Below are 115,343 nucleotides of genomic sequence, written 5' to 3'. Positions count from 1 at the left end.
GGTCGACCGCCACTATCGAGCAATCTTCGCTCGTGAACTCGATCGACAGGTCCCGGATTTCGAGCAGGTTGTCGTTCTCGGTCATGTCATTTCCTCGGGTCGAATGCATCACGCGCAGCCTCTCCGATAAACACCAGAAGCGTAAGCATTACGGACAATACGACGAATGCGCTGATTGCCAGCCACGGTGCCTGAAGGTTTTCTTTCGCCTGCGACACCAGCTCACCCAGCGAAGCCGATCCTGGCGGAAGTCCAAATCCTAGGAAATCGAGTGCTGTGAGCGTTGCGATGGTGCTGGTCAGAATGAACGGAATGAATGTCAGCGTGGACACCATCGCGTTCGGAAGAATATGGCGAAACATGAGGTGAATGTTCTTCATCCCCAGCGCACGCGCCGCGCGGACGTATTCCAGGTTGCGGCCGCGCAAGAACTCAGCGCGAACGACATCGACCAGGGTCATCCAGGAAAACAGCAGCATAATTCCCAGTAGCCACCAGAAATCGATTTGTACGAAGCCCGTTAGGATGATCAGCAAATAAAGCACTGGCAATCCGGACCAGATTTCTATCAACCGCTGGCCGAACAGATCAAGTCGTCCTCCGTAGAAGCCTTGTACCGCGCCAGCGAAAATCCCGACGACAGAGCTCAATACCGTCAGGCTCAAGGCGAACACCACGGATATCCGGAAGCCATAGATCACCCGAGCCATCACGTCGCGGGCTTGATCGTCGGTCCCTAGCCAGTTCTCCGCGGAGGGGGGAGTGGGGGCCGGCGCCGGAAGGTCGTAGTTGATCGTTGCATGGTTATAGCGGATAGGTGGCCAGATCATCAGGCCGTCTTTTTTCTCGATAAGGCCTTGGATGTAGGGGCTTTTATAATTGGCCTGGAGTGGAAACTCACCGCCGAAATCCGTTTCCGGGTATCGCTTGAATACCGGGAAAAACCACTCACCGTCATAGCGCACGGCGATCGGTTTATCGTTAGCGATCAGCTCCGCGCCAAGGCTCAATACGAAAAGCGCCAGGAATATCCATAGCGAGTACCAGCCCCGTCGGTTCGCTTTGAAACGCGCGATCCGGCGCTGATTGATTGGAGAAAGCATCATCGATCAGTGCTCCCTGCTCTCGAAGTCGATACGAGGATCGACGAGCATATACGTCAAGTCGCCGATCAATTTCACGGCAAGACCCAGCAGGGTGAACAGAAAAAGCGTTCCGAATACGACGGGGTAGTCGCGGTTCATCGCGGACTCGAAACTTAGCAGGCCCAGCCCATCAAGTGAAAAAATAACTTCGATGAGCAGCGACCCGGTGAAGAACATGCCTACGAATGCTGCGGGGAACCCTGCAATGACAATCAGCATAGCGTTGCGGTAGATGTGGCCATACAGCACGCGTCGATCGCTAAGGCCTTTCGCCCGAGCCGTCACGACATATTGTTTGCCGATTTCATCGAGGAAGCTGTTCTTGGTTAGGAGTGTCAGCGTCGCGAAGTTGCCGATGACGAGCGCCGTGATTGGCATTGCAAGGTGCCAGAAGTAGTCGCCGATCTTACCGAGTACGCTGAGCTCTTCAAAATTGCTAGACGTCAGTCCGCGTAAGGGGAACCAGTCTAAATAACTACCGCCCGCGAACAGGACGATTAATAGAATCGCGAAAAGGAATGAAGGTACGGCGTAGCCAATGACGATGGCAGTACTCGTCCAGATATCGAAAGGGGTACCGTGGCGTGTCGCCTTTGCGATACCGAGCGGAATCGAAACGAGGTACATGATCAGCGTGCTCCAGAGCCCCAATGAGAGGGAGACTGGAAGCTTTTCAAGAATTAGGTCGGTTACCTTTGCATCTCGGAAAAAACTCTCGCCGAAATCGAAGCGCAGGTAATTGCCGAGCATGAGCCAGAAGCGTTCAGGGGCCGACTTGTCGAACCCGTATTGACGCTTAATCTCCTCGATCAATTCAGGATCAAGGCCTTGGGCACCTCGATAATTACCGGTCGCCACCTCGGCGCCGCCGCCACTAATGCGCCCGGTAGCGCCTCCGACACTGTTACTCACACCCTCCATCCGCGCGATCGTTTGCTCTACTGGACCACCTGGAGCGGCCTGGATGATGATGAAGTTGATGAGCAGGATGCCCAGTAACGTCGGAATGATGAGCAGCAGGCGACGTACGACGTAAGCGAGCATTTATCGTTTCTCCTGCATGTTTTCGCCCGAAGACGGCTTCGCATCGGGTTTGACCCACCACGTCATGAGCCCGGTGCCGTTGTTGCTGTCATAAGCGGGTGGCGTTGCAGGATGCTCAAATCGATTCCAATAGGCGATGCGCCAGACGTCGGTGTGGTAATTGGGAATGACGTATTCGCCCCATAGCAATACGCGATCGAGCGCTTTCGCATGGTTGACGAGCGATTCGCGCGAGTCGGCACGCACTAAGCCTTCGACCAACGCATCAATTGCCGGGTCTTTCAGGCCAATGAAGTTGCGACTGCCAGGGTTATCCGCGCTACTCGAGTGCCAGAACTCGAGCTGCTCATTGCCGGGGGAGCTCGACTGTGACCAGATTGAAGAAGTCATGTCGAAGTCTCGTGTTCGTAAGCGGTTGATGTATTGCGAAACGTCAACGACGCGAATCTGCATGTCGATGCCCAGTTCGGACAGATTGCGCTTGAACGGCAACAGCACACGCTGCAGATTCGCCTGCGCGATAAGGAATTCGAATCTCAGCGGCGTCCCATCCGGCGAGACCATACGGTCGCTCTCGATGCGGTAACCGGCCGCCCGGAGTAGGCGGTAGGCTTCTCGCTGCTTGTCTCGAATCAAGCCGGAACCATCAGTCACGGAAGGTTTGATTACCTCACCAAATACGTCTTCCGAAATCTTGCCGCGTAATGGCTCTAGGATCTGGCGTTCCGCATCGCTTGGTTCGCCGCGGGCCGCCATGTCCGAGTTCTCGAAGAAGCTTTGCGTCCTCTTGTAAGCGCTGTAGAAAAGCTGACGATTGGTCCACTCGAAATCGAATAAGAGGGAAATCGCTCGCCTTACCCGGCGATCCTGAAACATGGGCTTGCGGATGTTAAAGACGAAAGCCTGCATCCCAACGGGGCTATGGTTTGGGAGTTCCTCCTTGACGATCCGGCCCTCGCGTAAGGCGGGGCTGTTGTATCCCGTTGCCCAATCCTTCGCCGAGTACTCGAAGTTGTAGTCGAAGTGACCGGCTTTGAACGCTTCGAGGGCCACCGACATATCGCGGTAGTAGTCCACCGTGATGACGTCGAAGTTGTACATTCCCTTGCTTACGGGGAGGTCCTTCGCCCACCAGTCCTTGACTCTTTCGAAGCGGACCGATCGCCCGGCATTGAATTCGGCAATTCGATAGGGGCCGCTCCCCAGGGGAATTTCCAGGCTGGTTTTCGTGAAGTCTCGGTTTGCCCACCAGTGTTTTGGCAACACGGCGATCTGGCCGAGGATCAATGGCAATTCACGGTTTCCCGCGTGTTTGAAATCAAACCGTATCTGGTGGGGGCCTTCAATGACGGCTTTTTCGACATCGCCGTAATAATAGCGATAGAGCGGATCGCCATGCTCTTGCAGTGCTTGGAAGCTGAATGCCACGTCCTCTGCGGTCAATGGATGACCATCATTGAAGCGAGCTTCCGGTCTCAAGTAGAAGCGAACGAAGGTGCCGTCGGGCGCTTTTTCGATCTTCTCGGCAATGAGCCCGTATTCGGTGAAGGGCTCATCTGGCGAATGATAGGTCAACGTGTCGTATAGCAGGCCGACGCGGTCTGCCGGGTTACCCTTTGGAATGAAGGGATTGAAACTGTCGAAACCGTTCATTCCAGAAAGGCGAAGCGTGCCGCCTTTTGGGGCCTCCGGGTTGACGAAGTCGAAGTGGCCGAAATCAGCAGGGTATTTCGGCGCCTCGTCATAGAGGGTAATGGCGTGTCGGGGCTCTGCGCTGAGACTGCCAGCGTAGGCAAAGACGAGCGCGCAGCCCGCTATGAGGCAATAGCGCAGGGATTTCATTGGGGAAACTCCGAAAGATCGGCCGATGTGCACGATACGACCGGCGCGAAGGCGGTCAGCGCTGGATATTGCGAGGACGGAACAGCGGCGGCCGATGAACATGGCCGGTTGTGGCGACATAACAAAAAAGGCGGGACTGGAAGGCTCAGACGTCAGTACTCATCGATAAGGCTCTGCGGGCTGGGCCGTACAGTAGCAGTTCGAATCGAGCCTGTTAATTCGTCAGTTTCGACGAACCGTGAGGATCTGGCCCGGCTGAAGCGTCCTCTTCAGCGTTGGATTCCACTTCTGCAGCGCCTTGAGTTCGACCTTGAAGCGCCGGGCGATCTGATACAGCGTGTCCCCTTTACGCACACGGTAATAGGCGACCGGGTCCTTCGGGGCGACCGTTTTGCGCAGCTGAACATCGACGTTTGTGAGGGACGCGGTTTGTACGCCCGCTGTGATGGGGCGCGCTTGGGGACGCACGCGCGCTTCGACCGTATCGGCGGGCACAGCGATCTGGGCGAGGCTTTCGGCCAGCATTTGGGCTTTGTCGGTTGGGACGAGAAGCTGCTGTGGGCCGTCCAGTGTTTGCTTCTTTTTATACGCGGGGTTGAGTTGGTACAACACGTCCTCATCGATGCCCGCGAGCGCCGCTACACGTGCAAGCTTCATACTGCGATTGACTTCGACGGTTTCGAAAAAGGGTTCGTCAGGTATCGAGTCGAGCGCAATGCCGTAGGCGTCAGGCGACATAACGAGTTCTGAAAGGGCCAACAGCTTTGGAACGTAATCTTGCGTTTCCTTGGGAAGGGGTAGATTCCAGTAGTCGGTGGGCAGGCCCAGCTTCTGGTTTCGTTCCATAGCCCGGCTAACGGTGCCTTCGCCGGCGTTGTAGGCCGCCAGGGCCAGCAGCCAATCACCGTTGAACATTTCGTGCAGATAAGTCAGGTAATTGATCGCTGCATCGGTCGATGCGGCGATATCGCGCCGTCCGTCATACGAACTGTTCTGTACGAGATTGAAGTGGCGGCCAGTCGATGGAATGAACTGCCAAAGCCCTACGGCCTGGGCCCGCGAGTAGGCGAATGGGTTGTAGGCGCTCTCGATGACCGGCAGCAGCGCCAGTTCAAGAGGCATTTTGCGCTCTTCAAGGCGTTCGACGATGTAGTGGATGTAGGGGCCGCCGTTGGTGCTGGCGCTTTCCAGAAAGGAGGGTTTGCTGACAAACCAGAGACGCTGTTGTTCGATTCGAGGATTACTGCCGGTCAAGTCCTGCAGTGCAAATCCATTGCGCATTCGATCCCAGAGATCCTTCGGTACCAGGACCTCTTCCTCGGCGTTTTTCAGCGTTTCGTCGGACAGCCAACGTGGGTCCTTTTGCACGATGCGCTTAGTGGTTTGACCTAATGGAATCGAGTCATCAGGCTGGGGCGTACTTTGGCATCCCACGAGCGCACTCAGCATCGCTGCAGCCACCGGAAGCTTAAATCTGAGTGTCCAGGCCTCCGGTTCGGATGGGGGCTGGTTGCGCTTTAGTGACATTGGACCGGCGGCGTTTTCTGCAAAAAGGCCGCGATTCTAGGGACCGCTTCGTTAAGGGGTCAAGCTAAGGCCTGTTTGCATTGGCGAAAGCGCGAATCAGAACTCATCTTTCCATGCGCGTAATGCGGCGAAGGTTTCCAGCTCACTTCCACAACGTGTGTTTCTCTGCAATTTGATTTGGTCCCGAACCGCAGCAACCTCGGCGCGAAGAAAGGGGTTGGTTTCGCGCTCAAGCGAAAGCAACGAAGGAACGGTGATGCGCGATGACGCGCGGTCGTTCTCCACTTGGCGCAGGCGTGCCGCAATCGCGTGGTTTTGCGGTTCAACCGCGGCAGCGAAGCGTAAATTACTCAGGGTGTACTCATGCGCGCAGTAGACCCGTGTGTTTTCTGGCAACGCATTGAGCTTTTGCAGGGACTCATGCATCTGTTGCGGGCTTCCCTCGAACAGTCTTCCGCACCCCGCCGCAAATAGGGTGTCGCCGGAAAATAGGACGGGTTGCTCGTCGATTAGTCCATAAAACGCGATGTGATCGAGCGTATGCCCGGGAACGGCGATCACCCGGAAAGCCTGACCGAGGACAGTGGCGTCGTCGCCTTCGCGCACATACGTGTCGATCCCCTCGATGTTTTCATTCGCAGGCCCGGTTACGGTCGCGCCGGTAAGGCGCCTGAGTTCGACAACGCCGCCCGTATGATCGCGATGGTGATGGGTCAAAAGGATGTGCTCCAGTTGATAACCCTGGTTTTCGTCCAGCCATTTCCGGACCGGCACTGCGTCACCGGGGTCCACGATCGCGCAGCGACGATGCTCCGGGTCGGTCAGAAGCCAAATGTAGTTATCGGTGAAGGCGGGCAGGGCTTGGATCTGTATCATGGGATCACTCGCGTACAGAATTGATGTCCCATGATAGACCTCCAGGTAGTGCCTGGTTTCCAACGAAATGCGAACTGGCGTACGCACCCTGACTGATGCCATCGTGGGATGACGCGGTTGTTGCTCCAAAACCCTTCGGCGAGAGGAATCGTCCATGACCGAACAAGCGTTTGCCCAGGCCGACCCACAATGGCTCGCACTGACAGAACGCGCACGCGAGTGGTTCGAGGGGCCGCTTGGGCACTTTCTTCTGGAGCAGGAACGGACGGAAGTCGAGCAGGAGCTTGCGCGGTACTTTGGTGGATACATGGTCCACTACGGCCCGGCTGCTGCGGCGCCGCCCCGGGCACCGCAGATTCAGCGTTGCGTCCGGCTTGGTGCGCCGCTACCTGGTGTGGAGATTGCCTGCGAAGAACAAGCCTGGCCGCTCTGCGAGCATGCGGCTGACGTCATCGTCATGCAGCATGGCCTAGACTTTTCACTTTCGCCCCATGCGCTGTTGCGCGAGGCTGCACGCAGCGTGAGGCCGGGTGGGCACCTGTTGATCGTTGGCGTCAATCCGTGGAGCAGCTGGGGCGTTCGGCGCACGTTTTCCAAAGGCATTTATAGGAAGGCTCGCTGTATCTCGGCGAATCGCGTGAGTGACTGGCTCAACTTGCTCGGGTTTGCGCTGGAGCGTCGCCGATACGGCTGTTATCGACCGCCGTTTTCCTCGGAAAAGTGGCAGAACCGGCTGCTTGGTATGGAGAGTTGGGGCGAAACGCTGCAAGGCACGGGCGCAGGCTATTACGTGCTGGTTGCGCGCAAATTGGTGATGGGCCTACGCCCGCTGCGCCCGCAACGCAGAGAAACCATGGGCAAACTGTTACCCTTGCCGGTCGCTAAGGTTAGCCGCAGAGATACCGAGCCGTTCAAATGAGTGATGATGTTGTTGAGATTTATACCGATGGTGCCTGCAAGGGTAACCCAGGCCCTGGCGGATGGGGCGCCTGGCTGCGCTACAAAGGAAGCGAGCGTGAGCTTTGGGGCGGGGAAAATGACACGACCAATAATCGGATGGAGCTGACGGCCGCCATTCGCGCATTGGAAGCGCTTAACCGTTCCTGTCAGGTCCGGCTGATCACTGACTCGGAGTACGTGATGAAGGGTATCGGCGAATGGATGCCCAATTGGAAAAAGCGCGGTTGGAAAACGGCTGCCAAGCAACCCGTCAAAAATGCGGATCTCTGGCAACAGCTCGACGCACAGGTCGGACGCCATCAGGTCGAGTGGCAATGGGTGCGCGGCCATACCGGGCATCCAGGCAATGAACGCGCGGATTTGCTGGCCAATCGTGGCGTTGTCGAGGCACGCCAGAACATCGCCTGACCGACGAGTGCGCAAGGCGCGGCGGATCATTCCGTGGTCGCGTGTTACATTTTTTCAACGTCCGGCGCCAAGGGCGCTCCCTGGTTGGCTTGGGCGGATAAAACAGTAGGTTCGATAAGCGGAATATGAGTGAACAGTTAGCCAACAGATATGTCGTTCTGGACACTGAAACGACCGGTATGCCGGTGACCGATGGGCATCGTGTCATCGAAATCGGTGGCGTCGAGATTATCGGGCGGCGTCTGACGGGACGGCACTTTCATGTCTATCTACAACCGGATCGCGAAATCGACGAAGGTGCCATCGCGGTTCACGGTATTACCAATGATGACCTGATCGGTAAGCCGCGCTTCAAGGATATCGCCGACGAGTTCTTCGATTTCATTGAAGGCGCGCAGCTGGTGATCCATAACGCGGCGTTCGACGTGGGCTTTATCAATGCGGAATTCGCCCAGGCGGGCCAGACCCATCGCGCCGACATCGCGCAACATTGCACGGTGCTCGACTCGCTGGCGATGGCTCGTGAGCGCCATCCAGGGCAGCGAAACAGTCTGGACGCGCTCTGCAAACGTTATGGAATAGACAACTCCGGCCGCGTTTTGCACGGCGCTTTGCTCGACTCGGAGATCCTGGCTGACGTTTACCTGGCCATGACCGGTGGGCAAACGCATTTGTCATTGGCGGGAGAAGGCGCCGACAGCGACGGTTCCGGACGCACTGTCGCCAGTCCTATACGACGACTGCCCGCCGATCGTCCGCGCACCACCGTCATCGTTGCCAATGACGACGAGATGGCCGCGCACAGCGTTCGCCTTGCCGCTATCGAGAAGGCCGCCGGCTCTGTGCTCTGGGCCAAATGGGATGCCGAAGCCTAGGCTTGAAACGGGACTGCGCCGAGATAAATCTGGACGATCGATTCGGCAAGTAGGCGAACCTGCCGAAATCCACGCCCTGTATAGGATTGTCAGCATGTACAAAGACTTGAAGTTTTCAGTACTGATCGTCCATCGGGATATCAAAGCCGACACCGTTGCCGGCGAGCGGGTTAGGGGAATCGCTGAAGAACTCGAGCGCGACGGATTCTCTATCCTGTTGACTGCGAGTTCGGCAGAAGGGCGAATCGTTGCTTCCACTCACCACGGACTTGCCTGCATTCTCGTTGCGGCTGAGGGCGCGGGTGACGACCGCCGGCTGCTGCAGGACATGGTCGAAATCATCCGAAGCGCTCGTGTGCGCGCCCCCCAGGTGCCTATTTTCGCACTGGGTGAACAGGTCACCATCGAAAACGCGCCTGCCGAAGCAATGGCCGATCTCAATCAGCTGCGCGGATTGTTGTACCTGTTCGAAGACACCGTGCCCTTCCTCGCGCGCCAGGTGTCCCGTGCAGCCCGAAACTACCTCGCGGGCCTTCTGCCTCCGTTCTTCAAGGCGCTGGTCGAGCATACGTCGCAATCCAATTATTCGTGGCATACGCCGGGGCATGGCGGGGGTGTCGCGTTTCGTAAGAGTCCGGTAGGACAAGCCTTCCACCAGTTCTTCGGTGAGAACACGTTGCGCTCGGACCTTTCGGTGTCGGTACCCGAGCTGGGCTCACTGCTGGATCACACGGGCCCACTGGCTGAGTCGGAAGCGCGCGCAGCCCGTAACTTCGGCGCGGACCACACGTTCTTTGTAATCAACGGCACCTCGACAGCGAACAAAATCGTTTGGCACAGCATGGTTGCCCGCAATGACTTGGTGTTGGTGGATCGCAACTGTCACAAGTCTATCTTGCACGCGATCATCATGACTGGGGCCATCCCGCTGTATCTGCTACCGGAGCGCAATGCCCTCGGAATCATCGGGCCGATTCCGCTCGCCGAATTCAGTCGGGCGTCCATTGAGGCCAAGATAGCGGCCAGCCCGCTTGCGCGCGGTCGTGCGCCCAAGATCAAACTGGCCGTGGTAACCAACTCCACCTATGACGGGCTGTGCTACAACGCTGAACTCATTCGGCGCGAGCTTTCCGGTACGGTCGAGGTCCTGCACTTCGATGAGGCGTGGTACGCCTACGCGGCTTTTCATGCGTTCTACGCGGGTCGCTTCGGCATGGGGCCGACGTCCGTGGAGAATGCACCACTGACGTTCTCGACACATTCGACGCATAAACTCCTCGCCGCCTTCAGTCAGGCGTCGATGATCCATGTGCAGGATGGCGGGGTGAGGGCGCTCGATCGTGACCGATTCAACGAAGCGTTCATGATGCATACCTCGACTTCGCCCCAATACAGCATCCTGGCCTCGCTGGATGTAGCGTCGGCGATGATGGAAGGGCCCGCTGGACGCTCGCTCATCCAAGAAACGTTCGACGAGGCGCTGAGTTTCCGCCGGGCACTGGCGAACCTTGGAAGCAGCTTCGCAGCCGATGACTGGTGGTTCTCGATCTGGCAACCCGCCGACGTGAATGGCGCTGATGAAGTGGCGACTGCGGACTGGGTGCTCGCGCCGGATGCTGATTGGCACGGCTTTTCCGACGTCACCGAAGACTACGCGCTACTGGACCCGATCAAGGTAACACTGGCAATGCCGGGCCTAACCGCGCGAGGTCGGCTCGACGACCGCGGTATTCCGGCCGCAGTCGTCAGCAAGTTTCTGTGGGAACGCGGCTTGGTGGTCGAGAAAACTGGGCTGTATTCGTTTCTCGTGTTGTTCTCGATGGGTATCACCAAGGGCAAGTGGAGCACGCTGCTGACCGAACTGCTCGAGTTCAAGCGCAGCTATGACAGCAATGCGCTGCTGACGGACGTATTGCCCTCGGTCGCGCGTATCGGTGCGGGCCGCTACGACACGCTTGGCCTACGCGATCTGTGCGATCGGCTGCACGATTTCTACCGGGAGAACGGGACCGCGAAGGTCATGAAACGCATGTACACCGCACTCCCCGAGATCGCCATGACACCTGCTGATGCGTACGACAAGCTCGTTAAGGGTGAAGTAGAGGCCGTCCCTGTCGAAGCGCTGCAAGGCCGGGTCGCCGCAGTCATGCTTGTGCCTTATCCGCCCGGTATACCGCTGATCATGCCGGGGGAGCGTTTTACCGACGCGACTCAGTCGATCATCGACTATCTAGCGTTCGCCGAGCATTTCGACGAACGTTTCCCAGGCTTCGATGCCGACGTGCACGGGCTGGAAATAACCTCGGACGGTGACCGAAGGGTCAATACTGTCGATTGCGTCATTGAGTGATAGGCGGCACGTCTCAGAGCATTAGATGCATTTCGCATCCGTTGCGCTGTTGCTATAGTCATCGACCGTGAGATGCCGTTCACTTCTTCGGGCCGCTTGCGCCGAGCGGTTCGCTGTTTCTGTATTCATCGACAGACACGCCGTCTCTTTTATCTCGAGTCGTGGAGATCCGACTCGTTGTCGTGCTGAAAGGAGTTAGCTGACATGATGGGCTCGCCTATCGAACTGGTACGCCAAGGCTTATACGAAACCATCGCTCAGACTGAAAACAGTCTGGAGCGCTTCATCCTCGACCGAGAGGATGGGCTTCCGCTGCAGGAAGCCATCGATGGCTTGCAACAGATTCGCGGCATCCTGGACGTCATTGAGTTGGCAAGCGCGCAATTGCTGGTGCAGGAAATGATGCGCCTCGCAATGGGGATTCCGGCAGGCGCTGGAGAAGACCGTAATGAGCAGCTTGCGGCCCTTGGCGCGGGGCTGCACATCCTACGCCGCCACCTTGAAAGCCTCGACTCGCGTTATACCAGTGCCCCGGAGTTGCTTCTGCCGGCCATCAATAACGTTCGGACGTCCGGCGGCATGACGCCACTTCCAGAGAGTTTTTTCTTTAGCGTGCCGATGGATAAGAGCCGACCCAGCGCGCTCGCGAAAGCCGTGAGTCCAGATGCGTATAAGGATCTGCCTCGTCTACGGCACATGTATCAGATCGGGCTTCTCGGCGTCTGTCGCAGCGAAGATACCCAAGCAAGCCTCCAGCTAATGGAACGCGCCCTGGTACGGCTGCAAGACAGTTTTGAATCAGAGCCTGCGGTTCGCTTGTGCTGGATTGCCGCGGCGGCGCTCGAATCGCTACGCGAAGGTAAATTGCTCTCCCGCACCACGCGCAAGATGATGCTTGCGCAAGTCGACCGGCAAGTTCGCGCCTGTATTGGTAACAGTGCTCATGAGGCTCCCGGCGGATTATTGAAAGACTTGCTATACCTCGTTGCACTGTCCGATGCGTCAGGCCCACGCAGCGTCGAGCTACGCGACGTCTTCAAACTGCCTGCCTTGCCCTTTAGTGACCACGAGCTCGAAGCGGAATATGCCCGGCTCGCCGAGCCCGGGCAGGAGGTGATGCGTAGCCTTGCCTCGGCGATCGGCGAAGAAGTTTCCGGGATCAAAGACCTTTTGGACCTGATCGAGCGGGGCGTGGCCGACGCTGAAGGGCTTACTGAACTCGTGACCCGCGTTACTCGCTTGGCGAAAACGCTGGAGATGGTCGATCTTCGTAGTGAATCAGAATCGTTGATGACACGTGTACATGCGTTGATGCCCGATAACGAGACAATCATGGCGCCAAACGCGCCTGCAGACCTTGCGCATGCGTTACTGGATATCGAGGGGCAGATTTCTCGCATGGAGCGCGAAAATATCTCGTCTTCATCGCTTGAAGCTGCCGACGCGTTGCTTTCGAATCAACTCGTTACCGCTCGGGAGTCGGTTTTAAGCGAGGCGCTCAATGGTCTGGCGCGCACGCGGAGTGCTATCAGTACCTTTATGGATACCCAAGGTGATCAGCAGTATTTGACTGGCGTTCCAGAAACGCTGCAGGCGGTACGCGGTGGATTTTGGTTTTTGGGCGAGCAACGTGCGGCAGAGTTGGTTTCTTCATGCGAAGACTTCATCCGGACTCGCATGCTCGAAGGGCATAGCCTTCCCGCGGTCCGGACGATGGAAGCACTGGCTGATGCGCTCACGAGTCTTGAATACTTTCTTGAGTCAGGCAGTCATGGTCGCCAATTGAGGCCACGAATCCTTGATCTGGCGGCTGAGAGCGTTCAGACCTTGTACGAGGAGGCAGCTGCGGCTTGAAGCTCAACGTGTGGAAACCCGCTTGGTTGGACTCTGAAACGCCGGGTGGGAAAGCCTTGGTTCACAGCCCGGAGGGGTTTCTCGTTGGGTCGGAAGGCGTGCTATTCGACCGGGCATGGCTGTCTACGCTGGATTTGCCTCGAGCAGAGCTGCAAGGGATTGGTACGTACGATGGCATAGATATCTTCGTCTATGAACTAGATAGCGCGGTCGTTATCAGCGATACCGAGTGGTCGCCGCTTAGGCCACTGATGATGAACGCGGTAGATGGACATGCTTATCGAATGTTGGTCTATGCGGCTCAAATCGCGACGTGGATGCGTCATCATCGCTTTTGTGGGCACTGCGGCACAGCAACGTTGGGCATTAACGGCGAGCGGGCGAGGGGATGTCCAGCCTGTGGCTTGCGGCAATATCCACGCATATCGCCCAGCATGATCGTTCTCGTGACACGTGGCGATGACGTCTTGCTCGCTCGGTCGCCACGCTTTTTACCAGGGGTCTACAGCACGCTTGCAGGTTTCGTCGAGCCAGGCGAAACCATCGAGGAGTGCGTACATCGCGAGGTTTCCGAAGAGGTCGGTGTTCAGGTGCGAAACCTGAAATACCTCGCGAGCCAGAGTTGGCCCTTTCCTCATTCGCTGATGCTTGGCTTCCACGCGGAATACGAAGGCGGGGATATCGTCTTACAGCCGGAGGAAATCGAGGATGCGCAGTGGTTCTCGCTGCGTGACTTGCCACAACTGCCCGGACCGATGAGCATTTCCCGCTACCTCATCGACACCTATCGGGCTGGTCGCATGGGCGAGGAAAAGCCATCGTTGCCGCGTTAAACGATGCGCCGATCGAGTAGAACGACCCGTTCGATCGACGCCAAACAACGTGCAAAACAACTGCCGACGCTCACGCAATTGGGAAAGCGCCGGGGGACCGCTTTTAGAGGCGCTATACGTTGCCGTCTTAGCGTGGGAATAGCTCACCCAGCTTCATAGCCAGCATCATGTCACCTTCCGTGCGCAACCGGCCGCTCATGAAGGCCTGCATACCGTCGGTTTCGCCACTGACGATGCCACGAAGCGTCTCGGTATCCATGATCAAGGTGACGTTAGGATCCGCAGCGTCGCCTTCGACCAGATCACACGTGCTGTCTTTGACGGCGAGGTAGTAGTTCTCGCCATCTTCGAGATTGAACTGGAAAATCAGGTCAAGGCCCGCTGCGGCACTTGGATTGAAGCGCGATTGCAGTTTTTGAGTGACTTCAGCGACAGTGCTCACATTGATCTCCTTGATAGCGAAGGGTTCGGCCAAGCCGAACATCGAGCGAGCGTAGGGTGGACGCAGGCGCCGTGTCAATGTGCGTTCATACGTTTGTTTGAAAGGGCGAACCGGTACGTCGAGCCCGCCACGCTGGCTGCCTTGAAGACGCCCCGGTATGCTGCTTGCGGTACCAGACACCAGATCGAACTAGCCTAAGGGGTCATACGTGGAGTTTCTAGCGGAATATGCCGGCTTTCTAGCCCGCACAGTCACGATCGTCGTGGCGATTCTGATTATCGTGGCAGTCATCGCTGCGCTACGCGGTCGGGGACGTCGCGCGTCGGGCGGCCACCTTGATGTACTCAAGCTCAATGACTTTTACAAAGACCTCCGCCACCGCCTGGAACAGACCCTTCTGGACAAAGACAAGCTGAAGGCCCTGCGCAAAGCGGAAACGAAAGCCGCCAAACAGGCGAAGAAGGAAGACGCCAAGCCGCGGGTGTTCGTGCTTGATTTCGATGGCGATATCAAAGCGTCAGCGACTGAGCACCTCCGACACGAAATCACGGCTTTGCTCGAACTCGCGACACCGCGTGATGAGGTGGTCGTACGCCTAGAAAGCGGTGGTGGCATGGTCCATAGCTACGGCTTGGCGGCGTCCCAATTGGCGCGCATACGCAAGGCCGGCATTCCCCTCACCGTATGCGTCGATAAGGTCGCCGCCAGCGGTGGATACATGATGGCTTGTATCGGCAATAAGATTCTGAGCGCGCCATTTGCCATCCTTGGCTCGATCGGTGTCGTGGCGCAGTTACCAAACGTGCACCGTCTGCTCAAGAAGCATGACGTCGATTTCGAAGTGCTAACCGCGGGTGAATACAAGCGCACGCTTACAGTTTTCGGTGAAAACACCGAGAAAGGCCGAGAGAAATTTCAGGAAGATCTGGAGTCTACTCATGAGTTGTTCAAGAACTTCGTGGCGGGCTACCGCCCGCAGTTGTCGATTGATGACGTCGCAACGGGTGAAGTGTGGCTAGGCCAGGCTGCGCTTGGTAAGCAATTGGTGGACGAATTACGGACGAGTGACGAATATCTTGCGGAGCGCGCTGGGGACGCCGAACTGTTCCAGTTGCGCTATGTCGAGAAGAAGAGTCTGCCAGAGCGTTTCGGCGTTGCCGCTAGCGGGGTGCTGGACCGTACGCTGCTGACATGGTTGAGCCGTTTTCACCAACAGCGTTTTTGGTAAGGAGGTTTCATGGCGCAGTCGTTCAAAGCGTTTCGCGTGACCGAGGGCGCACACGACACCTTCGACCAAGGCATCGTCGAACGGAGGGTGGATGATCTTCCACCCAACGATCTCCTCATCCGTGTGCAGTATTCCTCGCTTAATTACAAAGATGCCTTGTCGGCTACCGGAAACAAGGGTGTTACGCGTCATTATCCCCACACGCCGGGGATCGACGCCGCCGGCGTAGTGGAGCAGGCGAACGGCGGCGATTTCGCACCCGGCGACGAGGTGATCGTCACCGGTTACGATTTGGGGATGGATACACCCGGCGGTTTCGGCCAGTACATTCGCATCCCATCTTCTTGGGCGATCAAGCGACCAAAGGGCTTATCGCTGCGGGAGGCCATGATTCTCGGAACGGCCGGACTGACAGCTGCCTTATGTGTCGACAAGCTCGAACACATGGGTATCGATCCGCACGCTGGGCCTGTTCTTGTCACAGGCGCGTCTGGAGGCGTCGGTACGGTCGCTGTCGCGTTACTTGCTCGCCTGGGGTACACCGTAGCGGCGTCCACCGGCAAGCAGGAGCAAGCCGCGTTTTTGCACACGCTCGGCGCGCGTCAGATACTCGATCGTGCCACGGCGGAAGATGGCAAAGGTAAGCCGCTCCTCAACGAGTATTGGGCGGGCGCAATCGATACCGTCGGTGGCGATATCCTATTCAACGTCGTGAAGTCCCTGCAGCATGGCGCCAGCGTTGCGTGCTGTGGCCTGACGGCGGGGGCCAAGTTTGAAGCCAGCGTGTTGCCGTTCATTCTTCGCGGTGTAAACCTGTTGGGTGTGGATTCGGTCGAGTTGCCCTTGGTCGCGAAGGCGTCCATGTGGGACAAGCTTTCCCTGCAATGGAAGCTCGACAACCTGGAGACGCTGGCCACGGAAATTACGCTGCCAGAATTGCCAGGTGCGATCAGTCATATGTTGGCGGGACGCCAGGTCGGGCGCGTCTTAGTCAACCTTTCCTAAGTCGAGACTACAGAAGCAGAATCCCGCCATTGCGGCGGGATCCAATAGACTCTGACATCAGGCGTTTCGACGCCTGAAAAGTGGAAGCGGTTGGTCCGCTGCAGCCTGATAGGAGTCGGAGAAATCCTGCAGGCTTTGCAAGGCATCGTAGGGATCACGGTCGGGTCGGACGGCATAGGCATCGAAACCGCAGCGCTTCATGAAAAACAGCTGGTCTCGCAGAACGTCCCCAATCGCACGGACTTCGCCTTTATAGCCATAGCGCTCGCGCAGGAGTCGCGCAGTCGAAAAGTGCCGACCATCCGTGAATACCGGAAAATTCAACGCGATCACCTGAAAGCGATCCAGCTGCTCAGCAATCTCTTCGATTTCTTCGCCCGCATCCAGCCAAACGCCCAGCCCACCGTCGCGTGCCCTTAGTGCATGCCCGTGTTCCAGCCATAGCGATAGCGGAACGATGACGTCGTCACTGTTGGACAGGGTCGCCAGGTCGGCGTCCTTAGGGAGCAGGTGCCAGCTCTCATCGACGACCTGATCGTTCTTAATGATTCGCTGCATAAACGCGCTCCTTGAATGGATCGATGCCGATACGGCGGAAGGTATCGATGAAGCGTTCTTCCTCGGTACGGCGTTCGACGTACACATCGATGACCTTACCAATGACGTCCGGCATATCGTCCTGCGCGAACGATGGGCCGAGGATCTGGCCAAGCGATGCGTCACGTGCGGAGCTGCCGCCCAGGGACACCTGGTAGAACTCCTGACCCTTCTTGTCCACACCCAGAATGCCGATGTGCCCGACATGGTGGTGGCCACAGGCGTTCATGCATCCAGAGATGTTCAGGTCGATGTCACCGAGATCGAACAGGTAATCCAGGTTATCGAAACGGCGCTGTATGGATTCAGCGACCGGGATCGACTTGGCATTAGCCAACGAGCAGAAGTCGCCACCTGGGCAGCAGATCATGTCGGTCAACAGGCCGATGTTTGGAGAAGCGAAGCCGTTCTCGCGCAGCTCGTTCCACAGGTCGAATAGCGATTGCTGTTCCACGTCAGCGAGAATGATGTTCTGGTTATGACTGTTGCGCACTTCACCGAAGCTATAGCGGTCGGCGAGATCGGCGATGACATCCAGCTGTTTGTCGGTGACGTCTCCTGGGGCGACGCCTGTGGGCTTCAGCGACAAGGTGACCGCCGCGTAGCCAGGCTTCTTGTGCAGCACGACGTTGCGTGAGCGCCAGCGCGCGAAACCCGGGTGCTCGCGATCGAGCCCCTCCAGGCGTTCATTTTCGTCAACTAGCGCACGGTAGTCTGGATCCACGAAGAACTGCGCCACGCGCTGGACCTCGGCATCGTCCAGCGTCGTTGGGCCGTCTTTCAGATGGGTCCACTCCGCGTCCACGCGTTCCGCGAACACCTCAGGGGTCAGTGCCTTGACCAGAATCTTGATGCGCGCCTTGAACTTGTTGTCCCGTCGACCATAGCGGTTGTAAACCCGAATGATCGCTTCGAGATAGCTCAACAGGTGCTGCCAGGGCAGGAACTCATTGATGAAGCTGCCGACGATCGGCGTTCGCCCCAACCCCCCACCTACGGACACCCGGAAGCCCAATTCGCCGGCAGCGTTCTTCACCGCTTCCAGCCCGATGTCATGGACCTCGATCGCGGCACGGTCTTGCGCGGCGCCATTGACCGCGATCTTGAACTTGCGGGGAAGGTGGGCGAATTCCGGATGGAACGTGGACCACTGCCGAATCAGCTCGCACCACGGTCGCGGATCGATCACCTCATCGCGCGCAACGCCGGCGAACTGATCGGTCGTCGTGTTGCGGATACAGTTGCCGCTGGTCTGAATCGCGTGCATTTGCACCGTCGCAAGCTCAGCGAGAATATCCGGAACGTCTTCAAGATCCGGCCAGTTGAGCTGGACGTTTTGCCGGGTGCTGATGTGCGCGTAACCCTTATCGTAATCGCGCGCGATCTGCGCGAGCTTGCGAACCTGGCGCGACGAAAGCAGGCCGTACGGAACGGCAATTCGCAGCATAGGTGCGTAGCGTTGGATATAAAGTCCATTCTGCAATCGCAGCGGGCGGAATTCTTCGTCAGACAGTTCGCCTGCAAGGTAGCGGCGTGTCTGATCTCTGAACTGTTTGACGCGATCCTCGACGATGCGCTGATCGTATGAGTCGTAAACGTACATTGGGTGATCCTGTCAGTCAGGCGGTTACTGCCATGCGCCCACGGTTTGCGCATGCGAGGCATGTATTTATTGTGCGAGTTCTACGACTCGATCCACGAATCCGAACATACCCGGAAGGGTGTCGAAACATAGCAGTTCGGCTTTATGAGGAGAAGTGAAGAATAAATATATGGTCATCAGGATTGCTAATAAGGAAAGTGCAATTTCGGGCACAAAAAAGCCGGATGCAAGTGTCCGGCTTTTTCGAATGCCTCGGCGGCTCAGGTACGCAGTATCTGGTCCACCGAACTCTTCTTCACCCGCATGGCGCTGTAGACATGCCAGAGGATGAAGGCTACTGCCAATCCGAGGAACACCGCAGCGATGGGGTTCTGAAGGAACGCGAAGAAGTTGCCGTTCGACAGCATCAGACCGCGCCGCAAGTTGGTTTCCGCCATTGGCCCAAGAATGAAGCCGATGATGAACGGCGCCGGTGGTATTCCCGCTTTCACGAAGCCATAGCCCAGCAGACCGAACAGCAGGATCGACCAGACATCGAAGATGCGGCTCGACAAGCCAAAGGCGCCGACGACGCAAAGGACCAGAATGATCGGTAGCAAGATATGCTTCGGCACGTCCAGGAGCTTGATGAAGATCCGCAGGCCGTAGAACTCCATGAACAGCATCATGAATGTCGCGACGATGAGCGCAGCGAAAATGGTGTACACCAACGGGCCCTGGCTGATGAACAGCAGCGGGCCCGGTTGGATGCCATGGATTAGGAACCCACCGAGCATGATCGCTGTGACGGTGTCGCCGGGAATTCCGAGGGTCATAAGCGGAAGCATCGCGCCGCCGATACCTGCGTTGTTCGCGGTCTCGCTGGCTACGACGCCGCCAATGTTGCCTTTACCGTAGGTCTCTGGGTTCTTCGCACGCTTCTTCGAGATGATATAGGAAACGATATTCGAGGTGCCTGCCCCAATGCCAGGCAGAATGCCGATGCCGAGCCCGATGAAGCCTGAGCGAGTTGCATTCGGAATTTGCTCGCGAAACTCCTTCATCGAAAAGCCAAAGCCTTTGATGTTTTTCATGCTGACCGACCGCGCTTTGCCCTGGCTCGCCGTCCGACCGGTTTCGGCAACCTTGATAATTTCCGCTACGGCGAACATCCCGATCATCACCGTCAACATGGCAAAGCCGCCGTTGAGCTCGGCAAAATCGAAGGTGAATCGTCTGATGGCATCGACAGGGGCGATACCCACGGTCGATACGGCAAAGCCAAGCGCGCCCGCGAACAACCCTTTCACCATTGAGCCGGTGGAAAGTGTCGCTATCAACGTGAGAGAGAAGACCGCAATAGCGAAATATTCATGTGGACCGAAACGCAACGCGACTTTCGCAAGCTGAGGAGCGAGGAACATGAGTGCCGCGATACTGAAGATCGTACCCAAGAATGAGAAAACGATGCCGATACCGAGAGCCTTGACGCCGTGCCCTTGTTCCATCAGCGGACCGCCGTCGAACACGGTAGCGATGGAGGAGGGTGTCCCTGGAATCTTGAGCAAAATGGCTGATATCAAACCGCCGGAGGTTGCGCCAATAAAAAGCGCCACCAGCAGCGACAGGCCCGCCTGAGGTCCCATCGTGAAGGTAAGCGGCAAGCACAGCGCGACCGCCATGGTCGCCGAAAGCCCCGGCACCGCACCGAACACGATACCGACAGCTACCCCTATGGCCATAAGGATAAGAATCTGAGCCGAGAATACGGCTCCGAAACCAGCCGCAAGTAGATCTAACATGAGGATGGCTCCTAGAAATTCAGCAGGCCGGACGGCAGCAAGAGGTCGAAGGCTTCCCGAAACAAGAAGTAAATGACGACCGATGTAGCGACGGCGATTGCGGCATAAGCGATGTGGTTAGCCTTTTGTGTCACTGGCGTGAGCACGAGGAACTGCAGGTACAGGTACACCACGGTCATGATCAGAAAGCCCACGTGTTGCAGCAAAGCGACGTAGCCTGCAATCAGGGCGAGGGTCACGATGACCGTTTTTACGCTGATGGTTTCAGGTGCGCCTTCACCTTCTTCGCTGGTGCCTTCCACGGCTTGAGGTGCCTTGAACACCGTTACCAGATGGAGCAGGCCGAGGACGCACAGGGTCGTGGCCAGCAGATAAGGTACGAAGGTCGCGTCGATCCCATCGTGGCTCGGTAGCCGTGCGGTGAGAACCAGGTAAACGACCCCGACGGCGAGCATGACAGCGCCGATGATCAACTCTTTCTTTTTGTTTGCAGCCATCTAGCACCTCTACGGATAGCACGCATCAAATGGCCGCCCCGAAAGGCGGCCATTCCAATCACTTCGATTGACGCAGTTCGTCTTTGAATTGCATGAACTCTTCGCGGGTTTTTGCAAGCACCGCTTTCGCGTCCTCGGTGCCGTAATAGGCAACAGGCTGCTTGAATTTCTTCAGCTCTTCGGCGTACTCAGGCTTTTCCGAGATCTGCTTCATCACGTCAGCCATTTTCGCGATGATTGCGGGATCGGTACCCTTTGGAAACGCAACGACATAAGGCTTGTCGATCACGAAGTCGACGCCTTGCTCCTTGAAGGTCTTCACGTCACCCAGCAGCGGGTTGCGCTCTGCGTTGGGCTGGCCGATAGCGACCATCTGGCCGCCATTTACGTAATCTTGAACGGAGCCGTAGCTGATCGCACCCAGGCCAATACGGCCGCCGAGCAGGGCAACGACTTTCTCGGAAACGGTGCCCGCGTCGACCATTTTGAGTTTGACGCCTGCGAGCTTCTCGAACATCAGGCCCTGAATGTGGGAAAAGCTGCCCATCTCGGTGCCGTAGACCACCGCTTTGGGATCTGCTTTAACCTTCTCGACCAGTTCCTTCACATCATTTACGCCAGCATCTTTGGACGCAACGAAGATCGCGCCTTTGTCCACCCCTGCGATACAGGCGATATCGAACGTCTCGTAGCTATCGGGTGATAGGCCGGCCACCTCGTTGACGATGAGCTGCCCAGGGTGAGTGAAAAGGATGGTGTTGCCGTCCGCAGCAGCGCCTTTCACTTGTTCGGCTGCAAGCGTGCCGCCACCGCCGGCGACGTTGGTGACGACCATATTCTTGCCGGTGATTTCATTGAAGTATTTCGCCATCAACCGCGCATTGAAGTCGGTATCACCACCAGGGTTGGCAATAACGACGACTTGAACGGGCCGAGTCGGCCACTTCACGTCATCGGCTGCCATCACGCTGGAATGCATGCCTATGGTTCCAAACGCCGTCATAGCGGACAGCAAAGTGGCTCGGATCATTTTTTTCATTGGTGTACTCCGATGGTGAAGAAACGGCCTAGGCCGTAGGGGAAAATGCGGCACGCAGACATCACTCGATAACACGATGGGTCAACGAGAAGATCATGCTCATGAGAAGTTGCGCTAGACGGAAACGGGAACGCAGGCGGGACGAGAGCCGCTGTGCGGTGGCGGTGGCGGTGGGATAGCCGAGGGCAGGTCATTGCTTGTGTCCCGTTGTATTTTTTATGGGATAGACATCCGTCAAGCGATGCGAAGGATGTTGTCATACGACTTAGGCCATTTTGATACCAATTGGCGCCGTGCTGTCAATGTGATTTACACGAAATGGCTCAAAAAGGGCCCGTCTTGATTGCGATTCGGCTGCTGACAACTACAGAGATACGATGACGTACCAGATCGCATAAGTTATTGTCCGGCACATAAAAACAAATTTCTACGCAGGAGCGCCCGCATGCATGACGAAACGTTACTGGATCGTATAGTCGGAATCGTCGGCCCGAACGGAGTTGTCAGAGAGGCCGACAAAAGTGCATACGAATCGGATTGGCGAGGCGCTTATAACGGTGTCGCCAGGTTCGTCGTGAGACCTGCTAATACAGCGGAGGTGTCCCAGGTAGTGACGCTATGCAGCGAAGCGGGTATCGCTATCGTTCCTCAGGGCGGTAATACCGGTTTATGCGGTGGCGCGGTGCCGGACGATTCCGCCTCGCAGATCGTACTGTCCCTCACGCGTATGAATCGAGTGCGCGCCGTTGATCCTGACAACGACACGATCACGGTGGAAGCAGGCGTGATCCTGAAACACTTGCAGGATTTAGCAGAGGAAGCCGGGCGATTCTTTCCGCTGTCACTCGGCGCGGAAGGCAGTTGCACCATCGGCGGCAACCTTGCCACTAATGCAGGGGGAACCGCCGTATTGCGTTATGGGAATATGCGGGAACTGACGCTAGGCATTGAGGCGGTCCTCCCCGATGGAACGGTGTGGCATGGCTTGAGAGCGCTGCGAAAGGACAACACCGGGTACGATCTCAAGCAGCTTTTTATTGGAGCTGAAGGCACACTCGGCGTCATTACCGCCGCGGTGCTGCGAATGTTTCCTCGCCCGAAATCAATCGCGACCGCTTGGGTAGCGCTTTCCGAGACATCCGCCGCTATTCGATTGATTCGCCGTATCCAGTCGCTATGTGGTGATCGGCTGACTGGGTTTGAGTTGATGTCTGCGCAAAGCGTCGAATTCGTCACCCGTCATCTCCCAGGGTGCAAAAATCCACTCGAACATGCCGCGCCCTGGTATGCCCTTATCGAACTCAGTGACACGCAAACCGAGGCGAGGCTGGGCGACTTACTCGAAGAGGGGCTGGCTGGCGCATTCGACGCAGGTGACGTGCAGGACGCTGTCGTCGCCAATAGCGAAACTCAAGTCGAAGCGCTGTGGGCACTGCGTGAAGGTATCTCCGAGGCGCAGAACCACGAGGGTCCAAGCCTGAAGCACGACATCAGTATCGCGGTCAGCCAGATTCCTGCCTTCATCGAGAAAGCCGATGCGCGCCTGAACGCACTGCTTCCAAAGGTGAGGTTGGTGACGTACGGGCACGTAGGAGACGGCAACCTGCACTACAACGTGAGCAAGCCTGTCGATGTGACGGCGGAGGCGTTCAAGGAGCACGCTTCAGCGATCACCGATGCCATCTATGAAGTGACGGCATCGTTCGATGGCAGTATCAGTGCCGAACATGGGATCGGTATCGCCAAGCGCGAGGCCGCTAAGCGGCACAAGGACCCCATCGAGCTAGGCATCATGCGCGCGCTGAAAAATACACTCGACCCGAAAGGCCTGATGAATCCAGGCAAGATGCTATGAATGCCATGAACACGAGCGCCACTACGGACGGCTAACCGATGTCTTGATCCGCCGGGGCAGGGGCGCCTGGCCGTTCACTCGCGACTACCGCATCGAGCGCCATGCGGGTGTCTTCAAGCTGTACCAGGGAGGCCTGGTGCGCCGCCAGCGCATCGCGATGCTTGATGGCGGTCAGGATCGCTTTATGCCGTGGCAAGGTTAGCGCCTGTAGGTTCGGTCGATTGCTGGAAAAACGAATCGATTCGCGAAGGGCGATCGACAACATGTTGCTGAGATAGACGAGCAGGTCGTTGTGTGTGGCCTCCGCCACGCTGCGGTGAAAATCTAGGTCTGGCTGGAGCATCTCCTCTCTTGTCGTCGCTAACTCCATGCGTCGGTAAGCGTCTTCGATTGCGGCGATATCGTCTGGATTGGCGGTGGTGGCGGCCAGTGAGCACACGGACGGCTCGATGATGCGGCGGACACCGACGAGGGTGCTGAAGAATTCGCTGTGGGGCGTGCTTTCGACGAGCCAATAAAGCACGTCCGGATCAAGCAGGTGCCAATCCTTACGGGGCCGTACAAGCGTGCCTACCCGCGGCTTCGACACCGCCAGCCCCTTGGCGACCAGCACGCGGATGGCCTCCCGTACCACAGGGCGACTGACGCCGTATTGCTCGCAAAGCTCGGCTTCGAGGGGCACCTTCTCATCGGGTTTCAACTCGCCAGAAACGATGCGTTTACCCAACTCCTGGACGATATTGGCGTGGCGGCTCTTGCGGGGCTGGGGTCGCTTGTAGTCCATGGGGCCAGTTCGATTCGAGAAAGTAAGCGATCATAACATCCGATGTCGCAGGCCTCGGTGGCGCTTCAAGAGAACAATCGCTTTAGCATGCGGGATATCGAAATGGGCGCTTATTCGGACTTGATATCCCGCAGTGCAGCGAAGGTATGCGCGTCAGTGGGAATGTCGAGGCACCTCCGATCCACGGCAGCCGACCAGGAAATCGAAATCGCAGCCTTCGTCGGCCTGTAGCACATGGTCGATATACAACCGTCGATAGCCGCCATCCCAGGCAAGTGCCTCAGGCGCGGGAATGTCCTGCAGGCGCGCAGCCAACTCCTCGGCGCTCACTTCCAGATTCAGTACGCCGGCATAGGCATCGAGTTCGATGATGTCGCCATTGCGGACCGCAGCCAGCGGGCCGCCCGCCGCGGCTTCAGGGGCAACGTGCAACACGACCGTTCCGTAAGCGGTGCCGCTCATACGTGCGTCGGAAATACGCACCATGTCAGTAATGCCCTTGGCCAGGAGCTTCGGTGGCAGGCCCATGTTGCCGACCTCGGCCATGCCCGGGTAGCCCTTCGGTCCTGCATTCTTCAAGACGAGTACGCAGGTCTCGTCGACATCCAGTTCCGGGTCGGCGATACGCGCTTTGTAGTCGTCGAAATTTTCGAACACCACCGCGCGTCCGCGATGACGCATGAGCTCGGCCGTCGCCGCAGAGGGCTTCAAGACAGCGCCTTTCGGCGCAAGATTGCCGCGTAGCACACAGATGCCACCGTCGTCGCGAATGGGGTTATCGAGTGTCCGAATCACCTCGTCCTTGCCGTAGATGGGGGCGCTGGCGCAGTTCTCCCACAGCGTTCGGCCATTGACCGTCAGCGCTTCGGGGTGCGGCAACAATCCACCCTCGCCAAGCCGACGTATGACCGCGGGTAAGCCGCCATCGTAGTAGAACTCTTCCATCAGGAAGCGCCCGGACGGTTGCAGGTCGACGATAGTGGGCGTGCCGCGACCTACACGCGTCCAGTCTTCCAGGTTCAGGTCCACGCCAATGCGGCCCGCGATGGCTTTCAGGTGGATCACGGCATTGGTCGACCCGCCTATCGCTGCATTCACTTTGATCGCGTTCTCGAACGCTTCTCGAGTGAGAACCTTCGATAAACGCAGATCCTCGTGGGCCATCTCGACGATACGCATGCCGGACAAGTGCGCCAGGACGTAACGCCGCGCATCCACTGCTGGAATTGCGGCGTTATGGGGGAGGGAGGTACCCAGCGCCTCGGCCATGCACGCCATGGTCGAGGCCGTGCCCATGGTGTTGCAGGTACCGGCTGAACGTGACATTCCGGCCTCGGCAGAGAGGAATTCGTCCAGGTCGATCAAGCCACCTTTGTAGGCCTCGTGCATTTGCCAAACGATCGTTCCGGCACCGATATCCCGCCCGCGATGTTTGCCATTCAACATCGGGCCACCGGTGACCACGATCGCGGGGACATCGCAACTAGCAGCGCCCATGAGCAGTGCTGGCGTGGTCTTGTCGCAGCCGGTGAGAAGCACCACGGCGTCCACCGGATTGCCGCGGATGGCTTCCTCTACATCCATGCTGGCGAGATTGCGTGTCAGCATCGCGGTAGGGCGCAGATTGGATTCTCCATTGGAGAAGACGGGAAACTCGACCGGATAGCCTCCAGCCTCAAGCACGCCTTTCTTCACATGCTCGGCGATCTTGCGAAAGTGGGCATTGCAGGGGGTTAGCTCGGACCAGGTATTGCAAATACCGATGATCGGCTTGCCTTGGAATTCATGGTCAGGAATGCCCTGATTTTTCATCCAGCTCCGGTACATGAAGCCGTTCTTGTCTGTGGTGCCAAACCACGCCGCAGAGCGGAAGGGACGCTTTTGCTGGGTCATAACGAACTCGCTTCTTGTATTACTAATTTGAGTTTGTAGCGCGAATGTACGCTTTGAAATTGTCTTTTAGAAGGGTTGTTGCTTAAAAAGTATTACTTTAAAGTCCGCCCAAGTTGGCTTACCGCCATCAGTTGTTCGGTCCAAACAAAAACAATGGAGACCCGCAACATGACCTCCGAAGCGCAGCTGATCCGCCGGATCACGCTCAAGCTCATTCCGTTTCTCGTCGTGCTGTACCTGATCGCCTATATCGATCGTTCCGCCGTGGGCTTCGCCAAGCTGCACATGGGCGCGGACGTGGGCATTGGTGATGCCGCCTATGGCCTGGGTGCCGGCCTTTTCTTCATCGGCTACTTCCTGTTCGAGGTCCCGAGCAATCTCATGCTCGAGCGCTTCGGTGCACGGCGGTGGTTCGCGCGGATCTTGATCACCTGGGGCCTCATCACCATGGCGATGGCGCTGATCCAGGGCCCCTACAGCTTCTACGCGCTACGCTTTCTGCTCGGGGTCGCGGAAGCCGGATTCTTCCCGGGCGTTCTCTACTACCTCACCAAGTGGTACCCCATACGCCACCGCGGGAAAATCATGGGTCTATTCGTCCTTTCCCAGCCGATCGCAATGGTCGTGACCGGGCCGCTCTCCGGCGCGCTGCTAGGGCTCGACGGCATGGCGGGCCTGCATGGTTGGCAGTGGTTGTTCATCATGATCGGGGCGCCGGCAGTGCTGCTGGCGTGGCCCACCTTGCGCTTCCTGCCGGACTCACCCGCCAAGGTGAGCTGGCTTAGTGAAGACGAGAAACGCTGGCTGGCAGACGAGTTACGCAAGGATGAGCGCGACTACGCGCAGACCCGCCACGGCAATCCATTGCAAGCGCTCAAGGACCGCCGTGTGCTCTTGCTCGCTTTGTACTACTTGCCCGTCACATTGAGCATCTACGGCCTCGGGCTCTGGTTGCCAACCATCCTCAAGCAATTTGGCGGCAGCGATCTCACGACGGGTTTTCTGTCTTCGGTTCCCTACCTCTTTGGCATCATCGGCCTACTCATTGTCCCGCGTAGCTCGGATCGCCTGAACGATCGGTACGGCCACCTCGCGGTGCTCTACGCCCTGGGCGCGACCGCCATGGCCCTCAGCGCCTGGCTCAGCGTACCCGTGCTTCAACTGGCGGCGTTGTCGCTCGTTGCGTTCAGTCTGTTTTCGATCACCGCACTGTTCTGGACACTACCCGGGCGGTTCTTCGTCGGCGCCAGCGCCGCAGCAGGGATTGCCCTGATCAACTCCGTGGGCAACCTGGGTGGTTATCTAGGTCCGTTCGGCATCGGCGCGCTCAAGGAATACACCGGGCAGATGAGCTCGGGGTTGTACTTCCTGGCACTCGTGCTGGTGTTTGGGCTTTTCCTGACCGCCGTGGTGTACCAGCGCCTGGAGCGTCGCCAGGCACGCACTGATATGACGGATAGCGCGCAGCATGGACGTATCTGATGGTTCGCACGCGGCTCCGAAGCGCGCTGACCAAGTTCGTCGGCGAACGCCCGACACCCTCGGAACCGCGTCCCAGGGGATTGCCACTCATCACTCGGACCATGCCGTGCCGAATATGGTGATTTACAAGGTGCCTCGCATGTCCATGAATGACCGACACGCTCAGCGAGGATCGCGGTTTTTTTCGTAGCAAAAACGATAAAGCGGACTAACCTCAACGATTCATCGATCGACAAAAACAACAACGAGGATGACGGCATGCAGTGGCAACAATGGGTGCCCGAACAGTTCGCCCTAGGCGAAGGCCCCTTTTGGGATACACGAACAGCATCGCTGTTCTGGGTCGACATCATCGGACGACGCGCATGCCGCTGCGTAAACGGCAGTCTCCAAGCCTGGCAACTACCTGAGGTCGTCTCCGCATTCATTCCGACGCAAGCGGGTGACGCCTTGGTCACGCTACCCAGCGGCGTATACCGGCTCGACCTGCAATCGCCGTCTGACCTGCCTGCCTTACGGCTGTTTTGCGTCGCTGACACGGTCGCGGGCAACCGACCCAACGAGGCGCGCTGCGATCCTGAAGGGAACCTGTGGCTTGGCAGCATGCAGAACAACATTGCCGAGGATGGCTCGGATCTTCCGGTCGAGCGCCGGTCAGGCGGACTGTTTCGTATCGACCCCGAAGGCAATGTCGCGACCCTGACAACAGGGCTGGGGATCGCCAACACGCTGCTTTGGACTGACGACGGCGACGTGCTCTTCAGCGACACGCTCGACGGTGTGATCTACGCCGCCCAGGTCCACCACGGTGTAGATCTCGGCCCGCAGCGTATTTGGGCCAAAACCCATGAGCGCGGAGCCCCTGATGGTTCCGCCATGGACGCCGAAGGCTACGTGTGGAATGCCCGTTGGGGTGGCGGCTGCGTGCTTCGGTTCGCACCGGACGGCAGCCTCGATCGCGTCGTCGAATTGCCCGTCACGTATCCCACCAGTTGCGTTTTCGGCGGGCCGGACCTCACTCAGCTGTTCGTGACCAGCGCACGTCCCGGGGGCGCCACGGGAGCCCTCGACGGGTGCGTACTCGTGACGGAGCTCGATGTGCCAGGTCGGCACTGCCACCGCTTCGCAGGCTGATTCCAGAATTGCCGGCGCTGCCGGCGCCAGCAGGACAGAAGGAGTGCAAGCAATGGCGTTACCTTTGACCCTCCCGCCCGTGCCCGAACCGCAGCGTGGGGAGCGATTGAAAGACAAGGTAGTGGTAATCACCGGTGGCGCCCAAGGAATAGGGGAAGCCATCGTGGCCTGTTTCCAGGCGCAGAAGGCGAAGGTCATCGCATGTGATATCCAGGGAGCGAAGGTCGAAAGCGTGGCGGTCCATTGGCGAGAGCAGGGTGGCGACGTGCATGGGATGCGCGCGGACGTCACCCAACAGACGGACCTGGACGCCGTTATGAATTCGGCCATCGAGCGCCATGGGCGCATCGATGTTCTGGTGAACTGTGCGGGCGTCAACGTCTTCCGCGACCCCCTCACCATGACTGACGAGGACTGGCGTCGCTGCTTCGCCATTGACCTCGACGGCGTCTGGTTCGGATGTCGCGCCGCTTTGCCACACATGCTGACCCAGGGTGCTGGGAATATCGTCAATATCGCCTCGGTCCATTCCACCAACATCATTCCAGGTTGTTTTCCGTATCCGGTCGCCAAGCACGGGCTCCTGGGATTGACCCGCGCGCTTGGCGTGGAATACGCCCCCAAGGGCATCCGCGTGAATGCCATCGCGCCGGGCTACATCGAGACGCAGCTCAACGTGGATTACTGGAACGGTTTCGACGACCCACACGCCGAACGCCGACGCGCGCTGGATATGCATCCGCCAAAACGCATCGGTCAGCCAATCGAAGTGGCGATGACCACGCTGTTTCTCGCGACCGACGAGGCGCCCTTCATCAATGCGTCCTGCATCACCATCGATGGCGGTCGCTCCGTGCTGTACCACGACTGAGTAACGTGACTGGCCGCCACCGGTGCGGCATGCCTGTTGATCGATCGATAACAACAAAGGAGATCACCCGATGTTCATTTCCCGCCGTATCGCAAATCGCCTTCTCTGCAGTACCGCTTTGGCCGTTGGCCTCGCCGGTTTCAGTGCGGGCACCGTGGCCGAAGAGGTCAAGATTGGTTTTTTGGTGAAACAGCCCGAGGAGCCCTGGTTCCAGACCGAATGGGCGTATGCCGAAAAAGCCGGTAAGGAGAAAGGCTTCACCGTCTTGAAGATCGCGGTACCCGATGGCGAAAAAACGCTCGCCGCCATCGACAGCCTGGCCGCGAACGGAGCCAAAGGGTTCGTAATCTGCACCCCGGACGTGGCGCTCGGTCCGGCCATCGTGGCCAAGGCCGAGCTCAATGATCTCAAGGTCATGGCGGTGGACGACCGCTTCGTCGATGCGCAGGGCAATTTCATGGAAGACGTGCCCTACATGGGCATGGCGGCGTTCGAAGTGGGCGAGCAGCAGGGCGAAGCGATGGCTGCAGAAGCCAAGCAGCGCGGCTGGGAATGGAAGGAAACCTACGCTGTGATCAACACCTATAACGAGCTCGACACGGGTAAACAGCGCACGGATGGTTCGGTCGCCGCACTTAAAGCTGCGGGTTTCCCTGAGAGCCAGATTCTCTTCGCGCCGCAGAAGACCCTGGACGTTCCCGGCAGTATGGATTCGACCTCCGCAGCGCTGGTGAAACTGCCTCAGGGTGCGAAGAACCTGATCATCGGAGGGATGAACGACAACACCGTCCTGGGCGGCGTGCGGGCCACCGAAAGTGCAGGGTTCAAAGCCGCGAATGTGATCGGTATCGGCATCAACGGTACCGACGCCATTGGCGAACTGAAGAAACCCGACAGCGGCTTCTTCGGCTCAATGTTGCCTAGCCCGCACATCGAGGGCTACGAAACGGCGCGCATGATGTTCGAGTGGGTCACCGCGGGCACGGAGCCGCCCAAGTACACCGCGATGGATGAGGTGACGCTGATCACGCGCGAGAACTTCCAGGCCGAACTGGAAAAGATCGGTCTTTGGCAGTGAGCGCGCCACGCGCGGCAACGCGCGTGCGCAATATCCGCTAGTACCCGCTTTCTACGCCTCGTGCCTGGCGCGAGGCTACGGAGATCATCATGGTGGAACGCAGTAAAGAGGGCGAGAGCCTTCGCTTCGAAGGCATAGGCAAGCAGTTCCCTGGCGTCCGGGCCTTGTCCGACATTTCCTTCGCGGTACAGCCAGGTAGTGTGCACGCGCTGATTGGCGAGAACGGTGCGGGCAAGTCGACCTTGCTCAAGATACTCGGCGGCGCCTATACGCCGAGCCATGGCCATTTGCAGATGGGTGAGCGCCCGCTGAGTTTTCGTTCGGCGGCCGACAGTATCGCCAGCGGGATCGCCGTCATTCACCAGGAATTGCACCTGGTTCCCGAGATGACGGTTGCGGAAAACCTGCTTCTGGGTCACATGCCATCGCGTTTTGGCATCGTCGACAAACGCGCCATGGCCAACCGTGCGCGCGAATTGCTCGCCGGGCTTGCGGGGGAAATTGCGCCGGAGACACGGCTTGGGAGCTTGTCGCTCGGCCAGCGTCAGCTCGTGGAGATTGCCAAGGCAATGTCGCGTAACGCCCACGTGATTGCCTTCGACGAGCCAACGAGCAGCTTGTCGGCCCGCGAGATCGATCGGCTCATGACGATCATCGCGCGTCTGCGCGATGAGGGGCATATCGTGCTGTACGTCTCGCACCGCATGGAGGAGATCTTCCGCATTTGCGACGCCATCACCGTGTTCAAGGATGGCCGCCACGTGCGTACCTTCGAGACGGTGGAGGGATTGACGCAAGATCAACTGGTGACCTGCATGGTTGGGCGCGATATCGAGGACATCTACAACTATCGCCCACGACCGATATGCGACGAGGTATTGCACGTCGATGGGCTGCTTGGTCCCGGATTGCAACTGCCGGTCAGCTTTACCCTGAAAGGAGGAGAGGTCCTTGGATTCTTCGGCCTGGTCGGCGCAGGGAGGACCGAGCTCATGCGCTTGCTCGCTGGCTTGGCGAAACGACGCGCCGGCGAGGTGCGCCTCGAAGGTCGCCCGCTAGCACTGAACTCACCGCGTGAAGCGATCGACGCCGGCATCCTGCTGTGCCCGGAGGATCGCAAGAAGGAAGGCATCGTGCCGACCGCCAGCGTGGCGGAAAACATCAATATTGCCGCTCGCCACCAACATGCGCGCCTGCGCTGCGTGCTCAGCAACCGGTGGGAGCGAGAGAACGCGGTGCAACGCATCCGCGAATTGAATGTGAAAACGCCCTCACCGGAGCAACAGATCCTCTATCTCTCGGGTGGCAACCAGCAGAAGGCCATCCTCGGCCGATGGTTGTCGGTACCCATGAAAGTGCTCCTGCTCGACGAACCGACGCGGGGGATCGATATCGGTGCCAAGGCTGAGATCTACCAGATCATTCACAGTCTGGCGGCCGATGGCATCGCGGTGATCGTGGTGTCGAGCGATCTCATGGAAGTGATCGGCATCTCCGATCGCATTCTGGTGATGAGTGAGGGCGCGTTGACCGGCGAAGTCCTTCACGACGAAGCCGACGAAAGCCGACTGCTGAACCTGGCCCTGCCGCGCAAGCGTGCGTGAATCCACAAGAACAATCGCATCGAGGTGCCTATGGCGACTCAACACACTGCGCTGAACGACACGCCCCGTCGACAATTGAACCTGCGCCGTTTCTTCAATGACTGGGCAATGCCGTTGGCGGCGCTGCTGATCTTTTTGCTATCGGCTGTTTTCATCGAAAACTTCCTCTCACCGCTCAACATGCGGGGGCTGGGCCTCGCTATCTCGACGGTGGGCATCGCGGCTTGCACGATGCTGTATTGCCTGGCATCCGGGCATTTTGACCTTTCTGTGGGTTCGGTCGTGGCGTGTTCCGGCGTAGTCGCGGCGGTGGTCATGCGCGATACAGGAAGCGTGCCGCTTGGCGTGGCGGCGGCTTTGGGCCTTGGGCTATGCGTAGGGCTGGTGAACGGGATCGTCATCGCCAAGCTGCGTATCAATGCATTGATTGCAACGCTGGCGACGATGCAGATCGTGCGCGGGGCGGGGTACATCTTTTCCAATGGCAAAGCGGTCGGGGTCATGCAGCCGGAGTTCTTCTACTTCGGTAACGGCATGCTGCTGGGCGTGCCGGTGCCGATCGTGATCACCGTGGTGTGCTTCGTCTTTTTTGGCTGGCTGCTGAATTACACGACGTTCGGTCGCAACACTATGGCCATTGGGGGTAACCAGGAAGCAGCGCTGCTGGCGGGCGTCCAGGTGGACCGTACCAAGATCATCATCTTCACCGTGCATGGCTTGGTTGCGGCGCTGGCGGGCGTGGTGTTGGCCTCGCGCATGACCTCCGGCCAGCCAATGATCGGGCAGGGTTTCGAGCTGACCGTTATTTCAGCCTGTGTGTTGGGTGGCGTTTCCCTAGCAGGCGGGGTGGGGATGATCCGCCATGTGATTGCGGGCGTGCTGATTCTCGCCATCATCGAAAATGCAATGAACCTCAAGAACATCGACACGTTTTACCAGTACGTCATCCGCGGCACGATCCTGCTGCTCGCGGTAATCATCGACCGTCTGAAGCAACGCTGAGCGGAGAATGATCATGAGTCGAACCAACAGTAAGGTACGCTGGCCACACTGCACGCTGGCGCTGTGCACATTGGGATGCGCATTGATGATGACGAGTTTTAGTGCCGCCGCGGATGGGCTTTCGGGCCAGCCCGGAACCTTCGACCGCACGCCCCAAGGTCAGGAAATCGGTCAGTACACCCTGCGCAACAGCCATGGTATGGAGGCGGTGGTCATTGCCTACGGCGCGACGTTGCAGGCACTGAAAGTGCCGGATCGCCAAGGCAAGATCGACGACATCGTGCTGGGTTTCGATGATCTGGCGGGTTATCAAGCAAACGGCACGGTTTACTTCGGCGCTACGATCGGTCGGTTCGGTAACCGCCTGGATGGCGGGACGTTTACGTTGGACGGCACGACCTATCAGGTGCCGAAGAACGACAAGTCGAATGCGCTGCATGGCGGTACTCAAGGGTTCGACAAGCGCATCTGGACGATCCGGCCGCACGAGGAGAACGGCTGGGTCGGCGTCGAACTGACCTACGTCTCGCCAGACGGGGAAATGGGCTTTCCCGGGACACTCACGACTCACGTCATCTACAGCCTTAACGATGACAACGAGCTGCGCATCCAGTACCGCGCCACGACCGACAAACCCACGGTGCTGAACCTCACCAACCACAGTTATTTCAACCTGGCTGGTGCAGGCAATGGCACCATTCTCGAACAAACCATGCGTATGGATGCATCCCATTACACGCCGGTTAAAGAGACGTTGATACCGACCGGGGAGCTGGCGCCGGTGGCGGGTACGCCTATGGATTTTCGTAAGGACACGCCCTTGGGCGCGCGCATCCGTGACAACCATCAGCAACTCGTACACGCCGAGCCGAAGCAACGCGGGTTCGACTTCAATTGGGTGCTCGACACCAAGGGCGACGCGAGCCGTGTGGCCGCCGAGGCACACGATCCGGCGTCCGGGCGCTTGCTACAGCTTTACACCACGGAGCCCGGTGTTCAGCTCTACACCGGTAATTTCCTCGATGGAAGCATCAAGGGCAAAGGCGGTAAGGCGTATCCGCACTGGGGTGCGTTCACACTGGAAACGCAGCATTATCCAGACGCGCCGAATCAGTCGAATTTCCCGAGCACCCGCCTTGACCCAGGCCAGACCTACACGCAAACGACGGTCTTCAAGCTTGGGATTCGATAAGAGCCGCCTGCTTTCTGCGGCGGCGAGACGCGTTTAAAGCATTCTCGCCGCGCGGCCAATGAACTGGATCGGACCCGTTGGTTTGCCGGTGGGCGAGCCCGTAGGCTGCTCCAACGTCAGTTCGAACAGCTGATTCGACTGCAAAGGTGGCAGGTCCTGGAGGCGAATCTTCAGCGGTTCGCCCGGTTCCACCAATCCCAAGGACACGGGTGCCTGCCAGTCATCCGCCTTGGTCCATAGCTGCAATGCCTTATCTGGAGGCACTTGGGTGATACCCAATGGAATCAGCTCGATTTCCTGGGACCGATGACTGGCCTGCACCACCCAACCGGGCGCCAGATCCTGCGGTGTCGCGAGAACGACCAGCCAGGTCGGGGAGGGGTCGGCAGGGGGCCTTAGGAACAACAGGATACCCAGCACCAAGGATGCGGCCATGCCCATCGCAGTAAAACTGCGCCAGAGCGGCAGGCTGTTCCAGCGACTCGGCCGAGGGCGCCGTTCAACGCGCACGGCATCTTGGTCCGACACCTCCATGGAGCGCTGAATGCGTTGCCATAGGCGCTCGGAAGGCGCCTGCGGCTCCACCAGTTCGGTCAGGTGCAGCAATCGTGCTTCCCAATAGTCCACGGCTTGTCGCAGCTCGGGCTCGAGGGGCAAACGACGTTCTAGCGCGACGCGCTCCGTCGCCGTCAGGGTGCCGAGCACGTATTCACCCGCGAGTTCATATAACGGCTCGTTCGATTCGATCGTCATCCGATACATTCCCGAAGGGCGGTGAGGCTGCGACGGATCCAGGCTTTTACCGTGCCCAATGGCGCGCCGATGCGCTGGGCAATTTCCTGATGCGAGTAACCATCGACATAAGCATGGAAGACGCAGTTGCGCCGTACCGGTTCCAATTGCTCGAGACAGGCTTCGACCCGGCCAGGATTGACACGCCAGTCGAACGTGTCGGTATACGCTTGCCAGCCCTCGGTGACGGCATGCTCGGTGTCATTCGCATGGCCTTCCTCGTGTTGAACGTAACGTGCGTCGTTACGTACGGCGTTGAGCGCCAGATGACGTGCGACGCTGAAAATCCAGCCCCGGGCCGATCCGCGCTCCGGGTCGTAAGTGCCTGCTTTTTTCCAGATACGGATAAAGGCGTCGTGCACGATGTCCTCGGCCAGTGCGATGTCTCGCACGATTCGCTGAACCACCCCGAGTAGGCGCGGCCCCTCTTGCACATAAAGACGTTGCAGCGCCGAGCGCTCACCTTGCGCGCATGCATGCAACGTCGCTTCATAGTCGAATACAGGAGGTTGCGACACGTGATCCGCCACTGTCTGATCAAGGAGACCCCAGCGCTCGGGCCGGGGCGTCCCTGGAGCATAGTGGTGATCGGCGCTCATATCGAGCCGCTTCTCACCCGGTGCATCACAGTTACTTCGCCGTCCAGAACAGATAATCCGCCTGGTAGTCGACGACCTCACGCGCGCCTTTGTTGGCTTCGGAGCAGGATTTAGCGGGTGCTACGCCTCCTTTGGTCGCCACGCGCTGGATGTACGTAACGCCGGTCATGGCGCCTTTGCCTTCCGCGGGATTGGCTTTGACCAACTGATACGGAATGTTGCCTGCGCCCGCAGGTGCCGTGGCAACCTGGGTTCCGGTCAGCTTCGAGCCGTCCTGGGATTCCCAAGTCGCGGGCGGGCCGTAATAGGTGCCCACCTGCTTGCCGTTGCGATCGTTGAGCGCCGCTTTCGGACCTTTGAACTCCCAGCCCATCTGTCCGGGCATGTCTGCCTTGGGGCCGCACTCGTAGGTGATCTGGCCGACGCCGACGGTTTCCATCGCAACCGTATTGCCGTCCGGTACGCGCACAGGTTCGGGCAACTCGTTTTGCGCGAATACGGTGGTGGAACAGCCCAGGGCCAGGGTCAGCGCAGTCAGGCAAAAGCTCTTTTTCGCATCCATCTTGTTATCTCCGGGTAGTAATCCGATTGGGCGGCAACAGTGCCGCTACTCGTACTACCCGCCAGATACAGGGTTGGATGCAGCGTATCGAAAAAAAATTTCCTAACATTCGGCAGCGAGATCAGAGCACGGATGATCGATGCACCGGACGCAGAACTATTGGCTCAGCAGCGATTCGATCAGCGTGTAGGTCGCTTTCACCCGTGCGTCGTTCGGATAGTTCCTGTTCGCCAGCACCACGATGCCGAGACCCTCGCTCGGAACCATGGCGACGTAACCACCAAAGCCATTCGTCGACCCTGTCTTGTTCAGGATCACGTCACGGGCCTTCGCCAAATGCGGATCGACCGGCGTCACGGGTTGTGGCTTCAAGATGAAGTCGGGCCCATTCCCGGCCACCACCGTCTCGACATCGATAGGCCACGGGTAGCGTTCCCAAACCATGGCTTGTGTGAATTCAGCTGTATTGAATTGCCCTAGCTGCGTTCGAGCCACCGCTTTTCGCAGTTCGTCAGGCGCGTTTCCCTGCCCGAGTTCAACGTCGAGGAATCTGAGCATGTCCCGTGCGTTCGATTTCACGCCATAGGCTTCAGCGTCCAGAACACCTGGGGTCACTCGGATAGGCTTATCTGTCTTTCGTTCGTAACCGAACGCATAGCCCTGCATCGCCTCTGGGGGTACGTCGACCCACGTGTTCTGCAAACCGAACGCAGGGAACAGCACCGTCTGCGCAGCCTGCTTGTAGGACAGACCCAGTGAGTCCGCAGCGAGATACCCCAGCAGACCGATGCTGATATTGGAATAACTCCGCGCGCCCGGCTGGGGAGGCACCCAGTCTTTCAACCAGTTCACCACGCCCGCGGTATCGCTGATGCCTTCGGGCACTTGCAGCGGCAACCCTCCCGAATGATGGGTTGCGAGGTCCAGCAAGGTGAGGTCATCACCGATCGTGCATGTGCTTGCGCAGACGTGTTTGGCCACCGAATCTTCGAGCCGCAACGCGCCGCGTTGCTCAGCTAACGCCGCCAAGGTGACGTTGAACAACTTGCTGATGGAGCCCAGCTCAAAAAGGGTGTCAGGTGTTACAGGGACGTGGTCTGCACGAGAGGCTTCTCCGACTACATAGAAGTCGTGCACGCCGTTGCGCGTCACGCCGACCACGAGTCCAGGAATATCGAACGCTTGGATCACCGGATCGAACGCTATACGCGCCTTCGACGAGACGTCTCCAGCCTTCGCTGTGCCAATGATCGTGAGAAACAGTAGAGCAGCGGTGAGATGTCGAACAGGCATTGTTTGCTTTTAACCTCGAACAGATAGGGCCTGCGGTGCCATGGTTGTTCCTGAAAGGCACTGATCCACGAGCGCTAACAGGGCCCTGATTATTTTTGGGGCGCGTTTCAAACCATTCGTGCAGTGTACGCCGGCCTAGTTCGCGGCGTTGCCTGAGCAGGAGCGCCCCACTGGTACCCGGTGCGCTTAGCTGACCTATGCTTAACCGAATCATTCATCTTGCGAGGTAATCCATGAAGGTTCTCTATTTTTGCGCGGTCCTGGCCCTATTCCCTAACGTGGTATTGGCCGCTGACAACCCTCGCTGCGCGCAGAAATCAGCCAGCCTTCAACATGAGATCGAAGCGGCCAGAGCCGCTGGTCATGATCGCAAGGCAGAGGGAATGGCAACGGCGCTAGCGAAGCTACAGGCCAATTGCACGGACGAAAAGCTCGTGAGAGAACGCCGTCAAGCGGTTGCAGAAGCACAAGCCAAAGTAAGCGAGCGGTCCGCCGAGCTGGAGGCGGAAAAAGCCGAGGGCGGGGGTGGCGAAAAAATCGCCAAGCGGCAAGCCAAGTTAGAGGAAGCCCAAGCCGAGTTGCGCGCCGCGGAGGCAGCGCTGGCGCATTGATGTTTATGGGCGCACCGTATCGGCGGCTTCTATCGAAATTGCCGGAACCTCGCACTGTTAGCTTCATCGCGAGCCCGTAGATGACAAGAAAAAACGCCTCTTCCGTATCTATTGCTCGAAGACTTCGAGGCCTGCGCGCGTAAGCAGTTACCCAGACCTTTATTTGGTTATGCCAGTGGGGCAACCGAGACCAACGCGACACCCGCCCAGAATCGTCGGAGTTTCGATGATTGGCGCTGGTTGCCGCGTGCGATGGTCAACGTTGCGAGGCGCTGCTTGAAACTGAGCAGCTCTTCTTTGATCGCCATTGGGGAGGTCGCGGCGACATGGTTTCGCCGCCGGTTTCCAATGCAAGACAGACGTGTTCATGGGGCAATTGCAGGCATGGCAATGGCTATGCGTGCCTGTCTTCGCGGCTAGAACTGATATAGGCGAGCGGGGTTGTCCACCAGTATTCCCTTACGCACCGCTTCGTCCGGCGCCCACGCCAACAATAGATCGAGTAGTTGGGCATCGTCTGGCTTTTCGGTCTTTTCGGTGACGTGAGGCCAATCGCTGCCCCATACCAAGCGCTCCGGGGCGACGTCGACCCATGCCTTGGCCACACGCGTGCTGTCGGCGTAGGCCGGCGGGCCTATTTCGGTATTGAGGTAGGCGCCAGCCAACTTCACCCATGCCTTGTCCCGCTCGATCAGCTTCGCGATCACCGCGAACGCGGGGTGAGCTGTGCCTTGGCTAGGCGGCAACCTGCCCATGTGATCGAACACGACCGGGGCGGGCAGTCGGCCGATAAGGGCTTGGTTATCAACGATCTGATCGCCCGACATGTGCAATTGCACGTGCCAGCCCAATTCGCTGATGCGTACGGCCAATGGCTCGATCATATCGATACTCGCCACGGCGTTGTCCGGGTTCCACACACTGAAACGAATGCCGCGGATACCGCCTGCGTGCAGGCGCTGCAATTCCGCGTCTGTGACGTCTGGGTGCAGTACCGCGATCCCCCGGCCCTGCGAGCCCAGCTGCTTCACTGCATCGAGCGTGCAGTCGTTGTTGGTGCCATAGACCTTGGGTTGAATGACTACTGTGCGAACGGTGCCGTTCCGTGCTTGCAGCTTACGGTAATCGTCAACAGTCATTCCGGCAGATATGGGGGCGTTAGCGTTTACGGCGGCAAACCGTGGGTCCGCGATATGAATGTGGGCGTCACAGGCGTTTGCGGGCACATTCATCCGGGGACGTTCGGTACCAGAGGAATTGGGAACCCGGTCGGCGTCGCCGGACTTCACTAGAACACCGCAGCCGTTCAGTAGCGTTCCTGCACCCAGCGCCAGTGAGGCGGAAGCGGTGCCAGCGAGAAACTGCCTGCGTGAGAATATTTTGTTCATGTTGTCGTTCTCGGGCGAAAGAAAAAAGCGTGCGACATCGGCGTGTTGTCGCGTATGCAGGTAACGGTCAGAGGAGGGCGCCTTGATCGCGCAGTCGTTGTATCTGCTCGGTCGAAAAGCCGTAGCTTTCCAGTACGGTCGAGGAGTCTTCGCCAAAGGCGGGGGCGCCAAACGGGTCAGGGCCAGGCGTCCGGCTGAACGATGCTGCACGGGTGAACCCGCGATAGCACCCAATGGTGCTGTGGGAAATATCCTCGATCATGTTCTCTTCCAGGCATTGCGGGAAATCGAACATGCTCTCGACCGGACGGGCAGCCGCGCAGGGCACCGATTCGCCAAAGATGTCTTCCCATTCCAACGCACTGTGTGCCTGCAACGCTTCATGCAACTGCGGAACGATCTCCTGATGATGGACCGCGCGTTTGCGTACCGAGTCGAAGCGCTCATCTTCGGCAAGCGGAAGAAGCCCCGTTTTTTCGCATAGGGCCTGCCAGAAGTGCGGTGTGTTGGCAGAGAGATACAAGTAACCGTCGCGCGTAGGATGGATACCCGTAATGCCTCCTGAGCGCATGTCGCGTTCGAGGTCGCGTGGTTCGCCCCCCGCCCAAACGAGCCGTGCTGACTGCATGGCCAGCGCACTTCTGAGCAAAGACACGCCAATCCGCTGCCCCTCTCCGGTGCGTTCACGCTCGTACAATGCAGAAGACACGCTGCCGGCAACCAACGACGCCGCGTAGTAATCGACCACGGAGCCGTAGAGCACTTCCGGTGGGCCATCGGCCTTGCCTTGGGCAACGCACATGCCCGACATGGTCTGTAGCACCTGGTCGTAACCCGCCTTGTCCTTCAGCGGCCCCGTTTCTCCGTAGCCGGTCACTGCGCAATAAATGAGCCTGGGATTGAGTGCCCGTAGATCCTCGTAGGCGATCCCCAGTCGGGCTGGGACACTGGGACGAAAGTTATGCACCAGTACGTCGGCCTCTCTGACCAGCTGCAAGAGCGCTTCACGGCCTGCCTGCTGCTTGAGATCCAGCGCAACGCCGAGCTTGCTGCGGTTGACGCCAATAAAGGCCCGGCTTTCGGCTTCGAGCGTTGAAGGGTATTTGCGCAGGTTATCGCCGGTCGGGGGTTCGATCTTGATGACCCGGGCCCCTTGGTCGGCCAATAAGGCACAACCGTAAGGGCCGGCGATATATGCGCTGAGGTCGAGCACCGTGATTCCTGACAATGGGCCTGAATTGCCATGGCGGGTAAGACGGCTATGGGAAAAGTCGCTCATCGGTTCTCCGAATTCTTCTTGTCGCTATCCGGACGGGTGCCGCTGGCACCGACCGGGATTCAACGATTTTCAGTGTCGGAGGGTGAGTTTTAAATAACGTAACGCTACATTCAGAATCCATAAAAAGTGGACTATCCGCGTTGGATTCTTTCAAACATTGCCTTGCAGAACACTTGGATCAACGGGGATTTCGCGGAATTGCGTCGCCATAGAAGGCCAATCGGGCGCTGAAGCCCCGGCGCGGGAAGAGGGATCTGCGCCAGCTCGTTCAAATTCGCGTGCAGCGGATTCCACTGTGGCACCAACGATACCCCTAGCCGGCCACGCACCATTGCAGCGATTGCGTCTAGCGCGTCGATTTCAAACCGTTGATTAGGCTGGATTCCTTCTTCGAGCATGTAGCGGTCGGCCAGCATTCCGCCCCAGGATCTGCGGTGATAACGAATGAACGGCTGGGTGGCAAGAAGCCTGTGCGGGTCCTGATCCTGCATGTCCTGTGGCGCGAGCACGACAAAGGGTTCGTCCCGCAACGAACGCCAGATCAGTTCCTTGGGCAGTTCGAAGCTCGGTTTCACAAGTATGGCGATGTCGATATCGCCCGCGAGGATCTTGCCGTATAGCTCAGTGGAAAATGCCGGCTCGAGCTGCGGTCGCAGATGCTCATAGGTACTGATCAAGGACGCCAGGGTATCCGGCACCAGGTAACCGAGCGCAGTGGTGATACATCCGATCCGCAAGTCTCCCGCGATCTCGTCCAGCGCGGCGATAGCACGAAGCTCCTGCGTCCGCTGGATTAACTCGCGGGCCGGCTCTAGAAGCGCGACGCCCGCTGGGGTGGCCTGCATGTTACGCCCCGTACGGGTCAGTAGCGACGCGCCGATCTCGTGCTCCAGAGCCTTGATGCGTTGCGCGACCGCGGTGGGGGTTAGGTTCAGGAGACGCGCCGCTGCGGCCGTGGAACCCAGCTGGGCAACGTGAAGAAAGCTTTCAAGATAACGAGTATCCATAGTCAAAAATTAATTAACTCTAAAGTAATAAATACTCACTTTAGCTTGTGGTTTTACTTTAGCAATATGAGCGCAATGCCCCGCGGCCTGCTGCGGAGGTTGCCAATAACAACGCAGAACGTATGTGCGCCATGGGCGCGGTGCCGTTCCTGCACCGCGAGGCCAGGTATGCGCAGTAAGCTTTTTGTTCCCGGATCACGTCCCGAACTGTTCGATAAAGCCATGAACTCCGCAGCGGACGGCGTCAGCTTCGACCTCGAAGACGCGGTCGCCCCTGAACGGAAGGCGCAGGCCAGATCGCAACTGGCGGATTACTTGTTCGGCCTAAAGCCCACGGCTAAAAAAATCGTGGTGCGCATCAATGAAATCAGCTCACGTTTCTACGCGGATGATCTGCAAGCTCTAGTCGGTTCGCAGATGCGGATCGTTAATCTTCCAAAAGTCGAAAGCCCTGAGCAGATCACCGAGTTGGTGAATGACCTTGAGCGGCTGGAAGGAAAACAAGGGCTGTCGTCACCCCTACACATTCTTGCGAATATCGAGTCGCCGTGCGGGTTACGTAGGGCATTCGATATCGCAGCCGCACATCCCAGGGTTATGGGATTGCAGCTGGGCTTCGCCGATTTGCTCGAGCCACTTGGCATCGATCGTTACGATGCCGGCACGGTGCGTCAGCTGCAATTGGCGTTGCGCCTTGCCGCAGGCGAAGCCGGGGTCGCTGCTTATGATACGGCCTACGCCCAAATCAAGGATCCTGAAGGCTTCGCAGGGGAAGCCGCCGCCGCAAGGCGCCTGGGTTTTGCGGGCAAGTCCTGCATACATCCGTCGCAAATCGAACTTGCCAATGCGGCCTTCCTGCCTTCTGCGGACGACATCACTCGTGCGCTCGCCATCCTTGAAGCTGAGGAAACAGCACAGGCATCGGGTGTGGGTGCGTACCAAATGGATGGCCAGATGATCGACGCGCCCTTCGTTCGGCGCGCGCGGGTGATCGTCGAGCAGGCGCGCCACGCAGGCCTGTTGAATCCTCTCTGATTCGCCCAGTGCTTCGCCGCATAGGCACACGTCAACAACAATAATGAGGTCGTCATGCAAAACGCCAAATCCATCGACAATACGGATGGCATCGTCTCCGCCGATCTTGCTCGACAGCCGCTTTTCTGGCGTCTTTTCGATATCAAGATCAGCTTTATTCCACTTCCCATCTACCTTCTTTTACTGGTGATGGTGGCGGGGCTGCTGGTCACGGACAAGTTGAAAACCGACCTTCCCATGATGGTCGCCGTCATCGGCCTGGGTGGCGCAACCTGCGCCGAAATCGGTAAGCGCTTACCGTTCTTCGGCAAGATCGGGGGCGCCGCCATCGTATCTGCATTTCTGCCTTCGTACCTGGTGAGCATTGGTTGGGTGCCGACCGCAATCATCGAGCCGATCACCGTATTCACCAAATCAAGCAATTTCATCTACTTGTTCGTTTCATCGGTGGTCGTTGGAAGCATCTTCACCATGGACCGTGATCTGATCATCAAGGGCTTCGCGAAGATATTCGTTCCCCTGCTGATCGGTTCGGTATTAGCGCTCGTGGCAGGCGTCGGCGTCGGTATGCTGTGTGGCATGGAGTTACGACAGGTTCTGTTCTTCGTCATCGTGCCGGTGATGGGTGGCGGGTTGGGCGAAGGTGCGATCCCGCTCTCCGTGGGCTATGGCGAAATCCTAGGCGTCGACTCCGGCAAGATCCTCGCCCAGCTGTTACCTGTCATTCTGCTCGGTAATCTTTGCGCGATCCTGGCGTGCGGCGCATTGGACCTGGTTGGTAAGCGATTTCCAAGCCTCACGGGAAACGGCCGGTTGCAGTTGGCGGAAAGCGTCGATGTTGCCCCCGCGAAGGAAAAGGAGAAGGAGCAATCATTCAGCGCTGAGACGGTGAACTATGTGATCGCTGCTGGCATGTGCGCCATCGCGCTGTACCTGACCGGCGTCATTCTGCATGCGCTATTCGGCTTGCCGGGCCCAGTGTGTATGTTGTTCATCGCTGTGTTGCTAAAGCTGCTCAAGGCGGTACCGACGACGCTGGAAGAGGGCGCTCGCGTACTATTCAAATTCTTCACCACCTGTGTGACGTACCCGCTGCTTTTCGCCAACTCGATTGCCGTGACCCATTGGAGCGAATTGACTGCCGCGCTGCACGTCGGCAATTTGCTCACGATCGCGACCGCGGTACTCGTGCTTGTCGCGACGGGGTTCGTGATGGCGCGGCGCATGGGCCTGTATCCCATTGAGGCGGGCATCGTGAATGGCTGCCACAGCGGCCTGGGGGGAACAGGGGATATCGCCATCCTGACAGCGGCTAATCGCATGCAGCTGTTGCCTTATGCGCAAATATCGACGCGGATCGGTGGCGCCATCACGGTAATGCTTGCACTGCTCATACTCGCGCGACTCGGCCCCGTTTGAGGCCTGACGCAATGGTCGCAGGCGCGCTGTTTGTTGCAATCACGCCAGCGCCCGGCCTGCGAATAGCGGCTCTAAGGTAAGACGCTGACGGGCCGCTTCGTATGCGGCCTTGATCGCGTCTTCGCCCGCGACCAGCCCTTCCAGATAGATGAACTGTACGTCGAACAAGCCGATCGTGCTCAGGACGTGCCGCATGTACGCGGTCAGAAAGTCCGGTTGACGCGCGCGGGGGCCGCGATGAGCGCCACCGGAGCTGACGATCACGTAGACGGGACGGTCGCCGAGCAGTCCGACCTTGCCGTTTGGTGTCGCGTCGAAGGTTCTGCCGATGCGGACGACGTGATCGATCCAAAGCTTGAGTGCTGCCGGTAGCGTGAAGTTGTGCATGGGTGTGGCGATCAGCATGGCGTCGCAGCGTTCGAGTTCGCGGATCAGTCGCTCCGAAGCGGCGAAGACCGGCGCTGCATCGGGCGTTCGGCGGGTGAGGGCGTCGGCGTACTCGTCGCTCAACGGTGCCAGGTCGGCTTCACTCAGGTCGCGCTGCGTCACGATCAGGCCGGGTTTGCGCTGGCGCACAATCTCGACCATTTCGTTCGCCAAGCAGTAACCAATCGATGTCTTCGGCCGTGGACTCGCGTTGATCAGTAAAAGCTCACGCATGGTGGGTACCTTCCTTCTGCAGGGGTTGAACGAAGTGCATGCCTTTAGCAAGCAGCCCTTCGCGATAATAGAACCGCTGCGCGAGTGGCATGTGCAGTCCCGTGTCGAGCACCAGGTGAGCGCATCCGGTGTTGGTCGCCTCGCGTCTGACAGCGTCCAACAACGCTGCGCCTATACCGTTTTGGCGTTGTGATTCGGCGACTACCAGATCATCCACATAGATGAACTGCCCGTAGAGCAGATTTTCCAGCGTACGAAAGCCGATCAGGCCGATCAGCTCAGTATCGAGCCATGCCCCCAATAGCTGGTAGCGCTGCAGAAATTGGCGGGCCATCTGGTCGGTAAAGGCTGTGCTGTCGACCAGATGTGGGCGCAGTGCTCGCATTAGTACGAATGCGTCGCGCAACTCGGGCGTTTCGGTCAGGTAGCGCAAATCTAGGGGCGTGGTCATTGTGGGGGCCTGCGGCGAAGGGGACCTCCACCTTAGGTCGGTCGAGGTGCTGACCCCAGGGCCAAGAACGCGAAGGATGCATGGGTCATCCACCGCGTCGAATGCATGCCTGATGGCGAGGGTTCAGCCGCACTCGGTGTCCGCGGCATGCGTTACTATCCGACGGCCAACGCCAGGAGGTCAGGATGCCCGCGCCGGAAATGCCGAATCGTGCGAACGCTACGCCCCTCTATCGCCAACTGTACGAGCGTTACCGGAATGCGATCTCCGCGGGCCAGCTAAAACCTGGCGATCGCGTGCCGTCGGTGCGGGCGTTGGCTGCCGAATTGAATTTGGCGCGCGGCACCGTAGAAGCGGCTTATCAGCTTCTCATCGGCGAAGGCTATCTGGATGCCCGAGGGCCGGCGGGGACGGTGGTGTGCCCGCGACTTTCGCCGCCCGCTCGCGTGCAAGCCACCGCGTCGGTTGCGCCGTCCGCCTATAGGGCGATGCACACGGGACGCGCCCCGTTGCCCTTGCAATTGGGCCTGCCGGCGCTCGATGTGTTTCCTCGGAAGACCTGGACGCGGCTCGCGAGCCGTACCGTCCAACAGGGCGGTCTCGAGGGCATGGTCTATCCGGATCCGCAAGGTGAAATCGCCTTGCGGACGGCAGTCGCACGCTACTTGGGCATTTCCCGTGGTATCAGCTGTTCACCCGAGCAAGTCTTTATCTGCGCAGGCTACCGGGCTTGCTTGGAACTCATTTCCCGCAGTGTGCTGAACGTCGGTGACCAGGGTTGGTTCGAGGACCCTGGCTACATTTTCGCCAGGCGATTCTTCGAGCAAACCGGTGCGGAGCTCATCCCTGTTCCGGTCGATGAACAGGGCCTTCAGGTCGCTGCCGGTATCGAGCGGGCACCTAATGCTCGGTTCGCGGTGGTCACACCATCGCACCAAAGCCCGCTGGGCGTATCCCTGTCTTTGCCGCGTCGGCAGGCACTGCTCGCGTGGGCGGAGGCGCGGAGTAGCTGGATCATCGAGGACGATTACGACAGTGAGTATCGGTATGTAGGACGACCGTTACCGGCCTTGAAGAGTCTCGATGTTCAGGGCCGCGTGCTCTATACCGGCACCTTCAGCAAAGTGCTGATACCCGGTCTACGTCTGGCTTATCTCGTGGTGCCGAAAGCGCAGGCCGCCCACTTTGCGCGGATGGCCGACGTGTTGCACAACCATTGCCCCCAATTGTTGCAGCGCACGACGGCAACGTTTATGGAAGAAGGGCATTTCGCGCGCCATTTGAAAAAGATGCGCAGTTTGTACGCCCACCGAAGGACGCTTTTCAGCGATGCGCTCGCTGCAACACTGGGAGGGCGGATAACGCTCGAATTGAGGGAGGGCGGTATGCACGTGCTCGCCCGTTTGACGCAGGGGCCGGACGACCGCGAGGTTGCGGCTCGCGCAGCAGAGGCAGGCCTGGCGCTACAGGCGCTATCCGACTGGTATCGGGGCAAGCCTGCACGCCAGGGGTTGTTGATGGCGTTTACCAATGTGCGGGATGCGGACGCTGCTGCGGAAATCGCTTCACGTGTTGCCGGGTTGCTGGACTAAATGCCTATCCCAAGCGGCCGCTCAATGAAGATCGGCCTTGTCGAGTCCGTAAAGCTTGTCCGCTGAACCCGGCACCGCCTGGAAGGCGACACTCAGTCGATTCCAGCCGTTGATTGAAATCACCATGAAGGACAGGTCTGACAATTCTGCGTCCGACAAATGTGCACGCACGTTGTTATAGGTTTCGTCCGACACCCCGTGAGCTGCAAGCCGCGTCAGTGCTTCCGTCCATTCCAGTGCGGCGCGCTCGCGGGGCGAAAACAACGTCGATTCGCGCCACACGGTGACATGGTGAAGGCGCAATTCCCGTTCCCCGTGAATCTTCGCCTCTTTCACGTGCATGTCCACGCAAAAGGCGCAGCCATTGATTTGTGAGGCCCGAAGGGTGACGAGGTGCCCTACCTCGGCGAGGAACGGCTTCCTGTTCAACAGTTGCGTGAGTTCGATGTATTTGCTGGCGGCATCCGGCGAAAGCGCGAAATAGTCGAGACGTTGGGACATGGCCTGATTTCCTTTAAGGGTAGAGTTGAATCGCATGGTGTACATGAACTCTAGCGTCGGCATGTCCCAAGCCCCAGGGCCAAAAAATGAGTGAGTGACTAGGCCATCTACGGGCGGCGGCTGCCCGATTGACCGCGCTTGCCGTGCTGGGCGGCAGACGGCGCGAGATGGCGTTCGATCCATTGCGCAACCGTGGTCACAGGGATGCCTCGCGTAGCATTGTAGGTGCGTTTTTTGTCCCAGGAGACGCCCTTGCCCTCGGCGAACACCGCCCGATACTTGCGCATCGTGTCGTCGGGGTTTGCTGCGAGATCGGCCCTGAGTGTCGCTAACGTCCATTCTTCCCGCCGCATGGGCGATCCCATTAGATGCTCCACGAGATCGGCAAGCTGTCCGTAGCTCAGCGTGTCGCCCGCGCAAAAGATGATTGGGTTTTCCGAAGGCGGTTCGGACGCTATTTGAGCGGTCAATCGGCCAATGTCTTCGGGCGTCGTCACCGTCACGGCGGTATCCCAGCTTCCCAGGGCGCGAACGACTCGATTGCGAAGATCGACGACCCCGAACGCCGGCTCGAACAAGAAGCTCGTGAACATCCCGGTGGAAACGATCTGCCACTGAATACGGGTTTGGCCTCTGAGTACGTCGCGCACGTCCAATTGCTCGTCGAACAGATTTTGCGGGCTGCCGCGACCGATGGCGTCGTAGTCCACGCCGAATTGCCAAGGGATGTAGCGTTTCAGGTCCGACTGTAAGACGGCGTGGGTAAGTTTGAGTTGCGTCCCCGCCCCGGATGCGAAGCCTAGGCAACTGATGAGCATGTCGAAGCCGCTGAACAGTTGCGCAAGCTTCGCCACCGAGTCGGCTTTGGTATCGACGTAGACGATCTCGACGCCCAAGGAGTCGATGGTTTCGACGGTCTGTTTTTTTCGCGCCGAGGGGGCCGTGTCATCGGTTCGCCTCAGCGCAACCGTTACGCGTAAATCCCTGTGATCGGCGAGGGCCTTGATGACGGCCATGCCGAGCTCGCCGGCACCGAGCACCAGTATCGAACGTGTTTGATGAGCGGGTAGGGCATGCATTGCGGTCTCCCTTGAATGATCTGCGTTGACGTTTTTATCGTGTCATCCTTGGCGTTCATTCTGAAGAAGGCACATTCGTGATACCGCATGAAACCCTAAGCGAAGATGAGATCATTCGCGTCTCGCAGGCCGTCTGTGACGCGCTCAGCGCGGATGATGATCACCTCAAACGTGAAGTGCTCACCCACGCCGGCAATCGCTGGTCGCTCGGTATCGTTCATGCGCTTGGCGTCGCCGGCACGCTTCGCCATGCCGAGCTGGCTCGGCGGCTGGACGGTGTCACCCAGCGCATGCTGACCCGCAGCCTGCGGCAGTTGGAGCGGGATGGGCTCGTTTCACGTATGGACTATCGAGAAGTGCCACCGCGCGTGGAGTACCGGCTAACCGCGCTGGGCAAGAGTTTCCTCGCGCGCATGGTGCCGCTATGGACCTGGCTCCTCGACAACTCTGAGGCGTTTCGTTCCGCTCGCAACCGGTTCGATACGGACCGCGAGATTGGCCATTGATACCCGGCATGCATGGCGTGCCCGATTACGCGTGGGAAGGTGCAGATCGAGACTCGCTCAATCGCTTCCATCATTCGTCCAGGCTTGATCCTTGGCCATCGCCCAATGGAATCGGTTTCGCAGGACGTAGAAGAAGAACAGTGGAATACCGAACACGTAGCGTGCGAACAAACGGCGTGGCTCCAGAAAAAGTCGAAATGCCCATTCCAGGCCACATTGCCGCAAAAGCTTAGGCGTGCGCGGGAAACGCTGCGCCGAAAGATCGATAATCGCGCCACCGCAAATGATGAGGCAGGGTATGTCTAGTCGCCGAGAAAGGTAGGCGGCCAAATGTTCCTGCCGCGGCATGCCCAGGGCAAGCACTAACACAGCCAGCGTACCGGGCTTGTGGTGACGCTTCACGAACTGAAGATATTCTTCGTCATCCAGAAATCCATGGACCGCCTGAAACGGCTGATCACCGTAGAGTCTTTGCGAACCTACGGTCAGCCAAGGGTCTTGCGTGCCTATGGAAAAGAACTGGCAGTTCCGGCCAGCATCGTCGCTCAAGTGGGCAATTAGCCTGGGAATCAGGTCGGTACCGTTGAGATTGGATTTAGGGTCGCAGCGGTTGATTCTGCATGCCAGCTTCAGCCCTATCCCGTCCCGAAGAAGGTATCGCATCTCGAGAAGGCTGCTGCGAAAGCACGGGTGCTTTTGTGCAAGGTTGTAGGCGTGTTGGTTGAGAAAACCTACAGTCGTCGGTGCGGAGACGGTGGATAGTTCTTCGAACAGCGGTACGATCTGTTCGCTGTCCAGCAGGCATAGGCGCTGAATCGAGGTGTCGACGGATTTTTCGTTTGAGATAGGCACAGCTGACCTTACATAGGTAAACACGAGCATCGATCCCGGTAGCCATGCGCGATGCAGGCTACAGTCGAATAGTCGTCCTTCCTTGTCAGGAACAGGTGTTCTGTGTTGTTTGCCCAGCGGCGGTACCCGGTACTACTGCTGGCGCGGTTTGAAGGTGATTACGGGCTTCAAAAAACACGCAATCGATACGGCGGTTTGACGGTTACTGACATAACGGCATTGCTTAACGAATGCCCTGCTATTTCCTGCCTTATATTGTCACCGAGTTGTTGGTCCAGATGACTAGCACCGCGACAGGATCGTCCATGAGCAGCGTTAACGCAACCTCTCTAGGACGAGCATTCCATCAAATTGAGTCATTTGTGTGTCAGCGCGGCGGGCGAGCAGAACGGGATCGTTCCAGAGATGCTTGAGCCCAACGTCGATCGGAGCGTTTTGGACAGCATCTGCTCATTCGTAAGGCCAATCGTTCGAGTCGCTGAGCTTGCTTGGAAGAGAGTCCGCACGGGCACAGATGGACATGGACGACGCTTTGATTCATGGCTCTGCGTCGAGTAATCGATAACCCACACCTGCCTCGGTCTTGATGAAGGTCGGCTCTGTCGGTGGGTCGCCGAGTTTTTGTCTCAGGCGTCCCACGACGATCCGGAGGTAATGGTTATCGTGGGCATGAGACGCCCCCCAAACGCTTCGCAGCAATTGCTGCTGTGTCACGATGCGGCCTTGGTGTTGGGCGAGCAGGGCGAGTACTCCATACTCTTTACGCGTCAGGTTGATTTCTTCACCGGCCAGCCTGACTTGGCGCTTAGCCAGCTGGATCCGCAGTGGGCCCCGCTCAATCGTCGGATCGGCGCCTCGATTTGCGTGGGACGCGCGCAGTAATACGCGTACGCGTGCAAGTAGCTCTTGGATACCGAACGGTTTCGTCACGAAGTCATTGGCGCCGAGGTCGAGCGCTGCGACCTTGGTATCCTCGCCACTTCGAACGGATAGCATCAAAACCGGTGCGTTACTCCACGACCGGAGTTCCTGCAACACGTCTTGCCCATCCATATCCGGCAGCCCGAGATCCAGTATCACCAGGTCAGGCGTGTAGTTAGCAGCGGCTGCAATACCTTCAGCGCCATTTGCCGCTTCGACGATTTGGTAGCCCTGTGTCGCCAGGCTGATCCTGAGCAGCTTACGGATTTGGTTTTCGTCGTCGACCACAAGTATTCGCGCTCGCGGCACATGGCTCATCTCAGTCGTCCTGCGCGGGTTGAGGGGATATTGGCAAGTACATCGAGATAGTCGTTCCACGCGCATCTGGGCCGTCGGAAACGGCAACACGGCCACCATGCGCGCCTAACATTCCTTGGCAAATGGCCAAGCCTAAGCCTGTCCCTTTTCCGCCTCGATCACCACGCGCTGCGGTGTAGAACATATCGAATACGTCCTTACGCTCCTGGGGTGGGATCCCAGGGCCCTGGTCCGTTACTGCAAAGCAGAGCTCGTTTCCCTCCTGCGCGACATTGATCGATATCACGCCGAGACTAGGCGAGAACCGAGCAGCGTTCTCTAGAACGTTGACGAGTGCTTGTTCAATCAACGCCGCATGGACGTGTATCAAAGGCACGCTATCCGCAATGTCGCATTTCACCGTCAGGCCAGTGAGAACCGACCGCAAGCGCGTCAGGGCGCTACTGACGATATCGCCGGGAGCTGCCCAATCTCTTGCGAGCTTGAGACCGCCATGTCCAAGTCGGGTCATGTCGAGGAGATTCTGGATGTAGCGGTCGAGTCGTTCCGCCTCGTTTCGTGTGCCTTCCAACAGCTCGGTTCGGTCATCTTCCGAGATGGCGTTGCCCAATGTCAGGAGGCTGTCGATCGAGCCGCGCATCGCGGTTAGCGGCGTCCGCAGATCATGTGAGACGGACGCCAGCAATGCGCTGCGAAGCTGTTCGGTCTCGCCATGCAGACGTGCAGCCTCGAGATCTTCGGCGAGGCGGGCTCGTGCCAATGCCTGTCCCAGTGGTTGTGCAAGCGACTTCAACAGCCGGTTCAGGTCGGGTGGAATGTGATCTTCGGTACTCCCCCTCGCACCCAGGATCGCGAGTGTTCCTTCGTCCCCCAAAAGCGGAATCCACAGCCAGCTACAGTTTGGGAGCGTATCGGTGCCCAATCCGGCGGGCTCTTCGTGTTTCCAGGCCCAATCGGCAGCGGCGCGGTCCTGCTCGGAAAGACGCAGGTCTCCGCCATCTTCGATGTGCCAGTTACCGCTTTTATGGCGCGTCATGACCAGCGTGCTTAGCGGCTGCCGCTCTTCCAGGTATTGCTTTGCACTGCTAAGAATGGCCGCTTTGTCCGTGGCGGCGGTCAAGCGCCTGGAGAACTCAAGAACCGCCACCGTTTCGCTCTGCGTCTCGCGCAAACTTTTCAATTGCCGGCGCAAGCGCGAAGCCAGGTTTCCCGTCAGCGTCGCCATGAACAGGAAGAAGAACAGTGACAGGACATCCTGCTCGCGGTTGATCGTGAACGAGTAGGTCGGCTCGATGAAGAACCAGTTGTAGGCGAGAAAGGAAAGGGCGGCGCACGCCAACGCAGGGCCAAGGCTACTGCAAACGGCGACGGTCAATACTGCAGAGAGAAAGACGAGCGAGACATTCGGCAGCTCAAGGACTTTGGATAACAGCATCGCTATCGCGGTCGCCCCGGCGCTAGAAGCGGCTGCCAGCACGTAGTGTGTCCACTCCGCTGAACGCTGCGTGTAGCGAAGCCTTGGCATCGGCTCCGCGCCAACGTCGAGGATGCTGACCTCGAGGCCATCGCTGTGGGCCAACAGGCGGTTAGCGAGAGTGCGCGACGACCACATACGGGGCCTTCCGCGTGCGATCAGAATCAAACTCGCACGTCGTTCGTGTGCATGCTCGGTCAGCGTTCGAGCAGGATCGCCACGTAACGTCACGACTTCGCCCCCAAGCCGCTCCGCCAATTGGCACGCGGCTTGGAGCCTTACCCGTGCCGGCTCGTCCATGGCGCGGCCGTCATCGACATGAACCGCAGACCAGGGTAGATGCCGCCGCTCGGCGACACGGCTTGCATGACGAACCAACGCTGCAGCGGAACTGCCTCCGTGGATACCAACCAGCAAACGCCCGCGCACTGCTGGCAAAGGCTCTCCGAGCAGGTTGGCACGCTTGTCGAGATCGGCCTCGACGCGGGCCGCCGCCGTCTGCATCGCCAGTTCACGCAACGCCGTCAGGTTGGTCTGGCTGAAGAACGCATCGATGGCGGCGCGCGCCTGTTCGGGTACGTACACCTTGCCCTCGCGCAGGCGCTCGAGGAGTTCACGCGGAGGAAGATCGATAAGCAGGATTTCGTCGGCGTCCTGAATAACCCAATCTGGAACCGTTTCGCGTACCTTGATGCGAGTGATGTCGTGGATACGGTCGTTCAAGCTCTCCAGATGCTGGACGTTGATGGTCGAATAGACATCAATGCCTGCGGACAGCAACTCCTGAACGTCTTGCCAGCGCTTGGTGTGTCGGCTGCCCGGTGCGTTGGTATGCGCCAACTCATCAACGAGCGCGAGCTGCGGCGTCGAAGCCAACAACCCGTCCAGATCGAGTTCGGCGAGCTGCAGTCCTCGGTAGGGGACCGCGCGTACGGGTTGTTGCGGCAGGCCGGCGACGAGCGCTGCGGTTTCACTGCGCCCATGTGTTTCAACGACGCCCACGCGCACGTCCACACCTAACTCGCGCTGGCGATGCGCCGCTTGGAGCATTGCGTAGGTCTTGCCAACTCCGGGAGCGGCGCCGAGAAACACCTTTAGCCTGCCGCGCCCTTCACGCGGCAGGTCCGCAAGCAGGGCATCCGCGCGCCGGGAGCTGTTCACGGCGTGTTGTCCTCGTTGCCCAGTGCCGAAATCGCTAGGTTGAGCTGCAGGACGTTAACCACATCCGGCCCGATAGGGGAGCGTTGCGTCAATCGATCGACTTCTCCCGCGATGACCGAGGGGGCCAGTTTCCGTGCGCGGGCGACACGTTCGGTCTGAAACTGGACCGCTGCGACCGGCAAGTCTGGGTCCAGCCCACTACCTGAGGTTGTCACCAGGGCCAACGGGACCGGCGTTTGGGCGCCGACGCTCAGACGCGCTGCATCCTTAGCGATGCGTTCGACCAGTGCTGGATTGCTGGCTGCCATATTGCTTGCCCCGCTGGAGACGGTGGCGAAATCTCCCGCGGACGGCCGGGAGTGGAACCACTCCTCACCCTCGAAGCGTTGCGCTATCAGAATGCTTCCCCGGACGACTCCCTGATCGTCACGGATAAGGCTTCCATTGGCTTGTTCTGGAAACAATGCCTGACCTATTGCCGAGACCAATACCGGATAGCCAAAGCCGGTAATGAGCGTCATCAGCACGATGATCGCGAGGGCAGGGCGCAGGTATGAGAACCCGTTATGGCGGTTCGTGTCGTGCATGGCGTTCATCCTCAAACCAATCCCAAGGCGACCAACAGAATGTCGATCAGTTTGATACCAATGAATGGCGCAATGAGGCCGCCCAATCCATATATCAGCAGGTTGCGGCGAAGCAGGCTGGCCGCGTCGGAGGCCTGGACTCTCACGCCCCGCAAGGCGAGCGGAATCAAGGCGACGATGATCAGTGCGTTGAAGACGATGGCCGACAAGATCGCACTCTGCGGGCTGTGCAGGTTCATCAGGTTCAATGCGCCAAGCTGCGGATAGATTCCGGCGAACAGTGCAGGCAGGATGGCGAAGTATTTAGCGACATCGTTCGCCACGGAAAACGTCGTTAGCGCGCCACGCGTTACCAGCAACTCCTTGCCGACCTGCACCACGTCCAGCAGTTTGGTCGGATCAGAGTCCAAGTCGACCAGGTTCGCTGCTTCGCGCGCAGCCTGCGTACCGTCGTTCATGGCAAGTCCGACGTCGGCCTGTGCCAATGCGGGCGCATCGTTCGCACCGTCTCCACACATCGCTACGAGCTTTCCTTCGGCCTGCTCACTTCGGATGCGCTGCAGTTTCTTTTCGGGTGTCGCTTCTGCGATCACATCGTCCACGCCAGCTTCAGCAGCGATCGCCGCGGCAGTCAGCGGGTTGTCACCCGTCACCATGACGGTACGTATCCCCATGCGGCGGAGCTCGGCAAAGCGTTCGCGAATGCCTGGTTTCACGACATCCTTGAGGTGAATGGCACCCAGTAGCTCACGGTCTACGGCAACGAGTAGCGGAGTACCGCCACTTTGAGAGATTTGCTCGACTTCCCGAGCCAGAACGTCGGGCATCTGCGCTTGGGACATGTCGAGCCACGCAAGGACTGCACCAACGGCACCTTTCCGGTATTGGCGACCGTTCCAGTCCACCCCGGAAAGACGCGTTTCGGCGCTAAAAGGAATGGCATGCAGCGCTTCGCGTGGCGGCGTCTCGATGGGCTGCAGGTTGCGCAGGTACTCCACGATCGACTTGCCTTCGGGCGTGTCATCAGCCAGCGAAGCAAGCATTGCGGCTTCCGAAAGAGCCGGCGTCGTGACGCCCGGCGCCTTGAATAGCGCACTGCAGCGGCGATTACCGAACGTGATCGTACCGGTCTTGTCGAGGAGCAGCGTATGAACGTCACCCGCGGCTTCCACAGCACGACCGGATTTTGCGATCACGTTGAGCCGCACGAGGCGATCCATGCCGGCAATGCCGATCGCCGACAGGAGCCCGCCAATGGTCGTGGGTATCAACGTGACCAACAGTGCGGCCAGGTAGACGATGGGAAGATCACCACCGGCATAACGGGCGAACGGTTGGAGGGTCGCGACGACCAGCAGGAAAATGAGCGACAGGCCGATCAGCAGGATGTCCAGCGCCACTTCGTTCGGTGTTTTTTGACGCTTAGCGCCTTCGACGAGTGCGATCATCCGGTCGAGTGTGGATTCGCCAGGGTTGCTGCTGATGCGCACAATCAATGAGTCCGACACCACCTGGGTATTGCCGGTCACGGCAGAGCGGTCGCCGCCCGATTCGCGTATTACCGGTGCAGACTCACCCGTGATTGCCGCCTCGTTAACGGCCGCTACGCCCTCAATTACCTCGCCGTCGCCGGGTATGGAATCGCCTGCAACTATTCGCACCACATCACCGCGTCGTAGTTGGTTCGCCGGCACTGATTCATAGCTTCCAGTCGCCGTTCGGCGCTGGGCCGTTAGCCCCTCGCTGCCTGATTTCAGGCTGTCCGCGCGGGCCTTGCCTCTGCCTTCTGCCAGCGCTTCGGCGAAGTTGGCAAACAGGACTGTAAACCAGAGCCACAATGCGATTTGGACTGAAAAGCCCGTACTTACCAGTGGGTTTTGCACGACGCACAACACCGTTGTGACGACAGCAGTGAGCTCGACAGTCAGCATCACGGGTGAGCGGACCAGCTGCCGGGGGTCAAGCTTGGTGAACGCCTGGATCAGAGCAGGCTTCCAGGGCGTGGGCGACACTGGAGTAGTCACCGGGTTGGCACGTGCGGGTGCCGGGGTATGAATAGTCATGGTCTCTCCGTCTTACAGGGCCGAGGCAAAGTGTTCAGCCAATGGGCCCAGCGCGAGGGCAGGGAGGAAGGTCAGGCCACCGACCAGCAGGATCGTCAGTGTGAGCAGCGTGACGAATAACGGGCCGTGGGTTGGAAAACTATTCGGTCCGAGGGGCGAGCGTGTTTTGGCGGCCAGGCTTCCGGCGATGGCCAGCACGGGCAGGATGTAGCCGAAACGCCCAAGCAGAATCGCCAAGCCCTGCATGAGATTGTGGTAGGGCGTATTAGCGCCGAACCCGCCGAAGGCCGAGCCGTTGTTGGCAGTGGCTGAGGTGTAGGCATAGAGCACTTGGCTCAAGCCATGCGGCCCAGGTGCACTAATGGCCGACGCCGGGCTCGCAAAGCTCACGGCGAGTGCACAAAAGACCAGCACGCCGATCGGCATGACCACCAGCGTTGCGACAAGCAGACGGACCTCGCGAGCCTCCAGTTTTTTCCCCAGGTATTCCGGCGTGCGCCCAATCATCAAGCCGGCCAGGAACACCGCGATCATTACGAAAAGAAGCATCCCGTAGAGGCCGGCACCAACCCCACCGAAGATGACTTCACTGAGCATCATGTTGAACATCGCGACCATGCCGGCTAGCGGACTCAAGCTATCGTGCATGGCATTCACCGAGCCGTTCGACGCCGCCGTTGTAGCCGCCGCCCATAGCACCGAAGCGGTGACACCAAAGCGACTTTCCTTGCCTTCGAGCGACCCCGCTTGCTCGATCGGGAGGTTGGCGTAGCTCGGTGCAGGCTCATGTTCTGCGTAGAGCGCGGCGCCCAAACCGATCACGAAGACCACCAGCATGCTGGCCAGCAGCGCACGGCTCTGACGTAGATCCTTAACGTAGTGGCCGAAGGTGAAGAGCAGCGCAGCGGGAATCAACAGAATGGAGACCAGCTGGAAAAGGTTGCTCCAAACGGTTGGATTCTCGAACGGGTGCGCCGAATTGACGCCAAAGAAGCCGCCGCCGTTGGTGCCGAGTTGCTTGATGGCGATCTGACTCGCCGCCGGCCCCAATGGAATGGTTTGTTCCTGTCCCTCGAGCGTCGTGGCGTGCACATAGGGGTCGAGCGATTGGGGTACGCCCTGCCAGATCAGAAAGAACGCCAAGATCATGCTCAAGGGGACCAGGCAATACAGGACGGCGCGAGTGAGGTCGACCCAGAAATTGCCGATAGTCCCTGCCGTGCGGCGCGTGATGCCCCGTGCAAGCGCCACGATCACCGCCAATCCCACCGCTGGGCTGACAAAATTCTGTACGGCCAACCCGGCCATTTGCGTCAGGTAGCTCATTGACGCTTCGCCGCTGTACGCCTGCCAATTGGTATTGGTCATGAAGCTTGCAGCCGTGTTGAACGCTAGCGTCCACTCGAGACCCGGCAGGCCTTCAGGGTTAAGTGGCAAAGCGCCTTGGGCAATCAGCAAGGAAAAGACTGTCAGTAAGCTAAGGGCGCTAAACACCAATACGGAGCCTGCGTATTGTTTCCAGCTTTGTTCTCGTTCCGGTGTCACGCCTGCACAGCGATAGATGCCGTATTCGATTGGGCCGAGGATGGGTTTCAGCCAGGTCCTTTCGCCTTCCATCGCGCGGTGAACGAAGCGCCCCAGCCAAGGGGCTGGTATCAGTACTAGGGCGAAGAATGCCACGATCAGACAATAGTCTTGCCAAGCCATGGTGCGTCACTCCCTTCCCGCGTTGAGCAACGCGTACAGCAGATAGAGGAAGAGACCCACCGCCATGAGCAGTGATAGGCCATCGAGAAGGTTCATTTTCCACTCCTTGAGTGCGGCTGATGTCGCGTAGTGGAAAGTCTCGACTCTGACGGGATAAAAATTCGATTCCGATTTAGGGGTAAGCGCGTAAAAAAAATATAAGTTTGGCGCTGGGACACTGGTGAAAGGAGGCGGCTGCAGCGGCAGTCGCCTCCTTGTTTGGCTGTCAGCTAAGGGGCGGAAGCACCGTCGCTATTCAGACAGCCTTCTCCACGTTGAAGCCATCAAAGTTCTCGAATACGCCCATGAACCCTGGGACCGTCGCTTCCCGCGCCCAGTCACGCTGCAGTTCGCAGTACATCTGTACCCTGCTGATAAGCTGCGCGCCGGCTTGTTCGATACGGCGCAATGCCGCTTCGTGCGCGGCTAAGGAGGTTCCACCGACCGCATCGACTGGCACATAAACCTCGAAGCCTTCCCGAATTGCATCCAGCACAGGGAATGTGAGGCATGCCTCGGTCCAGAGTGCGGTCATGATCAGCTTGCGGCGGCCACAGGCTTTGACGGCTTGCTTGAATTCAATGTCTTCCCAACTGTTAATTGAGGTCCGGTCGTACGTCGGCAGATGGCCGAGGACGTCTTGCAATTGTTGGATCGGCGGCTTGTTGCGGCCGGTAGCGACATTGACTGTGGAGTGAATGATTGGAAGGTCGTAGTTCACGGCGGCCTTCGCCACGCTGGTGATGTTGAAGACCAATTCGTCGCGCGGCATGGAACGGATCGAGGCGACCTGGATCGGCTGGTAATCGATGATGATCAACGCCGAATTGTTTGGCGTTAGGAGTTGGTCGGTGTACGCGTTGCGGACGGTCTCGCTCGTCATCGTCTTGTCCTTGTTGTGGATGTGAAGCACGGTTGTTCATGGGCTAGCTATCGCTTGTCATCAGGCGACGATCGCGGCGCCGGCACTGCTATAAGCCAAGGCGGGACCTCTCCTGTGCGACGCATTCTGCTGTCCCAGTTAACGGGCTGGTAGTAGCATTCCCCGGCCAGCTGTGTCGCGTAACGGGGAACGCCAGATTGGATATCGAAGAGCTGCTTACCTTCGTCGAGGTTGCGGATGCGGGTGGCGTTTCGGCCGCCGCGCTTAGGCTTGGCGTGTCGAAGTCGATCGTCAGCCGCCGATTAGCGCGACTAGAGGCGGAACTGGGCGTGCAGTTGCTGGCCCGTACTACGCGGGGCGCCGCGCTGACCGAGGCGGGCGCGACCTTCCGTGACCATGCGGCCAGGGCATGTGCCGAGATGGAGATGGCCCGTGAGTCAATCCTGCCTGCTGGCGCGCTACGCGGAAGACTACGGGTGGCGGCACCGCTGTCCTTCGGGCCGACCCACTTTGCCCCGGTATTGGCAGAAATGGCGCGTCGGCATCCGTTGCTGCACATCCAGACGTGCTATAGCGATCGCTTCGTCGATCTCATTGCCGAGGGGTTCGATTGTGGAATCCGGGTCGGCTATCTGCCGGACTCCAACCTGGTCGGCAGGCGAATTGGCCCGATCAAGGTCACGCTCGTAGCAAGCCCCGCGTATATCGACAGCCACGGCGCCCCCAGTCACCCAGCGGAACTCGTTGCTCATCAAGCCTTGATGCAAAACACGGAGGCGTGGCAGTTCATGGATGGCGACAAGGTCATCTCTGTCCGCCCTCAAGGACGTTTCAAGGCGGACAATGGTGTCGCGCTGGTCGCTGCCGCAGCGGCGGGGCTGGGCGTTGCGTATTTGCCTGACTGCCTCACTCATGACCGGATTGCCAGCGGGTCATTGGTCTCGATCATGACGGCCTACCCACCGCCGCCGGCCGCAGCTTACCTGGTTCGCCCGCCTGGGCAACATCCGGCACAGAAGATCCGGGTGCTGGCTGAGTTGCTCATCGACTATTTCGGCAAGTCTCCCCACTTTGCGGGCCCCACGCATACCTGATGGTTGCGATCCGCAATCGCCAATTTTGCTTCCGTCCGTGCTGAACGGTAAAGTTAGCCGCTCAGGCGTTTGCTGCGCCCGCGGTCCGCGCGAAGGGGTTCCCCAAAGCATGTCTTCTGAACGTTTCATACCAGCTCCCGGCTTGTCGGCGGACCGAGCCCTGTAAGGAGTTGGCATGCCTGCCGAAAACGAACCCCGTCACCACGGTCTGCTCGATGTGCCTGCGCTGCGCAAGCGCGCAAAGCGTCTTCTGAAAGCACTGAAAAACACCGAAGCTAACGACGCTCGCGCGCAGTTGCGCGTGCTTGGCGTGCCCGGCCCGGATTATCGACTTGCCGACACTCAATGGTTGGTCGCCCGTGAAGCCGGATTCGCCAGCTGGCCCAAATTGATCGGCCATGCGGACAGCGTTGCCTTCACCGCACGCCATCCGGGATTCGCTGATCCTGGCGAAGCGACGGTTCAGCACTGGCGGTGCGGTAACGATATCGAGCACCGGCTACGTATCGCTGGCTTTTCGGGCTCATTTCATATGTTCGACGACCCCATGGTAATGGGGCCGGTACCCGCGCTGCCCGAGGATGACTACTGGGGGGTGCGCGCCGACTTCGCGGCCCGTGCATTTGGGCTACCGCTTAGCGATATACAGCAGCGCCAAGCCCGGCAGCGTGAGGCGCTGGCCCAGTTGGATGGGGATAGCGAGCTCGTGCTGTGGTGCGAAGCCGACGCATACGATCAACTGTTTCTCGTCCGTCTGTTGGCTAGCCTTCCCGCAATGCCCCGAAGACTCGAACTGATCGAGACCGACAGCGTGCCTGGGGTGGAACGATTCATTGGCATCGGTCAGCTAGCTCCCGAGCTGCTTGCCTGGCTTTGGCCCCAACGGCGCACCCTTGGTGAGGACGCCTTAGCGGTAGGGCGCGAAGCGTGGGCCGCTTACACCGCAGCCGATCCAAGCGATTGGGCTGTCCTTGCAAGACGGTTTCATCCACCACTTCCATTGCTCGGGCCCGCCCTCGCAAGGCAACTGCAGGAGCTACCCGGCGAACACGATGGGCTGAGTCTTACTCAGCGTCTAGCGCTGCGCATTCTTGCCGATCATGGCGAGTTACCCATCGCTAAGGTGTTCAGTCATTTGATGATGACCTACGAACCTCTACCGTACTTAGGCGACCTCATGTTCTATGCGTTGTTGCGCCCCCTGATCGATGCGCCGCACCCGCTGGTGAATGAACACCCCCAGGCGGACTGGCGAAAACGTGTAGTCCGAATAACTGCGGAGGGTGAACATGTGTTGAGTCGCCAGAAGAACTGGCTCGATTGCTTGCCCGCGAAGCGTTGGGTTGGCGGCGTTCTGATCGATCCAGACCGGTCGCCTTGGGTGGTCAGTGGAGCGGGCGAGGTCAGTCGTCGTTGATCAGCAGTCCTCGGCCTCAGTTTGCACTGGCTGTCTTTCGCCGCGGGCCAAGGATCGCGATAGCGATGCCGCCCAGGACCACCAATGAAGCAATGAGAAGGCGCATGGATATCGGTTCGCTGAGAAACAATACGCCACCTATCGAAGCAAGGATCGGCACACCCAGCTGAAGCGTTGCCGCGGTCTGCGCACCTAGCTTGCCCATGATCGAATACCACACGGCATATCCGGCGCCTGACGCAAGGACGCCGGATGCAATGGCGTAAAACACGCCTGAAGGGGTGAGCGACATGGCTCCTTGTACGAGTGCTACGGCCGCGGCCACGCCGATCAAAGGTAAGCTACGCACGAAGTTTCCGGCGGTGTCACCGATGGGGTTGACCGAGCCCTTGCCGAGTATCGAGTACGCGCCCCACGCCATGCCTGCGACGACCATCGCCAGGGCGCTCTTCAACGGCGGCGCATGACTGCCAGGAACCAGCAAGATGATCAACCCGCTAAACGCGATGAGCATTCCAATGACCACGGCGGCGCGGAGCTTTTCCCCGCTCTTCCACGCCAATGCAAACATTGTGAGTTGCACCGCTCCGAACAGGATGAGCGCGCCCGCACCTGCGTCCAGCTGTATGTAGGCCAGAGAAAAGAGGTAGGCATAGACGAACAGGCTGATGCCGCCGCGCCAGCTGCCTCCTGCTGGGCTCGTCCTACGCAATTGGAGTAGCAGCCATAAAAAAAGCGAACCGCCTAACAAGCGAATGGCGGTGAATGCCACAGGGTCGATACCGCCATCCTTAAGCGCCAGGCGGCAAAATAGCGAGTTGGCAGCGAACGCGCTCAGGCTGAACAGTGTGCTGCCCACCAGTAGCCATTGGCTGGAAGCGGGGTGGCGTACCCTTTTTCTGTTACCCGTCATTGCGCTGTTCTCACATCAGGAAATGGCCAGATAGAGGAGGGTATCGCAGCGCCTGTAGGCTACTCGATTCGCCCGCGCGCGTTGAAGTCATTCACGCCTAGCCAATACGTCGCGGTTGATATGAACGCGCGGTGGCAGGATTACTGATGAGTGTTGGTTCTCTCAGCGGGATAGAACTCGCCCGTTCTTCCCATCGCTTCTAGCCGCTCACGCGCGGTTATCTCGATACGTGCCACTGTGGTCTGGTCGTTAGGGTCGACAGGCTGCACGCACAAGCGCCGGACATTCTGATCATGTGTGCCTTCGCTGAGCATTTCGTGGGTAAAGACTTGCTCCTCACGCCACAGGCATAAAGGGCGGTTTCCGCCATGGAGCCATATCTCGTTGATCGCCCTGAGGTCAGTGATCGCGAGCTCATCCGCGGTAATCTTCTTGTCCATTGCGCTGTACCTTTTTAGCGAGTCCTTAAGGTCGGACTTATCAGCGCAGCAGGCTGTTCCCCGCAGCGACTGCTCGATCGCTGCCTAGGGGAACGATGGCGTAGACGTGATCGGACTTGGTCGCTTCGATTTATTGCATAGATGTGCTGGAACCGCTCGGTAGCGCTTTGCCACGACTAGGTACTCGACCGGTGTTTCGCGCCGCCGGGAGGAACGTCCGTCGCCATACGTGTGTCCGCGAAAAGCACATGGATGCAAGCGCGACGCGCACGCGGGTCGTCATAGTGGGGTCCACCGGTATCAGCGTGCCGTGCGCTGGCGCCGTCGAGTTCTCGACGGCATTCGCGGTCCGGCGGACGGCAATCTAGGCTATTCAGTCACTGGCTTAACACCAAGCGCGTTCTTCTTCCCAACTCGAGAGGTTGATTCCATGAGCACATTTACCACCCGCGATGGCGCCGAGATCTATTACAAAGACTGGGGCAGCGGCAAACCCGTGCTATTTAGCCACGGCTGGCCGCTGGACGCGGACATGTGGGAATACCAGATGCACTATCTGAGCAGCCGCGGTTACCGGACCATCGCGTTCGACCGCCGTGGCTTCGGCCGCTCCAGCCAGCCGTGGACCGGGTATGACTACGACACCTTCGCTGACGATATCCACGAGCTCATAGAGCACCTGGACCTTCAGGATGTCACCTTGGTTGGCTTTTCCATGGGCGGCGGTGACGTTAGCCGCTATATCGGTCGCCACGGCACCGCTCGGGTCGGAAAGCTGGCATTGTTCGGCGCGGTCACGCCGATCTTCGGCAAGGCAGAGGACTTCCCCGAAGGTGTCGATCAATCCGTATTCACGGGTATCAAACACGGCTTGCTACAGGACCGTGCGCAGTTCATCAGCGGCTTCGCCGCACCGTTCTACGGCACCGATAAAGGCCAGAAGGTGTCTGATGGCGTACTGAGTCAAACGCTCAATATCGCCTTGCTGGCATCGCTCAAAGCGACCGTGGATTGCGTCACAGCATTTGCTGAGACCGACTTCCGTGCGGACTTGGACAAGGTCGACGTGCCGACGCTGGTGATCCACGGTGACGCCGACGCCATCGTGCCGTTCGAAACGACCGGCAAGCTCGCTGCGCAACAGATCGAGGGCGCCGAATTGAAGGTCTACGAAGGCGCTCCCCATGGCTTTGCCGTGACGCATCAGCAACGCCTCAACGAGGATTTGCTTGCGTTCCTGGAGCGTTGATAACGCGCTCGCTGTAAGCCGTTGTATAGCCATTCCGCGTAGCGCGAGGCGCTACGCGATCGCTTGTGCGTAAGTGCAGTCACATGCGCTTCTCGCGCCGTTTTGAGCACCCTCGATCGCCACGGACCTGGTGTTGCGCCATGAGCACGGTTTTGTCGTGCGCGAAGGACCATTGCAGCTGGCGATCAACGTCGGTAGCGCTCAGGGCTCGGCCTGTGAGGGGCCGGCGCGCTGCGTCCAAGTCAGAACGTTTCCCGAATAGGCGTCCCACAATTGCGCTCCCGACGGCAGTAGCCAATGTCGGTGCGGGGAAGCGATCACAAAGATTGCCGTCCATGTAGTGGGTTCCATGTGAAAGGCATGCACGGAAAAAAGCACAGCGGTTCAATTTTCGCGCTCGGTTGGCAGGGATAGTGACGTCATTCCAATCTTGGGAGATTCGACGTGATCCGTGCGAACGGCGAAAAAACGGTGACGCTCGTGGTTGACCACGAAGTCCTGCCTAACCAGCAGGAGATCTACGAGCGATGGCTGAGTCGAGCCGTGACCACCGCAGGTCGGCAGAAAGGGCATCTTGACGTGAGTGTCATTCGCCCGGAGCACGCAGGCGGCAACTACGTCACCGTCATTCGTTTCGCGAGCGCGCGCTCCCTCGATGCGTGGGTGCAGTCAGACGAGCGAAAAGTACTGATTTCCGAGGTGCTGCCGCTGCTCGTATCAGGCGATCGCTACACCTCGCATGCCAGCCGCGAATTCTGGTTCACGCCCAAAAGTCCCGAAGCGACATCGCCACGATGGAAGCAGGCCGTGCTGACGTATGTCGTGATACTGCCATTGGCCACCGGCATTCCGTTGCTGTGGAGCCCGGTATTCCACCGTTATCCCGCACTGGGAAACGTGTGGGTGAGCAACATGATCGTCACCGTGTGCATCGTGCTTCCCGTGGTTTACCTGATCATGCCGTGGGCTACACGGCGTCTCGCCGGCTGGCTTAACGCGCGCTGACCGCCAACCCTCAACCGCACAGAAGAGAGCCGCAGACGTGAACAACGATCCGCAGGACCCCAAACGCCGCCAGATCGTCGCTGCCGGTACCGTACTCGGTGCCGCAGGTGCCCTTTGGTCCGCCCTTCCTTTCGCCGGTAGATCCGGCTTCGCATCAGGAGCGAACATGACCGCCGACCTCATCCTGTTCAATGGGCAATTCCATACGGTCGATCCGGAGCAACCACAGGCGACCGCCGTGGCGGTCAAGGATGGTCGTTTCTTGCTCGTGGGTAGCGATGCCGAAGCGATGACGACCCGCGGATCGACTACCCAAGTCGTGGACCTGAAAGGGCGGCGGGCAATACCTGGCCTTAACGACTCGCACCTGCATCTCATTCGAGGCGGCTTGAACTACAACCTCGAACTTCGTTGGGAAGGTGTCCCTTCGTTGGCCGACGCCTTGCGCATGCTCAAGGACCAGGCTGAGCGAACGCCTGCGCCCCAATGGGTGCGCGTGGTGGGGGGCTGGAACGAGTTCCAGTTCGCCGAAAAGCGCATGCCGACGCTTGCCGAAATCAACCAGGCGGCGCCTGACACGCCAGTGTTCGTTCTTCACCTCTATGACCGGGCGCTGCTCAATCGCGCTGCCCTCAGAGTCGTCGGGTACACCAAAGACACGCCAAACCCGCCGGGTGGGGAGATACAGCGCGACAGCAGTGGCGAACCGACCGGCATGCTCATCGCTAGGCCGAACGCCATGATTCTGTATTCGACCTTGTCTAAGGGCCCGAAGCTGCCGCTGGAGTATCAGGTCAACTCGACCCGGCAGTTCATGCGTGAGCTCAATCGCCTCGGCCTGACCAGTGCCATCGACGCAGGCGGCGGTTTCCAGAATTACCCGGATGACTACGAGGTGATCCAGGAGCTCGCGGACAAGGACCAGCTCACGGTCCGTATCGCCTATAACCTCTTTACCCAGAAGCCGAAGGAAGAACTCGCCGACTTCCAGAACTGGACACGCACCGTCACGTACGGGCAGGGCACGGATTACTTTCGGCACAACGGCGCAGGCGAGATGCTGGCGTTCTCGGCGGCCGACTTCGAAGACTTCCTCGAGCCGCGTCCGGATCTGCCGGCCCAAATGGAGGCAGACCTGGAGCCGGTGGTACGCCACCTCGTAGAGCATCGCTGGCCCTTTCGACTACACGCCACTTACGACGAATCCATTTCACGCATGCTCGACGTGTTCGAGAAGGTGAGCCGGGACATCCCGTTCAATGGTCTGCCCTGGTTCTTCGACCACGCCGAAACCATCACCCCGCGCAATATCGAGCGCGTGCGCGCTCTAGGCGGCGGGATCGCGATTCAGCACCGCATGGCGTTTCAGGGTGAGTACTTCGTGGACCGTTATGGCAAGGCAGCTGCTGAACAGACACCGCCTATCAAACGCATGCTGGCGGAGGGCGTTCCGGTTGGCGCCGGTACCGATGCCACCCGCGTCGCGAGCTACAACCCGTGGACGTCGCTGTATTGGTTGGTAAGTGGCAAGACGGTGGGCGGTATGGCGCTTTACCCCGAGGGGCTGTCGCGTGACGTTGCCCTGCAACTGTTCACTCAAGGCAGTGCGTGGTTCTCGAACGAGCAGGGCAAGAAAGGGCAGATCAGGGTTGGCCAGCTGGCTGACGTGGCGGTGCTTTCACGCGACTTCTTCACGGTCGAGGAGGAGGCCATCAAGCACCTCGAGTCGGTGCTGACCGTGGTAGGCGGGAAGATCGTCTACGGCGCAGGTGACTTCGATTCGCTTGGCGTCCCGCCATTGCCCGTCATGCCGGATTGGTCACCCGTTGCTCGTGTACCCGGTCACTGGAAGCCCACGGCACCGCTTCAGGCGGCTGTTCATCAATGTGTAGGGCCTTGCGCCGTGCATTCACACAGCCATGAACGTGCACGCTTGAGCAAGGTCCCGGTCAGCGACCATGCTGGGTTCTGGGGTGCGTTCGGCTGTTCGTGCTTTGCCTTCTGAGGTCGCGATGGACAGTGCCATGACGCAACGCACAGAGGGCCCTTGGGCGCCGCTGTCGAACCGGGTGTTTCGATGGCTCTGGCTGGCCAGTATCGCGTCGAACATCGGTACCTGGATGCATGAGGTCGGCGCGGGTTGGCTGATGACCTCGCTGTCCGCTAGCCCCCTCGCCGTTGCGATGGTTCAGGTGGCCAGCGCGCTACCGATGTTCTTCCTGGCACTGCCGGCCGGCGCGCTCGCGGACATCGTCGACAAACGCCGCTACTTGCTCTGGGTTCAGGCGTGGATGGCCTGCGTTGCGCTAACGCTTGCGGTATTGACCCTGACGGGATGGATGAGTGTACCGGTGCTGCTCATCCTGACGTTGTGCATGGGGATCGGCACGGCATTGATGATGCCGGCCTGGTCGGCTATCACGCCGGAGGTCGTCGCCAAGGAGGTATTACCGGCAGCGATCGCACTGTCGAGCCTGGGCGTCAATGTGGCCCGCGCCATCGGCCCGGCCCTGGCAGGATTTCTCGTCAGCTTAAGTGGGCCCTGGCTGACGTTCGCGCTAAACGCCATTTCATTCTTAGCGGTGATGGTCGCGTTGTTCTGTTGGAGAACCGAAACCGTGGCGCCGCTTCTACCGGCGGAGCGGTTCATGGGGGCGATCCGTGCGGGGTTTCGGTATGCCCGAAGCGCGCGGCCATTGCAGGCTGTTCTGCTGCGCACCGCAGCATTCTTTATCGGTGCGAGCGCAGGTATGGCGTTGCTGCCGATTCTGGTTCGCAAGGAGCTGCTTGGCACGGCTGCAGACTTCGGCATCTTGCTGGGGTGCGTCGGGCTCGGCGCGGTGGGCGGGGCGATGCTGCTGCCTACGCTGCGCCGGTTGATTTCGAACAGTGCGGTCGTCGCATTGGCCAGCTGCGCATACGCCTGCGTACTGTTCGCTCTGGCGGGGCTACGCGACTTCGCCGCACTCATTCCGGTGATGCTCGTCAGCGGAGCAGCGTGGATCGCCGTGTTGTCGAGCCTGCAAGTCGCGGCCCAGACGTCTGTTCCCACGTGGGTGAGGGCACGTGCCCTGGCAGTTTATATCTTGGTCTTTTTTGGCTGTAGCGCGTTGGGTGGACTCGTCTGGGGGGCGGTAGCCAGTCACTGGTCGCTGTCCATCGCGCTGACTGGAGGCGGGGCATTCTTGTTGCTCGGGGTGCTGCTCACCCTTGCCGTGAAGTTACCCATAACGGATGCGGACGATCTTGCACCTTCGATGCACTGGCCGGCACCTGTGCTCGATGAACACTACGACTGTGATCGCGGCCCGGTGATGGTGACCATCGACTACGACGTTCCATTGGAGAACGCGGACGTATTTCGGAATGCCATGCAGTTCGTGGGGGCCATGCGCCGCCGCAATGGATCGTTGTCCTGGGGGCTGATGCAAGACAGCGAGAATCCTCGGCTTTGGCACGAGTTCTTCTTTGACGAATCCTGGCTCGATCATCTTCGTCATCACGGCCGCGTGACCCGCGCAGAGCAACGCATCGAGGCCGCTGCTCGACAGTACATGACACTCGGTACCGAAGTCCGCATTCGTCATTTTCTTGGGAAGCCGGCCTGACTGGCGACCTATCTCTCGTAAATCGAAACAGGAGCTACATCATGAGCAAGCCATATAACCGCCTTAACAAAGACGATGCCGTCGTACTGCTCGTCGACCACCAAGCTGGCCTGATTTCGCTGGTGCAGGACTTCACGCCCAGCGACTTTAAGAACAACGTTCTGGCGCTGGCCGCGTGCGCCAAATTCTTCGAACTGCCAACCATCCTGACAACCAGCTTCGAGCAAGGCCCCAACGGCCCGCTCGTTCCCGAGCTGAAGGACATGTTCCCTGACGCGCCTTACGTTGCGCGTCCCGGTCAGATCAACGCATGGGACAACGAAGATTTCGTTGCAGCGATCAAAGCGACGGGCCGCAAGCAGCTGATCATTGCAGGTGTTGTAACTGACGTTTGCGTTGCGTTCCCAACCCTGTCGGCGCTCGCTGAAGGCTTCGATGTTTTCGTCGTGACCGATGCCTCGGGCACCTTCGACAAGACGGTCCAGCAGGCGGCGTGGGCGCGCATGAACGCGGCCGGTGCGCAGATGATGAACTGGTTCAGCGTCGCCTGCGAGCTGCACCGCGACTGGCGCAACGACATCGAGGGCCTGGGTGCGCTGCTGTCGAATCACATCCCGAACTACCGCAACCTGATGACGAGCTACTTCACGCTCGTGAACAACAAGTAACCCGCTGGCGGCGCCTTGCCGCACGCTATCGACTGCCCGGCCTCGTGCCGGGCAGTTCCGTTTTTGGAGTCGCCATGAACCGTAACGACCTGCGCAAGGTGGACCTGCACCTGCTCATCGTTTTCGAAAGCCTGATGCATGAACGCAACCTGACCCGTACCGCGGAAAAGCTCTTTCTTGGCCAGCCTGCGATCAGCGCGGCATTGCTTCGCCTGAGGGCGTTCTTCGACGATCAATTGTTCGTGCGCAATGGTCGGGCGATGGAGCCAACACCGCGGGCACTGGACATTCATCGGCGCCTTCCTGAAGCGCTCGACGGGATCGCGCAGGCCATTAGCGAGCTGCAGGCGTTCGATCCGGCATCGAGCGACGCGGTGTTCCGCATTGGCATGTCCGACGACGTGGAGTGTGGACTTTTGCCCGGATTGCTAAGCCAGTTGCGTACTGAGGCCCCTAACTGCGTAATGGTCGTTCGACCTGCCAATTTCCTTCTGCTTCCAGGGCTGTTGGCGACCGGCGAGATATCCACGGGTATCAGCTACACCACGCAATTGCCGGCTAACGCAAAATGCCGGACCTTGCGCAACATCAAGGCGGTGGCCATCCGCGCCGATGATGGTCGTGGGCCGCTGACGTTGGACGATTATTGCGAGCGGCCCCACGCACTGGTGTCGATGTCAGGCGACCTGAGCGGCAACATCGACGACGATCTCGCGCGGCACGGCCGCCGCCGGCGGGTGTCACTGGCGGTCCCGCATTTCAGCGGTCTCGGCGCCCTGATTCGCAACTCCGACTTCATCGCCACCATCCCTGATTACGTGGCGGCGGCCTTGGTTTGCGGCGGCGGTATCGTCGCAGAAGATCCGCCGTTCGATATCGTCCCTTCGAAACTGATGATGGTCTGGCGCGCTGCGGGTGACCAGGACCCTGCCGAACGTTGGCTGCGTGAGCGGATAGTCAGCTATATGACCGCAAGCGAGGCGCCTGGCCCGCTCTAGCAAGGTATGTAGGCATCAGCGTTCGGAATGTCGAACATCGTGAGGAACGATTTATAGCGGCGACCCTGCCGCTCCTAAGATGGCTCCAACACTCAGGAGCACCCTCATGAACATTGCCCGCCCGCTCAAGTCAGCTGCCTTGTCCCTGTCATTCATCGCGTTCACGCTGTTGACTGGTTGCGCCAGTTCCGAACATGCGTATTTCCAGAGCGGGGATATGGGCTATCTGGTGAAGTGTGGTGGGCTGATGGGGCGGTGGTCGGCGTGCTCTACGGCGGCCGCGGCGCTCTGCACGACTGACGGGTATGAAGTGCTGGCGCGCAACAGCATCGCCAAAGCGTCCGAGGAAGAAGCGGACGCCCATGTAGCAGCCGATAGCTTTCACAGCCGTGAGATGTATATTCAGTGCCGCGGTGCGCATTTGGCATGGAAAGTGGACGGTTCCATGAACGCCTCGCTGGAGGCCAACCCTCGCATAGAAGGCTGATCTCCTAAGCGCAGCGTGGGACTATCCCTAGGGATATGTCTGTACCGATAACGTCGCGCATTGGTGTTGACTCACGGGTGATTGGCAACGCTGCCAACGCTTTGGCGAGGTGCCGGTCAGCTTGCTGAACGTCCGCGAGAAATGGGACTGGTCGGCGAAGCCACACTCCAGCGCAATCTGGCACATGGATAGCGAACTCTCGGTGAGCAAGCGTTGCGCCCGCTCTATCCGGGAATTGAGCGACCATTCCTGCGGTGACATCCCCGTGGATTTCTTGAAGGCGCGGGAAAAGTGGCTTCTGGACATGGCGCATTGCGACGCGACCTCTGCGATGAGCAGTTTGTCCTGTTGGGTCGATCCCAGTATGTGTTTCGCCTTCCGCTCCTGCCAGGCGGCCAGCGCAACCGGGCCTGTCGCGACAGTTGCGGGGTTCAGATCCTCGTACTTGACGAGCAGATGTTGGCAAAGGCGTAAGCCCAGCTGATAAAAACGCTCCGACCCGGAATGCCTCGCGGTTTGCAGCGCAGCTTTTAGGTCCCTTGCGAGCTGATAGGTTTCTTGGTCGGCAGTGGTTGTATCCATTGCAGTCTCCCTGAGTGACCGCAATAGGCTGCGCGCGCCAGGCACGTCGAGTCCTTCTTCGGATCCTGAAAATTCCTGAAAATGGCGATCGCCGGTTCACTCAGCGTTGGCGTCCATTTCAACTCATGCGCCGTGCGCCTGACATGCCTCAGACCCCGAGCAAGGCGATAGCACTACGTGCTCTAATCGGCAAAGCGAAGCGTACGAATAAGGTTAGAGCTCACCATGCGCACAGTCGGCCTGCTGCTTTTCGACGACGTCCTCATGCTGGACGCAGCTGGACCCATCGACGTTTTTTCTTTGGCGAACCGATATCTGCCAGCTGACAAGCACTATCGTCTGATGACGATATCACCGACGCGCAAGGAGCTTCGGGCATCCAACGGTTTACGCATGTTCGCGGACTACAGCATCGAAGAAGCACCTACGGCCTACGATGTGCTGTTGGTTCCAGGTGGACCTGGCGCTTATAGCGGCGATCACCGGGACATCGCCCTCTGGTTGCGCGGCACCGTTGATAATTGCTGCACTTACGGTTCCGTATGCACGGGAGCGTTCCTGCTTGGGGAAGCTGGACTGTTAGACGGTCGCCGGGTCACGACGCATTGGCATTACCAGGAACGCCTCGCGACACGCTTCCCGAATGCGCAAGTACAGGCAGAAGCGATCTACCTACGAGACGGACCGATGATCTCCTGCGGCGGCGTCACCGCCGGGATAGACCTGGCACTTTCGGTTTTGACCGAACACCATGGCAAATCCATCGCGTTGGACGTCGCCAAGGTGCTGCTGGTAGTGACGCAACGTCAAGGCGGGCAGACCCAGTTCAGTCCTATGTTGTCAGTGCCGACAGGGGAAAACGACACACAGATGCAGGCTATCCAGCGGTATGTCATCGACAATGTCGGCATCCCGCACACGGTGTCCGCCCTGGCAGAGATCGCCAACATGAGCCCGCGAAACTTCAGCCGCGTGTTTACCCGCGAAACGGGCCTGTCACCCATGGAATTCGTGCTGACGGCCCGCATCGATTCGGCGCGTAACTTACTGGAGTCGACCGACCTGCCGTTGAAGACGATTGCTGCTCGCAGCGGATTTGGTAGCACGCGGCAGATGCGAGCCCTTTTCAGTGCTCGACTGAAGTTGAGCCCCGCACAATATCGGTATCAATTCGGATGAACCTGATCGCCCCCTGCGTGTACCAGGTCGGTGGTCGCTATAGGAGAACGGGGAGTAGGTGAACGACCGACACATGAGCGGGCTATAAGGCAGCGCAATCGCCTAAGCCGTTTTGCGCGTGCGCTCTGGGAGGACGACCCGTGACATATCGATGAGCTCGACGAGTTTCGTCGCGCCCATCTTCAGCATTACATTTTTCTTGTAGACCTTGACCGTCACTTCTTGCACGCCCAGCGCCATCGCGATCTCCTTGTTCATGTAGCCGGCGACCACCCCTTTGAAAACCTCTTTCTCGCGTTCGCTCAAACGGTCATATCGACCGCGAATGGCGTAGTCGGCGGCCGTTTCTTCATGCCAAACCTTGGCGCGAATCATTGCCTCGCTCACGACACGAAGCAGTTCGGCTTCGTCCATGGGTTTGGTGAGAAAACTTTCAGCGCCGGCCTTCATTGCCCGCACCGACATATCGATCGTTCCAAAGCCGGTCATGAAGACGATGGGTATGGGGGCTTGGCGTTTCGCAAGTTCCGCTTGCAGGTCGAAACCGCTGCTTTGGGCCAGCCTGACGTCAAGGAGAAGGCAACTCGGAGCGGTAAAGTCACAGGTGGCTAAAAACTCATCAGCCGACGCATGCCCCAGGGCCGTGATACCGGCTGATCGGAGTTGGCGTACCAAAGCCGTTTTTACTAAACATTCGTCATCCACCACGTGCACGCAGGCGACGGGCTCGACGGTCTGGAAAGCACGATGTCGTGTCGGAGGCACGACGGTTGTATCGCTACCCCCGGCTTCCATAACGTTCAGGCGGTAGCCGCGGCCTGAAACCGTTTCCAGCGTGGCGCGATCAAGGCCGGCAATCTTGCGGATAGAGGAGATATGAACTTGCAGGTTGTTCTCTTCGACCACTCGGTCCGGCCACACGGCAGAGAGTAGTTCTTCTTTGGTGACCAGCTGGTTAAGGGAGGACAACAGAACTTTGAAGATCTGTTCAGCTGGTCGGCTCATAGGAAGGAGCGTGCCATCTTTTTTGAGTCGCCCGCCGTCGAGCGAAATAAGAGCCGAGCCAAGGTTAACCACGCTTATCACCCTTTGAGCCTGGGTTAATCGCGCAACGTACAGATGCCTTGGCTGGCATAGCCCGTTGTGGCCCGCGTCGCGATGGGGCATCCCGCAGAGGTAAAGACGTAAGCGGGATGTTTTTCTAGGAATCATTATTATTCAAGCAGGTGGCAATGGGCGGACTAAAAGCGGAAGTATCCTGACAACAGGCGGCTGTATACGGCCATGCGGCATACTCGAGTTTGGTGTCCGTGCGCTGGCAGTTCTGAACGTCGTGGCCGCTTCTTGGGCTCACCAGCATCAAGCGCTCGGAGAACGTCTTGGCGTAGTCGCTAGCGGCATGTCGCGTCGTCCGTGGCCAGGGGCAAGGTAAAGAAGAACAGGCTTTCGCCACGACGTCCTCGGGTGAACCTGAGTGAACCGCCATGCGCGCTGATAATCGACCAGCAGATCGCCAATCCCATCCCCATGCCAGTGGGTTTGTTTGTATAGAACGCCTGGAACACCTGGTCTTCCGCGCTGGGTGAGACGCCCGGACCACTGTCCTGAACAATTACCAGGATTTCGTCCCCCATCGAATGCGCCGAGAGGCATAGCCGACGCGTTAGCGGCGGCAGATGCTGCATCGCCTCTACGGCATTCGTGATCAAATTGCGAACGACTTGCTGTATTTGCGTGGGATCACCCCATGCGTTGATCGCTGGAGCGATGTCTAGCACGAGACTCACGTTTTGATCCTGGATATCCGCTTTAGTAAGTGACAGGACATCGTGAATCATTCGGTCGACCGCAAAGCGTTTGCATTGCGGTGGAGCCTGGCGCGCCAACGAACGCATGGCATTGACGATCTCAGCGGCTCTTTTGCCTTCGGAAACGATGTCGCGAATGCCTTCAAGTGCATCGTCGACTTCAGGCGTTTCTCGATCCAGCCAACGAATGCTGGCACCCGCATTCGATAGGATCGACGCCAGAGGCTGATTGATTTCGTGAGCAATCGATGCGGCCAGCTCTCCCAGGATGCTGGCCTGGGAAGTACGTTCCAGCTCGCCGCGCGCGGCACGCAGCGCGATCTCGGTCTGCGTTCGGTCGGTGATATCCAGCAGCACCCCGATGAAGCCGTCTCCCGCGTCATCAGGTTCGCCGGCGAGCTCTAGATAGTGACAGCTGCCTCCAAGCGCCACCGTTCTGAACGTAAGACGGAAGGGCTCGTGGGCAGTGACGATGTGACTCAATCGTCCGGCGAAAAGCGTTCGCTCATCAGGATGTACCAGGCCCGTGGGATCGACGAGGTATTCCTTGTTTTCGGGTAGGGGAAGGCCAACTTGATCGAGCAGCCGGTCGGACCATAACGATGCGGCCTCGCACGGCTTCCACGCAAAGGTCCCGTACCTGTTCACAGCCTGGCCGAGCGCCATGAGCGCCTGGGTACGGCGCAAGGTATCTTCACTAGCCCGGCGCCGCTCATTCTCCGCGCTGAGATCGCTGTAAAGGCGCGCGTTACTCAGTGAGATGGCTGCCTGAGCGGCCAGCAATTCGAGTACGTCCACTCGGGCGGGCTCAAAGATGCCAGGAATCAGGGCATTTTCGAGATACAGCAAACCAATGACTGCGTTTTGCTTGAGCAGTGGAATACACCCTACGGACCCTCGTTCGAGGTCCAGTAGATAGGGATCCTGGCTGAACCTGCGCAGTGCTTCGGTGCCGTTCATGGCCAGTGGTTCCCGATGCTCCATTACATGTTGGACCACGCTCATCGACACCGCGGTGTTGTGGGGAAGATCATCACGAAGGTTGATTTCTATACCGCTCGGGCGGGCGACGCCCGTTGCTTCGATCGAGAGCCTGCCCTCTGCGACGAGCAGCAGGGCTGTGAACGTGGCCCCCGCATGCGTGGTGGCATTGCTTAGTAGGGTTTTGATCAGTGCTTCTGGTTCGATTTCCCTCGACAACGCTTGGCAAGCCTTGGTAATCGCCAAGACATCCAGTTCGCTCTTGCCAGGTAATGCCAGGGTGGGTGCAAGTTGCGGTGCGTCGCGCAAGGCGGGGTTCAACATTTCCAGTCGATCTGCCAGGCGCTTGGCGCCCCACCGTCGCCATGCGTCTCGGGCAAGACGAAGGTGGACCCGCGCGCCGTAATGCATGTTGACCAAGGCCAGGCACCGGCTTTCCAACTCATGGCCGAGACCTTGAATATGGATCGCACCGCAGGCTCCAGCCTTGTCTATCGCGTCCTCATAGTGAAGAAGCGCTTGCAGGTGATTGCCTTCGATGCGCTGGATTTCGCCCTTGGCCAACGCAAGGCGGTCGCCGAAATATCTCGGGTTTGTATCGGCAGCTGATTGCAGGCGCTGCATCGGTCGCTCAAAGTCCTGGATGACACCGGTCTGCGTTTGCAACGCGGCCCTGTTCAGTACCGTGAACAGAGCCAGGTCTATCAAGTGGATGTGCACAGGTGCTGACCAGGAAAGCTCCCACGCATTGTCGAGGTGGCGCGATGCGCTGCTCAGGGCGCCTTCGAGGAACTGAAAGAGGCCCTCGAACAGCTCCCATAGGAACCGCAGTTCCGCCATTTGCGAGCGGGCAACCCGTTTTTCGAGCTCGGCAGGGCTAGGGGTGGGAATCGAATCACTAAACTCGCCGGCAAGGCGGCGGATATACAGCGCTTGGGTATAGAGAATGCTTTGAGCATCGGTGAATTCGAGATGTTTGGCGTATTTCAGGCCGGTATCGATTTGCCGCAGCATCCGCTCGATGGGCGCGCCAAGTACGAGCAGGTCCGAGATAATGTGGTTGTTGGCGTAGCAGGCGAAACTCGGACTTCCTTTGGCGATGAGGAATCGGTGTGCGGATTCGGCACACTCGAGTGCGTAGGGGAGCGGTTTTGTCCATACGCTCGTTCGCTCCAGCGCAATCAATGCGGCGCCGCGCACCTTGGCAAAACGCGATTGCTCGCTTAAGTCGGCCGCCAATTCGGTGTAGGCCGAAGCCTGGTCGTAAAGGCCATGATGATGCGCCATGCAGACGCCGAACCAGGCGAGCCCCTCCACGCCGGCGGCGCTGATGCCGTATTCCAGTGTGAGCCGGACGATGTGACTAGACGCAATCAGCATCAGGTCGGGTTCCACGAACGAGCCCGGGACGATAATTGCGCGCAGCAAATCGATAACGGCCTGTACCTGATCGTCATCCAGGTATTGGAGCGCGGCAAAACGGTTCTTTGGGTTGGGACCAATCAAGTCATTTACGGCCCGCCCAAGACGATCCGCCGCGGGTCGTTCCAGTGTCAAAGAAATATCGGGTGCGAGGGTCGCTATACCGCTTCGGATGGAGTCCAGTGCAGCCCGGTAGTTGCCTTGCAGTGAGCAGATTTCACACCGTAAGCGATAGAGGTCGGCGCAATGGTCGAATCGCTTCGTCTGCGCCAGATGTTCATTGATGTATCGGTCGGCAGCCTCATAGGCGGCATCCAGGATCAAACACTGCCCGTACACGATTCTTAGGCCACAGGCACGATCACCGTCTCCGGTTGTGATATCCGGCTGTAGGCGTTGGGCATATTCCAGATAATCCAAGGCAACCGTGGCGGCGACCCTGCCGCGCGCCTGGTAAGCCGCTTCGATTAGCAGTTCAACGAGTGTTTCGTGACAGCAGCCGTCGAAGGCATCCGCCGGCACCCGAAGTACGTGGGACGCGGCACGATGAACACGCTTCGGCTGACGATCCTCGGCAACGGCTTGAGTGAAACGAATAGCGAATTCCAAGTGCATCGCCTGGATTGAGGCTTGTGACAGGCGCGCGAGCAGCGCTTCCCAGATCGAGTCATGGGTGAAGCTCAGCCCTGTGCGGTGTTCCGCTATCAAACCTGCGGCGAGTGCGGGTTTAAGCCACATCCTTAGCGATCGGCCTGTCGCGTCGCAGGCACACGCCAACTCTTCGAGTCCGGTTTCGTTTCCGAGCAGCGCGAGCTTCTCCAACACATCCATTGTTTTTGTCGGCAGATGTGCAAATCGCAGATCCATCAGCGACGACATTACACCCAGCGAAGTGTCCGCAACGGTCGCGTTCTCGCGTATGGCCGCAATCGCCTGACTTAGATACAGCGGATTGACTGCACCCTCTTGTGATAACCGCGCATGGAGTCGGTCGCGCTCGATGGCTGAGAGGGATGGGTCCGTCATCAGGAGGGCTGCTATCGTCCCGCCGTCGATCGGTCCCAGCGAGATGTCCTGCATCCAGCAGGGCAGCGCCCGACAGTGCCGAAGATAACGATCGATGTCAGTACCGGGCGCTACAGCATCGCTGCGGTAGGCTATGACGAGAAGAACGTGCTTAAAGAGATCGGCATCGAGTTCGCGGAGAAACGTAAGCGACTCCGCATCCGCCCATTGAAGGTCGTCCAGAAAGAGCACTAACGGATGATCTTCGGTCGCTATTGCCTGCAAAACGCTCAGCAACGTCCCGTGCAAGTGCCGGCGCGTTTCGCTGATGCGGGGCGCGATCTCGGAGCGGAGCGGGCCGGTGATCAGCTCGAGTTCGGGCATTAGGCGGGTAACGGCTCCCCCGTATTCGCCGACGGCCGCTCTAAGCCTTGGTGCCCAATACGACCTTCCGTAAGGCACCCCGGAACACAGGCTCGTGCATAAGGAAGAGATTGCCGACGCAAGGAATCCGTACGGATTGGCATAGCCGAGCGCCTTGCACTTGCTCATTGCATAGAGATAGCGATGGCCGTGATCCGCGAATCCGGCGCTTACCAGTGACGTTTTACCGACCCCGGCTTCGCCATGAACTAAAACGATTCCTCCTTTTCCATCGAGCAACCGAGTGAGCGCGTGCTGAAGATCCCGGGACTCCTGCGCTCTACCCACTAAAGAGGATATCTTCCCTCCATCTCCGCGCGCCTCTCCAGCCGTTGCGGCGTCCGCCTCCTGCCAATCGTCAAAACAGCGCCTTAGGTCGGCTTCCAATTCCAGCGCGGAGGCATAACGCAATCCTGGCTGCTTGCAGATCAGACGGCCGACCAGGGGCTCGACGCACGCGGGAAGGTCGGCCCGCAACGACTTCATCAACGGTGGCGGTATCGCTAAATGCGCGTGTAGCCAACCTGGCGCATCCTCCGCCTCGAACGGTCGAGTTCCGGTGGCCAGTTCGAACAGCGTGATACCCAGCGCGTAGAGATCGCTACGAATGGTCGCGGATTCATACCCGCAGTTTGCCAGCTCTGGGGCGAGATAAGCCAGGCTGGATGACCCGACTTCGCTCGCCGTACCGAGTGGTTGTCCTTTGACCGAAGCAAACGCGAATCCCGTGATGCGCACGACTCCGTCGGCTCGGCACAGGAGGTTGGCCGGCTGGATATCACGATGGACCATGCCTGCCTGGTGTACGTCGTTCAACGCCGCGGCTGCCGAGATGGCCAGCGTGAAAAACTGTTCGGCTTGGATAGTGGAGGCCCGCATGGTCGACAGCGGAACGCTATCTTCGTCGTCGAGTACTAGCATCTGGCCCTGCGGTGTAAGCAGTAATGCCTGCGGCACGACGGCCCATTCGGCAGACAGGCGTGGGGCGAGCGCAAACTCGCGGTCCAGACGTGGATCGTTTACTTGCGCCGATTCGGGAGCGACGAGCATCCAAGAACGCCCTGTGCGTTCATCGAATGCACGCCAACGGTGCAAGCCATTGATGTTATCGACGGCGATTCGAGATGCGCATTTTGGCCATTCGCCACTAAAGTCCAATCGATAGAGTGGCCGGTTATCGGGACCTCGGGTCATCGCCATGTCCGCGCTTCCTAGGCGATCGCGCGTAGCGCTCGTAGCAGCGCTTCTGCAGTAAAGGGTTTGGCTAGGAGTCGGACGCTATCAACTTTCGTTAGGGCCGCTGCATCCTGCCCGTCCGTTTCTGCCGTCATGTAGATGATAGGAATCTGGTAGCCGGCACTCAGCAGCTGGCCGTATGTCTCGCGGCCAGTCAGACCGGGCATATTGAGGTCCATGAGGAGACAAGAGATCGCGTGCTTGCCATCGAATTCGAGCAGGCTTTCCCCTGATGAAAAGGAGATGGCGTCATAGCCTTCCGATTTGAGGAGATTGACAACCGCCTTCCGAACAGCGAGCTCATCGTCGATGACACAAACGGTGTCCATTGGCAGCCTTGCGCAGAAAGAGAAGGGCGGGTCGAGACACAGATTGATTCGTTCAGATCGGCGGCGGGTTGCTTTTGGGGGCGGACGATCTGCCGGCGATTGTATCAATCGTCTCCGGATTCACTAGGCCTCATGTGCTCTGTTTTGCTTTAGTGTGCTGTTCGGGCAGCGCTTTGGCGGGGGCGCGTGTTGCTCGGTGTGGGAAGCAGAAAGGCTTCTAAGCCTGCGACGTTTCGAACGAAAACAAAGCCCACCTAGGGCCCCGTTTTCTGATCAACGATGCATCAGACCCGACCTTAGTCAGCAATCGCGCAACAGGCCGCCGGTACTGCGCGCTTCGAGCGTTGGATCATCGCCAATACCATCACCAGGCCGACAGCGGCCATCGCTGCTCCTGCGAGGGAAATGGCTGGATAGCCCAGGCCCGCGTTGATCACCGCGCCACCCAATACGGCACCGATGGCGTTGCCGAAATTGAACGCGCCGATGTTTACCGCGGACGCAAGATTCGGCGCATCCTTTGCGGCTTCCATCACGCGGGTTTGCAGCGGTGGTACCAGTGCGAAGCTCGCGGCGCCCCAAATGAGGATGGCGATCGCCGCAGACAGGGGCCAGCGCATGAGAAAAGCGAAGGCAATCAGTACCGCGATGAGCACGCCGAGGGAGACGACCAGGGTGCGATCGACCGATCGGTCCGCGCCTTTGCCGCCCCAGATGTTGCCAAGCGTCAGCCCGACACCAAATAGCACCAGCATGGCGGTGACGAAGGTCGTCGACGCGCCCGTGGCTTCGCGCAGGATGGGCGCGATGTAGGTGAACACGGTAAACATCGCGCTCGATCCGACCACGGTCAATGCCAATGCTGCCAATACTGGACCACGACCCAGTACACGGATTTCAGCCATCATGCCGTCCCCTTTGGGTGCCGCGATGTCCGGCAATGCCCACCAGAGTGATGCCATGGCCATCGCACCCAGCACGGTGATTCCCCAGAATGCTGTGCGCCATCCGAACGTTTCGCCGAACCACGTGGCGAGCGGCACGCCGCCGATGGTTGCAATGGTCAGCCCCATGAACATTGCCGCGACCGCGCCAGCGCGTTTGTCCGGCGGCACCACGCTGGCGGCGACCACCGAGCCAATGCCGAAAAAAGCGCCATGGTTAAGGGAGGTAACAACCCGTGCCATCAGCAAGGTAGCGTAGTCTGCTGCCAGGGCCGATAGCAGATTGCCAAGCGTGAAGATGGCCATCAGCCCCACCAGTAGATGACGACGAGGCACCCTGGTGGTGGCGAGGGTCATCAGCGGCGCGCCGATCAGGACGCCGAATGCATATGCGCTAACCAACAAACCCGCGGTAGGTATAGATACATCGAGATCCGCGGCGATACCCGGAAGCATGCCCATTGGCGCGAACTCGGTAACACCGATGCCAAAGGCGCCGATGGATAACGCAACGAGAGGTGGATTAATACGCATAGTGGCTCCTGATTTGTGAGCACGATGCTACGATCCGATCCTTCTTGGCGGTAGCCCCGCCGTTGGAACATCACTTTTGCGCTGGGTGCATAGATGGATATCAATGGGCGATCAGGCGAAATGGCCGTCTTTGCGACGATCGCAGAGAAGGGCAGTCTTTCCGCAGCCGGGCGCATTCTTGGACTTACGCCGTCTTCCATTAGCCGGATCGTTGCGCGTATAGAAAAGCGGATTGGCACGCGCTTACTGATACGCACAACGCGTGCTATCACGTTCACTGCTGAAGGTGAGACCTATCTGCGCGCGGCCAGAAGGATTCTCGCGGACCTCGCCGAAGTCGAAGATGCGATTACCCATCAAGGTGTACCCAAAGGACGAATCCGAGTGAGTGGCGCGCTGGCGCATGGGCGATTGTCGCTCCTGCCGCTTGTTGCGGAATTCAGCGCCCGTCATCCAGCCATCGTGGTGGACCTCGTACTGAGCGATGAGGTGGTCGATATCCTAGGAGGCGAAGCCGATATCGCGATTCGCTTCGGAAGGCTGGCTGATAGTCCTTTGACTGCGCGCCAGATTGGAGAAACTGGACAGGTAGTTGTCGCATCCCCCGACTATCTTGCCCGTCACGGCACGCCCCAAGTTCCCGCGGACCTGCTCAAGCATAACTGCCTGCGTTTCAATTTCCGGCGCGCCATACCGGATTGGCCCTTTTTCGAGGATGGTAGCGATTTCTATCTGAAGGTATCGGGCACGATCGAGAGCAACAGTGGCGAAGCGTTGTCCCAACTGGCGAGGATCGGCGCAGGCATTACTCGCGTGGGGACGTTCAGTGTCGAGGAAGATCTGAAAACAGGGGCGCTGGTTCCGCTGTTGGAGGATTACAACCCAGGTGATCGTGAGCCGATTAATGCCGTGTTCGTTGGTGGAGCGGCCATGCCGGCGAGGGTGAGGGCGTTCGTTGACTTTCTGGTGGAGCGTTATCGAGACGAGAGCTCGTGAAGCCGAAGAGCAGCACCACGGCTGAAACGCCGTAAGTGATCGTTAGGCCTGGTCAAGTCCTATGCAATGAGTAATGCCAGGCTCATGTATCGCGCGTTCGACTGCGCCTACAACGTTCGGAGCAATAGCGCACGTCGTCCCAACAGCGCTCCCACTTTTTCCGCCAGGTGAAGGGGCGGCCACAATGAGCGCAGACTTTCACGGGGAGAGTGGTCTTCTTGTGCAATTGGGAACTCGCGCCTTCAAATGGTTTACAAGGATGGTCTTTCATTCGCTCTGGCGAACATTTAAACCGCTTTTTCGAACCTAAGTGAAAGGTGACTTATGATTCATGTTTACGCCTCTATCGATCTCGAACACCCGGCCGAGCAGGTATGGCGGTTAATAGGTGGCTTCGATTCCCTGCCCAAATGGCTGCCGATGATCACGGCGAGTGAAGCGGGCGAGGGAGGTCGCGTTCGTACACTGACACTCGAAGACGGCGGTGTCATCGTCGAACGGCTGCAGGTGTTCAATGAACAAGAGCGCAACTATCGCTATACGATCGAGCGGGCTCCGCTACCCGTTCGCGGGTATCTGGCGACCCTGCAGGTAACGGCGTGGGAGAAAGGCTCCCGCGTTGAATGGTCGAGTACCTTCGAAGCGGATGGCGTCCCCGAAGCGGAGGCGAAGTCTATTCTGGAGGCGACGTACGCGGGTGGTCTCAACGCACTGAAAGAGCGGTTGGGTGACGTTCATGGCGCGTAGGCCGCGTACATGATTGGGCAATAAATCTAGCGCCTATACGCGCAAAGAATGGTTGTTGTCCGCGTGCGGCTTGAGGCGCCGACGCGGACAGCACATCTTCGTTAGAAGGCGACTTTCACACCCGCCTCGATGCTACGTCCGGCCGCCGGCACCTCGTCCCGCAGGATGGAGCTCGCGTAACGCACGGTCTGGTTGTTCAGATTGTCTCCCTTGATGAAGGCTAACCACTGGCTGTCGCCAAGATCGAAATGATAGCCAAGGCTTGCATTCAGGGTGGTGTAGCCATCGGTCGAGAGTTCTTCGTCCGGCACGCGGCGTTGGGCGCTGGCATGCTCGACACCCACACTTGCCTGCCATTGCTGCAGGTTCCAAAGCAGCGCCGTATTCAAACGCAGCGGTGAAATGCGGGGCAGGGGCTCGCCGGTATCCTTGTTCTTGGCCCTCGTGTAATCGGCTGAGCTCTGTAGGGCGAACTCACCATAAGGGGTTTGCGCGAGGTGCCAGTGGTCTTGGGCTTCGATTCCCCAGAAGTCCGCTTTTACGCCGCTGTACAGGTATTCTGGCAGTGCTTCGTCGTCGCCTGCATCGACTTCCGCACCGTCTTCGTCCAGGTAGCGTCCGCTACCGAGCAGGCCGATGTAGTTCGAGAACCGACTGTAGAAGACGCCAACGCTCCCTTTGTGGCGATCGTTATCGAAGCGCAGTGCGAGGTCCGTGGACCAGGATTTCTCTTTCTCTGCATCGGCGTCACCCACTTCGTAGGTGCCGGTCGCTTCATGAGGGCCATTGGCATAGAGCTCGTAGAACGTAGGCGCGCGTTCGGTGTAGCTCAAGGTGCCAGCCAGCGACCAGATATCGGTCAGCGTATAGAGCGAGCCGAAGGACAGGCTACCCGCGGTAAAGCTGTGCGAGCTTTCGGCGTTTTCGAACCGTTCATTGCCGCCAGCGTCCGGACGCAAGCGTGTATGTTCCAGGCGTCCTCCCAAAGTGAGATCCAAACGCTCCGTGGCTTGCCAGTCTTCGAGAATGAACAGGGCGCCGCTATCGGTATCCGTCTTGGGAACGAACGCTTCCTCGCCGAGCGCCTGGAAGCGGCTGCTGGCGACCTGTAGTCCAACCACGCCTTCGACCGGACCGAACGGTTGGTGCCGCGCCTCGACACGGGCTTCATAACCGTCGTTCTTGAATGTCGTGCCGACTTCGCCATCTTCGATTTCGCGGTGTTCGTAGGTCGTATGTCCGAAGTCCAGCTTTACAGAGCTGAACGGACCTTCGAGATCGCGAATCTCGGACGCCATGGCGTAATGACGCTGCTCCATATCGATACGAACGGCGTCCTCTGCGGGAGAGCCGTAGTTGCCGTCGTATTCATCGTAGGAAAGGCCTACGTATCCGTGGTCCCAGTGATAGGAACCGCCCACCGCGCCGCCGTCCTGGCGACCATCGCTGTTGTCTACGCGATGTTGACGGGTATCGCCGTCGATTGCGTGCTGGCGGCTGGAATGCGCGTGACCAGGGATGCGGGTGTCGTTGAATTGGCGCGAGTTACCGTCGACGTGCAAGGCGAACTGACCATTGCCCGCCTCGATCTTGCCGGCTGCACTCCGCGTCGTATCCGCGCCGCCGTAGCGGACTTCACCGCCACCATGGATCCCTTCTACCGGAGCCGTAGGAATGCGGTTGTCCAAAGTGTTAACGACACCGCCCACAGCACTGCCGCCATACAACAACGCGGCGGGGCCACGAACGACTTCGATCCGCTCCGCGTTGGCGGAATCGTAAGGGACCGCGTGATCGTAGGACAGGGATGAAGCATCCAGCGCGCCGACGCCATTGCGCAGGATGCGAATGCGATCGCCATCGAACCCACGAATGATAGGGCGGCTGGCCGCGGGGCCGAAGTAGCTCGCGGAGACGCCTGGCAGATTTCTTAGTGTTTCGCCCAGTTGCCCAGATTCCCGCTTCACTAAATCGTCACCCGAGACGATGCTCGTTGGCGACGCGAGCGCGGTCTGTTGGAGCGGGTTGGCCGTTACGATCTGCGGCGAAAGGTTGATCGTCTCGGCGCCATAGGCGGAGTGGATGACGAAAATCACTGCAGCCAGAGGGGTGAGTGAATAGCGGGATAAAGGTGACATGGCAAGAAGACCGATAGGGAGATGGAGCTAAAATGTTACTACATAACATTTCAAAATGTTGCGGTCTTGAGAGTGCTCAGCGCTCGGTTAGTGGATGGCCGGCAAATATGATGAATGGTGGAAGCTCTGCGGGTTCCACCCTACGGTCGCTGGCTGGAATTGGTTGGCAAGGTCGGATGTAAGGTGGAATAACGGCGTAGGCGCGTAATCCACCATTTGCCTTGTCGCAGTATCCGACTAACGGTGCGCAGACAACGGTGGAAGCCCCTGCGGGATGTCACGCTACGGCCGCAGATTGGAACTGGTTGGCAGAACCGGAGGTTGGGGGGATTAGCGGTGCAGGCGGTTAATCCACCATTCACGTCGTTGCAGCATCCGATTGATGGCGCGTTGGGAACGGTGACAAACCTGCAGGATTCGACCCTACGGTCGCGACCTCGAATGGGTTGGCAGGGTCGGATGTAGGGTGGATTAGCGATGTAGTCGCGCAATCCACCGTTCGCCATGTTGCAGCATCCGACTGAAATTACGTGGGGACGGTGGAAGCCCCGCCGGATTCCACCCTACGGTTACTTCCGGGTTATTCCTGGCTGGGTTTGGCCGCTGCAAAACCTGCGAAACGCTTGTTGAAGCCCGCGATACGGCCTTCGACTTTGGTCTGGCGTTGTTGACCGGTGTAGACCGGATGAGAAGAGCTGGATACATCCAGCGTGACGTAGGGGTACGTCTCGCCATCCGTGTGCTTGTAGGTCCGATCGGTGGCTACGGTGGAGCCGATCAGAAAGAAAGCGTCAGCTGTCGTGTCGTGAAAAAGGACAGGGCGGTAATCAGGATGGATACCAGGTTTCATGCAGAACTCCTTAGAACAGATGTCGTGTTAGCGGCCAATGATGTTATGTTATAACTCATAAATCAAATCTGTCAGACATCCTCGGAGCTGTAATGTTTCAGGCAAGATGCCGTGGCCGTTCGCTTTACGCCGGCCTGCTTTCTCCCTTTGCGTTTATTGCGCTCTCTGCTGGTGCCGAAGAAGCGCCTTTAGACCTAGAGTCCGTGGTCGTCACCGCTACGGCCACTGAACGTGCCTACCGGGATGCGCCAGCGAGCGTCACCGTCATAGGTCGCGATGATCTCGCGCAACGACCTGTGCAGGACCTGGAAGACGCGCTACGTGGAACGCCGGGTTTGCAGTTCACCGGCGTAGGGATGACGCGGCGGGGCGTGAGTATCCGCGGCATGAATGCGGATCACACGTTGATTCTGGTGGACGGCCAGCGGATCAATACCGCCGCGGGCGCGATCGCCCATGCGGATTTCGATCTCGGCTGGGTCCCGGTTGAGGCGATCGAGCGGATCGAAGTCGTTCGAGGGCCGATGTCATCGCTATACGGTTCAGAAGCGTTGGGCGGCGTCGTCAACGTGATTACGCGCAAAGCTACGGATGAATGGCGTGGCAGCCTGAATGCCAATGGCGGTGTAACCGAGGGCGGTAATGGCGGCCAGACGCATCAGCTCGGGGCTTACCTCTCAGGGCCGCTCGTACAGGACCGTCTAAGCCTTTCGCTGACCGGTGAAACGCGGCGTCGCCAAGCGACCGCCGACGATGATGATCCGGCCATTTCAGAGATTGAGGGACGCGACGTGCACAGCGGCACGGCCACCTTGAGCTGGACGCCGGATACCGCCCAACGTATCGACCTGTCCTATGGTTCAGGCAAAGAAGATCGCTGGCGCAATACGCGCTCCGGGGGGCGTATACCGGTCGAGTATGAGTCGCAGGATCGTATCGAGCGCGAGCGATTCTCCATTGCCCATAGCGGTGACTGGACATGGGGCACCAGCAGCCTGCGCGCCTACCGCAACACGCTCGAAAGGCGTAATCGCTACACCAATGGCGTAGTGCCCACATCACCACGACAAACACTGACTGACGATATCGTCGATGGCAGTGTTGGCGTGCCTATGGGGGACATGCACTTGTTCACGCTGGGGGGAGAGTGGCGGCGTGAAGAGCTTGAAGACGGCGGTTTTGTAGGCGGCGACGATCGCGCCATTCACCGTGCAGTGTTCTTACAGGATGAGCTGACGTTCAGCCCGGATTGGTCGTTGGTGCTGGGAAGCCGCTTCGACCATCACGATGCCTACGGCTGGCAAAAAAGCCCGCGTGCCTACCTGGTCCACCATGCCTCCGAGCGCTTGACCTTCAAAGGCGGCGTCGGCCGAGGATTCAAAGCACCCACGCTCAAACAGCTTGCGCCAGGGTATGCGGCAATTGGCGGAGGCGGACGTTTTACCATCTACGGCAACCCGGATCTCGAGCCAGAAATCAACACGACGTACGAATTCAGTGCCGACTATGCAGGCGAGGGCTGGTCGTTGAACGCTGGCGTCTTCCAGAACAACGTGCGGGGATTGATTCAAACTGTCTGTGTGAGCAACTGCGGCCGCTTCGGTACTGAGGTTCGCAATTACGACAACGTCGATAAGGCACGTATCCGCGGGCTCGAGCTAGGTGGAGACCTGGACCTGCCTGCCAACCTGAATGTAAGCCTCAACTACACCTACCTCGACGCGATCGATCGGAGCAACGACCGGCGCCTAGGCGACCGCTCCCGCCACCTCGCTAACACCGCGTTGAAATGGCAGCCCAACGAGGCCTTCGAAGCGCAAGTCCGCGGGGAGTATGTCGGCAGCCAACTGAGCTATAGCGGCGCTTCGGGCTATCGGCTGCCGGCATATAGCCTGTGGCATTTCGAAGCCAGCCAGCGATTGACGCCAAATCTCACGCTACGCGGCGGGATCGAAAACCTGGGTGACGAGCGCCTTGCTGACCGTTCGGAAAACTACGTGTACGCCGAACCGGGACGTACCTATCACGTCGGCGTCGCGTTGAGTTTCTGATGATCTGCAGGTGGCTGATGGCTTTTTCTGTACTGGTGTTTTCCGGTACAGCCAGCGCCAACGACATTCAAGTGCGCATCGTTGCGAGCGAGTTTGTGCTGAGCGGCAAGTTCGAAAAGCTACGCGCGTGGGCGCAAGACAGTGGTGCGGCGCTCGACACGCAGCAGGTGACGCCCTCTGCGACGATTCAGCTGTCTGAGGCTGACCTACTGATTCTCGACACGCCGCGTCCATCGGACGTCACCCGCGTGACCAACGCCCTGGGCGACTTACTCGAAACCATTACCAGCCCCTGGATACGGGTGGGCGGCGGCCCGCCAGCGTTTGGCAATCTTCCGGCTGGCGTCGCACGGCAGCTGATCGGTTATTACGCCAATGGTGGGGAGCGCAATGGGCGTCATCTGTTTGCCTATCTGCGGAATTGGCGTTCGGGCCTCGCGACATCCAGCATTCCGCAGCCCGAAACACTAGCGGAAAGCGGAATCTACCATCCGGATGCGCCGGGCAACTTCACGGATCCTGAGGCCTACCTGCGCTGGGGCAGCGGACGCTGGCCTCAAGATGCCGCGCGGGTAGCATTCGCGATCCATCGAGGAAGCATCGTCGACGGGCAATTGCAGCTCGTTGACGATCTGATTCGCAAGACCGAGGCTCGCGGCATGCTACCGCTGGTGTTTTGGTTCGACGATGCGCTGAGCGATGCCCTCCAGCGCATGTTGAAACCCGCTGATGTCGACGTACTTGTCAATCTTCAGCATATGCAGAATGGCGCGGCGCGAAAGGTTGAGCTGGAAGCGCTCGATATTCCTGTCCTGCAGGCATTCACGTCGCGCGAGGGCAGCCGCGATGCATGGCGTGCGGGCAGTACAGGCATTGCGCAGCGTAGCGCGGTCTCGCTGATGGCCCTGCCTGAAAGCTGGGGCATGGTGGACCCTTTGGTCATCGCTGCGGTGGAAAATGGCGAACCGGCTCCGATAGAAGAACAGGTCGATGCGCTGCTGGGTAAAGCTGAGCGGCTAGCGCGTTTACGGCATAAGCCGGAAGCCGAAAAGCGTATCGCGGTGATGTTCTGGAATCATCCCGGCGGCGAGCGAAACATCGCGGCGTCGAACCTGAATATTCCACGCAGCCTGGCTCATTTATCGAGAGCACTGAAAGATGCCGGCTATGGCGCTGAGGCGCATGACGAGGCGTTCTTCATCGACGGCGGCCAACGGTTGCTTGCGGGTTTCTATCGTCCGGAAACGCTGGAGACGTTGCTGCATGACGATCTGGCTGAAGCCTTTCCATTGTCGCGCTACACCGCGTGGTTTGAACATCTGCCGCAAAGCGTTCGAGAACCCGTCCTCCTGCGCTGGGGCCAACCAGACGAAGAGGCTTCGCTACGTACCGTCCGTGACATCGTTAGTTTTGTCATCCCGCGGCTCTCGCTCGGCAATGTATTGGTGTTGCCACAAGCGCCACGGGGTGGACGGCCTGGCGAGAACTATCACGACACACACGTCCCACCTGATCACCGTTATCTCGCCACCTATTTTTATCTGCGTGAACGCTTCGGCGCGGACGCGCTCGTGCATTTCGGGACCCATGGCACGCAGGAATGGCTACCGGGGAAAGACCGGGGGCTCTGGGCCTATGACTATCCATTTCTCGCCGTGGGTGACGTACCGACGTTTTACCCCTATATCCAGGACAACATTGGCGAAGCGATGCAGGCGCGCCGTCGTGGCCGTGCAGTGACGGTGAGCCATCAAACACCGCCATTCGCACCCGCCGGTCTTTACGACGAACTGCGCGACCTGCACGCCCTCATTCATGAGCATGAACAGCTAGAAGAGGGCGCCGTGCGCCAGGCAACTGAAGCGCGTATCGAGGCGCTGTCCCTGCGAAGTGGCCTAATGGCGGACGTTGGCTGGACTGGATCCGAGGTCCGCAGTGACTTCGCAGGCTTCCTTGCTGCAGTGCATGATCATCTCCATCGACTCGCCGCTGCGAATGCGCCCCTGGGCCTGCATACCTTTGGTGAGCCCGCCGCGGAAGAGCTGCGAAGCGTCACCGTGTTACAGCAATTGGGGAAACCGTACCTGGCCGCATTGGGGATCGACGGCGACGAACCCTTGGCGTTGCACCTCGACGCGCTGAAAGCGAGCCCGGCCTATCGAACCTTGCGCGACTATCTGGGCAATGAGCGCCCGCTGGATGAGATCGACTCTGCCGAACTGCGCGAGCTGTTAGCCAAAGCGCGTACCTCTTACGCAAACCTCGAACACCCTGAGGAGCTTGAGTCATTACTGGCCGGGTTGGACGGTCGATTGGTCGCGCCGGGTCCGGGCGGTGATCCCGTGCGAAATCCGGATGTGCCGAGTGGTCGCAACCTCTATGCGTTCGAAGCGGACAAGCTGCCGACGCGGGCGGCATACGAGGCCGGTGGCGAAGCCCTGGATCAATTGGTGGAGCGCTACCGTTCCGAACACGATGGCGTCGCACCCACCAAGCTTGCGTTCAGCCTATGGTCGTCCGAGGCGATGCGCCACCTTGGCATTCTGGAAAGCGAGGTGCTTCACGCGCTTGGGTTGCGTCCGGTCTGGGACGCGGGTGGCCGGGTTAAAGCCCTGGAGATCATCCCGGCAAGCGAGATGAAACACCCGCGTATCGATGTGGTGGTGCAGGTAACGAGTGTCTACCGCGATCAGTTCGACGGGTTCATGCGGCTGCTTGCCGAGGCCATCGATGAACTGGCCGTGCTCAATGAGCCAAACAATGCGATTGCCGCCAATAGCCGGGCGCAAGCCGAAGCGCTGCAAGCGCAAGGCGTGGCGAAGGATGAAGCGGAGCGGTTGTCCCGTTTGCGGCTGTTCAGTAACGCGCCGGGCGATTACGGCACGGGCGTGTCCCAGCTTGCAGGTGCTTCGACGGAATGGGACGACGATAGCGCATTGGCTGATCAATATCTGGATCGCTTGCAATACGCCTACGGTCGCCACGGGTGGGGCGAAACTCAAGCTGGGGTGAATCTCTTCGCCGAACAGCTGCGAGGTACGCAAGCCGCCGTGCTGGCGCGTTCATCTGAGCTGCACGGCGTGCTTTCCACGGATCATGCATTCGAATACCTCGGTGGATTGTCCTCCGCCATTCGCCGGTTGGATGGGGAAAGTCCGTCGCTCTATATCGCCGATTTACGCAAAGCCACGCCCAAGACCGAGGGCGCTGCAGGCTTCCTGTCGGCAGAGCTGCGCAGCCGTTACCTCAACCCGCAGTGGATCGGCGCGATGCAGAACGAGGGTTATGCCGGCACGCTGGAAATCTTGAACGTCACCAATAATCTGTGGGGCTGGCAAGCCATGGACCGACACATGGTGTGCGCGGATCAATGGCAAGCGTTGCATGACACCTTCATTGCGGATAGCCGCGCGCTCGGTATCAACGAATGGTTCGAAGCTCATAACCCGACGGCGCAGGCACAGCTGATAGAGCGCATGGCCGAGGCCGTACGAAAGGGGTATTGGGACGCGGACGAGCAAACACGGCAGTCGCTCGCCGCGCGTTATCAGACGCTGACCGAAGAGAAGGGCGCGGATGCAGGTAACGCGACCACGCAAGCGTTCATCGCGCAGATGAGTGCGGGGTTCGGAATGGCTGCAGGTGAAGGCGCAACGAACGACACAACGCCTGCCAACGACGCGTCCGAATCCAGTGTGGATACCGTCAGCGGTCAAGTGCTCCGGGAAGTCCCCGCGCCATCCGAAGTCCCACACCAACAATGGCCGATCGTACTGGCCGCTCTTGCGCTGCTGTGCGCGTTGCTCCTCGGCGCCGTGGCCCAGTGGCGGCGCAACGGCCGGGCTGTCATGTTCGAACCTTCAGGAAATCGCATTAAATGAACGTTTTGGAATCAACGCTCTATCAGCTATCCAGTGTGTTTCTCACGCCGGTATTAGCGCTCATCTTGATCGCGCTGCTGTATGCCGTCATCGCCCTGGGTGCGTTCTTGACGGAAGGATGGCAGCGGCGTAACGGGACTTATCGATCCGTTCTTCGTTCATGGCAAAACCAACATGGCGGTACGAGCGACGACCTCGAACTGGTGATTCTCCGCCGCCTTGAATGGCTGCGTATCACTTCGCGCAGTGCACCAATGCTCGGTCTCGTCGCCACGATGATTCCCATGGGGCCCGCACTGCTCGCGCTGACGCGTAACGATGCTGCCGGCATTGGCGAAAATCTCGTGGTCGCGTTCTCGGCAGTGATATTGGCGTTGCTTGCTGCGAGCATCACTTTTTTCATCCTGACGATTCGCCGTCGCTGGCTGTTGCAGGAGCTGCGCGACGTCGAGCGCGGTAGGGATGCCGCCTGATGCGCTTTCTTGATCATGACGAGGCAGATGATCCCATCCTTTCCGTCGTCAATCTCATCGATCTGTTCCTGGTAGTGATCGGCATCCTGATGATCGTGATCGTGCAAAACCCGCTGAATCCGTTCAATAGCGAGAACGTTATCGTCGTGGAGAATCCAGGCGAGGCGAATATGCGCATGCTGGTCAAGGACGGCAAAGAGCTGAAGGAGTATCAGGCCAGTGGTGAGATTGGAGAGGGCGAGGGTGCGAAAGCCGGCATTACCTATCGATTGAATGACGGACGCATGATCTATGTCCCTGAGTAGTGGTGCCAGGCTAGCGTCGCAAGGATTTCCGGCCGGCCAAGCCCGCGAAGGTCGATCCATCAGCAGAGGCGTGCATGAAAAGTATGTGGCTGGCTCGTTTAGTGGTGTTGACGTTGTGCGCAGGCGCGCTGCCCGCGCAAGCCGCCTTCGTCCTGCCCGGCAATGCGATGAAATGCACACGCAGCGCCATGTTGGTGAACTGCACCGATCGCTTTGGAAACCATTTCGGCATCGTGCAGCAGGGGAGCGACGCGCTCATGCGCGGGTTCGACGCCATCAGTGGGCAATCCTGGGGGCAGGCGAGTACGCGCTATGGCCGGCAGCAACTGCTCTCTGGCGTGACGAGTTCGGGCGCGGCCTGGTTCGGCTTCAGCCAGCGCATCGGCTGGAACGTCATCAGCCGGGTTTCGAGTTCGGAAGGCACCCGTGGTCGCGTGACCTGCAACCGCTTGATCGGCTGCAACTGATCGGCCGCGGGCGGCGCATTGACGAACGGTCGTATCGGTGTTCCTATGCGCGCCAGTTTCAGGTGTCCCATGCCGCCGCGCATGGGATTAAACGGGAAGCCGGTTCGCCACGAAGGTGGTCAGTCCGGCGCTGCCCCCGCAACGGTATACGAGAGACGCTTTCAGTACGCCACTGTGCTCCGGCATGGGAAGGCGAAGGTGTCGTGACCCTCGTGAGCCCGGAGACCGGCCCGAAACCCTGTTTGGCAAACCCGCGGTGGGCGGGCGCAGGCCGGTCTCCGCGGGCAAGTCGCGCCTGTGATTCCCTATGCGTTGTTCCCTCCGGGATTTCTTCATTCCTCATTCGAGTGGAACGATATGTCCCGTAATACCTTCTTGAATGCCCTGACGGGCAAGCCTCTTCGCGCGAGCCTGGCGCCTTGCGTGCTGTTCGCCATGCCTCTGCATGCAGCTGAGAGCGACGGAGCTCTGGCGCTTCCTTCTACGGCAATCACCAGTGCTGCCGAAAACGCGGGGCAACCTGACTTACGCACGCCAACGACGACCGGCTCGCGGCTGAACCTGACGCCACTGGAAACGCCAGCGAGCGTGACCAGCATCGGTTCCGACCAGATCCAAAAGCGCAACAATGCGACCGTTCAGGAGGCGGTGACTCGCTCGCCCGGTATCACCTTCATCGGTACGCCGGGCAACGGTGGCACCGCGCTGTCTGCGAGAGGGTTCACCGGCCATAGCTCGACCATGCAGCTCTACGACGGTAACCGTTTGTACGTCGGAGCCGGCACCGTGACGTTTCCGGTCGATACCTGGTCGGTGGACCGTATCGACATTCTTCGTGGCCCTGCGTCGGTTTTGTACGGCGAAGGGGCGACCGGCGCTGTGGTGAACGTCGTGCCCAAGAAGCCATTCGAAGGGGAGATTCGCAACCGTATTCGGCTTGGTTACGGGAGTGATGATCGTCGCCAGGCAGCGCTGGATAGTGGTGGTTCACTCACCGATACCCTGAGTTACCGGCTCAACCTCAATCGGCAAGCCAGTAACGGCTGGGTCGATCGAGGCGACGCCGAGAGCCTGGCGGTCAGCGCTGCGCTACGCTGGGAACCGACGGAGAACCTGAGCTTTACTCTCAGTCACGATTACGGCGACCAGGAACCGCAGCAGTACTTCGGTACACCGCTGGTGGACGGGCATTACCGTGAGCACCTGCGCGACAACAACTACAACGTTGCAGACGCAACGGTGCACTACAACGATCAATCCACGCGGCTCGTCAGCGACTGGACGATCAACGACAACCTGAGTGCCAGCAATCAGCTCTATTTTCTCAAGACCCAACGCCGCTGGCGCAACGCAGAAACCTATACCTGGCAGCCCGGCGATCTGGTCGAGCGGAGCGACTTCATCAGTATCAAGCACACGCAGGAGCAGATCGGCGATCGGCAAACGTTCACGCTCAAGCACTCGCTGTTCGGCCTGGACAGCCGCACGGTTGTCGGTGCGGACTACAACAGTATTCGCTTCACGCGAAAGCACGATTTCGGCAATACCTACAGCGATGTCGTTCCGCTAGGAGGCTCAGGCGGCGGCGAGTACGTGAGCAACGATCCGTACCGCTCACGCGAGGGCAATAAGGCCCGGCAGTTCTCCTTGTTCGCGGAAAACCGTACTGCGCTGACGGAGCAGCTCTCCCTCATTACCGGTGCGCGTCGGGATCAGGTGCACCTCGACCGCAACGACCTGCTCAATGACTCCCGTAGTGACCGTAGCCTGACTGGCAACAATTGGCGGGCGGGATTGGTCTTCGCGGTGACGGACAACCTATCGCTCTACGGTCAGTATGCGACCAGTACCGAAGGGGTCAGCAACTTGCTGACGCTGTCCGCTGCACAGCAGGTGTGGGATCTAAGCACGGCGAAGCAAACGGAGTTGGGGATCAAGCAGCAGTTCCTCGACGGCAACGGCGAGTGGACCCTAGCGGCTTATCACATCGTCAAAAAGAAGCTGCTCAGTACTGATCCGCTAAACCCGACGCTGCAACAGCAGATCGGTCAGCAGTCGTCGGATGGCATCGAAGCCACGCTCGAACTGCGCCTTCCGTATGAGGTCCAGCTCTCGGCAAATGCGTCTTGGGTTCGCGCCGAATACGACGAGTTCGAAGGTAACGGCAACGATTACAAAGGCAATCGACCCTTTGACGTTCCGCGCCGCTCCGCCAATCTCTGGTTGAGCAAGGACTTCGCCGAGCGATTCAGTGCAGGTGCGGGCGCCCGTTACGTGGATAGCCGCTATGCCGATAACGCCAACACCGTAAACGTGCCGAGCTATACGGTGGTCGATGCGAACTTCGACTGGCACCTACAGCCCGACCTAACCCTTGGCCTGCAACTCAATAATCTGTTCGACCGTCAGTACGCGACCACCACAAGCAACAATGGTCAGCAGTGGTACCTCGGCGAGCCGCGCTCGTTCTTCGTCACGGCCGACTACAGCTTCTAACGACCGGCGCGAAGGGAGGGCCTTAATGTCGACGCTATCCATCGAAGGCCTGTCCTGGGCTGTGGAAGTGCGCCGCGGAGCGCCACGTTGGCTGCTCCGCGGCATTGGCTTACAGGTCAATGAAGGCGAATTCGTGGGGCTCATTGGGCCCAATGGCAGCGGCAAGACTAGCTTGCTGCGCTGTGCATACCGGTCCACGACGCCAGCTCGCGGTCACTTGTGCCTCGATGGCGAAGACCTCTGGCAGCGCTCGGCGCGCTGGTCCGCGCAACGCATAGCAGTCGTGCTACAGGAGTTCCCCCAGGAGTTTGGATTGACGGTAAAGGATGTTGTCGCCATGGGCCGTGCCCCGCACAAGGGGCTGTTCGATGCCGACACCTCCGAAGATGCGCGACACGTCGCCCAAGCCCTCGAGCACGTCGGCCTGAGCACCTACGCAGGCCAGGCGTTCGCGACCTTGTCTGGCGGCGAAAAGCAGCGTGTGCTGTTAGCGCGTGCGTTGGTCCAGCAACCCGGTTTGCTCATCCTCGATGAGCCGACCAATCATCTGGACCCGCGCTACCAGCTCGAGCTTTTGCGACACCTGCGAGGGTTGGGCCTGAGTATCCTGGCGAGTTTTCATGACCTGAATTTGGCAGCGGCTTTCTGCGATCGCATCTACGTCATCGCGGAGGGCGAAATAGTCGCCAGGGGCACACCTGCCGAAGTGCTGACAGCCGAGCTGATTGAGCAAGTATTTGGTGTGAAGGCCCTGGTAGACCGCCATCCGCTGCATGCCTATCCACGCGTGACATGGATCACTTAGCCATGACGAAGTATTTCCTGGCAGGTCTCCTGCTGGCCTCGATCGTACTGCCCGCACAGGCGAGCGACTATCCGTTAACCGTACGCAGCTGCGACCGCGAAGTAACATTCGATCGGGCGCCACGTCATGTCGCGGTGCACGACACTAGCCTCGCCAGCATGCTCTTGAAGCTCGGACTACGCGATCGAATTGCAGGTTACAGCGGATTCGACGACAGCAAGCCTCGGGAAAGGTGGGTGCTCGACAGTCTGGCGGGTGTGCCGCAACTCGCCAAACGCTACCCGTCGCTGGAAACGCTGCTGGACGCGGACATCGACCTGTTTTTTGCCGGCTGGAACTACGGTATGCACGTCGGTGGCGCAGTGACGCCGGCTACACTGCAACCGTTCGGTATTCCAGTCTACGAACTCACTGAATCCTGCTCACATGTCCAGAAGCAGCGGCGGCCTGCGAGCCTGGACGACTTGTATCGTGACCTGCGTGCCTTGGGCGCTATCTTTTCCGTCAAGCCTACCGCCGACGCATTGGTGAGTGACATAAAGGGACGCGTTCAAAAAGTCCAAGCAACGGTGAAGCGGGCGAACGACCGGCCTCGGGTGTTCCTGTACGACAGCGGCGAGGACCGCCCCTTCACCTCCGGCCGGCTGGGCATGCCCCAGGCACTCATCGATATCGCTGGCGGGCACAACATCATGGACGACGTTGCCGCAAGCTGGACCCAAGTCAATTGGGAAAGCGTCGTGGAACGCGATCCTCAGATCATCGCCATCGTGGACTATGGACCGCTGACATGGCAGCAGAAGCGAGATTTTCTACTCCAACAGCCGGCACTACAGGATGTGCAGGCCATCCGTGATCAACGCTTCGTCGTGCTGACGTACATGGAGGCGACGCCTTCCGTTGCGAATGCATTAGCGACGGAAAAGCTCGCCAAAGCTTTCCACCCGACGCTGTTCGAAGGCGCACTTCGCTGATGCCCATTCGAGGTCGCTTAGGAATTCGCTTGCTGTTGGCCGGGTTGGTCTGCGTCCTGGTTCTTTCCTGCATCAGCGCGCTGGCATTCGGCCCCGCGGTAATCCCGCAATCCTACGTGTGGAGCATCGTTGGCAAACACCTGGGTTTCGCGATGCCGGAAGACTGGAGCCGCAGCCAGGAACACATCGTCTGGTTGATACGGGCACCACGCGTGGTTCTGGGTGCCCTGGTCGGTGCGGGACTGGCGATGGTGGGGGTAGCGCTGCAGGCGGTAACGCGTAATCCGCTGGCCGATCCCCATCTACTGGGCGTCAGTTCAGGCGCTGCGTTCGGTGCGGTGCTCGTCGTGCTGTACCTAGGGGAGTTCGCCGGTGTTTTCAGCCTTCCGCTCGCGGCTTTTCTGGGCGCCCTCGGCAGCATGTTGCTCGTACTGGCCGTCGCACGCCGCCGTGGCCAGCTCGAAAGTGATCGGCTCTTGCTTGCGGGCGTCGCCGTCTCCTTCGTGCTCATGGCGATGGTCAATCTGTTGCTTTTCACAGGGGATCATCACGCGGCGGCATCGGTCGTCTTTTGGATGTTGGGCGGCCTGGGTGGCGCACGTTGGGATGTTCTTTGGTTGCCCGGCATTTGCGTCGTTGCGGGCCTTTTTGCACTTTTAGCCATGGCGCGCGGCCTGAATGCGCTGATGAGTGGCGAGCAGACGGCAGTCAGTCTCGGTTTCAACGGCAAGGGTCTGCGCTTGCAGGCGTTCATCTGCACGTCGTTGCTGACTGGCGTATTGGTCTCGCTTTCAGGCGCTATCGGGTTCGTCGGGCTGATGGTGCCCCATGTCGCCCGGGCGCTGGTCGGCGCCGAACACCGGCGGCTGATACCCGTCGCAGCGTTACTTGGTGCCTTGTTCCTGGTGTGGGTCGACGTCGCCGCGCGGACGCTGATTGCACCAGAAGACTTGCCCATCGGCATTGCAACGGCGGCACTGGGCGGGCTGTTTTTTCTAGTGATGCTCAGGCGTTGAAAAGCGGGCGCCGGGCCCTGCGTCCACTGCCGATATCGCGCGCTGCAGTCGTCTGAGATCCTTTTCCAGCTGAATCCGCATCCTGCGTATCAATTGGCGCGCCGTGTCGCTTAACGGATTGTTCGGGCGAAACAGCAGAATGCTGGAAAATGGCACATCCAGCGCAAACGGCCTGATGGCCAATCCTCTGCCCAGGTAATCCACCGCTGCGATGGGATTGACGAAGCCAATGCCCATGCCATGCGTCGCCATTTCACAGATCGTATGGGCATAGGGGGTTTCGACGCGAATCTTGGGCTTCACGCAGCTTCCGAGTAATGCCGCCTCCAGGCGCCGCCTGCTGCTGTCCTCCGGATTGAGAGCGAGGAAATCCACGTTCTCCAGATCAAGTGGTTCGATCCGATCTTTATTTGCCAGGGCATGGGAGGGCGCCATCACCATGACGCCGGGCGTGTCCATAAACGCTGAGTGCTCCAACCCATGAACGGGCATCTCGTCCGCCATCAAGCCGAAATCACATTGCCCAGTGGACACCTGCTGATGGACTTCACGCGAACTCAGAATCCTCAACGAGACACGGATGTCCCGGCTCTCCAAGTCGTGTGCCGCCAACGCGCGTGGCATGAAGGCGTTTCCCAGCGCGGGATGTACCGCGATGCTCAAGCGTCCCGTACCGTACTGACTCAGGCTTTTCAAACGATGTTCGATCGCCTCGAAGCCGACGAAGAATTGATCGACTTCAATCATCAGCGCATGGGCTTCTTGAGTGGGGACCAAGCGGCCTCTGATGCGCTGGAACAACTGCAGACCTGCTCCGGTTTCAAGCTTCCGTATGGCCTGACTCACCGCAGGTTGCGAGACCCCGAGCATATGTGCCGCTTTACTGGTACTGCCGGTTGTCATGACAACGCGGAACACCTCGATCTCTCGGACGCCCATACCAAGCCTATAACCTTTGCTTATTGAGTTAATAATTCTAGCTGTAGCTCGCTGCGGCCGTCTGCTCAACAATCGCTTCACCTGAAACGCATAACGAGCCCGACCATGAGTTACACCGACGATGCCAATAACCCTTTCGCCAGCCTGGCCCCGACGGTATGGCGTGGGTCAACGATCGTTTTCGACAGCTTCGAAGACTTCGTAGGACGCAAATCACGCCAACCGGACGGCTACAGCTATGGCATCACAGGCACACCGACTGCGCGGTCACTCGAACGGCGTATCGCCGCGCTGGAGAATGGCAAGCACTGCGTAGTCATGCCATCAGGCGCGTCGGCGTTGATAACGACCGTCATGGCGTTCGTTCGGGCAGGCGATCACTTGTTGATTTCCGAGTCCTGCTACGGCTCGCTGAAAACGTTCGGTCGGCAGTGGCTGGCCAATTTTGGCGTGGACGTAGAGCTTTACGCGCCCACTATCGATGGGGGCATCGAAGCGCTGATCCGCCCGAATACCCGAATGATCTGCATGGAAGCTCCGGGTACCGTCACGATGGAAATGCAGGATGTCGGTGCCATCGTTGCGGGCGCCAAGAAGAACGGTGTTCTGACGATGATCGATAACACGTGGGCGAGCCCACTGTTCTTCAAACCGTTGGATCACGGGGTCGATTTCGTTATTCAGGCCGCTACGAAGTTCTTCGGTGGGCACTCTGACCTGCTCATGGGGTGTGTCAGCCTCAATGATGCAGAGCGCTACGCAGTGTTGCGTGAGACTCAAAGTATCTTCGGCCAAGCGACCAGCCCGGATGATTGCTTCCTCGTCATGAGAGGGCTCGAAACGTTTGAACTACGTCTTCGCGAGCAAGCGCGCAAAGCGCTTTCGATCGCACGTTGGCTTGAGCAGCAGCCGATGGTGAAGCGAGTTCTTTTCCCCGCGTTGGAGAGCGATCCCGGGCACGCACTGTGGAAACGGGACTTTACGGGTAACGGATGCCTGTTCTCCATCGTGCTCGAGGCGCCGTCTGACGAATCGAAATTCGGCGCCTTCTTCAACGCGCTGGAGCATTTTCCGATTGGTGCCAGTTGGGGCGGGACGCACAGCCTCATTGCCTACTATCCAGCCTCACAGCAGGCTTCACGCCAGTTTTCGCCCACCGACCAGCCGGTCGTTCGAATCTCGATCGGCCTGGAAGACGAGACGCTTTTGATCGACGACCTGCGGCGTGCGTTGGACGCCTACGAGCGCGCGATTCGATGAACCCTTAGCAGACAGGGCGACAGACTCTGCTGCATCTCTCCTGATATTGCTCGACTGCCCAATCCTGTGGCCGCACCCGTGGCCACGTATCGCTATGAGGATGAAGTCAATGAATAAGATCGGCATTCGGTTCGCGCTGGCACTGGCGGCTTGCGTGGCAACCACCGCTCAAGCCGTGGCGGAAGATTCACTGCAAGCGCTTCTGGACAAGGGCGAGGTTCGAATCGCGAACACCCAAACCAGCCCACCGTGGAGCTATTTGGGAGACGACAATCAGCCCGCTGGCTATGACGTTGAGATCGCCAAGGAAGTGGCCCGTCGGATCGGCGTCAAGAAGGTGGTGTTCGTTGCTGACAGCTTCAAGAACTTCGTAGAGGGGCTGAAAGCGGACAAATACGATTTGGTCATGAACGATCTGACGCCAACCACTGAGCGCCTGAAGCAGGTGGACTTCGCGTCACCTTATGGCGCGGAAGAGTTCTATCTCTTCGTTCGCGATGACAACACCGATATCAAGAGCATCGACGACATGGAAGGCCGCTCAGTGGGTGTGACGGCTGGCACCAGTAATGAGTCGTGGGCACGCAAGCACATGACTCAGTCCGAGGTCAGGACCTACGAGAACGGCGGGTTGGTGTTCAATGACTTGGCGATTGGTCGCGTCGATACCGTGTTGTCATCGTTCTTCGGTGGCGATAAGCACCGTAAGGTCAACGGGCTGCCTATCAAGCCGATCGGCAAGCCTTTGACTTATCAGCTGTCGGCACCTGCGCTTGCCAAAGGCAAGGACAGCCTGCGCGAGGCGGTCAGCAAGGCCGTCGACGAAATGGTGGCGGATGGAACCGTCGACGCTTACGCCAAGCGGTGGATTTTGCCTGACTACCACATGACCCAAGACATCCGTGCGGCCCTGGCCGAAGCGGCTGAGGACTGAGTGATGTGGGAGCTGTTCCTACGCGCATTGCCGCTGCTGGAAAAGGCCATCGTAATGACCCTGGGCCTCGGCCTGGGGGCATTCGTCCTTGGCAGCATGCTCGGCATGTTGATCGCGCTGCTTCGTAATTCCTCCGTGCGTGTGTTCAAGGTGATCGCCTTTTCGTACGTTTCGATCTTCCGGGGAACGCCACTGTTGGTGCAGATCCTGTTGATTTACTTCGGTCTGCCCCATTATGGGATCGTACTTTCACCGATTCCATCGGCATTGATCGCACTTACGCTGTTTTCCGCCGCGTACCTTAGCGAGATCTTCCGGTCAGGTATCAACTCGGTGGACCCCGGCCAATGGGAAGCGGCGGAATCGATGAGCATGGGGTACTGGACGTGCTTGCGCCGCATCATCATGCCGCAAGCGTTGCGCATTGCATTGCCACCCATGGGAAGTCGGTTGATCGCCCTGATCAAAGACACCTCGCTGGCGTCGACTATTACGGTCATGGAGCTCACACGAGTCGCTGAGCAGGTGGGGGCAACGACCTTCCGTTACATGGAGATGTTCTTGATGGTTGGCGCGATCTACTGGGTCATCAATCAGTTCCTGACCATCCTGCAGACCTGGCTTGAAGGCCGTTTGACGAGGCATACACGATGAGCGAAACAAAGGTACGGGTCGCCTCGTTGAGCAAATCCTTCGGAGCGCTCAAGGTTCTTAAAGACGTGAGTCTTGAAGTGAATGCCGGCGAAGTGGTGGTCATCCTTGGGCCGTCCGGCTCTGGGAAGACAACGCTACTGCGTTCGCTGAATCTGCTGGAAAAGCCGGATGCTGGCACGCTCGAAATCTGTGGCCACGAGGTTGTGATTCCCAAGAACGGGCGTTTCGACCGCGCCGCACGGGCTCAGATTGCCCGGCTTAGGCAGAAGACCGCGATGGTGTTTCAGTCCTTCAATCTTTTCCCGCACATGACAGCGCTTCAAAACGTCATCGAAGGTTTGGTTAGCGTAAAGAAGGTTTCGCGTGAAGCGGCGGTGGAGCGGGGTACTCGACTACTTGCACAGGTGGGGCTCGCCGATAAGGCCGATGCCTATCCGGCCAAACTCTCCGGCGGACAGAAACAGCGCGTCGCGATTGCCCGAGGCCTGGCGATGGAGCCCGAAGTCATTTTCTTCGACGAACCCACGTCGGCGCTCGATCCGGAGCTTCGAGACGAAGTGCTGACGGTCATGCGGGAGCTGGCGCGCTCCGGTATGACCATGCTGGTGGTGACGCATGAGCTGCGGTTCGCTCAAGAGGCGGCAGACCGCATCGTATTCATGGAGAACGGAAGCGTTGTGAAGAATTGCGGTACCGAGGAATTCTTCAGCGATACGAGTGGAGAGCGGATCCAGCAGTTTCTACGGCGGTTCTAGAAGGACGAAGGGGGCTGGATGACAACCCCCTTATTTCAATGGAGTACGTTAGGCCGGCTGGTGCAACCTGCGGTTGAACAGCGGGCCCTGGCTGAAACGTGCCATCGCTTTCGCGGCCGCGAGTACGCCCAGATCAATCAAAGGCTCGACCAGAATGACGCTCATGTAAGCCACGCCAAAGGAACCTATCGACACGAGGTTTTCGGTGGTGAAACCGTGTCCGTAAAGTGCCCAGAACGCGACCCAGGCCACGATGCCGCCCTGGTAAGCGGTCGAGAGTGCAAGCGCTTGGGTGTAGCGCGTATCTACGTAGGCGGTGCCTTCGGGAAGGATGCGTTTGGCCAGCAAGCTGATCGCCCAGAGCGGTACCAGCAGGGTAGTGACATTCATGCCGTATTGCGGCAGATCGAAGGGGGCGAAGAAAACCCCCTGTAGGAGCAACCCCATGGCCAAGCCGATGGCCGACGCTCCGGCGCCGAACAGCAATAGAAGGGTAGAGCCGAGGATCAGGTGGACTTCAGAAACGCCGACCGGATGGTGCGGCAATACCTCAAAAAAACAGAAGACCAGCACCGTGGTCATCAAGCTTCGCAAGGCAAGCGGCCCAATTCCACCGTTGTTGCGGATGCTGTCCCTGGCCATGTGTGCAGCCAGTCCGAATGCCCCTACGGCTGTTGCATAGCTGAGGACGAGCTTGGCGCCGTCGACGACGCCGGGTTCAATGTGCATGTTGACTCCTTCACGCGCCCACCGCGCGTTCGAATGTAAAGAGGACTGGCTTGATGCCGTTGCGATGGCAGGTCTCCTGGCTTGCGCGTCAATACGCCACACACCTTCCCAATACGGCGATCAGTGGTATTCGTGTGGCATCCAGCGCTTACAGTTGCGGGGGCAGCCGGGGCATCGGCTCACTAAGTGAACCTCACCCCGTTCCCTTTTCATCCGGCGGGCCGGAACCATCGCCACGTACGCTACGCCTATTTCGCTCGGGGGCATAGCATGTGCGCTATGCCCGCCCAATGACCTGGCTACGCGTCTGTCCAGCCTTATGGTCGTTTCCCCACGGGAAACGACCATAAGGATAAACGGCTGAAAAGTCCTCGCAGCCAAATAGCGCCAGTGCGCGTTTAGAACTTCACGTCCAACTTGGTCCAAAGGGTGCGCCCGGGCTCGTCGATCGCCCGGTCACCGGGGTAGCCAAAGCCGGCGTCACCCGCGAGGTTGAGGTGCTCGGTGTAGTTCCTGTCGAACAGGTTGTCGACACCTGCGCTCACTTTGAAATGCGCGTTGATGCGGTACGCGCCATTGAGGGAGAACACCCCAAAGCCGCTGCTCTTGCCGAAGTCCTGGCCCACCACATTGCCTTTGCCTTCGGCGACGCGGTTCTGCTGTGAGACGACACGCCACAGGGCGCCGGCACTCCAGTCCGAACGTTGATACGTCAGCCCCAGTCGCGCTTCCAACGGCGGCATCTGCGGCAGCGCCTCGCCGTCCGAGCTGTTCTTGCCCCAGGCATAGGCCAGCGTCGAGTCGGTTTTCCAATGGTCCGTCAAGCGATAGGCCGCGCCCAGCTCGCCACCCATGATGCGGGCATCGATGTTTTCCGCTTGGGAGCTGTCGCCCATCATGCCGGGCGAGTAGCTGAACAGGATGTAGTCCCGCACTTGGCCGACATAACCCGACGCCCAGGCGTCGAACCGATCGCCTTTGTATTGGATGCCGACGTCGAGCTGCGTCGTCTTCTCCGGCTTGACCGCATCGAACGCATTGACGCTGCCCGTTGGGCCACTACCTGGGGAATACAGCTCCCAATAGTCAGGGAAGCGTTGCACATGACCGATACCGGCATAGGCCGTCGCCGGAAGGGATTCGAGATCGTGTTCAACGCGCGCGAAGCCGCTGGGTAAGTTGTCCTGGCGCGTCTTTCCGCTAGTGGGGTTGGCCATCCCCATCATGCCGCTCGTGCTCCGAAAGTCTTTGGCTTGAGCATGGTCGATGCGTGCGCCCGCGACGACGCGATTGCGTTCAGCGGCATACCACGTTAGCTCACTGAAGGCGCCATAGTTGTGCATCACCGCATCTTTGTTCCAGGCGAAAGCGTCAGCGTCGGTGTAGGTCTGACTCATCATGTCGTACGCGGAACTGCGATCGCGGTGTTCGCTACGTTGTGCATCGACACCGGCGACGAGATCGACCTCGGACCATTTGAAGGTGGCGGCCAGCCGGCCACCGAGCGTACGACGATCGACCTGCGCGGCCATCGGCATGGGCATGGGCATCATGCTGGTGGGGTCAGGTGTGCGAAGACGGAAGTTGTCCATCACATGGTCGGCGTAGTTGTAGTAAACCTGACCTTCCAGGCTATCGAGTACCGAGCCGATGTTGCGTTTCTCAAAACGCAAACCCAGGCTTTCGCGCTTGAACTGTGAGCCGTCCATGCTGCGTCCACCGTAGCGAGATTCGCCATCGCCCTTGCCAGCGGTGAGCTCGACCAGCGTATCGGCATCCGGTGTCCAGCCGACGGCGACATCCCCGTTCCACTTTTCCCATTTCGACGGGACGGTATCGCCATCACCGTTGTCGTAGTCGTCCGCGCGGGATTGGTTGCCGGTCATGCGGATATAGCCCGTCGAATTGCCGACGGCGCCATCGATGACCTTGTCGACGCGTCCATGCGAGCCGGCGAGTACGCTGCCTTCAAGGCGCGTGCCAGGCTCATCGAATTGCTCGGGTTCGCGATCGAATCGTACGGTCCCCGCTGAGGCGCCAGGTCCCCAGATGACGGTCTGTGGGCCCTTGACCACTGTCAGCCGGTCGAATGTCTCGGGCGAAATGTACGAGCTGGGTGCATCCATCCGTGCCGGACAAGCACCAATCATTTGTCCGCCGTTGACCAAGACGTTCAGCCGCGAGCCGAACATCCCGCGCAGCACCGGATCACCGTTGGTTCCGCCGGCACGAATGGCGGAAAAGCCGGGAATGGTCTTAAGGTAATCCGTGGCATCGGAGGCCGGCACGGGCTGCCTGGCATCCCTGGGGTTGGTGACCAGCGTCAGTGGTGAGCTTTGCTGCACCGCCGTGATGACGGTGGGCGCTAGTGTGTCGTCTGGTGCGGTGCTCGTTCGTGCGAATGCGTTGCCACAGGCGCTGGCGAGTACGAACAGGGTGAAAGCCTGGCGCCAGCGTAAGCCCGGCGCATTCAAGGTAAGCGTGTGGTGTATGGAGTGCGTGTGTTTTTGGTGTGGCAGAGACATCGATTAGGTTCCTCGTCAAAAGAATAAAGCGCGGCGCTCGACAGCGCGGAGGTTCAGTGGACGAGGTGGATTGGCGGGGCTCGGGCTTGTGAGGAAAGGAGCGGGATGTCGTGTAGTGCGTCAGGGGACGCAACGATGGTGGGTGATAAGCCCCCCGCAGAAGGGGGCATGAAGGGGAACGGATTGCCCAGCGCGGGCGAAAAGATCAGCAGTGAGCAGTAGTCGCAGGCATCACATAGCCCGTGTGCATGCCCGGAAGATGTGTCGCCTGTATCCGGCATGTGCATGTGCGCATGCTCGGAAGCGGCATCGGCCCCATGATGCATGTGTGCATGCACGGCTTCGTGCACGTGGTGTGTTGCGTGCTGTGCGCGCGAGATCAGCGGTGCTGCATACAGCAGCACCATGGCAAAAAGTGCCAGCCATGCAGCGGTGGGGCGCTGAATAGCGAAGGGCACACGACGGGTCTTCATTACGGAACCGGCGCCCAGTGGGACGGTTCAGCCGTCGTGCGAGCAGCGATGCGACACTCGACTGATGTCGAATGCCCGTCGCCGTTAAAGCGGACTTGCATTCCGCGAGGTCTTCGCAATTCAAGGGAAAAGTGAACAGCCATACGCATATTCCTGAAGCAGGAAGAACGTTCGTCACGTAGCCGCGCACTCGGGCGCACGGCTCGGGACCTGTGCTTTAGCGAGGCGTAGAAATGGCGTCAGGGTGCTCGGGGGTTGAGCGGCGGGCGTTCATCTCGCGGGAGGACAGCGTGGTGGCCGTCCGAGCGAACGCGGGGAATTGCGTTTCGGGTGCGAACGATCCACATCAATGCCAGCAGCGCTACCGTGCTCAGTGGAACGGATGCGCAGAACGGGCATTTCAAGAAGAGCAGGGCGTTCGAATCGGCGGCGGGGGCGGCCACATCGCTTGTGGTACTCGGAGCCTTCAAACCGAGCGTACAGAACCCACCATCAAAAATACCGCTGAGGGCCAAGCCCATGCCCTGCCCGTGACCAACGCTGCACGCAAAGACGTTGACCGCTATGCAGAGCATGAGCAGCCAAGCGACGAGCAGGCGTTGGTCCGAAGGTTTCATGGCGCGGAACTCTAGCAGGCCGTTCGAACCTCGCCAATTGGTCAGGACAGTCGCCTGCGCGTTTTCAGCGTATCTGGCGGTGCCTAACCGTCCTGACGGCAAATCGCTATCGCGAGCCTCGCTGGTCTGGAAGCGCGATACAGAAAGAGAATGTGCGTCGCCGGTGAGCGGACACGAGACGAGTCCTCTGCTGCGGCAACGTGCCACATGTGACGGATACGGTCTCAATTGAACTGATGCTAAAGTCGCCGCCATGAAATTGAGCCGAGACGACCGATCGCTGCTTGCCTGGATGCTTTGCATGAGCATCCTGTTCGGCGCACTCGTCTGCGCGATAAGCCATGGTCAGATGGCGGGCATGCAGTTGAGCGGCCTCGATGCCTCGTTCTGTACCCTCGAAGCAGGTTTCGGCGCGCATGCCGATCTTGGCGATTCGGGCTCCAACGTATCGAACGCCATGGGCGGTTCAGGCTGTGCCATTGCCAGCGTGTTCGGCGCAATCCTACTGGCCGCATTCTTCGGCTTGTTGGGTTTACTTGGCGCTGAGCTCAAGCGTCCCTTACCTCCGCTACTGGCCTTCCGATTGTCGCGAGACCGCTGGCCTCCGGCGAATCCTCGTGCATCTCCATTCCAGGTATTCGAAATCTAAAACCACCCGAACAGGCGTGAGCGTGCTCATGGCTGTCGATGGTTCCTTCGAATGAAGCCTGGATGTCGTTATACGTCTGAGTCGTTCTCTCAGAGATAAACGATTGCGTTGGCTGATCCTGCTGACGCTGTATCGACGTCGTGGGCTTACCTGTATTTGCGTTGGTATAGCTGATGAAACTGAAACCTAGTGTCGTACTGGCCGTCGCGTTGTGCACTTTGGTAGGCATGGGCTTCGGCTATTGGATGTTGGGTGGGGCGCGCGCATCCGATAGCGCACAATTGTTGACGGCGCGGATCGTCCTGCTTCCCAAACCGATGGCGCTGCCGTCTGCAGCATTGGAAACCGCTTCCCACGAGCCTTTTTCGGGGGATTACTTCTCTGGTAAGTGGACGCTGATGCTATTCGGATACACGTACTGCCCGGATATTTGTCCCACCACTCTGGCCGAGTTACGTGCCCTTTACGAACGCCTGCCCGAGGAGGCTCAGCAGCGCTTACGGGTCGTGATGGTGGGCGTCGATCCACATCGGGATACCCCTGAACTGCTGCAGCAGTACGTTGAGTACTTCAACCCCGGATTTGCCGGCATGACGGGAACGTTGGATCAGGTGACACTCGCCGCCAACGCCTTGAGATTGCCGTTCGTGCCGGGCGATACGTCTCAACCAGGGTACACCGTCAGCCATAGTGGCAACCTGGCACTGATCGGCCCCGATGGCCAGCAGCGTGGGGTGGTCAGCTCGCCGCTGGATGTCGACGCATTGGCAGACGTGCTACCTGCACTGGTGCGTACGCGATGAGCCATAAACGATGGCCGGCATTTGGTTGCCTGTCGGTCGCGTCGCTATGCCTTCTGCTTGCTGGATGTGACAAACCACCCCGAGTCGCCGAGTTGGAGCCGGCCGAGCTCAAACCGGGCGGCGCGACGACCACTTCGCAGCATGACAAAACGCGCTTTCGATGCCGAGTGCCAATCTCGTGCCCTCGCGGCGGATGGAGTTCTTCGTGGGAAATGCGCTCTTCCGGGGTGGTTGGGTACCGGCGGGTAGCGAGCCCCGGAACCGCAGTGGTGCCGGTCCGCTACTCAATACGAACGCTTGCCAGAGTTGCCACCTCACTCGAGGCGATCCTTTGGCATGAGGGTGAAGCACAGCCGGCGCGCGATCGTGTACGGGCGCTGCCGCCCGAGGATCGAGAGGCGCTGTTGGACTTCATCGAGTCGCTATAGGGTCGTACGGCTCATATGGCCACCAGCCCCCGCACCCCATCCGCTTCCATCGTTTCCCCGCGACCCTGCTGGATGATTTCGCCGCGGCTCATCACCAGGTACTGGTCGGCCAGCTCAGCCGCGAAGTCGTAGAACTGCTCGACCAGCAGGATCGCCATGTCGCCACGCTCGGCGAGTTTCTTGATGACCACGCCGATCTCTTTGATGACCGAGGGCTGGATACCCTCGGTGGGTTCGTCGAGGATCAAGAGCCGTGGTTGGCTGGCTAGCGCGCGGCCGATGGCGAGTTGCTGTTGCTGCCCGCCGGACAGATCACCGCCCCGGCGGTGTTTCATTTCCAGCAGGACAGGGAAGAGCTCGTAGATGAACGCTGGCACCGTTTTCGCCTGTCCGGCCGGGAAGCGCGACAGGCCCATCAGCAGGTTCTCTTCGACGGTCAGGCGCGGGAATATTTCGCGACCTTGGGGCACGTAGGCGATGCCCGCCTGTACGCGTTGGTGAGGTTTGTAGCCGGTGATGGCCTTGCCTTCCCATTCGACCTTGCCTTCCTTCGCCGGGATCAGGCCCATCAGGCATTTGAGCAGCGTCGTCTTACCGACACCGTTGCGACCTAGGAGGCACGTGACTTCGCCGATTTTCGCGTCGAACGAGAGCCCGCGCAGGATGTGGCTGCCGCCGTAGTACTGGTGAAGTTGCTGGACCTGCAGCATGGGAATGTCCTGTCTTGCCTTGAATAGGTTATGGGTGGCATTGACCGCGTGGATAAGGCTGCGCCGTTATCCACCCTACGGCCACATCACGTGTAGGGTGGATGGCCGAAGCCATCCACCGCTCGCTCAAATCAACGACCGAGGTACACCTCGATCACGCGTTCGTTGGCCTGCACGTGTTCCAGCGATCCTTCGGCGAGTACATGGCCCTGGTGCAGCACAGTGACGTGGTCGGCGATGCTGCCGACGAAGCCCATGTCGTGCTCCACCACCATCAGTGAGTGTTTGCCTGCCAGTGACTTGAACAACTCGGCCGTGAACTCGGTTTCCGCGTCGGTCATGCCCGCGACTGGCTCATCGAGCAGCAATAGTTGTGGCTCCTGAATCAGCAGCATGCCGATTTCAAGGAACTGCTTCTGACCGTGGGAAAGCAGGCCCGCCGCTCGCTCGCGGGAAGCATCGAGGCGAATGGTAGTAAGAATCTCGTCGATCCGGTCACGTTGCTCGCCGGTCAGTTTCGCCCGCAGGCTTGCCCAGACTGACTTGTTCGTCTTTTGCGCGAGTTCCAGGTTCTCGAATACCGAAAGCGCTTCGAACACCGTGGGTTTCTGGAACTTGCGACCGATACCGGATTGCGCGATAGCGACTTCGCTCATCTTCGTCAGGTCCAGCGTTTCGCCGAAGAAGGCGACGCCACTGTCAGGCCGTGTCTTGCCCGTGATGACGTCCATTAGCGTGGTCTTACCCGCGCCGTTCGGCCCGATGATGCAACGCAGCTCACCAACCCCGATGTACAGCGTCAGGTCACGCAGTGCCTTGAATCCGTCGAAACTAACGTTGATGTCCTCGAGCGTGAGCACGGTGCCATGGCGTACGTCCAGGCTCTTCTGGGCGCGATGTCCTAGACCGATACTGTCGCGGGTTTGACCAGCATCCAGGACAGGTTCGAGCATGAGTTGAGGCGTAGATGTGGACGTCATGCGTCCTCCTTACGTTTGAGCAGACCGAACACGCCTTTGGGCAGGAACAGTGTCACGACGATGAACAGAGCGCCCAGGAAGAACAGCCAGTACTCTGGAAACGCCACGGTGAACCAGCTCTTCATGCCGTTCACCAGGCCTGCGCCGAGCAGGGGGCCAATGAGGGTGCCACGCCCGCCAAGCGCCACCCAGACGGCCGCTTCGATGGATTGCGTCGGGGCCATTTCACTGGGGTTGATGATGCCGACCTGCGGCACGTAGAGCGCGCCGGCGAGACCGCAGAGGATGGCCGAGAGCGTCCAGACGAACAGCTTGAAACCGCGTGGATCGTAGCCGCAGAACATCAGGCGATTTTCTGCATCACGGACCGCCGTAAGAATGCGCCCGAACTTGCTTTGGGCCAGTCGCCAGCCGAGATACAGGCTTGCGCCAAGCAACACGACAGTGGCGAGAAACAGCGAGGCGCGGGTGCCGGGTGTGGCGACGCCGTAGCCGAGGATGGTGGTGAACCCGGTGAAACCGTTGTTGCCACCGAAGCCGGTCTCGTTACGGAAGAACAGCAGCATCCCGGCGAACGTCAGTGCCTGGGTCATGATCGAGAAATACACGCCCTTGATCCGTGAGCGAAACGCGAAGAAACCGAACACGAAGGCGAGTAGGCCTGGCACGAGTACCACCAAGCACATCGACCAGAAAAAGCTGGACGTCCCGTACCAGTACCAAGGCATTTCGTTCCAGGCGAGAAAGCTCATGAACGCAGGCAGGCCATCGCCCGAAGCCTGACGCATCAGGTACATGCCCATGGCATAACCGCCCAGCGCGAAGAACAGCCCGTGGCCCAATGAGAGTAGCCCGGCGTAACCCCAGACGAGATCGAGCGCCAATGCCATGATCGCGTAGCAGAGAATCTTGCCGACCAACGTCAGCGTATAAGCGGAAACATGCAGTGGGTTGTCGGCAGGCAACAGCGACAGCACGGGCATCGCAATGAGCACCGCGAACACCAGGCCGATGAGGGCGAGGGTGGTCTTCGGGCCTGCCTTCTGCGCAGCGGTGAGCGCAAGGGGTTGGGTCATGGATGGACCCTCCGTGGGGATGTTTTGAGTGGGCAAACCAGCCTTGCGCGATCTGTCGAGGCACACCAAACCTGTAGAGGCGAGCCGGCCGGCGCTCCGGTTGCTCGCGAACCGATCGAAAGGTTTAGGAAATTTGTCGGACGAAACATCGCATTCGCGAGCAAGCCGATCGCGGCCCGGCCCGCTCCTACAAGGGACGGGGTCAGCCTTTGGCGCTTCGTGAAATTCATGTTCAATCGATCACCCTCCCTTTCAAGGCGAACAGGCCCTGGGGGCGTTTCTGGATGAATAGGATGATGAGCGCGAGGATAAGGATCTTGCCGAGAACGGCGCCGATCTGGGGTTCGAGAATCTTGTTCGCGATACCCAGGCCGAAGGCTGCGCTGATGCTGCCCGCCAACTGGCCAACACCGCCCAACACGACCACCAGAAACGAATCGATGATGTAGCTCTGGCCAAGGTCAGGGCCGACGTTGCCGACCTGAGACAACGCCACGCCACCGAGGCCGGCGATGCCCGAGCCCAGCCCAAAGGCCATCATGTCGATGCGTCCGGTCGGTACACCGCAGCAGGCGGCCATGTTGCGGTTCTGGGTGACGGCGCGCACGTTGAGGCCAAGGCGCGTCTTGTTCAGCAGCAACCAGGTCAAGGCAACAACGAATAAGGCGAAACCGATGATGATCATGCGGTTCCACGGTAGAACGAGATTCGGCAACACCTGAACGCCGCCCGAAAGCCAGCTCGGATTCCCGACTTCCACGTTCTGCGCACCGAAGACCACGCGAACGAGTTGAATCAGAATGAGGCTAATGCCCCAGGTCGCTAGCAGCGTTTCCAAGGGGCGGCCGTAGAGGAAGCGAATGACGGTGCGCTCCAGCGCCATGCCGATGCAGGCGGTCACGATAAAAGCGACGGGCAGGGCGACGATTGGGTAGAACGCCAGCGCGTCAGGCGCATAGCGCTGGAACAGAGTTTGTACGACGTACGTACTGTAGGCACCCAGCATCAGCATTTCGCCATGGGCCATGTTGATCACGCCGAGCAACCCGAATGTGATGGCCAGACCGAGTGCAGCCAGGAGCAGAATCGAACCCAGCGACAAGCCACTGAACGCCTGACCGAGTACATCGCCGATCAATAACTTTCGATCGATCTGCACGATGCCGGTGTTGGCGGCGGTTCGAACGGCAGGGTTGGTTTCCGCTGCATCGTCGAGAAGGTTCTGCAGACGGTTTCGCGCCTGGGGCTGGCCGGTCTCACCGAGCAAGCGCACTGCGTTCAGACGCACCGCGGGGTCTGCGTCGGAAAGCTGCAGGTTGGCGAGTGCCAAGGTAAGCGCCTGGCCCACTTCGTCGTCTTGCTCGACGGCCAGGCGTGTTTCCAGCAACGCCATTTGTTCAGGTTGTGCTTTGCGTTGCAGTTCGCGGGCTGCCGTCAGTCGGTCGGCCGCCACGTCGGAATACAGCTGATGTGTCGCCATTGCCGCGCTGATGAGATTGCGCAGGCGATTGTTCAGGCGCACCTTGCGCGGCGTGCCGGCAGGCTGTGCATTGCCCTCTGCGCCGACGAAGGCGTCCCCTTTTTCGTAGAAGGGTACATCGTTGTCGTCCCCGCCCAGGCGGTTCTCCTGAAGCGCCTTGAGCAGGGGTACGCGTGTAGCGTCCGGCGTCGCGGCCCAGGCTTCGAGCAAACGCGCTTGCTCGCCTGAGCTCGCAGCAACGAAGTCAGCTGCGTCGCCGGCATAGGCTGGCAGCGATGCCAGGAATGGCAGCGTCAGCAGAATGATTCGGGAAAGTAATACTCGCATGGGCTCGACCTGAATGGCGCTGCAAACGGGCGCTAGACGGAGCGTTCGCAACCGTCGCAGGGCCAATCTTCAAAAGGGTAGACACGTGGCGGTGGTTATCCCCGCCGCCACGCAAGTGGAGCGTTAGTTGCTCTTCACCGGGTGATCCGGCTTCTTGTCATTACCTTCGATGAACGGGCTCCACGGCTGCGCGCGGATCGGGCTGTCGGTTTCCCATACAACCGAGAACTGACCGTCATCCTGAATCTCGCCGATCATCACCGGCTTGTGCAGGTGGTGGTTGCTCTTGTCCATGGTCAGCTTGAAGCCGCTCGGGGCGTCGAACTCCTGGCCAGCCATTGCTTCGCGCACCTTGTCCACGTCCGTGGTGCCGGCTTTCTCGACGGCCTGCGCCCACATGTGGATGCCAACGTAGGTTGCTTCCATCGGGTCGTTGGTCACAGCGGTATTGGCGTTCGGCAGGCCCTTCGCCTTGGCGTAGGCCTTCCAGTCGGCGACGAATTTCTCGTTGACCGGATTCTCGACCGACTGGAAGTAGTTCCAGGCCGCGAGGTGCCCAACCAGTGGTTTGGTGTCGATACCGCGCAGTTCTTCTTCGCCCACGGAGAAAGCGACTACCGGGACGTCAGTCGCCTTCAGGCCCTGGTTTGCCAGTTCGCGATAGAAAGGCACGTTGGAGTCGCCGTTGACCGTTGAGACCACCGCCGTCTTGCCGCCCTGGGAGAACTTCTTGATGTTGGCGACGATGGTTTGGTAGTCGGCATGGCCGAACGGCGTGTAGACCTCTTCGATGTCCTTGTCGGCGACGCCTTTGCTGTGCAGGAACGCGCGCAGGATCTTGTTGGTCGTGCGGGGGTATACATAGTCGGTGCCGAGCAGGAAGAAGCGTTTGGCGGCGCCGCC

At 59.2% G+C, this 115,343-nt stretch carries 102 protein-coding genes and 2 riboswitches (2 of these 104 only partly in view); of the genes, 49 read left to right on the top strand and 53 right to left on the bottom strand.

Going from position 1 to position 115,343, the window contains the following annotated elements; genetic code table 11:
- From IEY47_RS06210 to gloB, 6 genes are all read right to left on the bottom strand, one after another.
- Positions 1-85 carry the 5' end (the start) of an ABC transporter ATP-binding protein gene (locus IEY47_RS06210; protein ID WP_188982279.1) on the bottom strand. It extends 1,535 nt beyond the left edge of the window, so the window shows 85 of its 1,620 coding nt (coding positions 1-85); the start codon lies at positions 83-85; the stop codon falls past the left edge of the window.
- A gap of 1 nt (position 86) precedes the next feature.
- Complete coding sequence (locus IEY47_RS06205; RefSeq protein ID WP_188982278.1) at positions 87-1,106, bottom strand: ABC transporter permease; 1,020 nt, start codon at positions 1,104-1,106, stop codon at positions 87-89.
- 3 nt (positions 1,107-1,109) lie between these two features.
- Positions 1,110-2,189 (bottom strand): microcin C ABC transporter permease YejB, encoded by a 1,080-nt coding sequence (locus IEY47_RS06200; protein WP_188982277.1) that lies wholly within the window; start codon positions 2,187-2,189, stop codon positions 1,110-1,112.
- Positions 2,190-4,031, bottom strand: a complete 1,842-nt coding sequence (locus tag IEY47_RS06195; protein ID WP_188982276.1) for an extracellular solute-binding protein — start codon at positions 4,029-4,031, stop codon at positions 2,190-2,192.
- Between the two features lie 222 nt (positions 4,032-4,253).
- Positions 4,254-5,480 (bottom strand): transglycosylase SLT domain-containing protein, encoded by a 1,227-nt coding sequence (locus tag IEY47_RS06190; protein WP_229779258.1) that lies wholly within the window; start codon positions 5,478-5,480, stop codon positions 4,254-4,256.
- 174 nt (positions 5,481-5,654) lie between these two features.
- Complete coding sequence (gloB, locus tag IEY47_RS06185; protein WP_188982333.1) at positions 5,655-6,434, bottom strand: hydroxyacylglutathione hydrolase; 780 nt, start codon at positions 6,432-6,434, stop codon at positions 5,655-5,657.
- A gap of 154 nt (positions 6,435-6,588) precedes the next feature.
- Here gloB and IEY47_RS06180 point away from each other — a divergent pair, with 154 nt between their 5' ends.
- The 6 genes from IEY47_RS06180 to nudC all read left to right on the top strand — a co-directional run bounded on the left by IEY47_RS06180 (position 6,589) and on the right by nudC (position 13,714).
- Positions 6,589-7,353 carry a class I SAM-dependent methyltransferase gene (locus IEY47_RS06180; RefSeq protein ID WP_188982274.1) on the top strand — a complete coding sequence of 255 codons (765 nt, stop codon included), beginning with the start codon at positions 6,589-6,591 and terminating at the stop codon, positions 7,351-7,353.
- The gene (gene rnhA, locus IEY47_RS06175; RefSeq protein WP_188982273.1) at positions 7,350-7,802 is read left to right on the top strand and encodes a ribonuclease HI; all 453 of its coding nucleotides are present in this window, start codon (positions 7,350-7,352) and stop codon (positions 7,800-7,802) included. Before IEY47_RS06180 ends, rnhA begins: the two co-directional genes overlap by 4 nt.
- A 125-nt stretch (positions 7,803-7,927) precedes the next feature.
- Complete coding sequence (dnaQ, locus tag IEY47_RS06170) at positions 7,928-8,677, top strand: DNA polymerase III subunit epsilon (RefSeq protein WP_188982272.1); 750 nt, start codon at positions 7,928-7,930, stop codon at positions 8,675-8,677.
- Between the two features lie 94 nt (positions 8,678-8,771).
- Positions 8,772-11,027 (top strand): Orn/Lys/Arg family decarboxylase, encoded by a 2,256-nt coding sequence (gene ldcA, locus IEY47_RS06165; RefSeq protein ID WP_188982271.1) that lies wholly within the window; start codon positions 8,772-8,774, stop codon positions 11,025-11,027.
- Positions 11,028-11,231: 204 nt separating this feature from the next.
- The gene (locus tag IEY47_RS06160) at positions 11,232-12,881 is read left to right on the top strand and encodes a FimL-related protein (RefSeq protein WP_188982270.1); all 1,650 of its coding nucleotides are present in this window, start codon (positions 11,232-11,234) and stop codon (positions 12,879-12,881) included.
- Positions 12,878-13,714, top strand: a complete 837-nt coding sequence (nudC, locus tag IEY47_RS06155; protein WP_229779253.1) for an NAD(+) diphosphatase — start codon at positions 12,878-12,880, stop codon at positions 13,712-13,714. Before IEY47_RS06160 ends, nudC begins: the two co-directional genes overlap by 4 nt.
- A gap of 127 nt (positions 13,715-13,841) precedes the next feature.
- Here the strand turns inward: nudC and IEY47_RS06150 are convergent, their stop codons facing one another.
- Complete coding sequence (locus IEY47_RS06150) at positions 13,842-14,156, bottom strand: SCP2 sterol-binding domain-containing protein (RefSeq protein WP_188982269.1); 315 nt, start codon at positions 14,154-14,156, stop codon at positions 13,842-13,844.
- A gap of 208 nt (positions 14,157-14,364) precedes the next feature.
- Between IEY47_RS06150 and sohB the strand changes: the two genes are divergently transcribed.
- Together sohB and IEY47_RS06140 are read left to right on the top strand one after the other, a co-directional pair.
- Positions 14,365-15,384 carry a protease SohB gene (sohB, locus tag IEY47_RS06145; protein WP_188982268.1) on the top strand — a complete coding sequence of 340 codons (1,020 nt, stop codon included), beginning with the start codon at positions 14,365-14,367 and terminating at the stop codon, positions 15,382-15,384.
- A gap of 9 nt (positions 15,385-15,393) precedes the next feature.
- Complete coding sequence (locus IEY47_RS06140; RefSeq protein WP_188982267.1) at positions 15,394-16,389, top strand: YhdH/YhfP family quinone oxidoreductase; 996 nt, start codon at positions 15,394-15,396, stop codon at positions 16,387-16,389.
- A 57-nt stretch (positions 16,390-16,446) separates the two neighbouring features.
- On the opposite strand, the gene IEY47_RS06135 is transcribed toward IEY47_RS06140, so the two are convergent.
- The 5 genes from IEY47_RS06135 to IEY47_RS06115 all read right to left on the bottom strand — a co-directional run bounded on the left by IEY47_RS06135 (position 16,447) and on the right by IEY47_RS06115 (position 21,906).
- Entirely contained in the window at positions 16,447-16,947 is a 501-nt protein-coding gene (locus tag IEY47_RS06135; RefSeq protein ID WP_188982266.1) for a DUF934 domain-containing protein, read from the bottom strand.
- Positions 16,931-18,589, bottom strand: a complete 1,659-nt coding sequence (locus IEY47_RS06130) for a nitrite/sulfite reductase (protein WP_188982265.1) — start codon at positions 18,587-18,589, stop codon at positions 16,931-16,933. The genes IEY47_RS06135 and IEY47_RS06130 overlap by 17 nt, the downstream gene beginning before the upstream one ends.
- Positions 18,590-18,849: 260 nt before the next feature.
- Positions 18,850-20,370 carry a tripartite tricarboxylate transporter permease gene (locus IEY47_RS06125; RefSeq protein ID WP_188982264.1) on the bottom strand — a complete coding sequence of 507 codons (1,521 nt, stop codon included), beginning with the start codon at positions 20,368-20,370 and terminating at the stop codon, positions 18,850-18,852.
- An 11-nt stretch (positions 20,371-20,381) separates the two neighbouring features.
- Positions 20,382-20,867 (bottom strand): tripartite tricarboxylate transporter TctB family protein, encoded by a 486-nt coding sequence (locus tag IEY47_RS06120; protein ID WP_188982263.1) that lies wholly within the window; start codon positions 20,865-20,867, stop codon positions 20,382-20,384.
- 58 nt (positions 20,868-20,925) lie between these two features.
- On the bottom strand, positions 20,926-21,906 hold the full coding sequence (locus IEY47_RS06115) for a tripartite tricarboxylate transporter substrate binding protein (protein WP_188982262.1): 981 nt from the start codon (positions 21,904-21,906) through the stop codon (positions 20,926-20,928).
- Between the two features lie 445 nt (positions 21,907-22,351).
- Here IEY47_RS06115 and IEY47_RS06110 point away from each other — a divergent pair, with 445 nt between their 5' ends.
- Positions 22,352-23,761: an FAD-binding oxidoreductase gene (locus IEY47_RS06110; RefSeq protein ID WP_188982261.1), complete on the top strand. Its 1,410-nt coding sequence runs from the start codon at positions 22,352-22,354 to the stop codon at positions 23,759-23,761.
- Positions 23,762-23,792: 31 nt separating this feature from the next.
- On the opposite strand, the gene IEY47_RS06105 is transcribed toward IEY47_RS06110, so the two are convergent.
- Both IEY47_RS06105 and IEY47_RS06100 read right to left on the bottom strand, forming a co-directional pair.
- On the bottom strand, positions 23,793-24,545 hold the full coding sequence (locus tag IEY47_RS06105; RefSeq protein WP_188982260.1) for a FadR/GntR family transcriptional regulator: 753 nt from the start codon (positions 24,543-24,545) through the stop codon (positions 23,793-23,795).
- 153 nt (positions 24,546-24,698) lie between these two features.
- The gene (locus IEY47_RS06100; protein WP_188982259.1) at positions 24,699-26,438 is read right to left on the bottom strand and encodes an IlvD/Edd family dehydratase; all 1,740 of its coding nucleotides are present in this window, start codon (positions 26,436-26,438) and stop codon (positions 24,699-24,701) included.
- Between the two features lie 168 nt (positions 26,439-26,606).
- On the opposite strand from IEY47_RS06100, the gene IEY47_RS06095 reads away from it, so the two are divergent.
- The 7 genes from IEY47_RS06095 (at position 26,607) to IEY47_RS06065 (ending at position 34,801) form a co-directional block, all read left to right on the top strand.
- Positions 26,607-27,920: an MFS transporter gene (locus IEY47_RS06095; RefSeq protein WP_188982258.1), complete on the top strand. Its 1,314-nt coding sequence runs from the start codon at positions 26,607-26,609 to the stop codon at positions 27,918-27,920.
- Between the two features lie 258 nt (positions 27,921-28,178).
- Positions 28,179-29,054 carry an SMP-30/gluconolactonase/LRE family protein gene (locus IEY47_RS06090; RefSeq protein ID WP_188982257.1) on the top strand — a complete coding sequence of 292 codons (876 nt, stop codon included), beginning with the start codon at positions 28,179-28,181 and terminating at the stop codon, positions 29,052-29,054.
- A gap of 52 nt (positions 29,055-29,106) precedes the next feature.
- Positions 29,107-29,925: an SDR family oxidoreductase gene (locus IEY47_RS06085; RefSeq protein WP_188982256.1), complete on the top strand. Its 819-nt coding sequence runs from the start codon at positions 29,107-29,109 to the stop codon at positions 29,923-29,925.
- A gap of 70 nt (positions 29,926-29,995) precedes the next feature.
- Positions 29,996-31,003, top strand: coding sequence for a substrate-binding domain-containing protein (locus tag IEY47_RS06080; protein ID WP_188982255.1), 1,008 nt, complete (start codon positions 29,996-29,998; stop codon positions 31,001-31,003).
- 89 nt (positions 31,004-31,092) lie between these two features.
- Positions 31,093-32,607 carry an L-arabinose ABC transporter ATP-binding protein AraG gene (gene araG, locus IEY47_RS06075; RefSeq protein WP_188982254.1) on the top strand — a complete coding sequence of 505 codons (1,515 nt, stop codon included), beginning with the start codon at positions 31,093-31,095 and terminating at the stop codon, positions 32,605-32,607.
- 30 nt (positions 32,608-32,637) lie between these two features.
- Complete coding sequence (araH, locus tag IEY47_RS06070) at positions 32,638-33,609, top strand: L-arabinose ABC transporter permease AraH (protein WP_188982253.1); 972 nt, start codon at positions 32,638-32,640, stop codon at positions 33,607-33,609.
- A gap of 13 nt (positions 33,610-33,622) precedes the next feature.
- Positions 33,623-34,801, top strand: a complete 1,179-nt coding sequence (locus tag IEY47_RS06065; protein ID WP_229779251.1) for an aldose epimerase family protein — start codon at positions 33,623-33,625, stop codon at positions 34,799-34,801.
- Positions 34,802-34,834: 33 nt separating this feature from the next.
- Here the strand turns inward: IEY47_RS06065 and IEY47_RS06060 are convergent, their stop codons facing one another.
- The 4 genes from IEY47_RS06060 to ampC form a co-directional block, all read right to left on the bottom strand.
- On the bottom strand, positions 34,835-35,554 hold the full coding sequence (locus IEY47_RS06060) for an anti-sigma factor (protein WP_188982252.1): 720 nt from the start codon (positions 35,552-35,554) through the stop codon (positions 34,835-34,837).
- Entirely contained in the window at positions 35,551-36,111 is a 561-nt protein-coding gene (locus IEY47_RS06055; RefSeq protein WP_229779250.1) for a sigma-70 family RNA polymerase sigma factor, read from the bottom strand. The genes IEY47_RS06060 and IEY47_RS06055 overlap by 4 nt, the downstream gene beginning before the upstream one ends.
- 112 nt (positions 36,112-36,223) lie before the next feature.
- Entirely contained in the window at positions 36,224-36,754 is a 531-nt protein-coding gene (locus IEY47_RS06050) for a DUF3455 domain-containing protein (RefSeq protein ID WP_188982250.1), read from the bottom strand.
- A gap of 156 nt (positions 36,755-36,910) precedes the next feature.
- Complete coding sequence (gene ampC, locus IEY47_RS06045; RefSeq protein ID WP_188982249.1) at positions 36,911-38,047, bottom strand: class C beta-lactamase; 1,137 nt, start codon at positions 38,045-38,047, stop codon at positions 36,911-36,913.
- Positions 38,048-38,280: 233 nt separating this feature from the next.
- Between ampC and IEY47_RS06040 the strand changes: the two genes are divergently transcribed.
- Both IEY47_RS06040 and IEY47_RS20740 read left to right on the top strand, forming a co-directional pair.
- Entirely contained in the window at positions 38,281-38,658 is a 378-nt protein-coding gene (locus tag IEY47_RS06040; RefSeq protein ID WP_188982248.1) for a DUF1090 domain-containing protein, read from the top strand.
- 111 nt (positions 38,659-38,769) lie between these two features.
- Positions 38,770-39,078, top strand: coding sequence for an alpha-hydroxy-acid oxidizing protein (locus IEY47_RS20740; protein WP_188982247.1), 309 nt, complete (start codon positions 38,770-38,772; stop codon positions 39,076-39,078).
- Here the strand turns inward: IEY47_RS20740 and IEY47_RS06030 are convergent.
- The 3 genes from IEY47_RS06030 to IEY47_RS06020 all read right to left on the bottom strand — a co-directional run bounded on the left by IEY47_RS06030 (position 39,075) and on the right by IEY47_RS06020 (position 42,332).
- A complete protein-coding gene (locus tag IEY47_RS06030) occupies positions 39,075-40,046 on the bottom strand; it encodes an amidohydrolase family protein (RefSeq protein ID WP_188982246.1) in 972 nt (323 codons plus the stop codon). The two genes, IEY47_RS20740 and IEY47_RS06030, sit on opposite strands and share 4 nt — an antisense overlap.
- Before the next feature lie 67 nt (positions 40,047-40,113).
- A complete protein-coding gene (locus IEY47_RS06025; protein ID WP_188982245.1) occupies positions 40,114-41,325 on the bottom strand; it encodes a CaiB/BaiF CoA transferase family protein in 1,212 nt (403 codons plus the stop codon).
- Between the two features lie 131 nt (positions 41,326-41,456).
- Positions 41,457-42,332 (bottom strand): LysR family transcriptional regulator, encoded by an 876-nt coding sequence (locus tag IEY47_RS06020; RefSeq protein ID WP_188982244.1) that lies wholly within the window; start codon positions 42,330-42,332, stop codon positions 41,457-41,459.
- Here IEY47_RS06020 and IEY47_RS06015 point away from each other — a divergent pair.
- Positions 42,300-43,367 (top strand): HpcH/HpaI aldolase/citrate lyase family protein, encoded by a 1,068-nt coding sequence (locus IEY47_RS06015; protein ID WP_229779245.1) that lies wholly within the window; start codon positions 42,300-42,302, stop codon positions 43,365-43,367. The genes IEY47_RS06020 and IEY47_RS06015 overlap by 33 nt on opposite strands.
- A gap of 54 nt (positions 43,368-43,421) precedes the next feature.
- Positions 43,422-44,786 carry a 2-hydroxycarboxylate transporter family protein gene (locus IEY47_RS06010; RefSeq protein ID WP_188982243.1) on the top strand — a complete coding sequence of 455 codons (1,365 nt, stop codon included), beginning with the start codon at positions 43,422-43,424 and terminating at the stop codon, positions 44,784-44,786.
- A 39-nt stretch (positions 44,787-44,825) separates the two neighbouring features.
- Here the strand turns inward: IEY47_RS06010 and IEY47_RS06005 are convergent, their stop codons facing one another.
- Positions 44,826-45,446, bottom strand: coding sequence for an FMN-dependent NADH-azoreductase (locus tag IEY47_RS06005; protein ID WP_188982242.1), 621 nt, complete (start codon positions 45,444-45,446; stop codon positions 44,826-44,828).
- Entirely contained in the window at positions 45,439-45,897 is a 459-nt protein-coding gene (locus IEY47_RS06000) for a GNAT family N-acetyltransferase (protein ID WP_188982241.1), read from the bottom strand. The genes IEY47_RS06005 and IEY47_RS06000 overlap by 8 nt, the downstream gene beginning before the upstream one ends.
- 185 nt (positions 45,898-46,082) lie before the next feature.
- On the opposite strand from IEY47_RS06000, the gene pdxR reads away from it, so the two are divergent.
- Positions 46,083-47,489, top strand: coding sequence for a MocR-like pyridoxine biosynthesis transcription factor PdxR (gene pdxR, locus IEY47_RS05995; RefSeq protein ID WP_188982240.1), 1,407 nt, complete (start codon positions 46,083-46,085; stop codon positions 47,487-47,489).
- 21 nt (positions 47,490-47,510) lie between these two features.
- On the opposite strand, the gene IEY47_RS05990 is transcribed toward pdxR, so the two are convergent.
- Together IEY47_RS05990 and IEY47_RS05985 are read right to left on the bottom strand one after the other, a co-directional pair.
- Entirely contained in the window at positions 47,511-47,990 is a 480-nt protein-coding gene (locus IEY47_RS05990) for a carboxymuconolactone decarboxylase family protein (protein WP_188982239.1), read from the bottom strand.
- Positions 47,991-48,097: 107 nt separating this feature from the next.
- Positions 48,098-49,069 carry an aromatic alcohol reductase gene (locus IEY47_RS05985; RefSeq protein ID WP_188982238.1) on the bottom strand — a complete coding sequence of 324 codons (972 nt, stop codon included), beginning with the start codon at positions 49,067-49,069 and terminating at the stop codon, positions 48,098-48,100.
- A gap of 77 nt (positions 49,070-49,146) precedes the next feature.
- Here IEY47_RS05985 and IEY47_RS05980 point away from each other — a divergent pair, with 77 nt between their 5' ends.
- Positions 49,147-49,575 carry a winged helix-turn-helix transcriptional regulator gene (locus tag IEY47_RS05980; RefSeq protein ID WP_188982237.1) on the top strand — a complete coding sequence of 143 codons (429 nt, stop codon included), beginning with the start codon at positions 49,147-49,149 and terminating at the stop codon, positions 49,573-49,575.
- A 57-nt stretch (positions 49,576-49,632) separates the two neighbouring features.
- Here IEY47_RS05980 and IEY47_RS05975 read toward each other — a convergent pair whose 3' ends face one another.
- The 8 genes from IEY47_RS05975 to IEY47_RS05940 all read right to left on the bottom strand — a co-directional run bounded on the left by IEY47_RS05975 (position 49,633) and on the right by IEY47_RS05940 (position 59,580).
- Positions 49,633-50,427 (bottom strand): WecB/TagA/CpsF family glycosyltransferase, encoded by a 795-nt coding sequence (locus IEY47_RS05975; RefSeq protein ID WP_229779243.1) that lies wholly within the window; start codon positions 50,425-50,427, stop codon positions 49,633-49,635.
- Positions 50,428-50,964: 537 nt separating this feature from the next.
- Complete coding sequence (locus IEY47_RS05970) at positions 50,965-51,666, bottom strand: response regulator (protein ID WP_188982235.1); 702 nt, start codon at positions 51,664-51,666, stop codon at positions 50,965-50,967.
- Between the two features lies 1 nt (position 51,667).
- Complete coding sequence (locus IEY47_RS05965) at positions 51,668-54,301, bottom strand: DUF4118 domain-containing protein (RefSeq protein ID WP_188982234.1); 2,634 nt, start codon at positions 54,299-54,301, stop codon at positions 51,668-51,670.
- A complete protein-coding gene (kdpC, locus tag IEY47_RS05960; protein ID WP_188982233.1) occupies positions 54,298-54,888 on the bottom strand; it encodes a potassium-transporting ATPase subunit KdpC in 591 nt (196 codons plus the stop codon). Before kdpC ends, IEY47_RS05965 begins: the two co-directional genes overlap by 4 nt.
- Positions 54,889-54,899: 11 nt before the next feature.
- Positions 54,900-56,951: a potassium-transporting ATPase subunit KdpB gene (gene kdpB / locus IEY47_RS05955; protein ID WP_188982232.1), complete on the bottom strand. Its 2,052-nt coding sequence runs from the start codon at positions 56,949-56,951 to the stop codon at positions 54,900-54,902.
- A gap of 12 nt (positions 56,952-56,963) precedes the next feature.
- Positions 56,964-58,658, bottom strand: coding sequence for a potassium-transporting ATPase subunit KdpA (gene kdpA / locus IEY47_RS05950; protein ID WP_188982231.1), 1,695 nt, complete (start codon positions 58,656-58,658; stop codon positions 56,964-56,966).
- A 6-nt stretch (positions 58,659-58,664) separates the two neighbouring features.
- A complete protein-coding gene (gene kdpF, locus IEY47_RS05945; RefSeq protein WP_188982230.1) occupies positions 58,665-58,754 on the bottom strand; it encodes a K(+)-transporting ATPase subunit F in 90 nt (29 codons plus the stop codon).
- A 199-nt stretch (positions 58,755-58,953) separates the two neighbouring features.
- On the bottom strand, positions 58,954-59,580 hold the full coding sequence (locus IEY47_RS05940; RefSeq protein ID WP_188982229.1) for a hydrolase: 627 nt from the start codon (positions 59,578-59,580) through the stop codon (positions 58,954-58,956).
- A 197-nt stretch (positions 59,581-59,777) separates the two neighbouring features.
- On the opposite strand from IEY47_RS05940, the gene IEY47_RS05935 reads away from it, so the two are divergent.
- A complete protein-coding gene (locus tag IEY47_RS05935) occupies positions 59,778-60,674 on the top strand; it encodes a LysR family transcriptional regulator (protein WP_188982228.1) in 897 nt (298 codons plus the stop codon).
- 175 nt (positions 60,675-60,849) lie between these two features.
- On the top strand, positions 60,850-62,091 hold the full coding sequence (locus IEY47_RS05930; protein ID WP_188982227.1) for a DUF1835 domain-containing protein: 1,242 nt from the start codon (positions 60,850-60,852) through the stop codon (positions 62,089-62,091).
- Positions 62,092-62,107: 16 nt separating this feature from the next.
- On the opposite strand, the gene IEY47_RS05925 is transcribed toward IEY47_RS05930, so the two are convergent.
- Positions 62,108-63,004 carry a DMT family transporter gene (locus IEY47_RS05925; RefSeq protein ID WP_188982226.1) on the bottom strand — a complete coding sequence of 299 codons (897 nt, stop codon included), beginning with the start codon at positions 63,002-63,004 and terminating at the stop codon, positions 62,108-62,110.
- Between the two features lie 140 nt (positions 63,005-63,144).
- Complete coding sequence (locus tag IEY47_RS05920; RefSeq protein ID WP_188982225.1) at positions 63,145-63,444, bottom strand: hypothetical protein; 300 nt, start codon at positions 63,442-63,444, stop codon at positions 63,145-63,147.
- 430 nt (positions 63,445-63,874) lie between these two features.
- Between IEY47_RS05920 and IEY47_RS05915 the strand changes: the two genes are divergently transcribed.
- The 7 genes from IEY47_RS05915 to IEY47_RS05885 all read left to right on the top strand — a co-directional run bounded on the left by IEY47_RS05915 (position 63,875) and on the right by IEY47_RS05885 (position 71,459).
- On the top strand, positions 63,875-64,693 hold the full coding sequence (locus tag IEY47_RS05915) for an alpha/beta fold hydrolase (protein WP_188982224.1): 819 nt from the start codon (positions 63,875-63,877) through the stop codon (positions 64,691-64,693).
- Positions 64,694-65,137: 444 nt separating this feature from the next.
- A complete protein-coding gene (locus IEY47_RS05910) occupies positions 65,138-65,698 on the top strand; it encodes an antibiotic biosynthesis monooxygenase (protein ID WP_188982223.1) in 561 nt (186 codons plus the stop codon).
- A gap of 166 nt (positions 65,699-65,864) precedes the next feature.
- Positions 65,865-67,703: an amidohydrolase gene (locus IEY47_RS05905; RefSeq protein WP_188982329.1), complete on the top strand. Its 1,839-nt coding sequence runs from the start codon at positions 65,865-65,867 to the stop codon at positions 67,701-67,703.
- 19 nt (positions 67,704-67,722) lie between these two features.
- Entirely contained in the window at positions 67,723-69,306 is a 1,584-nt protein-coding gene (locus tag IEY47_RS05900) for an MFS transporter (RefSeq protein WP_188982222.1), read from the top strand.
- Between the two features lie 41 nt (positions 69,307-69,347).
- Positions 69,348-69,974, top strand: a complete 627-nt coding sequence (gene ycaC / locus IEY47_RS05895) for an isochorismate family cysteine hydrolase YcaC (RefSeq protein ID WP_188982221.1) — start codon at positions 69,348-69,350, stop codon at positions 69,972-69,974.
- A 74-nt stretch (positions 69,975-70,048) separates the two neighbouring features.
- Positions 70,049-70,972, top strand: a complete 924-nt coding sequence (locus IEY47_RS05890; protein ID WP_188982220.1) for a LysR substrate-binding domain-containing protein — start codon at positions 70,049-70,051, stop codon at positions 70,970-70,972.
- A 106-nt stretch (positions 70,973-71,078) separates the two neighbouring features.
- Positions 71,079-71,459, top strand: a complete 381-nt coding sequence (locus tag IEY47_RS05885; protein WP_188982219.1) for a hypothetical protein — start codon at positions 71,079-71,081, stop codon at positions 71,457-71,459.
- Between the two features lie 27 nt (positions 71,460-71,486).
- Here the strand turns inward: IEY47_RS05885 and IEY47_RS05880 are convergent, their stop codons facing one another.
- Complete coding sequence (locus IEY47_RS05880) at positions 71,487-72,041, bottom strand: helix-turn-helix domain-containing protein (protein WP_188982218.1); 555 nt, start codon at positions 72,039-72,041, stop codon at positions 71,487-71,489.
- 225 nt (positions 72,042-72,266) lie between these two features.
- On the opposite strand from IEY47_RS05880, the gene IEY47_RS05875 reads away from it, so the two are divergent.
- Positions 72,267-73,220: a GlxA family transcriptional regulator gene (locus IEY47_RS05875; RefSeq protein WP_188982217.1), complete on the top strand. Its 954-nt coding sequence runs from the start codon at positions 72,267-72,269 to the stop codon at positions 73,218-73,220.
- Positions 73,221-73,322: 102 nt separating this feature from the next.
- Here IEY47_RS05875 and IEY47_RS05870 read toward each other — a convergent pair whose 3' ends face one another.
- The 4 genes from IEY47_RS05870 to IEY47_RS05855 form a co-directional block, all read right to left on the bottom strand.
- Positions 73,323-74,297, bottom strand: a complete 975-nt coding sequence (locus IEY47_RS05870) for a response regulator (RefSeq protein WP_188982216.1) — start codon at positions 74,295-74,297, stop codon at positions 73,323-73,325.
- 314 nt (positions 74,298-74,611) lie between these two features.
- Positions 74,612-80,059 (bottom strand): trifunctional serine/threonine-protein kinase/ATP-binding protein/sensor histidine kinase, encoded by a 5,448-nt coding sequence (locus IEY47_RS05865; protein ID WP_188982215.1) that lies wholly within the window; start codon positions 80,057-80,059, stop codon positions 74,612-74,614.
- Between the two features lie 11 nt (positions 80,060-80,070).
- On the bottom strand, positions 80,071-80,424 hold the full coding sequence (locus IEY47_RS05860; RefSeq protein ID WP_188982214.1) for a response regulator transcription factor: 354 nt from the start codon (positions 80,422-80,424) through the stop codon (positions 80,071-80,073).
- Positions 80,425-80,720: 296 nt separating this feature from the next.
- Positions 80,721-81,902, bottom strand: coding sequence for an MFS transporter (locus IEY47_RS05855; RefSeq protein WP_188982213.1), 1,182 nt, complete (start codon positions 81,900-81,902; stop codon positions 80,721-80,723).
- A 93-nt stretch (positions 81,903-81,995) separates the two neighbouring features.
- On the opposite strand from IEY47_RS05855, the gene IEY47_RS05850 reads away from it, so the two are divergent.
- Positions 81,996-82,898, top strand: coding sequence for a LysR family transcriptional regulator (locus IEY47_RS05850; protein ID WP_188982212.1), 903 nt, complete (start codon positions 81,996-81,998; stop codon positions 82,896-82,898).
- Between the two features lie 82 nt (positions 82,899-82,980).
- Here IEY47_RS05850 and IEY47_RS05845 read toward each other — a convergent pair whose 3' ends face one another.
- Positions 82,981-83,124 (bottom strand): DUF2256 domain-containing protein, encoded by a 144-nt coding sequence (locus tag IEY47_RS05845; RefSeq protein ID WP_229779242.1) that lies wholly within the window; start codon positions 83,122-83,124, stop codon positions 82,981-82,983.
- Between the two features lie 98 nt (positions 83,125-83,222).
- Here IEY47_RS05845 and IEY47_RS05840 point away from each other — a divergent pair, with 98 nt between their 5' ends.
- Positions 83,223-83,645, top strand: a complete 423-nt coding sequence (locus tag IEY47_RS05840) for an SRPBCC family protein (RefSeq protein WP_188982210.1) — start codon at positions 83,223-83,225, stop codon at positions 83,643-83,645.
- 101 nt (positions 83,646-83,746) lie between these two features.
- Here the strand turns inward: IEY47_RS05840 and IEY47_RS05835 are convergent, their stop codons facing one another.
- Both IEY47_RS05835 and IEY47_RS05830 read right to left on the bottom strand, forming a co-directional pair.
- Positions 83,747-85,783, bottom strand: a complete 2,037-nt coding sequence (locus tag IEY47_RS05835) for a TonB-dependent receptor (RefSeq protein ID WP_188982209.1) — start codon at positions 85,781-85,783, stop codon at positions 83,747-83,749.
- A gap of 580 nt (positions 85,784-86,363) precedes the next feature.
- Positions 86,364-86,633, bottom strand: coding sequence for a type B 50S ribosomal protein L31 (locus IEY47_RS05830; protein WP_188982208.1), 270 nt, complete (start codon positions 86,631-86,633; stop codon positions 86,364-86,366).
- 92 nt (positions 86,634-86,725) lie between these two features.
- Here IEY47_RS05830 and IEY47_RS05825 point away from each other — a divergent pair, with 92 nt between their 5' ends.
- The 9 genes from IEY47_RS05825 (at position 86,726) to IEY47_RS05785 (ending at position 99,101) form a co-directional block, all read left to right on the top strand.
- A complete protein-coding gene (locus IEY47_RS05825; RefSeq protein WP_188982207.1) occupies positions 86,726-88,684 on the top strand; it encodes a TonB-dependent receptor domain-containing protein in 1,959 nt (652 codons plus the stop codon).
- A 2-nt stretch (positions 88,685-88,686) separates the two neighbouring features.
- On the top strand, positions 88,687-92,565 hold the full coding sequence (cobN, locus tag IEY47_RS05820; protein ID WP_373293523.1) for a cobaltochelatase subunit CobN: 3,879 nt from the start codon (positions 88,687-88,689) through the stop codon (positions 92,563-92,565).
- Positions 92,562-93,038, top strand: coding sequence for a MotA/TolQ/ExbB proton channel family protein (locus tag IEY47_RS05815; RefSeq protein WP_188982205.1), 477 nt, complete (start codon positions 92,562-92,564; stop codon positions 93,036-93,038). The genes cobN and IEY47_RS05815 overlap by 4 nt, the downstream gene beginning before the upstream one ends.
- On the top strand, positions 93,038-93,343 hold the full coding sequence (locus IEY47_RS05810) for a DUF2149 domain-containing protein (RefSeq protein ID WP_188982204.1): 306 nt from the start codon (positions 93,038-93,040) through the stop codon (positions 93,341-93,343). The genes IEY47_RS05815 and IEY47_RS05810 overlap by 1 nt, the downstream gene beginning before the upstream one ends.
- Positions 93,344-93,417: 74 nt before the next feature.
- Positions 93,418-93,810 carry a hypothetical protein gene (locus IEY47_RS05805; protein ID WP_229779240.1) on the top strand — a complete coding sequence of 131 codons (393 nt, stop codon included), beginning with the start codon at positions 93,418-93,420 and terminating at the stop codon, positions 93,808-93,810.
- A 43-nt stretch (positions 93,811-93,853) separates the two neighbouring features.
- Positions 93,854-94,058: riboswitch (cobalamin riboswitch) on the top strand.
- Between the two features lie 109 nt (positions 94,059-94,167).
- Positions 94,168-96,306, top strand: coding sequence for a TonB-dependent receptor (locus tag IEY47_RS05800; protein WP_188982203.1), 2,139 nt, complete (start codon positions 94,168-94,170; stop codon positions 96,304-96,306).
- Positions 96,307-96,331: 25 nt separating this feature from the next.
- Positions 96,332-97,111 carry an ABC transporter ATP-binding protein gene (locus IEY47_RS05795; protein WP_188982202.1) on the top strand — a complete coding sequence of 260 codons (780 nt, stop codon included), beginning with the start codon at positions 96,332-96,334 and terminating at the stop codon, positions 97,109-97,111.
- A gap of 2 nt (positions 97,112-97,113) precedes the next feature.
- On the top strand, positions 97,114-98,085 hold the full coding sequence (locus tag IEY47_RS05790) for an ABC transporter substrate-binding protein (RefSeq protein WP_188982201.1): 972 nt from the start codon (positions 97,114-97,116) through the stop codon (positions 98,083-98,085).
- Entirely contained in the window at positions 98,085-99,101 is a 1,017-nt protein-coding gene (locus tag IEY47_RS05785) for a FecCD family ABC transporter permease (RefSeq protein ID WP_188982200.1), read from the top strand. The genes IEY47_RS05790 and IEY47_RS05785 overlap by 1 nt, the downstream gene beginning before the upstream one ends.
- On the opposite strand, the gene IEY47_RS05780 is transcribed toward IEY47_RS05785, so the two are convergent.
- Positions 99,081-100,040: a LysR substrate-binding domain-containing protein gene (locus tag IEY47_RS05780; protein ID WP_188982199.1), complete on the bottom strand. Its 960-nt coding sequence runs from the start codon at positions 100,038-100,040 to the stop codon at positions 99,081-99,083. The genes IEY47_RS05785 and IEY47_RS05780 overlap by 21 nt on opposite strands.
- A 105-nt stretch (positions 100,041-100,145) precedes the next feature.
- Between IEY47_RS05780 and metC the strand changes: the two genes are divergently transcribed.
- From metC to IEY47_RS05760, 4 genes are all read left to right on the top strand, one after another.
- Positions 100,146-101,300, top strand: coding sequence for a cystathionine beta-lyase (metC, locus tag IEY47_RS05775; protein ID WP_188982198.1), 1,155 nt, complete (start codon positions 100,146-100,148; stop codon positions 101,298-101,300).
- Between the two features lie 109 nt (positions 101,301-101,409).
- Positions 101,410-102,234 carry a transporter substrate-binding domain-containing protein gene (locus IEY47_RS05770; protein WP_229779237.1) on the top strand — a complete coding sequence of 275 codons (825 nt, stop codon included), beginning with the start codon at positions 101,410-101,412 and terminating at the stop codon, positions 102,232-102,234.
- A gap of 3 nt (positions 102,235-102,237) precedes the next feature.
- The gene (locus IEY47_RS05765; RefSeq protein WP_188982196.1) at positions 102,238-102,888 is read left to right on the top strand and encodes an amino acid ABC transporter permease; all 651 of its coding nucleotides are present in this window, start codon (positions 102,238-102,240) and stop codon (positions 102,886-102,888) included.
- Positions 102,885-103,643: an amino acid ABC transporter ATP-binding protein gene (locus IEY47_RS05760; protein ID WP_188982195.1), complete on the top strand. Its 759-nt coding sequence runs from the start codon at positions 102,885-102,887 to the stop codon at positions 103,641-103,643. Before IEY47_RS05765 ends, IEY47_RS05760 begins: the two co-directional genes overlap by 4 nt.
- Positions 103,644-103,691: 48 nt before the next feature.
- On the opposite strand, the gene IEY47_RS05755 is transcribed toward IEY47_RS05760, so the two are convergent.
- The 4 genes from IEY47_RS05755 to IEY47_RS05740 form a co-directional block, all read right to left on the bottom strand.
- Positions 103,692-104,372, bottom strand: coding sequence for an energy-coupling factor ABC transporter permease (locus IEY47_RS05755; RefSeq protein WP_188982194.1), 681 nt, complete (start codon positions 104,370-104,372; stop codon positions 103,692-103,694).
- 49 nt (positions 104,373-104,421) lie between these two features.
- Positions 104,422-104,619: riboswitch (cobalamin riboswitch) on the bottom strand.
- 151 nt (positions 104,620-104,770) lie between these two features.
- Positions 104,771-106,897, bottom strand: coding sequence for a TonB-dependent copper receptor (locus tag IEY47_RS05750; protein ID WP_188982193.1), 2,127 nt, complete (start codon positions 106,895-106,897; stop codon positions 104,771-104,773).
- 53 nt (positions 106,898-106,950) lie between these two features.
- The gene (locus IEY47_RS05745) at positions 106,951-107,370 is read right to left on the bottom strand and encodes a DUF2946 domain-containing protein (RefSeq protein WP_188982192.1); all 420 of its coding nucleotides are present in this window, start codon (positions 107,368-107,370) and stop codon (positions 106,951-106,953) included.
- 239 nt (positions 107,371-107,609) lie between these two features.
- Positions 107,610-107,987 (bottom strand): DUF2946 domain-containing protein, encoded by a 378-nt coding sequence (locus tag IEY47_RS05740; protein WP_188982191.1) that lies wholly within the window; start codon positions 107,985-107,987, stop codon positions 107,610-107,612.
- A gap of 253 nt (positions 107,988-108,240) precedes the next feature.
- Here IEY47_RS05740 and IEY47_RS05735 point away from each other — a divergent pair, with 253 nt between their 5' ends.
- Entirely contained in the window at positions 108,241-108,636 is a 396-nt protein-coding gene (locus tag IEY47_RS05735; RefSeq protein ID WP_188982190.1) for a DUF2946 domain-containing protein, read from the top strand.
- 173 nt (positions 108,637-108,809) lie between these two features.
- The gene (locus IEY47_RS05730; RefSeq protein WP_229779235.1) at positions 108,810-109,439 is read left to right on the top strand and encodes an SCO family protein; all 630 of its coding nucleotides are present in this window, start codon (positions 108,810-108,812) and stop codon (positions 109,437-109,439) included.
- A 439-nt stretch (positions 109,440-109,878) separates the two neighbouring features.
- Here the strand turns inward: IEY47_RS05730 and urtE are convergent, their stop codons facing one another.
- The 5 genes from urtE to urtA all read right to left on the bottom strand — a co-directional run.
- Positions 109,879-110,577, bottom strand: a complete 699-nt coding sequence (urtE, locus tag IEY47_RS05720) for an urea ABC transporter ATP-binding subunit UrtE (protein WP_188982188.1) — start codon at positions 110,575-110,577, stop codon at positions 109,879-109,881.
- Between the two features lie 131 nt (positions 110,578-110,708).
- The gene (gene urtD, locus IEY47_RS05715; RefSeq protein WP_188982187.1) at positions 110,709-111,557 is read right to left on the bottom strand and encodes an urea ABC transporter ATP-binding protein UrtD; all 849 of its coding nucleotides are present in this window, start codon (positions 111,555-111,557) and stop codon (positions 110,709-110,711) included.
- Positions 111,554-112,633, bottom strand: a complete 1,080-nt coding sequence (gene urtC / locus IEY47_RS05710; protein ID WP_188982186.1) for an urea ABC transporter permease subunit UrtC — start codon at positions 112,631-112,633, stop codon at positions 111,554-111,556. The genes urtD and urtC overlap by 4 nt, the downstream gene beginning before the upstream one ends.
- A gap of 232 nt (positions 112,634-112,865) precedes the next feature.
- Positions 112,866-114,440 carry an urea ABC transporter permease subunit UrtB gene (urtB, locus tag IEY47_RS05705; protein ID WP_188982185.1) on the bottom strand — a complete coding sequence of 525 codons (1,575 nt, stop codon included), beginning with the start codon at positions 114,438-114,440 and terminating at the stop codon, positions 112,866-112,868.
- A 123-nt stretch (positions 114,441-114,563) separates the two neighbouring features.
- On the bottom strand, positions 114,564-115,343 hold the 3' portion of the coding sequence (gene urtA, locus IEY47_RS05700) for an urea ABC transporter substrate-binding protein (protein ID WP_188982184.1). The gene runs 486 nt beyond the window's last position; the window shows 780 of its 1,266 coding nt (coding positions 487-1,266); its start codon lies beyond the right edge, outside the window; the stop codon is at positions 114,564-114,566.

The sequence above is a fragment of the Pseudomonas matsuisoli genome (genome assembly GCF_014647635.1).
In the GTDB taxonomy this organism is placed as follows: domain Bacteria; phylum Pseudomonadota; class Gammaproteobacteria; order Pseudomonadales; family Pseudomonadaceae; genus Pseudomonas_P; species Pseudomonas_P matsuisoli.
This window is presented reverse-complemented; position numbering and strand designations above follow the sequence as displayed.

What these genes read in the sequence shown, in the direction of transcription:
- IEY47_RS06205 (WP_188982278.1), bottom strand. Translation starts at nt 1,106, where the DNA reads ATGATGCTTTCTCCAATCAATCAGCGCCGGATCGCGCGTTTCAAAGCG.
- IEY47_RS06200 (WP_188982277.1), bottom strand. Translation starts at nt 2,189, where the DNA reads ATGCTCGCTTACGTCGTACGTCGCCTGCTGCTCATCATTCCGACGTTA.
- IEY47_RS06195 (WP_188982276.1), bottom strand. Translation starts at nt 4,031, where the DNA reads ATGAAATCCCTGCGCTATTGCCTCATAGCGGGCTGCGCGCTCGTCTTT.
- IEY47_RS06190 (WP_229779258.1), bottom strand. Translation starts at nt 5,480, where the DNA reads ATGCTGAGTGCGCTCGTGGGATGCCAAAGTACGCCCCAGCCTGATGAC.
- gloB (WP_188982333.1), bottom strand. Translation starts at nt 6,434, where the DNA reads ATGATACAGATCCAAGCCCTGCCCGCCTTCACCGATAACTACATTTGG.
- IEY47_RS06180 (WP_188982274.1), top strand. Translation starts at nt 6,589, where the DNA reads ATGACCGAACAAGCGTTTGCCCAGGCCGACCCACAATGGCTCGCACTG.
- rnhA (WP_188982273.1), top strand. Translation starts at nt 7,350, where the DNA reads ATGAGTGATGATGTTGTTGAGATTTATACCGATGGTGCCTGCAAGGGT.
- dnaQ (WP_188982272.1), top strand. Translation starts at nt 7,928, where the DNA reads ATGAGTGAACAGTTAGCCAACAGATATGTCGTTCTGGACACTGAAACG.
- ldcA (WP_188982271.1), top strand. Translation starts at nt 8,772, where the DNA reads ATGTACAAAGACTTGAAGTTTTCAGTACTGATCGTCCATCGGGATATC.
- IEY47_RS06160 (WP_188982270.1), top strand. Translation starts at nt 11,232, where the DNA reads ATGATGGGCTCGCCTATCGAACTGGTACGCCAAGGCTTATACGAAACC.
- IEY47_RS06140 (WP_188982267.1), top strand. Translation starts at nt 15,394, where the DNA reads ATGGCGCAGTCGTTCAAAGCGTTTCGCGTGACCGAGGGCGCACACGAC.
- IEY47_RS06135 (WP_188982266.1), bottom strand. Translation starts at nt 16,947, where the DNA reads ATGCAGCGAATCATTAAGAACGATCAGGTCGTCGATGAGAGCTGGCAC.
- IEY47_RS06130 (WP_188982265.1), bottom strand. Translation starts at nt 18,589, where the DNA reads ATGTACGTTTACGACTCATACGATCAGCGCATCGTCGAGGATCGCGTC.
- IEY47_RS06125 (WP_188982264.1), bottom strand. Translation starts at nt 20,370, where the DNA reads ATGTTAGATCTACTTGCGGCTGGTTTCGGAGCCGTATTCTCGGCTCAG.
- IEY47_RS06120 (WP_188982263.1), bottom strand. Translation starts at nt 20,867, where the DNA reads ATGGCTGCAAACAAAAAGAAAGAGTTGATCATCGGCGCTGTCATGCTC.
- IEY47_RS06115 (WP_188982262.1), bottom strand. Translation starts at nt 21,906, where the DNA reads ATGAAAAAAATGATCCGAGCCACTTTGCTGTCCGCTATGACGGCGTTT.
- IEY47_RS06110 (WP_188982261.1), top strand. Translation starts at nt 22,352, where the DNA reads ATGCATGACGAAACGTTACTGGATCGTATAGTCGGAATCGTCGGCCCG.
- IEY47_RS06105 (WP_188982260.1), bottom strand. Translation starts at nt 24,545, where the DNA reads ATGGACTACAAGCGACCCCAGCCCCGCAAGAGCCGCCACGCCAATATC.
- IEY47_RS06100 (WP_188982259.1), bottom strand. Translation starts at nt 26,438, where the DNA reads ATGACCCAGCAAAAGCGTCCCTTCCGCTCTGCGGCGTGGTTTGGCACC.
- IEY47_RS06095 (WP_188982258.1), top strand. Translation starts at nt 26,607, where the DNA reads ATGACCTCCGAAGCGCAGCTGATCCGCCGGATCACGCTCAAGCTCATT.
- IEY47_RS06090 (WP_188982257.1), top strand. Translation starts at nt 28,179, where the DNA reads ATGCAGTGGCAACAATGGGTGCCCGAACAGTTCGCCCTAGGCGAAGGC.
- IEY47_RS06085 (WP_188982256.1), top strand. Translation starts at nt 29,107, where the DNA reads ATGGCGTTACCTTTGACCCTCCCGCCCGTGCCCGAACCGCAGCGTGGG.
- IEY47_RS06080 (WP_188982255.1), top strand. Translation starts at nt 29,996, where the DNA reads ATGTTCATTTCCCGCCGTATCGCAAATCGCCTTCTCTGCAGTACCGCT.
- araG (WP_188982254.1), top strand. Translation starts at nt 31,093, where the DNA reads ATGGTGGAACGCAGTAAAGAGGGCGAGAGCCTTCGCTTCGAAGGCATA.
- araH (WP_188982253.1), top strand. Translation starts at nt 32,638, where the DNA reads ATGGCGACTCAACACACTGCGCTGAACGACACGCCCCGTCGACAATTG.
- IEY47_RS06065 (WP_229779251.1), top strand. Translation starts at nt 33,623, where the DNA reads ATGAGTCGAACCAACAGTAAGGTACGCTGGCCACACTGCACGCTGGCG.
- IEY47_RS06060 (WP_188982252.1), bottom strand. Translation starts at nt 35,554, where the DNA reads ATGACGATCGAATCGAACGAGCCGTTATATGAACTCGCGGGTGAATAC.
- IEY47_RS06050 (WP_188982250.1), bottom strand. Translation starts at nt 36,754, where the DNA reads ATGGATGCGAAAAAGAGCTTTTGCCTGACTGCGCTGACCCTGGCCCTG.
- ampC (WP_188982249.1), bottom strand. Translation starts at nt 38,047, where the DNA reads ATGCCTGTTCGACATCTCACCGCTGCTCTACTGTTTCTCACGATCATT.
- IEY47_RS06040 (WP_188982248.1), top strand. Translation starts at nt 38,281, where the DNA reads ATGAAGGTTCTCTATTTTTGCGCGGTCCTGGCCCTATTCCCTAACGTG.
- IEY47_RS06030 (WP_188982246.1), bottom strand. Translation starts at nt 40,046, where the DNA reads ATGAACAAAATATTCTCACGCAGGCAGTTTCTCGCTGGCACCGCTTCC.
- IEY47_RS06025 (WP_188982245.1), bottom strand. Translation starts at nt 41,325, where the DNA reads ATGAGCGACTTTTCCCATAGCCGTCTTACCCGCCATGGCAATTCAGGC.
- IEY47_RS06020 (WP_188982244.1), bottom strand. Translation starts at nt 42,332, where the DNA reads ATGGATACTCGTTATCTTGAAAGCTTTCTTCACGTTGCCCAGCTGGGT.
- IEY47_RS06010 (WP_188982243.1), top strand. Translation starts at nt 43,422, where the DNA reads ATGCAAAACGCCAAATCCATCGACAATACGGATGGCATCGTCTCCGCC.
- IEY47_RS06005 (WP_188982242.1), bottom strand. Translation starts at nt 45,446, where the DNA reads ATGCGTGAGCTTTTACTGATCAACGCGAGTCCACGGCCGAAGACATCG.
- IEY47_RS06000 (WP_188982241.1), bottom strand. Translation starts at nt 45,897, where the DNA reads ATGACCACGCCCCTAGATTTGCGCTACCTGACCGAAACGCCCGAGTTG.
- pdxR (WP_188982240.1), top strand. Translation starts at nt 46,083, where the DNA reads ATGCCCGCGCCGGAAATGCCGAATCGTGCGAACGCTACGCCCCTCTAT.
- IEY47_RS05990 (WP_188982239.1), bottom strand. Translation starts at nt 47,990, where the DNA reads ATGTCCCAACGTCTCGACTATTTCGCGCTTTCGCCGGATGCCGCCAGC.
- IEY47_RS05985 (WP_188982238.1), bottom strand. Translation starts at nt 49,069, where the DNA reads ATGCATGCCCTACCCGCTCATCAAACACGTTCGATACTGGTGCTCGGT.
- IEY47_RS05970 (WP_188982235.1), bottom strand. Translation starts at nt 51,666, where the DNA reads ATGAGCCATGTGCCGCGAGCGCGAATACTTGTGGTCGACGACGAAAAC.
- kdpC (WP_188982233.1), bottom strand. Translation starts at nt 54,888, where the DNA reads ATGCACGACACGAACCGCCATAACGGGTTCTCATACCTGCGCCCTGCC.
- kdpB (WP_188982232.1), bottom strand. Translation starts at nt 56,951, where the DNA reads ATGACTATTCATACCCCGGCACCCGCACGTGCCAACCCGGTGACTACT.
- kdpA (WP_188982231.1), bottom strand. Translation starts at nt 58,658, where the DNA reads ATGGCTTGGCAAGACTATTGTCTGATCGTGGCATTCTTCGCCCTAGTA.
- kdpF (WP_188982230.1), bottom strand. Translation starts at nt 58,754, where the DNA reads ATGAACCTTCTCGATGGCCTATCACTGCTCATGGCGGTGGGTCTCTTC.
- IEY47_RS05940 (WP_188982229.1), bottom strand. Translation starts at nt 59,580, where the DNA reads ATGACGAGCGAGACCGTCCGCAACGCGTACACCGACCAACTCCTAACG.
- IEY47_RS05930 (WP_188982227.1), top strand. Translation starts at nt 60,850, where the DNA reads ATGCCTGCCGAAAACGAACCCCGTCACCACGGTCTGCTCGATGTGCCT.
- IEY47_RS05925 (WP_188982226.1), bottom strand. Translation starts at nt 63,004, where the DNA reads ATGACGGGTAACAGAAAAAGGGTACGCCACCCCGCTTCCAGCCAATGG.
- IEY47_RS05920 (WP_188982225.1), bottom strand. Translation starts at nt 63,444, where the DNA reads ATGGACAAGAAGATTACCGCGGATGAGCTCGCGATCACTGACCTCAGG.
- IEY47_RS05915 (WP_188982224.1), top strand. Translation starts at nt 63,875, where the DNA reads ATGAGCACATTTACCACCCGCGATGGCGCCGAGATCTATTACAAAGAC.
- IEY47_RS05905 (WP_188982329.1), top strand. Translation starts at nt 65,865, where the DNA reads ATGACCGCCGACCTCATCCTGTTCAATGGGCAATTCCATACGGTCGAT.
- IEY47_RS05900 (WP_188982222.1), top strand. Translation starts at nt 67,723, where the DNA reads ATGACGCAACGCACAGAGGGCCCTTGGGCGCCGCTGTCGAACCGGGTG.
- ycaC (WP_188982221.1), top strand. Translation starts at nt 69,348, where the DNA reads ATGAGCAAGCCATATAACCGCCTTAACAAAGACGATGCCGTCGTACTG.
- IEY47_RS05890 (WP_188982220.1), top strand. Translation starts at nt 70,049, where the DNA reads ATGAACCGTAACGACCTGCGCAAGGTGGACCTGCACCTGCTCATCGTT.
- IEY47_RS05885 (WP_188982219.1), top strand. Translation starts at nt 71,079, where the DNA reads ATGAACATTGCCCGCCCGCTCAAGTCAGCTGCCTTGTCCCTGTCATTC.
- IEY47_RS05880 (WP_188982218.1), bottom strand. Translation starts at nt 72,041, where the DNA reads ATGGATACAACCACTGCCGACCAAGAAACCTATCAGCTCGCAAGGGAC.
- IEY47_RS05875 (WP_188982217.1), top strand. Translation starts at nt 72,267, where the DNA reads ATGCGCACAGTCGGCCTGCTGCTTTTCGACGACGTCCTCATGCTGGAC.
- IEY47_RS05865 (WP_188982215.1), bottom strand. Translation starts at nt 80,059, where the DNA reads ATGGCGATGACCCGAGGTCCCGATAACCGGCCACTCTATCGATTGGAC.
- IEY47_RS05860 (WP_188982214.1), bottom strand. Translation starts at nt 80,424, where the DNA reads ATGGACACCGTTTGTGTCATCGACGATGAGCTCGCTGTTCGGAAGGCG.
- IEY47_RS05855 (WP_188982213.1), bottom strand. Translation starts at nt 81,902, where the DNA reads ATGCGTATTAATCCACCTCTCGTTGCGTTATCCATCGGCGCCTTTGGC.
- IEY47_RS05850 (WP_188982212.1), top strand. Translation starts at nt 81,996, where the DNA reads ATGGATATCAATGGGCGATCAGGCGAAATGGCCGTCTTTGCGACGATC.
- IEY47_RS05840 (WP_188982210.1), top strand. Translation starts at nt 83,223, where the DNA reads ATGATTCATGTTTACGCCTCTATCGATCTCGAACACCCGGCCGAGCAG.
- IEY47_RS05835 (WP_188982209.1), bottom strand. Translation starts at nt 85,783, where the DNA reads ATGTCACCTTTATCCCGCTATTCACTCACCCCTCTGGCTGCAGTGATT.
- IEY47_RS05830 (WP_188982208.1), bottom strand. Translation starts at nt 86,633, where the DNA reads ATGAAACCTGGTATCCATCCTGATTACCGCCCTGTCCTTTTTCACGAC.
- IEY47_RS05825 (WP_188982207.1), top strand. Translation starts at nt 86,726, where the DNA reads ATGTTTCAGGCAAGATGCCGTGGCCGTTCGCTTTACGCCGGCCTGCTT.
- IEY47_RS05815 (WP_188982205.1), top strand. Translation starts at nt 92,562, where the DNA reads ATGAACGTTTTGGAATCAACGCTCTATCAGCTATCCAGTGTGTTTCTC.
- IEY47_RS05810 (WP_188982204.1), top strand. Translation starts at nt 93,038, where the DNA reads ATGCGCTTTCTTGATCATGACGAGGCAGATGATCCCATCCTTTCCGTC.
- IEY47_RS05805 (WP_229779240.1), top strand. Translation starts at nt 93,418, where the DNA reads ATGAAAAGTATGTGGCTGGCTCGTTTAGTGGTGTTGACGTTGTGCGCA.
- IEY47_RS05800 (WP_188982203.1), top strand. Translation starts at nt 94,168, where the DNA reads ATGTCCCGTAATACCTTCTTGAATGCCCTGACGGGCAAGCCTCTTCGC.
- IEY47_RS05795 (WP_188982202.1), top strand. Translation starts at nt 96,332, where the DNA reads ATGTCGACGCTATCCATCGAAGGCCTGTCCTGGGCTGTGGAAGTGCGC.
- IEY47_RS05790 (WP_188982201.1), top strand. Translation starts at nt 97,114, where the DNA reads ATGACGAAGTATTTCCTGGCAGGTCTCCTGCTGGCCTCGATCGTACTG.
- IEY47_RS05785 (WP_188982200.1), top strand. Translation starts at nt 98,085, where the DNA reads ATGCCCATTCGAGGTCGCTTAGGAATTCGCTTGCTGTTGGCCGGGTTG.
- IEY47_RS05780 (WP_188982199.1), bottom strand. Translation starts at nt 100,040, where the DNA reads ATGGGCGTCCGAGAGATCGAGGTGTTCCGCGTTGTCATGACAACCGGC.
- metC (WP_188982198.1), top strand. Translation starts at nt 100,146, where the DNA reads ATGAGTTACACCGACGATGCCAATAACCCTTTCGCCAGCCTGGCCCCG.
- IEY47_RS05770 (WP_229779237.1), top strand. Translation starts at nt 101,410, where the DNA reads ATGAATAAGATCGGCATTCGGTTCGCGCTGGCACTGGCGGCTTGCGTG.
- IEY47_RS05765 (WP_188982196.1), top strand. Translation starts at nt 102,238, where the DNA reads ATGTGGGAGCTGTTCCTACGCGCATTGCCGCTGCTGGAAAAGGCCATC.
- IEY47_RS05760 (WP_188982195.1), top strand. Translation starts at nt 102,885, where the DNA reads ATGAGCGAAACAAAGGTACGGGTCGCCTCGTTGAGCAAATCCTTCGGA.
- IEY47_RS05755 (WP_188982194.1), bottom strand. Translation starts at nt 104,372, where the DNA reads ATGCACATTGAACCCGGCGTCGTCGACGGCGCCAAGCTCGTCCTCAGC.
- IEY47_RS05750 (WP_188982193.1), bottom strand. Translation starts at nt 106,897, where the DNA reads ATGTCTCTGCCACACCAAAAACACACGCACTCCATACACCACACGCTT.
- IEY47_RS05745 (WP_188982192.1), bottom strand. Translation starts at nt 107,370, where the DNA reads ATGAAGACCCGTCGTGTGCCCTTCGCTATTCAGCGCCCCACCGCTGCA.
- IEY47_RS05740 (WP_188982191.1), bottom strand. Translation starts at nt 107,987, where the DNA reads ATGAAACCTTCGGACCAACGCCTGCTCGTCGCTTGGCTGCTCATGCTC.
- IEY47_RS05735 (WP_188982190.1), top strand. Translation starts at nt 108,241, where the DNA reads ATGAAATTGAGCCGAGACGACCGATCGCTGCTTGCCTGGATGCTTTGC.
- IEY47_RS05730 (WP_229779235.1), top strand. Translation starts at nt 108,810, where the DNA reads ATGAAACTGAAACCTAGTGTCGTACTGGCCGTCGCGTTGTGCACTTTG.
- urtE (WP_188982188.1), bottom strand. Translation starts at nt 110,577, where the DNA reads ATGCTGCAGGTCCAGCAACTTCACCAGTACTACGGCGGCAGCCACATC.
- urtD (WP_188982187.1), bottom strand. Translation starts at nt 111,557, where the DNA reads ATGACGTCCACATCTACGCCTCAACTCATGCTCGAACCTGTCCTGGAT.
- urtC (WP_188982186.1), bottom strand. Translation starts at nt 112,633, where the DNA reads ATGACCCAACCCCTTGCGCTCACCGCTGCGCAGAAGGCAGGCCCGAAG.
- urtB (WP_188982185.1), bottom strand. Translation starts at nt 114,440, where the DNA reads ATGCGAGTATTACTTTCCCGAATCATTCTGCTGACGCTGCCATTCCTG.